94 protein-coding genes (2 of these 94 only partly in view) are annotated in these 115,343 nt (G+C 61.8%); 41 read left to right on the top strand and 53 right to left on the bottom strand.

Annotation, left to right across the window (positions count from 1 at the left end):
• Nucleotides 1-180, bottom strand: the 5' portion of a protein-coding gene (gene imuA, locus ACVW0Y_RS09040; protein ID WP_457437904.1) for a translesion DNA synthesis-associated protein ImuA. The gene continues 435 nt to the left of window position 1, outside the view; the window shows 180 of its 615 coding nt (coding positions 1-180); its start codon is at nucleotides 178-180; the stop codon falls past the left edge of the window.
• 336 nt (nucleotides 181-516) lie between these two features.
• Nucleotides 517-1,137 carry a TetR/AcrR family transcriptional regulator gene (locus ACVW0Y_RS09045; protein ID WP_457437665.1) on the bottom strand — a complete coding sequence of 207 codons (621 nt, stop codon included), beginning with the start codon at nucleotides 1,135-1,137 and terminating at the stop codon, nucleotides 517-519.
• Nucleotides 1,138-1,332: 195 nt separating this feature from the next.
• On the opposite strand from ACVW0Y_RS09045, the gene ACVW0Y_RS09050 reads away from it, so the two are divergent.
• From ACVW0Y_RS09050 to ACVW0Y_RS09080, 7 genes are all read left to right on the top strand, one after another.
• Nucleotides 1,333-3,123: an acyclic terpene utilization AtuA family protein gene (locus tag ACVW0Y_RS09050; RefSeq protein WP_457437667.1), complete on the top strand. Its 1,791-nt coding sequence runs from the start codon at nucleotides 1,333-1,335 to the stop codon at nucleotides 3,121-3,123.
• Between the two features lie 121 nt (nucleotides 3,124-3,244).
• Entirely contained in the window at nucleotides 3,245-4,120 is an 876-nt protein-coding gene (locus ACVW0Y_RS09055) for an SDR family oxidoreductase (RefSeq protein ID WP_457437668.1), read from the top strand.
• A gap of 3 nt (nucleotides 4,121-4,123) precedes the next feature.
• Entirely contained in the window at nucleotides 4,124-5,740 is a 1,617-nt protein-coding gene (gene atuC, locus ACVW0Y_RS09060) for a geranyl-CoA carboxylase subunit beta (protein WP_457437670.1), read from the top strand.
• A 25-nt stretch (nucleotides 5,741-5,765) separates the two neighbouring features.
• Nucleotides 5,766-6,926, top strand: a complete 1,161-nt coding sequence (atuD, locus tag ACVW0Y_RS09065) for a citronellyl-CoA dehydrogenase (protein ID WP_457437671.1) — start codon at nucleotides 5,766-5,768, stop codon at nucleotides 6,924-6,926.
• Nucleotides 6,927-6,929: 3 nt separating this feature from the next.
• Nucleotides 6,930-7,742: an enoyl-CoA hydratase/isomerase family protein gene (locus tag ACVW0Y_RS09070; protein ID WP_457437672.1), complete on the top strand. Its 813-nt coding sequence runs from the start codon at nucleotides 6,930-6,932 to the stop codon at nucleotides 7,740-7,742.
• A gap of 3 nt (nucleotides 7,743-7,745) precedes the next feature.
• Nucleotides 7,746-9,734 carry an acetyl/propionyl/methylcrotonyl-CoA carboxylase subunit alpha gene (locus ACVW0Y_RS09075; RefSeq protein WP_457437674.1) on the top strand — a complete coding sequence of 663 codons (1,989 nt, stop codon included), beginning with the start codon at nucleotides 7,746-7,748 and terminating at the stop codon, nucleotides 9,732-9,734.
• Between the two features lie 101 nt (nucleotides 9,735-9,835).
• Nucleotides 9,836-10,657, top strand: coding sequence for an SDR family oxidoreductase (locus ACVW0Y_RS09080; protein WP_457437675.1), 822 nt, complete (start codon nucleotides 9,836-9,838; stop codon nucleotides 10,655-10,657).
• 3 nt (nucleotides 10,658-10,660) lie between these two features.
• On the opposite strand, the gene ACVW0Y_RS09085 is transcribed toward ACVW0Y_RS09080, so the two are convergent.
• Nucleotides 10,661-12,292, bottom strand: coding sequence for a mechanosensitive ion channel family protein (locus ACVW0Y_RS09085; RefSeq protein WP_457437905.1), 1,632 nt, complete (start codon nucleotides 12,290-12,292; stop codon nucleotides 10,661-10,663).
• Nucleotides 12,293-12,516: 224 nt separating this feature from the next.
• On the opposite strand from ACVW0Y_RS09085, the gene ACVW0Y_RS09090 reads away from it, so the two are divergent.
• Nucleotides 12,517-14,343 carry a long-chain-acyl-CoA synthetase gene (locus tag ACVW0Y_RS09090; RefSeq protein ID WP_457437676.1) on the top strand — a complete coding sequence of 609 codons (1,827 nt, stop codon included), beginning with the start codon at nucleotides 12,517-12,519 and terminating at the stop codon, nucleotides 14,341-14,343.
• Between the two features lie 93 nt (nucleotides 14,344-14,436).
• Here ACVW0Y_RS09090 and ACVW0Y_RS09095 read toward each other — a convergent pair whose 3' ends face one another.
• The 8 genes from ACVW0Y_RS09095 to ACVW0Y_RS09130 form a co-directional block, all read right to left on the bottom strand.
• Entirely contained in the window at nucleotides 14,437-15,117 is a 681-nt protein-coding gene (locus ACVW0Y_RS09095; protein WP_457437678.1) for a hypothetical protein, read from the bottom strand.
• Between the two features lie 97 nt (nucleotides 15,118-15,214).
• Complete coding sequence (locus ACVW0Y_RS09100; protein ID WP_457437679.1) at nucleotides 15,215-16,000, bottom strand: hypothetical protein; 786 nt, start codon at nucleotides 15,998-16,000, stop codon at nucleotides 15,215-15,217.
• Nucleotides 15,997-16,590, bottom strand: a complete 594-nt coding sequence (locus tag ACVW0Y_RS09105) for an RNA polymerase sigma factor (RefSeq protein WP_457437680.1) — start codon at nucleotides 16,588-16,590, stop codon at nucleotides 15,997-15,999. Before ACVW0Y_RS09105 ends, ACVW0Y_RS09100 begins: the two co-directional genes overlap by 4 nt.
• Before the next feature lies 1 nt (nucleotide 16,591).
• Nucleotides 16,592-18,325 (bottom strand): vWA domain-containing protein, encoded by a 1,734-nt coding sequence (locus ACVW0Y_RS09110; protein ID WP_457437682.1) that lies wholly within the window; start codon nucleotides 18,323-18,325, stop codon nucleotides 16,592-16,594.
• Nucleotides 18,326-18,526: 201 nt separating this feature from the next.
• Complete coding sequence (locus tag ACVW0Y_RS09115) at nucleotides 18,527-19,966, bottom strand: aminotransferase-like domain-containing protein (RefSeq protein WP_457437684.1); 1,440 nt, start codon at nucleotides 19,964-19,966, stop codon at nucleotides 18,527-18,529.
• Nucleotides 19,967-20,206: 240 nt separating this feature from the next.
• A complete protein-coding gene (locus ACVW0Y_RS09120; protein WP_457437686.1) occupies nucleotides 20,207-21,016 on the bottom strand; it encodes an OmpA family protein in 810 nt (269 codons plus the stop codon).
• The gene (locus ACVW0Y_RS09125; protein ID WP_457437907.1) at nucleotides 21,013-21,366 is read right to left on the bottom strand and encodes a DUF4398 domain-containing protein; all 354 of its coding nucleotides are present in this window, start codon (nucleotides 21,364-21,366) and stop codon (nucleotides 21,013-21,015) included. The genes ACVW0Y_RS09120 and ACVW0Y_RS09125 overlap by 4 nt, the downstream gene beginning before the upstream one ends.
• A 12-nt stretch (nucleotides 21,367-21,378) precedes the next feature.
• Complete coding sequence (locus ACVW0Y_RS09130) at nucleotides 21,379-22,200, bottom strand: substrate-binding periplasmic protein (protein WP_457437687.1); 822 nt, start codon at nucleotides 22,198-22,200, stop codon at nucleotides 21,379-21,381.
• A 114-nt stretch (nucleotides 22,201-22,314) separates the two neighbouring features.
• On the opposite strand from ACVW0Y_RS09130, the gene ACVW0Y_RS09135 reads away from it, so the two are divergent.
• On the top strand, nucleotides 22,315-23,244 hold the full coding sequence (locus ACVW0Y_RS09135) for an alpha/beta fold hydrolase (RefSeq protein WP_457437688.1): 930 nt from the start codon (nucleotides 22,315-22,317) through the stop codon (nucleotides 23,242-23,244).
• Nucleotides 23,245-23,318: 74 nt separating this feature from the next.
• Here ACVW0Y_RS09135 and ACVW0Y_RS09140 read toward each other — a convergent pair whose 3' ends face one another.
• Both ACVW0Y_RS09140 and ACVW0Y_RS09145 read right to left on the bottom strand, forming a co-directional pair.
• Complete coding sequence (locus ACVW0Y_RS09140) at nucleotides 23,319-24,248, bottom strand: electron transfer flavoprotein subunit alpha/FixB family protein (protein ID WP_457437690.1); 930 nt, start codon at nucleotides 24,246-24,248, stop codon at nucleotides 23,319-23,321.
• Nucleotides 24,249-24,998, bottom strand: a complete 750-nt coding sequence (locus ACVW0Y_RS09145) for an electron transfer flavoprotein subunit beta/FixA family protein (protein WP_271197894.1) — start codon at nucleotides 24,996-24,998, stop codon at nucleotides 24,249-24,251. It lies immediately after the preceding gene.
• A gap of 322 nt (nucleotides 24,999-25,320) precedes the next feature.
• Here ACVW0Y_RS09145 and ACVW0Y_RS09150 point away from each other — a divergent pair, with 322 nt between their 5' ends.
• Nucleotides 25,321-26,985 (top strand): electron transfer flavoprotein-ubiquinone oxidoreductase, encoded by a 1,665-nt coding sequence (locus ACVW0Y_RS09150; RefSeq protein ID WP_457437691.1) that lies wholly within the window; start codon nucleotides 25,321-25,323, stop codon nucleotides 26,983-26,985.
• 128 nt (nucleotides 26,986-27,113) lie between these two features.
• Here ACVW0Y_RS09150 and ACVW0Y_RS09155 read toward each other — a convergent pair whose 3' ends face one another.
• Nucleotides 27,114-27,461: a YggL family protein gene (locus tag ACVW0Y_RS09155; protein ID WP_108099851.1), complete on the bottom strand. Its 348-nt coding sequence runs from the start codon at nucleotides 27,459-27,461 to the stop codon at nucleotides 27,114-27,116.
• Between the two features lie 239 nt (nucleotides 27,462-27,700).
• Between ACVW0Y_RS09155 and dacB the strand changes: the two genes are divergently transcribed.
• On the top strand, nucleotides 27,701-29,134 hold the full coding sequence (gene dacB / locus ACVW0Y_RS09160) for a D-alanyl-D-alanine carboxypeptidase/D-alanyl-D-alanine endopeptidase (RefSeq protein WP_457437693.1): 1,434 nt from the start codon (nucleotides 27,701-27,703) through the stop codon (nucleotides 29,132-29,134).
• Nucleotides 29,135-29,254: 120 nt separating this feature from the next.
• On the opposite strand, the gene rlmKL is transcribed toward dacB, so the two are convergent.
• A complete protein-coding gene (gene rlmKL, locus ACVW0Y_RS09165) occupies nucleotides 29,255-31,474 on the bottom strand; it encodes a bifunctional 23S rRNA (guanine(2069)-N(7))-methyltransferase RlmK/23S rRNA (guanine(2445)-N(2))-methyltransferase RlmL (RefSeq protein WP_457437694.1) in 2,220 nt (739 codons plus the stop codon).
• Between the two features lie 582 nt (nucleotides 31,475-32,056).
• On the opposite strand from rlmKL, the gene rmf reads away from it, so the two are divergent.
• Nucleotides 32,057-32,272 carry a ribosome modulation factor gene (gene rmf / locus ACVW0Y_RS09170; protein ID WP_108099858.1) on the top strand — a complete coding sequence of 72 codons (216 nt, stop codon included), beginning with the start codon at nucleotides 32,057-32,059 and terminating at the stop codon, nucleotides 32,270-32,272.
• Between the two features lie 111 nt (nucleotides 32,273-32,383).
• On the opposite strand, the gene ACVW0Y_RS09175 is transcribed toward rmf, so the two are convergent.
• Together ACVW0Y_RS09175 and ACVW0Y_RS09180 are read right to left on the bottom strand one after the other, a co-directional pair.
• On the bottom strand, nucleotides 32,384-33,409 hold the full coding sequence (locus tag ACVW0Y_RS09175) for a quinone-dependent dihydroorotate dehydrogenase (RefSeq protein ID WP_457437696.1): 1,026 nt from the start codon (nucleotides 33,407-33,409) through the stop codon (nucleotides 32,384-32,386).
• Nucleotides 33,410-33,477: 68 nt separating this feature from the next.
• The gene (locus tag ACVW0Y_RS09180; protein ID WP_457437697.1) at nucleotides 33,478-33,705 is read right to left on the bottom strand and encodes a DUF2835 domain-containing protein; all 228 of its coding nucleotides are present in this window, start codon (nucleotides 33,703-33,705) and stop codon (nucleotides 33,478-33,480) included.
• 165 nt (nucleotides 33,706-33,870) lie between these two features.
• On the opposite strand from ACVW0Y_RS09180, the gene ACVW0Y_RS09185 reads away from it, so the two are divergent.
• Nucleotides 33,871-34,761: a DUF6685 family protein gene (locus ACVW0Y_RS09185; protein WP_457437698.1), complete on the top strand. Its 891-nt coding sequence runs from the start codon at nucleotides 33,871-33,873 to the stop codon at nucleotides 34,759-34,761.
• A gap of 3 nt (nucleotides 34,762-34,764) precedes the next feature.
• Here the strand turns inward: ACVW0Y_RS09185 and ACVW0Y_RS09190 are convergent, their stop codons facing one another.
• Nucleotides 34,765-35,241, bottom strand: a complete 477-nt coding sequence (locus ACVW0Y_RS09190; RefSeq protein ID WP_457437700.1) for a helix-turn-helix domain-containing protein — start codon at nucleotides 35,239-35,241, stop codon at nucleotides 34,765-34,767.
• Between the two features lie 575 nt (nucleotides 35,242-35,816).
• Between ACVW0Y_RS09190 and ACVW0Y_RS09195 the strand changes: the two genes are divergently transcribed.
• Nucleotides 35,817-36,719 (top strand): DMT family transporter, encoded by a 903-nt coding sequence (locus ACVW0Y_RS09195; protein ID WP_457437702.1) that lies wholly within the window; start codon nucleotides 35,817-35,819, stop codon nucleotides 36,717-36,719.
• On the opposite strand, the gene ACVW0Y_RS09200 is transcribed toward ACVW0Y_RS09195, so the two are convergent.
• The 3 genes from ACVW0Y_RS09200 to cysK form a co-directional block, all read right to left on the bottom strand.
• On the bottom strand, nucleotides 36,714-38,393 hold the full coding sequence (locus ACVW0Y_RS09200; RefSeq protein WP_457437703.1) for an MFS transporter: 1,680 nt from the start codon (nucleotides 38,391-38,393) through the stop codon (nucleotides 36,714-36,716). The two genes, ACVW0Y_RS09195 and ACVW0Y_RS09200, sit on opposite strands and share 6 nt — an antisense overlap.
• Before the next feature lie 132 nt (nucleotides 38,394-38,525).
• Nucleotides 38,526-39,098, bottom strand: a complete 573-nt coding sequence (locus ACVW0Y_RS09205; RefSeq protein ID WP_457437704.1) for an ATP-binding protein — start codon at nucleotides 39,096-39,098, stop codon at nucleotides 38,526-38,528.
• Between the two features lie 76 nt (nucleotides 39,099-39,174).
• Nucleotides 39,175-40,149 (bottom strand): cysteine synthase A, encoded by a 975-nt coding sequence (gene cysK / locus ACVW0Y_RS09210; protein WP_457437706.1) that lies wholly within the window; start codon nucleotides 40,147-40,149, stop codon nucleotides 39,175-39,177.
• A 143-nt stretch (nucleotides 40,150-40,292) separates the two neighbouring features.
• Between cysK and ACVW0Y_RS09215 the strand changes: the two genes are divergently transcribed.
• The 3 genes from ACVW0Y_RS09215 (at nucleotide 40,293) to ACVW0Y_RS09225 (ending at nucleotide 43,727) form a co-directional block, all read left to right on the top strand.
• Nucleotides 40,293-41,369, top strand: coding sequence for a DUF748 domain-containing protein (locus tag ACVW0Y_RS09215; protein ID WP_457437707.1), 1,077 nt, complete (start codon nucleotides 40,293-40,295; stop codon nucleotides 41,367-41,369).
• A 158-nt stretch (nucleotides 41,370-41,527) separates the two neighbouring features.
• Nucleotides 41,528-42,373: an AAA family ATPase gene (locus tag ACVW0Y_RS09220; protein ID WP_457437709.1), complete on the top strand. Its 846-nt coding sequence runs from the start codon at nucleotides 41,528-41,530 to the stop codon at nucleotides 42,371-42,373.
• 175 nt (nucleotides 42,374-42,548) lie between these two features.
• Complete coding sequence (locus ACVW0Y_RS09225) at nucleotides 42,549-43,727, top strand: vWA domain-containing protein (RefSeq protein ID WP_108099880.1); 1,179 nt, start codon at nucleotides 42,549-42,551, stop codon at nucleotides 43,725-43,727.
• 150 nt (nucleotides 43,728-43,877) lie between these two features.
• Here the strand turns inward: ACVW0Y_RS09225 and ACVW0Y_RS09230 are convergent, their stop codons facing one another.
• The 3 genes from ACVW0Y_RS09230 to ACVW0Y_RS09240 are packed head-to-tail and all read right to left on the bottom strand — an operon-like array spanning nucleotide 43,878 to nucleotide 45,779.
• A complete protein-coding gene (locus ACVW0Y_RS09230) occupies nucleotides 43,878-44,411 on the bottom strand; it encodes a DUF2937 family protein (protein ID WP_457437710.1) in 534 nt (177 codons plus the stop codon).
• Nucleotides 44,412-44,446: 35 nt separating this feature from the next.
• Entirely contained in the window at nucleotides 44,447-45,220 is a 774-nt protein-coding gene (locus ACVW0Y_RS09235; RefSeq protein WP_457437711.1) for a class II glutamine amidotransferase, read from the bottom strand.
• Nucleotides 45,221-45,260: 40 nt separating this feature from the next.
• The gene (locus ACVW0Y_RS09240) at nucleotides 45,261-45,779 is read right to left on the bottom strand and encodes an MFS transporter (protein WP_457437713.1); all 519 of its coding nucleotides are present in this window, start codon (nucleotides 45,777-45,779) and stop codon (nucleotides 45,261-45,263) included.
• Between the two features lie 98 nt (nucleotides 45,780-45,877).
• Here ACVW0Y_RS09240 and ACVW0Y_RS09245 point away from each other — a divergent pair, with 98 nt between their 5' ends.
• Nucleotides 45,878-47,950 (top strand): S9 family peptidase, encoded by a 2,073-nt coding sequence (locus tag ACVW0Y_RS09245; RefSeq protein WP_457437714.1) that lies wholly within the window; start codon nucleotides 45,878-45,880, stop codon nucleotides 47,948-47,950.
• Between the two features lie 87 nt (nucleotides 47,951-48,037).
• On the opposite strand, the gene ACVW0Y_RS09250 is transcribed toward ACVW0Y_RS09245, so the two are convergent.
• Nucleotides 48,038-48,331: a hypothetical protein gene (locus ACVW0Y_RS09250; protein WP_457437716.1), complete on the bottom strand. Its 294-nt coding sequence runs from the start codon at nucleotides 48,329-48,331 to the stop codon at nucleotides 48,038-48,040.
• A gap of 63 nt (nucleotides 48,332-48,394) precedes the next feature.
• On the opposite strand from ACVW0Y_RS09250, the gene ACVW0Y_RS09255 reads away from it, so the two are divergent.
• The 3 genes from ACVW0Y_RS09255 to ACVW0Y_RS09265 all read left to right on the top strand — a co-directional run bounded on the left by ACVW0Y_RS09255 (nucleotide 48,395) and on the right by ACVW0Y_RS09265 (nucleotide 50,030).
• Complete coding sequence (locus ACVW0Y_RS09255) at nucleotides 48,395-49,078, top strand: spermidine synthase (protein ID WP_457437718.1); 684 nt, start codon at nucleotides 48,395-48,397, stop codon at nucleotides 49,076-49,078.
• Between the two features lie 83 nt (nucleotides 49,079-49,161).
• Nucleotides 49,162-49,533, top strand: a complete 372-nt coding sequence (locus tag ACVW0Y_RS09260) for a YajD family HNH nuclease (protein ID WP_457437720.1) — start codon at nucleotides 49,162-49,164, stop codon at nucleotides 49,531-49,533.
• A gap of 11 nt (nucleotides 49,534-49,544) precedes the next feature.
• Nucleotides 49,545-50,030, top strand: coding sequence for an RNA methyltransferase (locus tag ACVW0Y_RS09265; RefSeq protein WP_457437721.1), 486 nt, complete (start codon nucleotides 49,545-49,547; stop codon nucleotides 50,028-50,030).
• A 75-nt stretch (nucleotides 50,031-50,105) separates the two neighbouring features.
• On the opposite strand, the gene ACVW0Y_RS09270 is transcribed toward ACVW0Y_RS09265, so the two are convergent.
• The 5 genes from ACVW0Y_RS09270 to rnd form a co-directional block, all read right to left on the bottom strand.
• Nucleotides 50,106-51,368 (bottom strand): hypothetical protein, encoded by a 1,263-nt coding sequence (locus ACVW0Y_RS09270; RefSeq protein WP_457437723.1) that lies wholly within the window; start codon nucleotides 51,366-51,368, stop codon nucleotides 50,106-50,108.
• A 153-nt stretch (nucleotides 51,369-51,521) separates the two neighbouring features.
• Entirely contained in the window at nucleotides 51,522-51,971 is a 450-nt protein-coding gene (locus tag ACVW0Y_RS09275; RefSeq protein ID WP_457437724.1) for a YcgN family cysteine cluster protein, read from the bottom strand.
• Between the two features lie 123 nt (nucleotides 51,972-52,094).
• Nucleotides 52,095-53,027, bottom strand: a complete 933-nt coding sequence (locus ACVW0Y_RS09280) for a D-2-hydroxyacid dehydrogenase (protein WP_457437725.1) — start codon at nucleotides 53,025-53,027, stop codon at nucleotides 52,095-52,097.
• A gap of 247 nt (nucleotides 53,028-53,274) precedes the next feature.
• Nucleotides 53,275-53,568: a YcgL domain-containing protein gene (locus ACVW0Y_RS09285; RefSeq protein ID WP_457437727.1), complete on the bottom strand. Its 294-nt coding sequence runs from the start codon at nucleotides 53,566-53,568 to the stop codon at nucleotides 53,275-53,277.
• On the bottom strand, nucleotides 53,565-54,704 hold the full coding sequence (rnd, locus tag ACVW0Y_RS09290) for a ribonuclease D (protein ID WP_457437728.1): 1,140 nt from the start codon (nucleotides 54,702-54,704) through the stop codon (nucleotides 53,565-53,567). Before rnd ends, ACVW0Y_RS09285 begins: the two co-directional genes overlap by 4 nt.
• Nucleotides 54,705-54,855: 151 nt before the next feature.
• On the opposite strand from rnd, the gene ACVW0Y_RS09295 reads away from it, so the two are divergent.
• The 7 genes from ACVW0Y_RS09295 to ACVW0Y_RS09325 all read left to right on the top strand — a co-directional run bounded on the left by ACVW0Y_RS09295 (nucleotide 54,856) and on the right by ACVW0Y_RS09325 (nucleotide 61,557).
• A complete protein-coding gene (locus ACVW0Y_RS09295) occupies nucleotides 54,856-55,917 on the top strand; it encodes an SMP-30/gluconolactonase/LRE family protein (RefSeq protein ID WP_457437729.1) in 1,062 nt (353 codons plus the stop codon).
• Nucleotides 55,918-56,059: 142 nt separating this feature from the next.
• The gene (locus tag ACVW0Y_RS09300; protein WP_457437730.1) at nucleotides 56,060-56,914 is read left to right on the top strand and encodes a sulfurtransferase; all 855 of its coding nucleotides are present in this window, start codon (nucleotides 56,060-56,062) and stop codon (nucleotides 56,912-56,914) included.
• A 242-nt stretch (nucleotides 56,915-57,156) separates the two neighbouring features.
• On the top strand, nucleotides 57,157-57,636 hold the full coding sequence (locus tag ACVW0Y_RS09305; protein ID WP_457437731.1) for a hypothetical protein: 480 nt from the start codon (nucleotides 57,157-57,159) through the stop codon (nucleotides 57,634-57,636).
• A gap of 177 nt (nucleotides 57,637-57,813) precedes the next feature.
• Nucleotides 57,814-59,085, top strand: coding sequence for an OmpP1/FadL family transporter (locus tag ACVW0Y_RS09310; RefSeq protein WP_457437732.1), 1,272 nt, complete (start codon nucleotides 57,814-57,816; stop codon nucleotides 59,083-59,085).
• Between the two features lie 219 nt (nucleotides 59,086-59,304).
• A complete protein-coding gene (locus ACVW0Y_RS09315; protein WP_457437733.1) occupies nucleotides 59,305-60,384 on the top strand; it encodes a patatin-like phospholipase family protein in 1,080 nt (359 codons plus the stop codon).
• Nucleotides 60,385-60,416: 32 nt separating this feature from the next.
• Complete coding sequence (locus ACVW0Y_RS09320; RefSeq protein WP_457437734.1) at nucleotides 60,417-61,244, top strand: hypothetical protein; 828 nt, start codon at nucleotides 60,417-60,419, stop codon at nucleotides 61,242-61,244.
• The gene (locus ACVW0Y_RS09325) at nucleotides 61,192-61,557 is read left to right on the top strand and encodes a DUF5329 domain-containing protein (protein ID WP_457437735.1); all 366 of its coding nucleotides are present in this window, start codon (nucleotides 61,192-61,194) and stop codon (nucleotides 61,555-61,557) included. Before ACVW0Y_RS09320 ends, ACVW0Y_RS09325 begins: the two co-directional genes overlap by 53 nt.
• Before the next feature lie 37 nt (nucleotides 61,558-61,594).
• Here the strand turns inward: ACVW0Y_RS09325 and hmpA are convergent, their stop codons facing one another.
• The gene (gene hmpA / locus ACVW0Y_RS09330) at nucleotides 61,595-62,773 is read right to left on the bottom strand and encodes an NO-inducible flavohemoprotein (RefSeq protein WP_457437737.1); all 1,179 of its coding nucleotides are present in this window, start codon (nucleotides 62,771-62,773) and stop codon (nucleotides 61,595-61,597) included.
• Nucleotides 62,774-62,914: 141 nt separating this feature from the next.
• Between hmpA and norR the strand changes: the two genes are divergently transcribed.
• Together norR and queD are read left to right on the top strand one after the other, a co-directional pair.
• Entirely contained in the window at nucleotides 62,915-64,471 is a 1,557-nt protein-coding gene (norR, locus tag ACVW0Y_RS09335; RefSeq protein WP_457437738.1) for a nitric oxide reductase transcriptional regulator NorR, read from the top strand.
• Nucleotides 64,472-64,581: 110 nt separating this feature from the next.
• Nucleotides 64,582-64,938, top strand: a complete 357-nt coding sequence (queD, locus tag ACVW0Y_RS09340; RefSeq protein WP_110617600.1) for a 6-carboxytetrahydropterin synthase QueD — start codon at nucleotides 64,582-64,584, stop codon at nucleotides 64,936-64,938.
• Nucleotides 64,939-65,038: 100 nt separating this feature from the next.
• On the opposite strand, the gene ACVW0Y_RS09345 is transcribed toward queD, so the two are convergent.
• Complete coding sequence (locus ACVW0Y_RS09345) at nucleotides 65,039-66,199, bottom strand: diguanylate cyclase domain-containing protein (protein WP_457437739.1); 1,161 nt, start codon at nucleotides 66,197-66,199, stop codon at nucleotides 65,039-65,041.
• 173 nt (nucleotides 66,200-66,372) lie between these two features.
• On the bottom strand, nucleotides 66,373-68,508 hold the full coding sequence (recQ, locus tag ACVW0Y_RS09350) for a DNA helicase RecQ (RefSeq protein WP_457437741.1): 2,136 nt from the start codon (nucleotides 68,506-68,508) through the stop codon (nucleotides 66,373-66,375).
• A 210-nt stretch (nucleotides 68,509-68,718) separates the two neighbouring features.
• On the opposite strand from recQ, the gene ACVW0Y_RS09355 reads away from it, so the two are divergent.
• On the top strand, nucleotides 68,719-69,306 hold the full coding sequence (locus tag ACVW0Y_RS09355; protein ID WP_457437743.1) for a UPF0149 family protein: 588 nt from the start codon (nucleotides 68,719-68,721) through the stop codon (nucleotides 69,304-69,306).
• Between the two features lie 9 nt (nucleotides 69,307-69,315).
• A complete protein-coding gene (locus tag ACVW0Y_RS09360) occupies nucleotides 69,316-69,711 on the top strand; it encodes a YbaN family protein (protein ID WP_457437745.1) in 396 nt (131 codons plus the stop codon).
• 17 nt (nucleotides 69,712-69,728) lie between these two features.
• Here the strand turns inward: ACVW0Y_RS09360 and ACVW0Y_RS09365 are convergent, their stop codons facing one another.
• Nucleotides 69,729-70,034 carry a HigA family addiction module antitoxin gene (locus ACVW0Y_RS09365; RefSeq protein WP_457437746.1) on the bottom strand — a complete coding sequence of 102 codons (306 nt, stop codon included), beginning with the start codon at nucleotides 70,032-70,034 and terminating at the stop codon, nucleotides 69,729-69,731.
• A gap of 11 nt (nucleotides 70,035-70,045) precedes the next feature.
• On the bottom strand, nucleotides 70,046-70,324 hold the full coding sequence (locus ACVW0Y_RS09370) for a type II toxin-antitoxin system RelE/ParE family toxin (protein ID WP_457437747.1): 279 nt from the start codon (nucleotides 70,322-70,324) through the stop codon (nucleotides 70,046-70,048).
• Nucleotides 70,325-70,659: 335 nt separating this feature from the next.
• On the opposite strand from ACVW0Y_RS09370, the gene lapG reads away from it, so the two are divergent.
• Both lapG and lapD read left to right on the top strand, forming a co-directional pair.
• On the top strand, nucleotides 70,660-71,361 hold the full coding sequence (gene lapG, locus ACVW0Y_RS09375) for a cysteine protease LapG (protein ID WP_457437748.1): 702 nt from the start codon (nucleotides 70,660-70,662) through the stop codon (nucleotides 71,359-71,361).
• A 9-nt stretch (nucleotides 71,362-71,370) separates the two neighbouring features.
• Nucleotides 71,371-73,314, top strand: coding sequence for a cyclic di-GMP receptor LapD (gene lapD, locus ACVW0Y_RS09380; protein WP_457437750.1), 1,944 nt, complete (start codon nucleotides 71,371-71,373; stop codon nucleotides 73,312-73,314).
• Between the two features lie 557 nt (nucleotides 73,315-73,871).
• Here lapD and ACVW0Y_RS09385 read toward each other — a convergent pair.
• Nucleotides 73,872-87,803: a retention module-containing protein gene (locus tag ACVW0Y_RS09385; protein ID WP_457437752.1), complete on the bottom strand. Its 13,932-nt coding sequence runs from the start codon at nucleotides 87,801-87,803 to the stop codon at nucleotides 73,872-73,874.
• Nucleotides 87,804-88,258: 455 nt separating this feature from the next.
• Between ACVW0Y_RS09385 and ACVW0Y_RS09390 the strand changes: the two genes are divergently transcribed.
• The 3 genes from ACVW0Y_RS09390 to ACVW0Y_RS09400 all read left to right on the top strand — a co-directional run bounded on the left by ACVW0Y_RS09390 (nucleotide 88,259) and on the right by ACVW0Y_RS09400 (nucleotide 93,440).
• Nucleotides 88,259-89,614, top strand: a complete 1,356-nt coding sequence (locus ACVW0Y_RS09390) for a TolC family outer membrane protein (protein WP_457437753.1) — start codon at nucleotides 88,259-88,261, stop codon at nucleotides 89,612-89,614.
• 258 nt (nucleotides 89,615-89,872) lie between these two features.
• Complete coding sequence (locus ACVW0Y_RS09395; RefSeq protein WP_457437755.1) at nucleotides 89,873-92,023, top strand: type I secretion system permease/ATPase; 2,151 nt, start codon at nucleotides 89,873-89,875, stop codon at nucleotides 92,021-92,023.
• A 58-nt stretch (nucleotides 92,024-92,081) separates the two neighbouring features.
• Nucleotides 92,082-93,440: an HlyD family type I secretion periplasmic adaptor subunit gene (locus ACVW0Y_RS09400; RefSeq protein WP_457437757.1), complete on the top strand. Its 1,359-nt coding sequence runs from the start codon at nucleotides 92,082-92,084 to the stop codon at nucleotides 93,438-93,440.
• Between the two features lie 119 nt (nucleotides 93,441-93,559).
• Here ACVW0Y_RS09400 and ACVW0Y_RS09405 read toward each other — a convergent pair whose 3' ends face one another.
• The 9 genes from ACVW0Y_RS09405 to ACVW0Y_RS09445 all read right to left on the bottom strand — a co-directional run bounded on the left by ACVW0Y_RS09405 (nucleotide 93,560) and on the right by ACVW0Y_RS09445 (nucleotide 101,169).
• Nucleotides 93,560-94,180, bottom strand: coding sequence for a glutathione S-transferase N-terminal domain-containing protein (locus ACVW0Y_RS09405; RefSeq protein WP_457437759.1), 621 nt, complete (start codon nucleotides 94,178-94,180; stop codon nucleotides 93,560-93,562).
• A 159-nt stretch (nucleotides 94,181-94,339) separates the two neighbouring features.
• Nucleotides 94,340-94,741, bottom strand: coding sequence for an ExbD/TolR family protein (locus ACVW0Y_RS09410; protein WP_457437761.1), 402 nt, complete (start codon nucleotides 94,739-94,741; stop codon nucleotides 94,340-94,342).
• Nucleotides 94,741-95,448 (bottom strand): MotA/TolQ/ExbB proton channel family protein, encoded by a 708-nt coding sequence (locus ACVW0Y_RS09415; RefSeq protein WP_457437762.1) that lies wholly within the window; start codon nucleotides 95,446-95,448, stop codon nucleotides 94,741-94,743. Before ACVW0Y_RS09415 ends, ACVW0Y_RS09410 begins: the two co-directional genes overlap by 1 nt.
• 67 nt (nucleotides 95,449-95,515) lie before the next feature.
• Nucleotides 95,516-96,325, bottom strand: coding sequence for an energy transducer TonB (locus ACVW0Y_RS09420; RefSeq protein ID WP_457437764.1), 810 nt, complete (start codon nucleotides 96,323-96,325; stop codon nucleotides 95,516-95,518).
• A 665-nt stretch (nucleotides 96,326-96,990) separates the two neighbouring features.
• Nucleotides 96,991-97,608, bottom strand: coding sequence for an isochorismate family cysteine hydrolase YcaC (ycaC, locus tag ACVW0Y_RS09425; protein WP_457437765.1), 618 nt, complete (start codon nucleotides 97,606-97,608; stop codon nucleotides 96,991-96,993).
• Between the two features lie 55 nt (nucleotides 97,609-97,663).
• A complete protein-coding gene (locus ACVW0Y_RS09430; protein WP_457437909.1) occupies nucleotides 97,664-99,502 on the bottom strand; it encodes an amidohydrolase in 1,839 nt (612 codons plus the stop codon).
• Nucleotides 99,503-99,647: 145 nt separating this feature from the next.
• A complete protein-coding gene (locus tag ACVW0Y_RS09435) occupies nucleotides 99,648-100,220 on the bottom strand; it encodes an antibiotic biosynthesis monooxygenase (protein WP_457437767.1) in 573 nt (190 codons plus the stop codon).
• A gap of 36 nt (nucleotides 100,221-100,256) precedes the next feature.
• Entirely contained in the window at nucleotides 100,257-100,679 is a 423-nt protein-coding gene (locus ACVW0Y_RS09440) for a DoxX family protein (RefSeq protein WP_457437768.1), read from the bottom strand.
• Nucleotides 100,680-100,890: 211 nt separating this feature from the next.
• Complete coding sequence (locus tag ACVW0Y_RS09445) at nucleotides 100,891-101,169, bottom strand: hypothetical protein (RefSeq protein WP_108097280.1); 279 nt, start codon at nucleotides 101,167-101,169, stop codon at nucleotides 100,891-100,893.
• Nucleotides 101,170-101,351: 182 nt separating this feature from the next.
• Here ACVW0Y_RS09445 and ACVW0Y_RS09450 point away from each other — a divergent pair, with 182 nt between their 5' ends.
• Entirely contained in the window at nucleotides 101,352-102,377 is a 1,026-nt protein-coding gene (locus ACVW0Y_RS09450; protein ID WP_457437770.1) for a patatin-like phospholipase family protein, read from the top strand.
• A 133-nt stretch (nucleotides 102,378-102,510) separates the two neighbouring features.
• On the opposite strand, the gene ACVW0Y_RS09455 is transcribed toward ACVW0Y_RS09450, so the two are convergent.
• From ACVW0Y_RS09455 to ACVW0Y_RS09480, 6 genes are all read right to left on the bottom strand, one after another.
• Nucleotides 102,511-103,200 (bottom strand): response regulator, encoded by a 690-nt coding sequence (locus ACVW0Y_RS09455; RefSeq protein WP_457437772.1) that lies wholly within the window; start codon nucleotides 103,198-103,200, stop codon nucleotides 102,511-102,513.
• Nucleotides 103,197-105,842: a DUF4118 domain-containing protein gene (locus ACVW0Y_RS09460; protein WP_457437773.1), complete on the bottom strand. Its 2,646-nt coding sequence runs from the start codon at nucleotides 105,840-105,842 to the stop codon at nucleotides 103,197-103,199. The genes ACVW0Y_RS09455 and ACVW0Y_RS09460 overlap by 4 nt, the downstream gene beginning before the upstream one ends.
• Before the next feature lie 168 nt (nucleotides 105,843-106,010).
• Nucleotides 106,011-106,562 (bottom strand): potassium-transporting ATPase subunit KdpC, encoded by a 552-nt coding sequence (kdpC, locus tag ACVW0Y_RS09465; protein WP_457437775.1) that lies wholly within the window; start codon nucleotides 106,560-106,562, stop codon nucleotides 106,011-106,013.
• Between the two features lie 10 nt (nucleotides 106,563-106,572).
• Nucleotides 106,573-108,609: a potassium-transporting ATPase subunit KdpB gene (gene kdpB / locus ACVW0Y_RS09470; RefSeq protein ID WP_457437777.1), complete on the bottom strand. Its 2,037-nt coding sequence runs from the start codon at nucleotides 108,607-108,609 to the stop codon at nucleotides 106,573-106,575.
• Nucleotides 108,610-108,621: 12 nt separating this feature from the next.
• A complete protein-coding gene (gene kdpA / locus ACVW0Y_RS09475) occupies nucleotides 108,622-110,319 on the bottom strand; it encodes a potassium-transporting ATPase subunit KdpA (protein ID WP_457437779.1) in 1,698 nt (565 codons plus the stop codon).
• A gap of 10 nt (nucleotides 110,320-110,329) precedes the next feature.
• Nucleotides 110,330-110,419 carry a K(+)-transporting ATPase subunit F gene (locus ACVW0Y_RS09480; protein WP_457437781.1) on the bottom strand — a complete coding sequence of 30 codons (90 nt, stop codon included), beginning with the start codon at nucleotides 110,417-110,419 and terminating at the stop codon, nucleotides 110,330-110,332.
• A 339-nt stretch (nucleotides 110,420-110,758) separates the two neighbouring features.
• Between ACVW0Y_RS09480 and ACVW0Y_RS09485 the strand changes: the two genes are divergently transcribed.
• The 3 genes from ACVW0Y_RS09485 to xopAW all read left to right on the top strand — a co-directional run bounded on the left by ACVW0Y_RS09485 (nucleotide 110,759) and on the right by xopAW (nucleotide 113,424).
• Nucleotides 110,759-111,502, top strand: a complete 744-nt coding sequence (locus ACVW0Y_RS09485) for a response regulator (protein WP_457437782.1) — start codon at nucleotides 110,759-110,761, stop codon at nucleotides 111,500-111,502.
• Nucleotides 111,502-112,581, top strand: coding sequence for a sensor histidine kinase (locus ACVW0Y_RS09490; protein WP_457437784.1), 1,080 nt, complete (start codon nucleotides 111,502-111,504; stop codon nucleotides 112,579-112,581). The genes ACVW0Y_RS09485 and ACVW0Y_RS09490 overlap by 1 nt, the downstream gene beginning before the upstream one ends.
• Nucleotides 112,582-112,848: 267 nt before the next feature.
• Nucleotides 112,849-113,424, top strand: coding sequence for a XopAW family type III secretion system calcium-binding effector (gene xopAW / locus ACVW0Y_RS09495; protein WP_457437785.1), 576 nt, complete (start codon nucleotides 112,849-112,851; stop codon nucleotides 113,422-113,424).
• A gap of 87 nt (nucleotides 113,425-113,511) precedes the next feature.
• Here xopAW and ACVW0Y_RS09500 read toward each other — a convergent pair whose 3' ends face one another.
• Nucleotides 113,512-114,882, bottom strand: coding sequence for a DUF1329 domain-containing protein (locus tag ACVW0Y_RS09500; protein WP_457437786.1), 1,371 nt, complete (start codon nucleotides 114,880-114,882; stop codon nucleotides 113,512-113,514).
• Nucleotides 114,883-114,910: 28 nt separating this feature from the next.
• Nucleotides 114,911-115,343 carry the 3' end of a DUF1302 domain-containing protein gene (locus ACVW0Y_RS09505; protein WP_457437788.1) on the bottom strand. 1,520 nt of this gene lie beyond the right edge of the window, so only the last 433 of its 1,953 coding nucleotides appear in the window; its start codon lies beyond the right edge, outside the window; its stop codon occupies nucleotides 114,911-114,913.

The following is a 115,343-nucleotide window of genomic DNA, read 5'->3' on the forward strand; positions in this document are numbered from 1 at the left end:
CCCTGGAGCACTCAGCAAAATCTCACTCAACGCCGCCTCCGGCCAACCGCCCGTAGGCAACAACGCATCCAACGTCGCATGCCCTGTCGCGATATGCCCCGCCTGTTGCGGCATGGCCCGCCCCTTCCAGACACGGCGACGGTCCAGCAGCGAATCCAGAGAGACGACATTGCCTGCCATGGCGGAGTCGGCAAGGGATGTAGGGGTAGGAAGCATGGTGCAGCTCAGTAGGAAATTACTGTATGGGCATACAGTAAACCTAATTGAGTGAGGGGTGGTCAATGGCTGCCGACAAGAGGTGGGCAAGATCAAAAGCATCGTGGCTGAAGCCGCTCCTACGGGGATAGGGTTGCTTGTGGGGCTTTAGCCGCGAGCGCTCAAGATCAAAAGCTCGCGGCTAAAGCCCCTCCCACAAAAACAGATCGAGCAGGCACCACGGCTTGTGATCTGGTTGTTGATCTGCGCGTAAGGCGCCCCCCCAGCACACGCGGTAAAGAAGAAATACACCGTGAGCTCTTAAGCCTTGATAACGAGGCTCAACGCCTCCTCAGCCAACTCATCGAGACTCATCGGCCCATCAGCCCGAAACCACGTGGTACTCCACGACAAAGCCCCAGTAAGAAAGCGCCGCTGCACAAACGGATCCCCCTTGAAATACCCCGCCGTCTTGGCCTCCCCCAGCACCTGCAGCCAAATCTGCTCATACGTATCGCGCAAATCGAGAATGTACGCTTGCCCCTCAGAAGACAGGGATCGCCACTCATACACCAACACCGCCATTGCCTCGCCGGTGCCCCCCATGATCGATTGCAGCTCGCAGCGAATCAGCGCCAACACCCGCTCCCGCACGTTGCCGGCATCCGCCAGAGCGGCCTTCATCAAAGCGGTGTTGTAGCGGATGGTTTCCTCCATCACCGAGCGAAGAATCTCGTCCTTGCTTTTGAAGTGGTGAAAGATGCTGCCGGACTGAATACCCACCGCGCTGGCCAGATCACGCACCGTCGTGCGGTCATAGCCCTTGCTGCGGAACAGGTGCGCCGCCGTTTGCAGCAGCTTGCCGCGCGCGCTTTCCGGGTCAGTGACCTGGCCGTCGACCACCAGGTCGTGCATCACCTTCTGGGCTTGTTGCTCATCCACGCGTATTCCCCCTAAGCCAACGCCCGGCCTGAAAAGTGGCAAGTGCTTGTCGGCATTGGTGAAATTTAAGCGTGAAGGGTCAACCAAGCAAGCGCTTGGCCATGCTTTAGTCGAGAAAGGTGAATTCAGGGCTTCCATAACCAAGCGCTTGCTTGGTATGGTCGCCACATCGACAAGCTGACGGACTTAATTCCAATGACAAAACCCGTACGCATCGGCTGCGCCTCTGCCTTCTGGGGCGATACCTCCACGGCCGCCGCCCAATTGGTAAACGGCAGCGAGCTGGATTACCTGGTGTTCGACTACCTGGCCGAAATCACTATGTCGATCATGGCCGGCGCGCGGATGAAAAATCCCGAGCAAGGCTATGCCGGCGACTTTATTGAAGTGCTCGCCCCGCTGCTGCCCAGCATTGCCAGCAAGAAAATCCGCGTGATCAGCAACGCCGGCGGGGTCAATCCGCATGCCTGCGCCAGCGCCCTGGCCGCAGCCTGCGAGAAAGCCGGGGTGAGCCTGAAAATCGCCGTACTGCACGGCGACAACCTGCAAAGCAAACTCCCCGAGTTGAATAAAGCCGGCACCCGGGAAATGTTCAGCGGCCAGCCGCTGCCGCCGATGTGCGTTTCGGTAAACGCTTACCTCGGCGCGCCAGGCATTGTCGAAGCCCTGGCCCTGGGGGCGGATATCGTCATCACCGGCCGGGTGGTCGATAGCGCAGTGGTCAGCGCCGCCCTGGTGCACGAGTTCGGCTGGAGCTGGCAGGACTACGACAAGCTCGCCCAGGCCGCCCTGGCCGGCCATATCATCGAATGCGGCGCGCAGTGCACCGGCGGCAACTTCACCGACTGGGAAAGCGTGCCGGACTACGAACATATCGGCTTCCCGGTCATTGAGGTCGAGGCCGATGGCGGCTTTATCGTCAGCAAACCGGCTGGCACCGGCGGCCTGGTGACGCCCTTCACCGTTGGCGAACAGATGCTCTATGAAATCGGCGATCCACGGGCCTATCTGCTGCCCGATGTGGTCTGCGATTTCACCCAGGTGCAGCTCAGTGAAGTGGGCAACGACCGCGTGGAGGTGCGAGGTGCCAAAGGCTTGCCGCCGACCGACCACTACAAGGTGTCTGCCACCTACCCCGACGGTTTCCGCTGCACCGCCAGTTGCCTGATTGCCGGCATTGATGCGGTGAAAAAAGCCCAACGGGTCAGCACGGCCATCATCCGCAAAACGGCTGAAATGTTTGCCGACCGTGGCTGGCCCGGTTATGTCGAAACCAATATCGAACTGCTCGGCAGCGAGGCCACCTACGGCCCCCATGGCCAGCGCCAGGACAGCCGCGAAGTGGTGGTGAAACTGGCCGTGCGGCATGCCAAGAAAGAAGCGCTGATTCTGTTCTCCCGCGAGATCGCCCAGGCGGCCACCGGTATGGCACCAGGCCTCACCGGCATTGTTGGCGGCCGTCCGACTGTGTACCCGGTGATCCGCCTGTTCTCCTTTCTGGTGGATAAAAGCGCCTGCGAACTCTCCGTGGAACTCAACGGTGAACGTCATCCGGTCGCCCTGCCCGCCGTCGATGCCTTTGACTTCGCCAGCCTGCGTGAAGCCCAGGAGGCACCACTGCCCACAGGCGACGCCGATGCCAGCGTACCGCTGGTGAAACTGGCGGTGGCGCGCTCCGGCGACAAAGGCAACCACAGCAATATCGGCGTTATGGCCCGAGAGGCCGAGTACCTGCCATGGATTGCCGCCGCGCTTAGCGTGGAAGCGGTGGCCGAGTGGATGGGCCATGTGCTCGACCCTGTTCATGGGCAAATCAGCCGCTGGTATGTGCCGGGCTGCCAGGGCCTGAACTTCCTCCTGGAAAACGCCCTGGGTGGCGGTGGTGTTGCCAGCTTGCGCATCGACCCGCAGGGCAAAGCGTTTGCCCAACAACTATTGGAATTCCCAGTGCCGGTGCCGAGGGCATTGGCGGAAAAGTTGGGATGACGGATACCCCCTGTAGGAGCGGCTTCAGCCGCGATGCTTTTAAACGTTCAAGAGCATCGCGGCTGAAGCCGCTCCTACGGGTGAGTGCAAGCCATAGAAGAACAACAAGCGAGAGCCGCACATGAGCTACGACTCCATCTACAAACCCGGCCTGTTCAGTGGCCAAACCATTATGGTCACCGGCGGTGGCAGCGGCATCGGCCGTTGCACCGCGCATGAGCTGGCCGCCCTGGGTGCCCATGTGGTGCTGGTCGGGCGCAAGTGGGAGAAGCTGGAAAGCACCACGGCGGAAATCCTTGCCGATGGCGGCAGTGCCAGCTGGAAAGCCGCCGATATCCGCGAGGAAGACGTGGTCAAAGCCATGGTCGCCGAGGTGCTGGCCGAGCACGGGCGCATCCATCATCTGGTCAACAATGCCGGTGGCCAATACCCGGCACCGTTGGTATCGATCAACCAGAAAGGCTTTGAAACCGTGGTGCGTACCAACCTGGTGGGCGGCTTTCTGGTGGCCCGTGAGGTGTTTACCCAGTGCATGAGCAAACAGGGCGGCAGCATCGTCAATATGCTCGCCGACATGTGGGGTGGCATGCCCGGCATGGGCCACTCCGGCACCGCCCGCGCCGGCATGGAAAACTTCACCAAGACCGCCGCCGTGGAATGGGGTCATGCCGGCGTGCGGGTGAACGCCGTGGCACCGGGCTGGATCGCTTCCAGCGGCATGGACACCTACCCCGACTCGATGAAAAACATGATCCGCTCCCTCAAGGACCATGTGCCGCTGCAACGCATCGGCACCGAATCGGAAGTGGCCTCGGCCATCGTGTTTCTGCTTACCCCCGGGGCCAATTTCATCAGCGGCAACACCATCCGTATCGACGGTGCCGCCAGCCAGGGCAGCCGCGCCTGGACCCTGGGAAAGGCCAAGAACAGCGAGTCGTACAACGGCTTTCATCGCGCCTATGTGCCTGACGTATTGAAACCGGCAGACAAGGAGTAAGCCATGCCCGTCATTCAATCCGAGCTGGACGCCCACAGCGCCGACTACGCCCGCAACCGCGAGGCCATGCTGGCCACCATCGCCGGATTTCGCGAGGTGGAACAGAAGGTGTTGGACAAGGCAGCCGAAGCCAAAGCCAAGTTCGACAAGCGCGGCCAACTGCTGCCCCGCGAACGCCTGAACCTGCTGCTCGACCCCGGCGCGCCGTTCCTCGAACTGGCCTCGCTGGCCGGCTACAAGCTGCACGACGACAAGGACGGCACCCAGGCCGGCGGCGGGATCATCTCCGGCATCGGCTATATCGCCGGCGTGCGTTGCCTGGTGAATGCCAGCAACAGCGCGATCAAGGGCGGCACCATTTCCCCCAGCGGCCTGAAAAAGACCCTGCGCCTGCAGCAGATTGCCTTCGAGAACAAACTGCCGGTGGTCACCCTGGCCGAAAGCGGCGGTGCCAACCTCAATTACGCGGCGGATATCTTTGTCGAAGGTGCCCGCGGCTTTGCCAACCAGGCGCGCATGTCGGCCATGGGGCTGCCGCAGATCACCGTGGTGCATGGCTCCAGCACCGCTGGCGGGGCCTATCAGCCGGGGCTGTCCGACTACACCGTGGTGGTGCGCGGCAAAGCCAAGATGTTCCTCGCCGGCCCGCCCCTGCTCAAAGCCGCCACCGGTGAAGTGGCCACCGACGAAGAACTGGGCGGTGCCGAGATGCATGCGCAAACCGCCGGTACCGCCGAGTACCTGGCGGAGAACGACGCCGATGGCGTGCGCATTGCCCGCGAAATCGTCGGCATGTTGCCGTGGAATGCACAGCTGCCACATCGCCCACGCAAAGCCGTGCGCGAACCGCTGTACCCGGCCGAAGAGCTGCTGGGGCTGATTCCCAGCGATGCGAAAAAACCCTACGACGTACGCGAGATCATCGCCCGCATTGCCGATGGCTCGGAGTACCTGGATTTCAAACCCGAGTTCGATAACCAGACCATCTGCGGTCATCTGCAGATCGAGGGCCTGGCCTGCGGCTTTATCGGCAACAACGGCCCGATCACCCCAAAAGGAGCCGCCAAGGCCGCGCAATTTATTCAGCTGTGCGACCAGAGCAATACGCCGATTCTGTTCTTCCACAACACCACCGGTTTTATGGTCGGCACCGAGTCGGAACAGCAAGGCGTGATCAAGCACGGTTCCAAGCTGATTCAGGCGGTGGCCAATGCCCGGGTGGCGAAGCTCACCATAGTGGTCGGCGGCTCTTACGGTGCCGGCAACTACGCGATGTGCGGCCGTGGTCTGGACCCGCGCTTTATCTTCGCCTGGCCCAACAGCCGCACCGCAGTCATGGGCGGTGCCCAGGCCGGCAAGGTGCTGCGCATCGTCACCGAAGACAAACACGCCAAGGAAGGCAAGGAAGCCGACCCGAAGATGCTCGATATGCTGGAAACCGTTACCGCGCAGAAACTCGACAGCCAGTCCACCGCGCTCTATGGCACCGCCAGCCTGTGGGACGACGGCCTGATCGACCCGCGTGACACGCGCAAGCTGCTGGGCTTTCTGCTGGATATCTGCGCCGAAGCCGAGGTGCGGCCGCTCAAGGCCAATACCTTTGGCGTCGCCCGATTCTGATTGCTACGACTGGAGAACAACAAAAATGATCATCACCCAGGAACACGAAGAACTGCGCCGCACGGTACGCAACTTTGTCGACAAGGAAATCAACCCGCACGTCGATGAGTGGGAAAAGGCCGGGCGCTTCCCGATCCACGATATTTTCAAAAAGGCCGGCGAGCTCGGCCTGCTGGGCATTTCCAAGCCGGAAAAATTCGGCGGTATGGGCCTGGATTACAGCTACTCCATCGTCGCTGCCGAAGAGTTCGGCACCATCCGTTGCGGCGGCATTCCGATGTCCATCGGCGTGCAAACCGACATGTGTACTCCGGCGCTGGCGCGCTTTGGCTCCGATGAACTACGCGATGAATTCCTCCGGCCCGCCATCACTGGTGAAGCGGTCGGCTGCATCGGCGTATCGGAAGTGGGTGCCGGCTCCGACGTTGCCGGGCTGAAAACCACCGCGCGCAAAGACGGCGACGACTACGTAATCAATGGCAGCAAGATGTGGATCACCAACTCGCCGTCCGCCGACTTTATGTGCCTGCTGGCCAACACGTCGGACGACAAACCCCACGTCAATAAATCGTTGATCGTGGTGCCGATGACCACCAAGGGCATCAGCGTCTCGCCGCACCTGGACAAACTCGGCATGCGCAGTTCGGAAACCGCCCAGGTGTTCTTCGACGACGTGCGCGTGCCGCAGCGCAACCGCATCGGCCACGAAGGTGCCGGCTTCATGATGCAGATGCTGCAGTTCCAGGAAGAACGCCTGTTTGGCGCGGCCAATATGATCAAGGGCCTGGAGTACTGCGTGGACGCCACCATCGAGTACTGCAAGGAACGTAAAACCTTTGGCCAGCCGCTGATCGACAACCAGGTCATTCACTTCCGCATGGGTGAACTGGCCACCGAAATCGAATGCCTGCGCGCCCTCGTCTACCAGGCCACCGAGCAATACATCAAAGGCCGCGACGTGACCAAGCTGGCCTCCATGGCCAAGCTCAAGGCCGGACGCCTGGGCCGCGAAGTCACCGACAGCTGCCTGCAGTACTGGGGCGGCATGGGCTATATGTGGGACAACCCGGTAGCCCGTGCTTACCGCGACGTGCGCCTGGTGTCGATTGGCGGCGGTGCCGACGAAATCATGCTGGGCATCATCGCCAAGCTGATGGGCACCCTGCCGGGCAAGAAGAAGGGCTGAGCCATGACCTTACCCACCGTCACCACCCTGCTGTTGGAACACGCCGAGGGCGTGCTCTACATCACCCTCAACCGCCCCGACGTGCGCAACGCCATGAGCCTGACCATGGTCGAGGAACTGCGCGCCGTACTGCGCGCCAGCGCCGCCGATGCCAGCATCCGCGCCCTGGTGCTGCGCGGTGCCGGCGGACACTTCTGTGCCGGTGGCGATATCAAGGACATGGCCGGTGCCCGCGCCCGGTCGCAAACCGACGGCGAGAACGCCTACCGCCAACTCAACCGCGCCTTCGGCACCCTGCTGGAGGAAGCGCAGAACGCCCCACAAGTGCTGATCGCGGTGCTGGAAGGCGCGGTGCTCGGCGGGGGTTTTGGCCTGGCCTGTGTGTCGGATATCGCCATTGCCCAGCAGAACGCCAAATTCGGTTTACCGGAAACCAGCCTGGGGGTGATCCCGGCACAGATCGCGCCCTTTGTGGTCAAGCGCATCGGTCTGACCCACACCCGCCGTCTGGCCCTCACCGCCGCACGTTTCGATGGTGCAGAAGCGCTGCGCCTGGGCCTGGTGCATTTTTCCGAAGCGGATGAAAGCGCCGTAGAACAGCGCTTGCATCAGGTGCTGGAACAGGTGCGCCAGTGCGCTCCAGGCGCCAATGCCGCCACCAAGGCGCTGCTGCTGGCCACCGAAAACGAACCACTGAACACCCTGCTCGACCAGGCTGCCGGGCTGTTCGCCGCCGCCGTGGTGGGTGCAGAAGGCGTGGAAGGCACCATGGCCTTTATGCAAAAACGCAAACCGAGTTGGGCAGGAGCCAATTAACCCATGCCAGCCTTCCACAAGATTCTGATCGCCAACCGTGGCGAAATCGCCTGCCGGGTGATGCGCACCGCCCATGCCCTGGGTTACCGCACCGTCGCCGTATATAGCGAAGCCGATGCCGACGCCCGCCATGTGCAACTGGCCGACCAGGCCGTGTGCATTGGCCCGGCGCAGGTCAACCAGTCGTACCTGTCGATTGACGCCATCATCGCTGCCGCGCAGAAAACCGGTGCCGACGCGGTGCATCCGGGCTACGGCTTTCTCTCGGAAAACGCCGCCTTTGCCCAGGCCTGTGAGGCCGCCGGTATCGTCTTTATCGGCCCCACCGTAGAAGCCATTCACCTGATGGGCAGCAAGCGCCTGTCCAAAATCGCCATGCTCGACGCCGGCGTGCCGTGCATTCCCGGCTACGAAGGTGCCGAGCAGGACGACAACCTACTGAGCCGCGAAGCCGAACGCATTGGCTATCCGCTGATGATCAAGGCCAGCGCCGGCGGCGGCGGCCGCGGTATGCGCCTGGTGACTGAAGCCAGCGAGCTGCTGGCGCAGATCCGCACCGCGCGCTCGGAAGCGCAAAACGCCTTTGGCTGCGGCGAGCTGATTCTTGAGCGCGCCGTGCTGCAACCGCGGCATGTAGAAATCCAGGTATTCGGCGACCAGCACGGCAATATCGTTTACCTCGGCGAGCGCGACTGCTCGGTGCAGCGTCGCCACCAGAAAGTGGTGGAAGAAGCACCCTGCCCGGTAATGACCCCCGAACTGCGCAAGGCCATGGGCCAAGCCGCCGTGAAAGCCGCGGCCTCGGTGAACTATGTAGGTGCCGGCACCGTGGAATTTCTCCTTGACCAGAGCGGCGAATTCTTCTTTCTGGAAATGAATACGCGCCTGCAAGTGGAGCACCCGGTGACCGAGCTGATCACCGGCCAGGACCTGGTGGCCTGGCAACTCCAGGTAGCGGCCGGGCAACCGCTGCCGCTACGTCAGGAGGAAATCCGCCTTACCGGCCACGCCATGGAAGTGCGTTTGTATGCCGAAGATGCGGCCAACAACTTTCTGCCGCAAACCGGCGCGGTGCTGCGCTGGGAGCCGGCGTTGCTCGAAGGCATCCGCATCGACCATGGTCTGCTGGAAGGCCAGCGCATCACCCCGTTTTACGACCCCATGCTGGCCAAAGTCATCGCCTACGGTGCCACCCGCGACGAAGCCCGGCGCAAGCTGGTGCGCGCGGTGGAAGACTGCGTGCTGCTGGGGGTGAACGGCAACCAGCGTTTCCTCGCCAACCTGCTGGCCCACGACGAATTCGCCGCCGGCAATGCCACCACGGCCTTTATCGGCGAACACTTCCACGCCGACCCAAGCCTCAGCCCGCAAGCGCCCAGCGCCTTGGAGCTGGCCAGCGCTGCCGCCCTGCTCTACCAGAGCGGTGCCGAAGCCCGCGCCCATCAGCCGGAATTGGCTGGTTGGCGTAACGCTGGCAATGCGCCGTGGCGGTTTGTGCTCAAACACGCTGAAAACAAATACCCGGTGGAGCTCAGCGTGCAGCAATCCGGCCCGCAACCGCGCTTGCTGGCCAGCGTGGGCGAGCAGCAACTCGACCTGCAACTGCTCAACCACGACGGCCGTTGGGCCACTGTGAATATCGACGGCGTGCGTCAGCGCCTGGCTTACCACCACGCCGGCCAGCAGCTGTGGCTGTATGGCCATAACGGCAATCTGGAGCTACTGGACGTCACCCATGAACCGGTCAGCGCTGCCGGTGCCGCCGCCTCGGGGGTGATCAAAGCGCCGATGGATGGGGCGATTGTTGACGTACTGGTGGCAGAAGGCGACCGCGTCAGCAAAGGCCAGCTGCTGGTGGTGCTGGAAGCGATGAAAATGGAACACCCGCTTAAAGCAGCCAGCGACGGCGTGGTGCGGCGGGTGCAGGCCAACAAGGGCGATCAGGTGAAGGGTCGGCAGGTGTTGGTGGAAATCGAAGCACAAACCGACTGACACCGTCATCCCAGCGCAGGCTGGGATGACCGGGTGGTTGTACGAATATCTGTGACATCCCGGAAGTATCACAACAATAAAAACCCTTGGAGATTCACCTTATGTCCCTGTCCGGCAAAACCCTGTTTATCTCCGGTGCCAGCCGCGGCATTGGCCGTGAAATTGCGCTGAAGGCCGCTGCCGATGGCGCCAATATCGTTATCGCGGCGAAAAGCGCCGAGGCCCATGCCAAGCTCGAAGGCACCATCCACTCGGTCGCCGCCGAAGTGGAGGCCGCCGGCGGCAAAGCCCTGGCCCTGCAACTGGATGTGCGCGACGAGGAAGCGGTAAAAGTAGCCATGGCCAAAGCGGCCGAACACTTCGGCGGCATTGATGCGCTGATCAACAACGCCGGCGCGATCAAGCTGGTGGGCGTCGAGCATCTGCAACCCAAGCGCTTCGACCTGATGTTTCAGATCAACACCCGGGCGGTGATGGTTTGCAGCCAGGCGGCGCTGCCCTACCTGAAACAAAGCAAGGGCCATATCCTCAACCTGTCGCCGCCGTTGAATATGGACAGCAAATGGTTCGCCCAGCACGGCCCTTACACCGTGACCAAATACGGTATGAGCATGCTGACGGTGGGCATGAGCGAGGAGTTTTCCAAGTACGGCATCAGCGTCAATTCGCTGTGGCCGAAAACCATGATCGCCACCGCCGCCATCGAGTTCGAGCTGGGTAGCCGCGAGGCGTTCAAGCGCGCCCGGGTGCCGGCGATCATGGCCGATGCCGCCCATGCGATTCTCAGCAGCAGCGGCCGCGCCATTACCGGCCGCCTGCTGATCGACGAAGAGATTCTCCGCGAGCAGGGCCAGAACGAGTTCGAGCATTACCGGTTCGACCCGGCCGGCGGCACCCTGATCCAGGATCTGTTTGTCGACTAAACCCTAGCCTTCCTGCCCCTCGCCCGGTTCCGCCGGGCGTTTGGCTGGAGCCGCGTACCAGTTTTCCTCGGCTACAACCTTGGTTTCCTGTGGATCGCCGAGGTAATGCGGCGACATGATCTGCACCCCGTATTCGTTGAACACATCCTGAATATGCGCATGCAGCGCCGACATCAGCAGCGCCCGTGGCCGTGGCAGGGTGAAAATCGCCTGGGCCACCAGGCGGTATTCCGGGTAGAAATCCGATAGCGAGGTCTGGAACACCAACGGCTCCGGCTGATCGACGATACCGTCGGTGCGCCGCGCGGCTTCGATCAGCATGGCCTCGACCTGGCGCCACGGCGTGTCGTAGCCGATGGTCACCACGGTATCGACGATATAGCCGGTGCCCTGCACGGCGCGGGAGTAGTTCTTGGTCACGGCACCGGTGATCATCGAATTGGGCAGTGTCAGTACTTCGCCCAGGCCGGTGCGGATGCGGGTGGTGAACATGCCCATTTCGGTGACCGTGCCCTCATGCTCGCCAATGCGCACGTATTCGCCGTTACGCAGGGTACGGGTGTAGGTGAGGATCAGCCCGGACGCCGCCTGCCCGACCAGGCTCGACGCCCCCAGCGAGACCATCAGACCGATCAATACCGACAGCCCCTTGAACGCCTCGGTGCCCGCGCCCGGCAAGTACGGATAGGCCATGGCCAGGGCAAACAGCCAGATGCCCAGGGAGGTCAGGCGTGTGGTCGGTTGCAGGGTTTCGTCGTTCAGCCAGTCGACGCTGTGGCTGTTATGGGCCAGACGTTTGAGCAGGCGCTGGGAAAAGCCGCTGATGCCACGGGCGATAAAGAAGATCAGCACGGCGATCAGCAGGCCCGGCACCGCATGGACGATGCCTTGCAGCACATAGGCGAGCACATCCAGCAGGTAGCTATTGAGACGTTCGCCCCAGGGCCGGGTATAGGGAAAGCGCGATAGCACAAAACTCAGCCACTCGTAGGACAGCAGCAGCCCCAAAGCCCAGCGCAGCACGTCGAGCAGACGATTGGCCAAGGTATAGAGAAAGCGCAGGTCGAGAATCTGCGCGCCGCCGACTTTCAGATCGCGGGCCTTATGCTGCATCAGCATCGGCAATGCCTGGTAGAGCTTGCGCCGCAGCCAGTGGACGAACCACAGCAAGAGCACAAACAACAGGGTTGCCGCCACGCTGTAGCCAATCGCACTGAGCATGGCGCTCAGGGTGCGCCCTTCGTGGGTTTCGGCCACCACCTGACGCAGACGCTCGGCGGCGAGCTTGGCGGTCTGCTCGGTGCTTTGCTGCTCCAGTGGGTCGACGTCCTTGGGCGTGACGATAAAGCTGCGCCGACCGTTGAGCAGCACGATAAAGCTCTTCTGGATCGGCTGAATGCTGACTTGCAACTCGCCGCCACCGCCAAGGATTTCGCCGATTGCCGCCTCGGCCCGCTCGACCCGTACGGCCGGTGCCTCGCCCATCAAGATGGCGCGAAAGACCATGATGCTGCGGTTGGCAATCTGCAGTTCCGCGGGCGAGTCACTCAGACTCAGGGTTTGCGGATTGTCCTCGACACTCGGTTCGGCCAGCGCCGAAAACGCTATTGCCAAGGCCAGACCCCCGCCCAGCATCCGCCGCAACAACCTACCCATACCTGCTCCTTGAATGGCCGCTCTGGCTGCGCATCGGTTCCGGCAACCTGCACTGATATATAGCCCGGCTGCGGGTTTTTGCCGCCTGCTGCGGCATATATTTGCCCATCTGCCCGCCGCTGGCCGCAGCAGGGTCATAGTCCGCACGCGACCGGCGAACTAGAGTGAGGGCTCGTTCCCGATAAAAGCATAACGACGCGAACATGAGCCAAGCCGATCTGATCACCCCTGCCCGCTTTCTCGCCCACCTGCCCGCCACCTTTGGCCGCGTGCCGCGCATGCTGCGGGGGCTGTACTACGCCGGCATTCGTAACCGCGAGAAGAACCTGTCGCTGGCCTGGGCCCTGGAGCGTGCCGCCGACCTCTACCCCGAGCGCCCCGCCGTGCTGGAGGAGAACCGCCAGCTCAGCTACGCGCAGTTCAACGCCTGGGCCAACCGCCTGGCCCGCGCCCTGCAGCAACAAGGGGTGGTGCATGGCAGCGTGGTGGCGGTGATGCTGGAAAACCGCATCGAGGTGCTGCTGCTGCTTGCCGCCCTGGCCAAGCTGGGCGCGGTGGGTGCGCTGGTCAACACTACCCAGCGCGGCCAGGTGCTGGTCCACAGCCTGAACCTGGTGAAGCCCAGCCACTTCGTGATCGGTGAAGAATTGCGCGAGCCGTTCGAGGCGGTTCGCGGGCAGGTTCAGGGCAGCGACCGCCAGTGCTACTGGCTCGGCGATGGCGACAGCCTGAACGTACCCAGCGCCGCCCCCGCAGGCTGGGAAAACCTTATGGACCTGGCCTGGGGCGAGGCCCATGACAACCTGCCCGACAGCGCCAAGGTGCGCCTCAAAGACCCCTGCTTTCTGATCTACACCTCCGGCACCACCGGCCTGCCCAAAGCCTCGATCATGAGCCATGGCAAATGGATCAAGGCCTATGGCGGCTTCGGCCACTCAGGCCTGGGTTTGAATGATCAGGACGTGCTCTACCTGACCCTGCCCTGCTACCACAACAATGCCGTGACCGTGTGCTGGAGCGCGGTGCTCGCCGGCGGTGCGGCGATTGCCCTGCGTCGGCGTTTTTCCGCCAGCGCCTTCTGGAAGGATGTGCAGCATTACCAGGCCACCTGCTTTGGCTATATCGGCGAGCTGTGCCGCTACCTGCTCAACCAGCCGCCCTGCCCGCAAGAGCTGAACAACAGCCTGACCTGCATGATCGGCAACGGCCTGCGGCCATCGATCTGGGGCGAGTTCAAACAGCGCTTCGGCATTCAGCGGATCACCGAGTTCTATGCCTCCAGCGAGGGCAATATCGGCTTTACCAATGTGTTCAATTTCGACAATACCGTCGGCTACTCGCCGGCCACCTACGCCATCGTGCGCTACGACCTGGAAAACGACCGGCCACTGCGCACCAAGAAAAATTTTCTGCAAAAGGCCGACAAGGGTGAGGCGGGCTTGCTGATCACTGAAATCAGCGCCAAATGGCCGTTCGACGGCTACACCGACCCGGCGAAAAGTGAAGCGGTGATCCTCCGTGATGTGTTCAAAAAGGGCGATGCCTGGTTCAACACCGGCGACCTGATGCGCGATATCGGTTTCAAGCACACCCAGTTCGTCGACCGCCTGGGCGATACCTTCCGCTGGAAAGGGGAAAACGTCTCCACCACCGAAGTGGAAAACGCCCTGGGTGCCTTCACCGGTATCGAAGATGCAGTGGTGTACGGGGTGGAGATTCCCGGCACCAATGGCCGTTGCGGCATGGCGGCGCTGCGCCTGGCAGCGGAGCTGCAGCTGGCCGAGATCGAGCTGGCCGCCCACCTGGACCGCGAACTGCCCGCCTACGCCGCGCCGTTGTTTTTGCGCCTGCTGCGGGAAGTGGAAACCACCGGCACCTTCAAATACAAAAAGAACGACTTGAAGACCACCGCCTACAACCCGCTGCTGGTGAGCGACCCGCTGTATGTGCGGTTACCGGGTAGCAGTCGGTTCGAGGTGTTGGATTGGGCGGTGTATGAGGCGATTCAGAACGGGCGGCATCGGTTTTAAGCGGAGGTTTTCTTTTCCGGGGATCGCGGCTGAAGCCGCTTCTACGGTCTGCACAATCTGTAGGAGCGGCTTCAGCCGCGATCCCTGGAAACGCTAATGGCGAAACTTGAACTGCAGCTCTGCGCCATCCACGGTATCGAAGTAGCTGGCGTCTTTATCCTGATCGCGGCTGCGTTCGTTGGTGATTACCCGCCCACCCAGCTCGAATGAGCTCTGCTCGCCGGGTTTGTCGCCAAACAGCTGCGGCAGCAGGGCCGGTGGCGGCTCGCTGGTGCCGGGGCTCGGTTCGCTGGCACCAAAGACGGCCACTTCCGGCTCAAACTTTTTCACCGCGTCTTTGGGCAGGTGCAGGTCCAACTTGGGTTTCGCCACTTTGGCCTGCTTGACTGCGTCACTGGCTTTTTTCTGCGCTGGGGTCTGTGGCTTGGCCACTTGCAGGCGCTGGATCTTGTCCGGCGGTTGCGGCGCGCGGACTTCTGGCGCAGGGGCTTGCTCAGGCGCTTCAGCGGGCTGGCTGGCGGGTTTGTCTACCGGTAATGGCATGAGCTCACGCTTCACCAACGGCTCGAACGGCTTTACGGTTTTCTCGGCGGCGGGCTTGGTACTGGTTTGCGCTGCGGGGTTGCTGCCGGAGGGGTTTTCCGCGGCGGGCGCAGGGGGTTGAGTCACCGTCGGCGCCTGGGGCGCTGGCGGTGTTTTCGCTGGGGTCGGGTCTTTGTCGCAGGCACCCAGTGCCAACAGGGCGAACAACAAAGCAATGGATCGAATGGACATCATCGGGCAGTCGTCAAACTCGGCTGAGGCCAACATGCTGGCGCGCTCAGCCATCCCTGGCAAGCGTGCATTCCAGGCAGCAGACAGCGCTGCCCTTCTACTGCAGACCCTGTTCCTGCCGCAAACGTTGCAACTGCGCGGGTAAATCCAGTTGCGGGTGAAGTTGTTGCAAGGTGTGCAATTGCTCCTTGGCCAGCTCGGCCTGACCGCTGCGCTGCAGCTGCAGAATCTGCTTGAGGCTGCGTTGCAGTTGCGCCTGTTCGGTAACGCTGGCGGCCTTGGCTTTGCTCGCCAGGGCGGACGGCGCGGCCGGCACGGCGGCATCGGCAAATGGCGCAGCGCCAGGCTCTGCCGCGGCTTCGGCCTTATCCAGTTGCTCGTTCAGTTGCCCACTGATAATCACCGGCGCGGCTTGTTTACGCATTTCCGGCCGCGCCCGTGCGCTCTCCTCGGCGAATACCTTCTTTTCCACCTGTTTTTGCGAAGCGTCGGGGTCCAGCACTTCGGCTTTCGGCGCCAATGCCATGGCGGGAGCGGGAGCCGGCGCAGAAAACGACAGCGGCGCGCCGTCGTACTGCTGCGCTGGCGCTTGCTCCAGGGTGCGCATGGCCAAACCGACACCGATACCCAAGGTGGCAATGCTGGCAAAGGCCATGGACCAACGGGCGCGCTGGCTACCACCGAACAGCCAGCCCTGCAGGCGGCTCAGCAGCGGTTGCCGTAGCGGGCGCTGCTGAGCCTGGACATGTGCCTGGGCATGTGCCTGGGCGGCCGCCAGAATGCGCGCATCCAGCTCGGCTGACGGCGCCTGTTGCGTGTGACGACGGTAGTGTTCGAGCAGCGTGTGTTCCAGCTCGTCGCTGTCGCGGGGATGGTGTGTCATAGGGATACCTCGTCGGCGGTGGCCGGGTCCGTCAGCAACCGTCGTAACTTGCTCAATGCGTACCGCAGGCGGCTTTTCACCGTTTCCGCCGGGGTTTGCGTGAGGGCGGCGATCTCGTTCAACTCCAGATCGCCATGGGCGCGCAGTAGAAACACTTCACGCTGCTCAGCCGGCAGATCAGCCAGTGCCGCCTGCAGACGCTGCTGATCACGGGTCAGGCTGAGCTGCTGCTCCGGGTTGGGCTGGCGGTCGACCTCGCCGTGCTGCTGCTCGTCATATTCGTCCTGCAGGCTTTGACGCTTGCCGTGCTTGCGCCAATGATCGATCAAGCGGTTGCGGGCGATCTGGTACAACCAAGTGGTGAACTGCACCGCCTCGCGTTGCTGCGATTCGCTGCGGATCAGGCTCATCCAGGTTTCCTGGAATATTTCTTCGGCCAACGCAGCGTCGTTGCACAAACCGCAGAGAAAACGGAACAGGCCCAGGCGATGGCGTTCGTAAAGCACGGCGAACGCCTGACTGTCGCCCTGCCGATAGCGACGCAGCAGTTCGGCGTCGCCTGGGGCGGATGGTATTGGAGCAGCTGTCACGCTAGTCGACCTTGGCCATGGAGGTGGAAGCAGAAGATGGATGGGCCGCAGTGTGCAGGCTCTGCGCCAGTTCCACCAGTTGTACAAACTCGGCCCGCAGGCCGAAGCGGTCTTCACCCTTGGCCCCACGGGCCAGTTCGGCGCTGGCGGCCAGGTCGAAGCCCTGGGTGTACTGCCCCCCTTTAAGCTGCTGGGCGAATGCCGCTACCGCTGCGGCAAAGCGCAGATCGACGCTGGCCTCGCTGATTGCTGGCACCTTGGCGTCGGTCGCAATCGGCACTTCCAGCAGACGGCTGTGTTCCTGCTGCGGCGCTTTGTAGCGAATACGCAGCAAGGCCATTTCACTGGCGGCGGTGGGTTTACTTTGCGCGTCTTGATAACGCAGCGGCTCCAGCCAGCCTTTGTTGCCCGTCGGCACGATTTCGTACAGCGCCGTGACGGTATGTCCCGCGCCGATTTCACCGGCATCAACCTTATCGTTGCTGAAGTCTTCGCGCTTCAGGGCCCGGTTTTCATAGCCCAGCAGGCGGTATTCGCTGACCTGGGCCGGGTTGAACTCCAGCTGGATTTTCACATCCTTGGCCACCGTCACCAGGGTCGAGCTGAGCTGCTGCACCAGTACCTTGCGCGCCTCGCGCAGGTTGTCGATATAGGCGTAATTGCCATTGCCGGCATCGGCCAGTTGCTCCATCAACTGCTCGTTATAGTTGTCGGTGCCAAAGCCCAGGGTGGTCAGCGAGACGCCGGTCTGGCGTTTGTCTTCGGCGAGTTTTTTCAGGCTGTCGAAATCACTGATGCCGACATTGAAGTCGCCATCGGTGGCCAGCAGGATGCGGTTGATGCCATTGGCCACATAGCCTTGCTGGGCCTGTTGATAGGCCAGCTGAATGCCCGACTCGCCTGCCGTGGAACCACCGGCTTGCAGCTGTTCGATGGCGGCGCGGATCTTGGCTTTGTCACTGCCCGCAGTGGGTGCCAGCACTACCCGTGACTCACCGGCGTACACCACCAGCGACACCTTGTCCTCGGCGCGCAGTTGCTCCACCAGCAGCTTCAGGGTGCTCTGCACCAGCGGCAAACCATCGGGGCGATCCATGGAGCCCGACACATCCACCAGGAACACTAGGTTGGCCGGCGGCATGGCCTGGCGCTGCAGTTGGTCGGCTTTGATCGCCACCTTGAGCAAGCGGCTATTGGCATTCCACGGGGTAACCGCCAGTTCGGTACTGACGCCAAACGGCGTGTCCCCTGTTGCCGACGGGTAGCTATAGGGGAAGTAGTTCACCAGCTCTTCCAGGCGCACCGCCTCCTCTGGCGGCAACTGGCCGCGATTGAGGAAACGCCGCACATTGGCGTAGCTGCCGGTATCGACGTCGATGCTGAAGGTGGACACCGGGTCTTGAGCCACGGCGTGGATCGGGTTGTCGGCGAGCTTCTGGTACTGCTCACGGTATACGTCTTGGTAGCCCGGTGCCTGGATGTCGGCCATGGGGGCGACGGCCATACGCGGGGCGGGCATTACGGCGCCCATAACGGCAACGCTTTTTTTCAACTCGGCGGGCGCAGCCTGCTCGGCCAGCATGTCGCGGGAATAGGTGAGCGGCTCAGGGGCAGCCGGGGTTTTCGCGGCAACGGCGTCCGACTCCTTGACCGAGCAGGCGCTGAGCGCCAGGGCCAGACCAGCGGCGAAACCGTAGAACAGGGGCAAGCGGGATAGAGCGACATAGTGAGCCATGGGGGCGTCTCCTGGGGGGCCATTCGCTCAGGTAGACGGAGGGGGTATGGGGTTCGGGTTAAGGGGGGGGTGAGAAAATTTTGAAGCGGTGAACGGTGCCGAGATTCTGGGCCCCAGCCTGCGCTGGGGCGACGGTGGATGCGGCCAAAACCTCCGTCATCCCAGCGCAGGCTGGGATCCAGAATTTTGAGTCGAACGCGGTTACAGCAGGTTTGGCGTCTCTTGGCAGAGCTGATTGGCGAGCATCCCAAGCGTCATGATCGCCCGCTCCGACTCGCGGTTCCACGGTATCCCGCAGTTCAGCCGCACGCAGTGGTTGAACTGCTCGGTATTACTGAAGATCAGCCCCGGCGCGATGCTGATGCCCTGCTGCAACGCCCGCACATGCAGGTCTTTGGTATTCACCCGGCGCGGCAGGCTGACCCACAGAATAAAGCCGCCCTTGGGCCGGGTGATTTGCGTGCCTTCGGGGAAGTACTGCTGCACAGCCAGCTGGAACGCGCTGAGGTTCTTGCGGTACTCGTGGCGGATATAGCGCAGGTGGCGGTCATAGCCGCCGTTCTCCAGATAGGCCGCCACGCCCATTTGCGTGACGCTGCAGGCTGAGTGGGTGGTAAAGGTTTGCAGGCGCTGGATATCGTCCTGGTATTTGCTGGCGATGATCCAGCCCACACGCACCCCCGGCGACAGGGTTTTCGAGAAGCTCGAGCAGTACAGTACGCGCCCTTCCCTGTCGTGGGATTTCAGCGCCTTGGTCGGGCCCTGTTCGAACAGCAGTTCACCGTAGATATCGTCTTCGACGATATGGAAATCGAACTCCCGCGCCTGGCGCAGCAGCTGCTTTTGCCGCTCTTCGGGAATGGTGCCGCCCAGCGGGTTGCTCAAGCGCGCGGTAAGAACCAGGGCCTTGATCGGCCATTGGTTGGCGGCCAGTTGCAGGGCTTCGAGGCTGATGCCGGTGCCGGGGTCGCTGGGGATTTCGATCACTTTCAGACCGAGCAGATCGGCCAGTTGCAGCAGGCCGTAATAGGTTGGCGATTCGGTGGCAATCAGGTCACCCGGTTTGGTCAGCACCCGCAACGACATCTGCAGAGCGTCGACGCAGCCATGGGTGATCACCACTTCAGCAGGGTCGACCACCACACCGGCATCGCGCATGCGGATCGCCACCTGGCGGCGCAGCGGTTCGAAACCGGGGCTGAACATATAGCTGAACGCGCGCGGGCTCTGGAAGCGGGTGACCTTGGCCAATTGCTGATGCAGGGCGCGCACCGGCAGGTAATCGACATGGGGCACGGCGGCACCGAAGGGAAACACCCCTTCGCGGCGGGCTTCGGTGAGTACTTGATGGATGATGGTGCTGCGGGTGACCAGGCCCGGGCGTTCTACCCTGGCGATATCCGGAGTAGCGGCGGTCAGCGCCGGGGTTTGGTGCACATAGAAACCGGATTGCGGACGGGCACGGATCAGGCCCTGATCTTCCAGATTGGCGTAGGCCTGCAACACCGTGGCGTGGCTGACATTCAGCTGAGAGCTCATCTTGCGCACCGACGGCACACGCTCACCGGGCTGGTATACGCCGCGGCGAATGTCTTCGGCCAATTGTTGGGCGATGCGTTGATAGAGCAACAGACTGGTCATGGCAGCTTCCTGGTTACCTGAGCGCGAACACCGATACAGTAGCGAAACAGTCTAGAACTGAACCGGCACAGTTGCTGTTTTTGTTTTCCATACAGAACAAATTAGAGCAACACACCGGTCTTTGTGGGCTTTAGCCGCGATGCTTTTGCTCTTGAAAAGCATCGCGGCTAAAGCCGCTTCTACGCGAAAAAAAACCCCGGTGCTGGCAGGCAACCGGGGTTTCTTTATGGCCGGTGGCGCTTACCGATCGGCCCCCAACTTGCCCTGGTCATCGGAGAAGACAATTTCCACCCGACGGTTCTGCGCCCGGCCGCGGGACGAGGCGTTTTCGGTTACCGGGAAGTCGGCACCATAGCCGGTCACCTGAATACGGTTTTCTTCAATACCGAGGTCGATCAAGGTGTCTGCCACCGCCTGGGCGCGGGCTTTCGACAGGGTGAGGTTTTCCTCAGCGCTGCCGCGGTTGTCGGTATACCCCTCAACTCGCACTACACGCCGCGGGTTGAGCTGGAGGAACTGCACCAGCTTGAGCAAGGTGCGGTTGGCGGCGGGTTTCAGCTCGCTGTCGGCGGGGTCGAACAACACGTCGCCCAGGGTCAGCACCAGACCGCGATTGGTCTCGGTGGCGGCCAGGTTGATCTGCTCTTCCAGCCACTTGCCCTGCTGCTGCACGCTCACCAGCTTGGCTTCGCGCAGGTTCAGCTGCAGGCGCTCGATTTCCAGCTGCAGCTTGGCCTGACGTTCCTGATTGATGCTGAGTTTGCTGTGCTCGGCGGCAATCGCGCTGTAGCGCTGGCTCAGGTAGGCGTAGTGCTTCACATCGGCGTCGCTGCCCCAGTAGGTGGAGAGGCGATCGGCGCGGGACAGCGAGTCACCGGCGCGAATCACATCACGGGGGGCGTAGCGCAACGCATCGGTGTCTTCTTTGACTTTCTGGAAGCTGTCGCGCGCCGCTTCAAGGCTCTGCTCGGCATCCGGTTCAGTGGCGCAACCGGCGAGCAGGGCAACGGCCAGCAAGACCAGGGTCAGACGGTAGGAAGGTTTGCTCACTGCATGGCCCCCAATTGCTTGTGGAGGCGCTTGATGCGGGCGTTGAGGTCGGCCAGCTGCTTCTCGCTCTTGATGGTCAGCACCCGACTTTCAGCCAGCCGGGCATCCAGTTCGGCCTGCTCGGCAAACATGCGCGCGCGTTTATAGTCTTGTTCATTCATGTTCTTTTGCGCCCGGGCCAGCTTCTGCTCGGCCAAAACCATCTCCGGGATCTGCTCGTCGGCACCAACCGCCTTGGCTTGCGCCACGGCCTGCTCGGTGAGGCGCATTTGCTCGTTCGGCGCGGGATCTTTGGTACAACCGACCAGCGCCACAAGGATCAGACTGGTTGCCAGTATGCGTGTTTGAATCACGAATGTTTCCTACGGTTTCGGGAGAGTCGCCGGTTGCAGTTGCTGCTCTTTCCACAGCTTGAGATTGCGCTGCAGCAAGGCTTCCGGTACGCCAGAGGCGGCCAATTCTGTCATCTTTTTCGCCAGTTGTCCGCGCAGCCAAGGCTCGTTGCAAGCCGAGTTGAACGACAGGGTGAGGTACAAGCCTTCACTGGAGATCGGCGGCTCAAGGGCTTCGAGATCCGCCGTCATGCCCAGGGTTTCGGCCAGGGCCAGCCCGGGGTAGCGTTCGTACAGCACGTAGTCGGTGCGCTCCAGCAGCAGCTTCTGGTAGGCCTGGGTGAGCGTCGGCACGGTTTCCAGATTGAGGTTGTCTTTGGCGTAGTGGTCGAAGGCCTGGCCGAAGCTGTTGTTCACCAGGGTGCCGCCAGTGTGCAGGCGCAGGTCATCCCAGTGTGTATAGGGGAAGCCTTTACCGCGTTTGACCCAGACCACGCTGGCGGTTTCCAGAAAGGCGGGATGGATGTAGTCCATGCTTTCCAGGCGCGGCAACGTCAGGAAGGCACCGGCAATCATATCGACCCGACCGGTGCGCACTTCTTCCTGAGCGCGGGACCAGGGCCCGGTGTAGATGATCTCGATCGTCAGACCCAGTTCGCTAGCCAGCTGCTTGAGCAAATCGGCATTGGCACCGATCAGGTGCTTGGGGTTGGCCGGGTCACGCCACAGATAAGGAGGGTATTCGGGGTTGCCAGTAGCCACCAGACGTTCGCACTTTCCAGCCGCGCTACCCAGACCCGGCAAGCCGGCGAGCAGCAGCAACAGCGCAAACACAGGGAGGCGTAACTGCATCAGCGAATTCCCGAACTGAACATTGGTTGGGATTGAAGGCGGGTGATGCCGACAACACACAGCGTCATGCTAGCTTAGACGAATTGAAATAATTATTGGCGATAAGGACAGCCCATGAAAAAACTAGTCGTTGGCTTTGCGATCTGCGTAGCAGCTATTGCTGCTCTCTTGTACTTCTCCCCGGCCGCGCTGATGGCCACCGCACAATTTGCCGAACGCCAGGTGGCGGGGCTGAGTAGTGAACAGGTGATGGTCGGCGACCTGAGCATCCACTACTACCAAGGCGGCCCCGCCGACGGCGAAACCCTGCTGATGATTCATGGCTTTGGCGCCAACAAAGACAACTGGGTGCGCTTCGCCAAGTACTTCACCAAGCGCTATCAGGTCATCGCCCTCGACCTTCCCGGTTTTGGCGACAGCAGCCAACCCGACGCCAGTTACGACGTCGGCACCCAGACCGAACGCTTAGCGGCATTTGTGAAAACCCTGGGGCTGGGCAAGGTGCATGTGATCGGCAACTCCATGGGCGGCCATATTGCCGCGCTGTACGCCGCCCGCCACCCCGAGCAGGTGCGCTCCGTCGCGCTATTGGACAACGCCGGCGTCACCTCGCCGAACAAGAGTGAGTTCTATCAGATACTCGAACGTGGCGAACCCAACCCGCTGGTCGCCCGTGACGCCGAGGGCTTCGCCAGGCTGGTGAGCTTTGTGTTTGTCCAGCCGCCAAGCGTGCCGGCCAACGTGCGGCGCTATATGGCGGAACAGTCCAGCGCCAGAAGCGCGCAGAACGACAAGGTGTTCAGCCACCTGCGCGAGCGCTATATCCCCCTGGAACCGGAGCTGCCGAAAATTCAGGTGCCTACCCTGCTGCTGTGGGGCGACAAGGACCGGGTGCTGGATGTATCGAGCATCGAGGTGATGAAGCCGCTGCTGAAAAAGCCGACTGTGGTGATCATGAAGGATTGCGGCCATGTACCTATGATCGAGCGGCCGCAGGAGACGGCTGGGCATTACCAGGCGTTTCTGGATAGCGTTAAAGGTTGACGATTGCAGGCACGAAACCAGGCATAAAAAAACCCGCTCAGTGAGCGGGTTTTTCTTGGGCTGAAGCTTCTGGTTTAAACCAGCTTTTCCAGCTCAGGTACAGCTTCGAACAAGTCCGCAACCAGACCGTAATCGGCTACCTGGAAGATTGGCGCTTCTTCGTCTTTGTTGATGGCGACGATGACTTTGGAGTCCTTCATACCCGCCAGGTGCTGGATGGCACCGGAGATACCGACCGCGATGTACAGCTGCGGTGCGACGATCTTGCCGGTCTGGCCAACCTGCATGTCGTTCGGTACGAAACCGGCGTCGACAGCGGCGCGCGATGCACCCACAGCAGCGCCGAGTTTGTCGGCCAGTGCGTACAGGTGTTTGAAGTTGTCACCGTTCTGCATGCCACGACCGCCGGAAACGACGATTTTGGCAGCGGTCAGCTCAGGACGGTCGGACTTGGCCAGCTCTTCGCCAACGAAGGACGACTTGCCAGCGTCAGCCGGGCCGCTCACTGCTTCAACAGCAGCGGAACCGCCTTCAGCAGCAACCGGATCGAAACCGGTGGAACGCACGGTGATCACTTTCACGGCAGCCGAGGACTGCACGGTAGCGATGGCGTTACCGGCATAGATCGGACGCTTGAAGGTATCGGCGCTTTCTACCGAGATGATCTCGGAGATCTGATCAACGTCCAGGGCAGCGGCAACGCGCGGCAGGATGTTTTTGCCGTTGGAAGTAGCGCTAGCCAGGATGTGGCTGTAGCTCTTTCCAAGGTCAGCGATCAGCGGAGCGACGTTTTCCGGCAGTTGGTTAGCGTAGGCAGCGTTGTCGGCTACCAGCACTTTCGAAACGCCAGCGATTTTCGCAGCAGCTTCAGCAGCAGCGCCGGCATTGGTGCCAGCAACCAGCACGTGAATGTCACCACCGATTTTTGCAGCAGCAGCCACAGTGTTCAGGGTGGCAGGTGCCAGGGCGGAATTGGTGTGTTCAGCGATAACCAGGATAGTCATTTAGATTACCTTCGCCTCGTTCTTCAGTTTCTCGACCAGTTCAGCAACCGACTTGACCTTGATACCAGCGCTGCGAGCAGCCGGCGCTTCGACTTTCAAGGTTTTCACGGTGGACGAGGTGGAGACGCCCAAAGCATCAGGAGTAACAACTTCCAGCGGCTTTTTCTTGGCTTTCATGATGTTCGGCAGCGACGCGTAGCGCGGTTCGTTCAGGCGCAGGTCGGTGGTCACAATAGCCGGCAGGTTCAGCGCAACGGTCTGCAGACCGCCGTCGATTTCGCGGGTTACGTTGACCTTGTCACCAGCCACTTCAACCTTGGAGGCGAAGGTGCCTTGTGCGTAACCGCTGAGGGCGGCGAGCATCTGACCAGTCTGGTTGTTGTCGCTGTCGATAGCTTGTTTGCCGAGAATGACCAGCGAAGGCTGCTCTTTGTCGACTACAGCTTTCAGCAGCTTGGCCACGGCGAGCGAGTTCAGCTCTTCCGCGGTGTCGACCAGAATGGCGCGGTCAGCACCCAGAGCCAGCGCGGTGCGCAGTTGCTCTTGAGCAGTGTTCGGGCCGATGGAAACCACGACGATCTCGGTAGCCACGCCTTTTTCTTTCAGGCGGACGGCTTCTTCTACGGCGATTTCGCAGAAGGGATTCATCGACATTTTGACGTTGGCGAGATCAACGCCGGAGTTGTCCGCTTTGACGCGAACCTTGACGTTGTAGTCAACCACTCGTTTGACAGCTACAAGAACCTTCATGGATTCCTCGTTACTCTCCGGTGAATAAGAAGTCGCCAATAAACAATGGCGGGTGATGCTCGTCGGCCGGAACCGACGGTCAGCCTACAGCACGGCTAGCGCAAAACCGCCCGTATCTTGACCGTATCGCCCAAACGGGTCAATACGACAAAATGGCCACTTTAAGCCGCGTAACCCCGATTCTAGCAGGCTATTTGAAAATTCAAACAAACGTTTGTATTGGACCCGCCAGGGTCCGTGGATATAATGCGCCCACGCCGCTCACGGAACGAGCCCGATCCTCCAAATAAAACATAGATAGAGCCTGAGTAGGAGATTGCCTGTGGAACGCGAATTTATGGAGTTCGACGTCGTCATCGTTGGCGCCGGCCCAGCTGGCCTGTCCGCGGCCTGCCGACTGAAGCAAAAAGCCGCTGAAGCGGGCAAAGAGATCAGCGTCTGCGTAGTCGAGAAAGGCTCCGAAGTCGGTGCCCACATCCTCTCCGGTGCCGTTTTCGAACCCCGTGCCCTGAACGAACTGTTCCCCGACTGGAAAGAGCTCGGCGCGCCGCTGAACACCCCGGTCAAGCGTGACGACATTTATGTCCTCAAGAACGAAACCAGCGCCTCGAAAGTGCCTGACCTGTTTGTGCCGAAAACCATGCACAACGAAGGCAACTATATTATCTCCCTCGGCAACCTGTGCCGCTGGCTGGCCCAACAGGCCGAGAACCTGGGCGTGGAAGTCTATCCAGGCTTCGCCGCTCAGGAAGCGCTGATCGACGAAAATGGCGTAGTAAAAGGCATTCTGACTGGCGACCTCGGCGTAGACCGTGAAGGCCATCCGAAAGAAGGCGTGTACACCCCGGGCATGGAACTGCGCGGCAAGTACACCCTGTTCGCCGAAGGCTGCCGTGGCCACATCGGTAAACAACTGATCAAGAAGTTCAACCTGGACAGCGACGCCGACGCCCAGCACTACGGCATCGGCATCAAGGAAATCTGGGACATCGACCCGTCCAAGCACGAGCAAGGCCTGGTGGTGCACACCGCCGGCTGGCCGCTGGATATCGTCGGCACCGAGAACACCGGTGGTTCGTTCCTCTATCACTTGGAAAACAACCAAGTCGTGGTCGGCCTGATCGTTGACCTGTCGTACGCCAACCCGCACCTGTCGCCGTTCGATGAGTTCCAGCGCTACAAACATCACCCGGTGATCAAGCAGTACCTGGAAGGCGGCAAGCGCGTTTCCTACGGCGCTCGCGCCATCTGCAAAGGCGGCCTGAACTCGCTGCCGAAGATGGTTTTCAACGGCGGCGCACTGATCGGTTGCGACCTCGGCACCCTGAACTTCGCCAAGATCAAAGGCAGCCACACCGCCATGAAGTCCGGCATGCTCGCCGCTGACGCCGTGGCCGATGCCCTGTTCGCCGGCAGCGAAGGCGGCGACCTGCTGAACGGCTACGTCGACTCCTTCAAAGCCAGCTGGCTGCACGACGAGCTGTTCCGCAGCCGTAACTTCGGCCCGGCGCTGCACAAGTTCGGCCCGCTGCTGGGCGGCGCGTTCAACTTCGTCGACCAGAACATCTTCGGCGGCAAGATCCCCTTCACCCTGCACGACACCAAGCCGGATTACGCCTGCTTGAAGCCCGCTGCAGAAGCGAAAAAGATCGTCTACCCGAAACCCGACGGCAAACTCAGCTTCGACAAACTGAGCTCGGTATTCCTCTCCAACACCAACCATGAAGAGGAACAACCCTGCCACCTGAAGCTGATCGACCCGAGCATTCCGTTGCTGAAAAACCTGCCGCTCTACGACGAGCCTGCGCAGCGTTACTGCCCAGCCGGCGTGTACGAGATCGTCACCCAGGAAAGCGGTGAGAAGAAGTTCCAGATCAACGCGCAGAACTGCGTGCACTGCAAAACCTGCGACATCAAGGACCCGGCCCAGAACATCAACTGGGTGGCCCCAGAAGGCGCTGGCGGTCCGAACTACCCCAACATGTAAATGCTGGGCTAATAAGTAGAGAGGCTCCTTCGGGAGCCTTTTTATTGCCTGGCAGTTGCACAGAAACGCGCCAGGCAGACACAACAAAGGGGCCCGAAGGCCCCTTTGTTTTGCACAAACCCTAGGGCTTATGCGTGCTCAGCGTTGATCTCGTTTTCCGGGTACCAAACGTCGATCAGCGGGCTGGCGGTGTAGTCGGTAACTTCACTGCGCGCTTTCAGCCAGGCTTCAACGGCTGCGCGTTGTTCTTCGCTGACCGAACCACGCTTGGCCAGGCAAACCAGACCGTAGTCTTCGCCGCCAACATAGCCCAGGCCATTGTCTTTCATGGCTTCACGCAGGAACGCGTCGAGGAAAGCGTCGATGTCCGCTTCGCTCAGGTCCGCCTTGAGGTTCAGGTTCAGCTCGAAGCCGAGCTCCTGGAATTCATCAACGCAGAGTTTTTTGCGCAGACGGCGGGAACGATTAGTAGCCATGGAACAATCCTCAAAAGTGATATCGCGCGGCACTTTACCAGCAATGGCGGCACCTTGCCCGACTCTCTGCCCGACGAGCACAAGAACACGGACAAAAAACCCGTACTACCCCGCCAACTCTAGAACGCTTCGGGCATAATGCCGGCACTTTCTCCGCGCAATTGGGAACCTGTGGCCCTGAGCGCTTTCTTCTTTACGCCATCTTTCTTTTTTGGCCCTTGCCTGAAGGGTTTCTGCCAATGATCAAATCGCTTCGCCACCTCGTCATCGTCAGCCTTTTGTTGCCCGCCGCGCTGCCGGCGTTTTCCGCCCCACTGAACACCACCCTGCCCGCCTCCGTCCAAAAAGCCCTGAAAGCCGGCAAGATCGGCAATGACTCGCTATCGCTGGTCACCCTGCCGATGACCGGCCCCGGCACCCCCACCATCATCAATGCCGACGTCTCGGTGAACCCGGCTTCGACCATGAAGCTGATCACCACTTACGCCGCCTTGGAATTGCTCGGTCCTACCCACCAGTGGAAAACCGAGTTCTACAGCGACGGCCCGCTAAAAGACGGCGTGCTGCACGGCAACCTCTACCTCAAAGGTGGCGGCGACCCGAAACTGAATATGGAAAAACTCTGGTTGCTGATGCGCGATCTGCGCGCCAATGGCGTGCAGCAGGTGACCGGCGACCTGGTGCTGGACCGCACGCACTTTATCCAGCCGCAACTGCCGGTGTTTGATGACGACGGCAAAGACGACAACAAACCCTTCTTGGTAACCCCCGATTCGCTGCTGATCAACCTCAAAGCTGTGCGCATGATCACCCGCGCTGACAGCGGCAAGGTCAGCGTGATGATGGAGCCGCCGCTGACCAACGTGCGCATCGACAACCGGGTGAAATACCTGGGTAAAGGCAAATGCGTGGGTGATGTGCGCTTCAATCCGGTGACCGAATTCGACGGCACCACCCTGGTGGTCACCGGCCAGCTGAATGAAGGCTGCAATACCCAGTCCTACCTGTCCCTACTCGACCATGCCGGCTATGCCGCCGGTGCCGTGCGGGCGATCTGGCAGGAACTGGGTGGCAGCATTCTCGGCAAGGACCGTATCGATGTGGTGCCCAAAGACGGCACCCTGCTGGCCCGCGCCTTCTCGCCAGACTTGGCCGAGATCATCCGCGACATCAACAAATTCAGTAATAACACCATGGCCCGCCAGCTGTTTCTCAGTCTCGGAGCCGAGTTTCGCAATAGCGCCGATGGCGACGACGCCAAGGCCGCGCAACGGGTGATCCGCCAGTGGCTGGCGAAAAAAGGCATTACCGCCACCCATCTGGTGATGGAAAACGGTTCGGGTTTGTCGCGGGCTGAACGGGTCAGTGCGCGGGAGATGGCGGCGATTCTGCAAACCGCCTGGAAAGGCCCCTACGCTGCCGAGTTCATCAGCTCGCTGCCCATCGTCGGCCAGGACGGCACCATGCGCAAACGCCTGAAAAACACCGCGCTGAACGGCGACGCGCATATCAAGACCGGCACCCTCAACACCGTGCGCGCTATCGCCGGTTTCAGCCGCGATGCCAATGGCGACACCTGGGCGGTAGTCGCCATCCTCAACGACCCACGGCCGTGGGGCGCTTCGGCGATTCTCGACCAGGTGTTGCTGGATCTTTACCGCAAGGCTAACTGACACCAGCGTCGTCCCAGCGCAGGCTGGGACCGAGAATTTTCGAAGCGCCCAAGCTCTAAGTCCGACTGCAGATTCTGGATTCCTGCCTGCGCAGGAATGAGCATATCTAGCCCAGCATCCTTATTTCGCCATCAATTTCCACGCGCGGTGAATCTTGGTATTGCGGGCGAAGTCCGGGTCCAGCGTGCTGGCGGTGATTTCTTCCACCTGATAGCGCGCTGCCAGCCCTTCATCGAGCTGGAATTTGCGGAAGTTGTTGGAGAAATACAGCACCCCGCCTGATGCCAGACGCGCCATGGCCAGGTCCAGCAACTGCACATGGTCGCGCTGCACGTCGAACACCCCTTCCATGCGCTTGGAGTTGGAGAAGGTCGGCGGGTCGATAAAGATCAGGTCGTATTCTTCCCGGTCTGCCGCCAGCCAATTCATCACATCGCCCTGCTCCAAACGGTTCTTGTCCGAGAAGCCGTTCAGCGACAGGTTGCGGCGCGCCCAATCCAGATAGGTTTTCGACAGGTCGACGCTGGTGGTGGTGCGTGCCCCACCCTTCGCCGCATGCACGGTCGCCGTGGCGGTGTAGCAATACAGATTGAGGAAACGCTTGCCGGCCGCCTCGCGCTGAATGCGCAGACGCAGCGGGCGGTGGTCGAGGAACAGGCCGGTGTCGAGGTAGTCGGTGAGGTTGACCAGCAGCTTCACCCCGCCTTCGCTGACCTCGGTAAAGGTACCCTGGGTGGCCTGCCGCTCGTACTGCTTGGTGCCGCTCTGGCGCTCACGGCGCTTGATCACGACTTTGGATTTGTCCACGCCCAACGCTTGGGGAATCGCAGCCAGGGCGTCGAACAGACGGGCCTGGGCCTTGTCGGCGTCGATGGTGCGCGGCGGCGCGTATTCCTGCACATGCACCCAGTCGTGGTACAGATCGATGGCCAGGGCGTATTCCGGCATATCGGCGTCATACACGCGGTAGCAATCCACGCCTTCACGGCGCGCCCACTTACCCAGCGCCTTGAGGTTTTTCTGCAGGCGGTTGGCGAACATCTGTCCGCCTTCGCTCAGGCGCGCTTGCTCCACCGGGGCGTTGGCCGGGGCGTCCGGGGCAGTGCCCAGCGCTTCCTGCTCGCGCGCACGTTCGCGCTGCTCCGGGGTGCGGCGCTCGCCGGTGACGAACTGCTCGGGCTGCACCTTGATCAGCAAAAGCTTGCACGGCAACGCGCCGTTCCAGAAGGCATATTGCTTGTGGCTGCGAATGCCCATGCGCTTGCCCAGATCCGGCGCGCCGGTGAACACCGCCGCCTCCCAGTTCATACAGGCCTGGCGCAGGCGTTCGCCCAGGTTCTGGTAGAGGTACAACAGGCTGGCTTCATCGCCCAAGCGTTCGCCATAGGGCGGGTTGCACACCACCAGACCGGTCTGATTGTGATCCGGACGTGGTTCGAAGGTCGCCACTTCCCCTTGGTAAACCTTGATCCAGTTGGAGAGCCCGGCGCGTTCGATGTTATTGCGCGCCGGCTGGATCAGCCGCGGGTCGGCTTCATAGCCGCGAATCCACGACGGCTGTTTGGCCAGGCCGGCGTCAGCGCGTTCCTGCGCTTCGGCATGCAGTTTCTTCCACAGTGCCGGCACATGGCCGAGCCAGGCGGAAAAGCCCCAGCGCTCGCGACGCAGGTTCGGTGCGATATCGGCGGCAATCAGCGCCGCCTCCACCAGAAAGGTACCGACACCGCACATCGGGTCGGCCAGCGCGCCGCCTGCAGCAGCGATGCGGGGCCAGCCAGCGCGGATCAGCACCGCAGCGGCGAGGTTTTCCTTCAGCGGCGCAGCACCTTGCTGCAGGCGGTAACCGCGCTGGTGCAGGCTGTGGCCGGAAAGATCGAGGGACAGAATGGCCTCGCCACGGTCCAGGCGCAGGTGAATGCGCAGGTCCGGGTTGAGCTTGTCGATGGAAGGACGCTCGCCGGTGCTGGTACGCAACTTGTCCACAATGGCGTCCTTGACCTTCAGGGCACCGAAGTGGGTGTTGTCGATACCCGAACCGTTACCGCTGAACTCAACCGCCAGGCTGCCGGCGGCATCCAGATGCTCGGCCCAATCCACCGACAGCACACCGTCATACAGGTCGTCGGCATTGGCCATGGGAAAGCGTTTGAGCACCAGCAGCACGCGGTTGGCCAGGCGTGACCAGAGGCACAGGCGGTAAGCCGTTTCCATCTGGGCAAAGCCACGGATCGCTGAGGTGTGTTCGCGGGTTTCTTCCAACCCCAATGCGGTGGCTTCCTCAGCGAGCAAACCTTCCAGGCCTTTGGGGCAGGTAAGAAACAGTTCAAAACGATCCGACATGTGTAATCCAGTGCCTAAGCGATATGGCGCGCAGTTCTGCACGTCCGGTTAAAAACCTCGGTTCTACCCGACGGTCCCGCACTCCGGAATGGAGCGCTGTGCGAGCCAATAGCGACTCGACGCTGCCAGACCGGACAGCCGCACTGCACAGGAGCCTAGTCGCAAGCCCTGCGCCGTGCCTGTCGCCAGGCCTAGCGAGTGACCACAAATGGATGCGACCACCGAAAAATGTCATCGACAGCGGGTTTCTCACCCTTCGTCGGATTACTCGAACCTCGCAAGTGCGAAAAGCTCGCACTGGCCAGTCGCCGTTACCAGAGGCCACACGCCCGGCCCTGCTGGCGTAGGTGGCAAAGCAGCTTTTCCCTTATGGCCTCACCACTACAATCGTTACGTGCTTATGACAAAACGATCATTCCCAGCACCGGTCGCATTCGATAGAAATCAACTCAGCCCAACGTCGCAACGACGTCGGGAGGAGACCCGTAACGCCGGCAGCGGGCTCCACTGGTAGAGGATTTCTGCCAGGCCTCGACCCGAGGCAAATAGGACATAACAGTCAACAAGTGAGGGCAACACCCTATGAGAAGACTTAAGCGTGATCCTTTAGAAAGAGCTTTTTTGCGCGGCTATCAATTTGGCGTCCATGGCAAATCTCGTGAATTGTGTCCATTTACCCTTCCGTCCGTACGCCAAGCCTGGATCAACGGCTGGCGAGAGGGTCGCGGTGACAACTGGGACGGAATGATCGGCACCGCCGGTATCCATAGGCTTAACGAACTGAACGCAGTCGGCTAAACAGGGACACCTCCGACTACACCGCTTCACCATGCACGTCCCATCCGGACGGCGGGCGAGAGCCCAGGGCCTCCTTTAAGGAGGCCTTTTTATTGCCTGTGTTTTTTCTGCTCAGGCCTTGGGCATCGCAGCAATGGCATCCACCGCCTCGCGGATCAGCGCCGGGCCCTTGTAGATAAAGCCGGAATAGATCTGCACCAGACTGGCACCAGCGGCGATTTTCTCAGCCGCGTGCTTGCCTTCGGTGATGCCGCCAGCGGCAATGATCGGCAGGCGCCCGCCCAGCTCCGCCGCCAGCAGGCGTACGGTGTGAGTGCTCTTGTCGCGCACCGGTGCGCCAGACAGCCCGCCCGCCTCGTCGCCATGCACCAGCCCTTGCACGCCGTCACGGCCAAGGGTGGTATTGGTGGCGATCACCCCATCTATACCCGCCTCCACCAGCGCCTTGGCCACTTCAGCGATTTCTTCATCGCTCATGTCCGGGGCGATCTTGATCGCCAGGGGAACACGCTTGCCATGCTGCTGGGCCAGATCTTCCTGGCGCTGGCGCAGGGCTTCGAGCAACTGTTTGAGCGAATCACCGAACTGCAGACTGCGCAGGCCCGGGGTATTGGGCGAGCTGACGTTTACCGTGACATAGCTGGCGTGGCTATAGACCTTGTCCAGGCACAGCAGGTAGTCATCGACGGCGCGCTCTACCGGGGTGTCGAAGTTCTTGCCGATATTGATGCCCAGCACGCCCTTGTATTTAGCGGCCTGCACCCGCGCCAGCAGATGATCGACACCGTGGTTGTTGAAACCCATGCGGTTGATGATCGCCTCGGCCTGCGGCAAGCGGAACAGCCGCGGCTTGGGGTTGCCTGGCTGCGGGCGCGGGGTGACGGTGCCGATTTCGACAAAGCCGAATCCCAACTGGGCAAAGCCGTCGATGGCATCACCATTCTTGTCCAGGCCGGCAGCCAGCCCCACCGGGTTGGCGAAATCCAGGCCCATCACCCGTACCGGCAATGCCGCCGGCTGCTTGCACAGCAAGCCATTCACACCCAGACGGCCGCCAGCGCCGATCAGGTCGATCGACAGCTCGTGGGAGGTTTCTGCGGAGAGTTTGAAAAGCAGCTCGCGGGCCAGGGTATACATGGGCAGGCTTTGCTCAAGAAAAAGAGGTCGGCGATTATAGCCGCGCCTGCCCCCTGACGGCGAGGCGCTTAGCGTGATCCGAGGCGGCGCAGGGCCAGAAGTTCGCCAGCGCTGTTAAACTCCAGCTCGAAGGAACCGTAGACGCCCTCGTGGGTCAGAAAAGGCCGCAGGTGGTGGGCCGGCAAACTGACCCGCCGACCATCGCGACTGCGTAACAGGATTCGGTTGGCCTGCCCTTGATAGACCGCGCGCAAACGTTCGGCAGATAGGGCAATATCCAACTCCAGGCTAGGCATGGAGGCTACCTCGCAAATGATTCCGGCAATACTGCCACAGACGGCCGCAGGGCTGCAGGCACCCGGCTCCCGATGGACCAGGGTCCGCTGTTTGACAATTGCGACGGCAACATTGCAGATCGTCTGCCACACTGGCTGGGATGACCCGGGATGTAGCATTTGGCCATGAGTTCGAGCGACCACTCTCACACCCTTACCGAACGTATCTCAGCCCTGGCCCAGCGTCTGGGCTTGAGCAGCCGTGGGCCCCGGTTGATCCTGCAACGCGCCAGCAGCCTGCGCCTGCCGTTCCAGGTATTGCCGCAGCCCAGCGAGCAGATCTGGTGGCAGAACGGCGCGCCGTTGCAACGCTTGGTGGACCTGCCGCGCAATGCCCTCTCCGGCCCGGTGCAGGAAGACAAGGCCGAAGCCCATTCGGTGCTGATCAAAGTGGTGGAGCATGACACCCAGCAGCTGAGCTCCTTCGACCTGCGCATGATCGACGGCCTCTGCGGCAGCGATCTGCGCGCCAGGCCCTTTGCCAGTTTCGAGGAATACGCCAGCAGCGAAGCCTGCCGCAGCATCCGCATCATCAGTTACAAGGATTTCGTCAAAGTCATCAGCACCGCGCTGCCGCGCTTTCTCGCCGGCGAGCCCATCGTGCTGCGCCAGGCCGACTGGGTCGGAAATCGGGTGTACTGGGCCGGTGAACATCACCATGAAGCCTTTGCCAGTGCCATCGCGTATGCGCGTCTGCGCGGCCTGGATGTCAGCCTACCTGCCGAACTGACCCGCTACCGTTTGAATATTGCCGGCTTGCATGCGCTGCAAGACAGCTACCACATGCTGGCCATGCCTGTGCAGGCCTGGAGCGATCCACAGTTTATGGGCCTGCTGCTGGACAAGGGTCTGCCCTATGCGCGCCTGGCCATGTTGCGCACTCCGGGCGCTCCGGAGTTTCTCTTGCTGCCCAAACACTCGCCAGAGGCCACCGCCCTCGGTGAAGGGCTGCGTCTGGCGGGTGCGCCAGACGTGGTGGCCTATTTATGTCAGCTGGCGACCACTATTCAGCCCTGAGCCTCAGGCCTGCTCGTCGCCATCGTTCTCGATCTGGTGCGCCTCTCCTTCGATAAAATCCTGCTCGCTATCAAATGCCAGCTGCCGTTGATGCAGGGACTGGGTTTCCGCCAGTAGTTCCAGCTGGCGCTGATGACGCTGCGTCCAGTCCGGTAGCGACAAACCGATGTGCTCCAGCAGCAGCGGGTTGCAATGCACCAGATAGACCGCGTTCATTTGCGCCGAATCGGCGACTTTCAGGTTCATCAGATCGCCATCCACCGGACCACCGTAAGTAATCCAGCGAGCAAATCCCGGGTACAGGCTGCAGACCTTTTCGAAATCGATGTCATGCATGCGCTGCTGACCGCTTTCGATATTTTCCAGGCGCTTGGCATCGATTCCGGTGAGTTGTGCGAACGCCGGGCGCTTGAGGCCCATTAGCTCGCGCAAACCACGCAAACGCTGGCCGGCAGTAAAGAGAAAACGTTGATTGTTCATCTGCACATCCTTTTGGGTGCGGTAACCGTATTTCCGATTTTTACTACCAGTTAGGAGATTTTAGTTGATCTACTAACCATTAGTAAGCAACCTACGGTTAAAGAAATTAGGGAGATCCACCTGTCACTAGCCCTGACAGGCACGCGATGGTGCAGGAAGCCCAATGAAACGAATAGAACTCACCCCAGCCTGGTTTGGCCAATGCCCCCGCTACTTAACAGCCGCTGGTTTTTGCCATGCAGCGGGCTTGCTGAATCGGCAAAAACACATTGAAAGCCTGATGGATCAAGGCGTGCTGCCGTCTCGACGGATTGGTCGCTACCTGATGGTGGACATGCATCAACTGATGTTGATGCTGCCGTCCGATAGCCCGGAAGACGCCTTCTCCGACTGAAATGGGGCATCCCCTACGCCGTTGAAAAATGCCTCCCACCCTCGTTCTGCTGAGTTCCACTGCTGCGCGTCGGCATGCTCCTGCGCCCGAGCAGCGGCGAATTTTCACAGCAATATGCAGATTGCCAATCCACGCCTCAGCAGCAACACTTTCGCCTCTTTATTAACGGCTGGAGATTGCTGTGAGACTTGCCGATTACGTTCGCCTGCTGAGCCTGGCTGCCATCTGGGGTGCCAGCTTTCTGTTTATGCGCGTGATCGTGCCGGTGTTGGGCCCACTGCCCAGTGCATTTTTCCGTGTGGCCTTGGCGGCTGTCGGCCTGATCGTGATTCTCTGGGTGATGCGCGTGCAGTGGAATTTCCACGGCAAGCTGCGCCACTGCCTGGCCCTTGGCGTAATCAACTCCGGTTTGCCGGCCACCATGTATTGCCTGGCGGCGATGGTGCTGCCCGCCGGCTACTCGTCGATCTTCAACGCCACTACGCCACTGATGGGCGTGTTGATCGGCATGCTGTTCTTCGCCGAAGCACCCACCCGGAGCAAAACCCTGGGCGTGCTGTTGGGGCTGTTTGGGGTCGGGCTACTGACCCGCACCGGGCCGGTGGCCTTCGATGCGCAATTGCTCTGGGGGGCCCTTGCCTGTCTGGTCGCCACTACCTGCTACGGCTTTGCCGGTTTTCTTACCCGTAAATGGTTGGGCGGCGTGCCGCTGGATAACCGAGTGACCGCCTGCGGCAGCATGTTCGGTGCCACCCTGTTTCTGCTGCCGCTGTTCGGCTACGCGCTGGTGGAGCAGCCGCCCGCCAGTTGGGGTGGGACAACCGTGTGGCTGTCGCTGGCCGGGCTGGGCCTGGTGTGCACGGCGTTTGCCTATGTGCTGTATTTTCGCCTGATCACCGATGTCGGCCCGATCAAAGCGTCCACTGTGACCTTCGCCGTTCCGCCCTTTGGCGTGCTCTGGGGGGTATTGCTACTCGGCGAGCCGCTGTCCTGGGCCTATCTGTATGGCGGCGTGCTGATCGGCCTGGCGCTGTGGCTGGTGGTCAAGCCGACTGCGCCGGCGAAGGTCGCCGCCGCGTCATAGGCCGACGCTCTGGCTGTCGGTGTCATAACTGCCGGACTCGAAGCTCACGCCATGGCGCACCCGCGGCGGTTCATCGCCGCTGTGCAGCAGCACTACGTTGTCGATCAGGGTTTTATCGAACAGGGTCAGGCGGTCGAGCATGCGCAGGTGCTGCAGCCAGTTGTCCACCACCAGCACCTCCTGCCACAGCTCCTGGTCGCTGACATCGCGGTACATCGCCCAGCGCTCGGCACCATTGCGCAAGCGCAGGCGGCGCAAACCCTGCACCGCTTTGACGAACTCGCGGGTGCGCTCGCTGGCGATGCGGTATTCGATGGTCACCAGCACCGAGCCGCGCTCCGGGTTGAAGACAAAGGTCGGCTGCCCCGGCAACGTCGCCGGCGCATGGGCGATATTGGTTGCATCCAGTTCCGGCAGGCGCGACTGGTACAGCAAAAGCGCACAGACAAACATCAGCGCCCCCGCCGCCAACAAGGCACCTTGCACGCCCATGGTCTGCGCCAAATGCCCCCACAGAAACGACCCCAGCGCCAGCCCGCCATACAGCGCGGTCTGATACAGCGCCAAGGCCCGCGCCTTGACCCAGTCCGGCACCAGAATCTGCACCGCCGAGTTATAGGTCGCCACCGCCGCAATCCAGCAGGCCCCGCCCACCAGCAACGCGGGGTAGAGCACCCACAGCGTGTCGACACTGCCCAGCAACAGCACGATCACCGCCAGCAGCAGGCCGGCAAAACTGATCAACCGGCTGCTGCCGACAAACTGCCGCGCGCGGTTTACCAGGGTGCTGCCGACTATCGCGCCGATGCCCAGGGCGCCGAGCATATAGCCGTACACCGAGGCATCGCCCTCGGGATTGCGGTGCGCGAGGATCGGCAGCAAAGCCCAGATCGAGCTGGCCGAGACCCCGAAGCTGAACGAGCGCAGCATCACCAGGCGGGTCACGCTGGAGTGCTGGGTAAAGCGCAGCGCCGCTTTCACCCCCTCAACGATATGTTCCGGCGGAAACTGCCGCACGGGCACCTCACGCCGCCACTGCCAAATTGCCGCGATCAACCCCAGGTAGCACAAGCAATTGAACAGAAACACCCAGGCCGAGCCGGTAAAGCTCAGCAACAAGCCACCCAGCGCGGGTCCCACCGCGCGGGCGACGTTGTAGTTAACGCTGTTAAGCAACACCGCATTGCCGACCATGGCCGGCGGCACCTGCTCATTCACCGCCGCCTGCCAGGCCGGAATGGTGATGGCGCCACCCAGGCTGATCCACAGGATCGAGACAATCAGCAGCCGCGGGTCGAGCACCCCGGCAAAGGCAATCACGGTCAGAAAGGTGGCGCCGCTCAGCTCGAAGGTCAGGCCGATCAGCATGATCTTGCGCCGGTCATGGTTGTCCGCCAGCACCCCGGAAACAATCGACAGCACCACCAATGGCAAGGCCGAGGCCACCTGAATCATCGCCACCATCGGCGCACTGGCCTGGGCTTCGGTGACCACCCAGGCAGCGGCGACCGACTGAGCCCAGGTACCGAGGTTGGCGAACAGGTTGGCGATCCAGATGATCCGAAAGGCACGCACGCTGAACGGCGAGAAGATGCCGCCGACCTTGGGTTTCTCTGCTTCGGGCGCGGTGGGTTCAGCGGGTAGATCGTTTTTAGGCGAGACGGACTGCAGCATGGGCAACACCTTGAGCGGCCATTTGGTAAGCCGTAGTCAGTGTAGGCAGCGTCGGCCCATCCGTGAGTGCAGCGATGCCCGCCCCGCCCTGCTTAGCCGATCATGCCCCGAATAGCGAGAGCGGCACAGCGGTCAGTTGGTGGTCGAAACGAACCACTTGCTCCCCGGTGTAGAACACAATTCCTCGCTTGAACTGCTCAGGCGTCGTGTCGCGCACAGCCGATCAATAAAGTCATCCCGTTGGTAGGCACATCGATCAGGGAAATCTCCATCGAACAAGCGATCAATGATGCTGAGGGGCCGATCGGCAATTTCACTCTGAGCAAGTGGCCAAAGCGTTAGAGCGTCCATGCGCCCAGCCAGAGAATCGGCGATCTGCGGCAGGAGCAGCGCGTTGGCCGAGCCCGTCAGCAGAAAGCGTCCAGGCGTACGATCCTTGTCCACCTCGGCCTTGATGGCCAGAAAAATGCCCGGCGCTCGTTGCACTTCGTCCAGGCACACCGGCGCTTCAAGCGCACCGATAAAACCAGCGGGGTCGGTTTGCGCCGCCGCCAACACGGCCGGATCGTCAAACGTGAAATAGCGAAAATCCTGCTTCAGCGTTCGCACTAGCGTGCTCTTGCCTGTCTGGCGTGCGCCATTGATCAGGACGGCGGGAGATTCATCCAGAGCCTCAAGCATATTTTGCCGAATATTGCGTGACATCAGGATGTAATTTCACCCACTGAGTGGCTGAAATTCCATCACTACCATGGATGAATTTCCATCATTCAACCCAGTGCTACTGCACCAACTCCTGCTCACTGAACATATCGCTGAACAGCATGCTGGTGAGGTAACGCTCGCCAGAGTCGGGGAGGATCACCACAATGGTCTTGCTCTGCATTTCCGGACGCTCGGCCAGGCGCACGGCGGCCGCCATGGCGGCGCCGCAGGAGATGCCGCACAAAATGCCTTCCTCGCGCATCAGACGCAGGGCCATGGCTTTGGCCTCTTCGTCGTCCACCAGTTCGACGCGGTCGACAATGCTCAAGTCGAGGTTTTTCGGCACAAAACCGGCACCAATACCCTGGATCTTGTGCGGGCTCGGCTTGATCTCGTCGCCGGCCAGGGCCTGGGTGATCACCGGCGAGCCGCTGGGCTCAACGGCCACCGAGATAATCGGTTTGCCGCAGGTGTTCTTGATATAGCGCGAGATCCCGGTGATGGTGCCGCCGGTGCCGACGCCGGCCACCAGCACATCGATGGCGCCTTCGGTGTCGTTCCAGATTTCCGGGCCGGTGGTCTTTTCGTGGATCGCCGGGTTGGCCGGGTTTTCGAATTGCTGCGGCAGAAAGTATTTGCTGCTGTCCGAGGCGGCGATTTGCGCGGCCTTTTCAATCGCGCCTTTCATGCCTTTGGCCGGTTCAGTGAGCACCAGTTCGGCACCCAGCGCCTTGAGCACTTTGCGCCGTTCCAGGCTCATGGAGGCCGGCATGGTCAGCAGCAGTTTGTAGCCACGGGCGGCGGCGACAAACGCCAGACCGATACCGGTGTTGCCAGAGGTGGGCTCGACTATGGTCATGCCCGGTTTGAGCACTCCGCGCTCCTCGGCATCCCAGACCATATTGGCACCGATCCGGCACTTCACCGAATAGGCCGGGTTACGCCCTTCGATCTTGGCCAGGATGGTCACGCCCTTGGGGCCCAGGCGGTTGATAAATACCAGCGGCGTATTGCCGATGGACTGGGCGTTGTCTGCGTAGATGCGGCTCATATCCTCTGTTCCTTGGTGATTCGCAAAGGCGAACAGCCTATGCCCGCCGAGGGGCAGCGTCCAGCCTGAAAAAATCCGAACCGTAACGGCGCGCAAGCGGTCTAGCTTCTACTTAATAGGCGATTTGCCCAGGTAACGCTGCGATGAAACGACGCTACAGCTGGCCGCTCTGGACCCTGATCGGGTTCCTTGTTTTGCTCCTGGTACTACACATCACCCTGCCCTATCTGGTGCGCGACTACCTCAACGACAAACTCGCCGATATGGGCGAGTACCAAGGCCAGATTACCGACGTAGACCTGGCCTGGTGGCGCGGCGCTTACCAGATCAATGGCCTGTTTATCCGCAAGGAAGACGGCAAGGTGCCGGTGCCGCTGCTGGACGCGCCGCATATCGATATCGCCGTCAGCTGGCATGCGCTGTGGTACGACCATGCCGTGGTGGCGCAGGTGCTGTTTATCGCGCCGACCCTGAATTTCGTCGATGGCGGCAAAGACAAGTCCGCCTCACAAAGCGGTAAGGGCGTGGACTGGCGTGAACAGCTGAACAAGCTGCTGCCCATTACCCTCAACGAAGTGCGGGTGGTCGACGGCAAGCTGGGCTTCCATAACTTCACCTCCACCCCGCAGGTGAATATGCAGGCCAGCGAGGTGAATGCCAGCCTCTATAACCTCACCAATGTCGCCGACGGCAACGGCGAACGGGTCGCCCATTTCGAGGGCAAGGCACTGCTGCTCGGCCATGCGCCGCTGGAATGCACCATCGTCTTCGACCCCTATGAAAACTTTGAAGACTTCAATTTCCGCCTGCGCGCTAAAGACATCGAACTGCGCAAGGTCAATGACTTCGCCAGCGCCTACGGCAAGTTCGATTTCAACGCCGGGCATGGCGATCTGGTGATCGAAGCCGACGCGAAAAAAGCCCAGATCAGCGGCTATATCAAGCCGCTGCTGCGTGATGTCGATGTGTTCAATTGGCAGCAGGATGTTGAAGAAAAGGACAAAGGTCTGTTTCGTTCGATCTGGGAAGCACTGGTGGGTGGCGGCGAAACCGTGTTGAAAAACCAGCAGAAGGACCAATTCGCCACCCGCGTCGAACTCAGCGGCAATGTGCATCAACAGAACATCAGCGCCTTTCAGGCCTTTCTGGCGATTCTGCGCAATGGCTTTATCGAGGCTTTCAGCGCCCGCTATGAACGCGGCAAACCCACAGAAGACTAAGCCCAGCCCCAACCAATGGGCGGTTTCCGGCAACTTGTGCGCGTGTGACCGCCCATTCAGTGACTGAATAGTGCGTCCGCGTTCACAGCCACGTCAGGTGCGCGTTATAGTCGCGCCCTACATTTATTGAACCGCGCCACCCGTTTGAGGATTTTCCGATGAAGTTCGAAGGCACCCAGGCATACGTCGCCACCGACGATCTCAAACTGGCAGTCAACGCTGCCATCACCCTGGAACGCCCGCTGCTGGTCAAGGGTGAGCCGGGCACCGGCAAGACCATGCTGGCCGAGCAACTGGCCGCGTCCTTCGGCGCCAAGCTAATCACCTGGCACGTGAAATCCACCACCAAGGCCCACCAGGGTCTGTACGAGTACGACGCGGTAAGCCGCCTACGCGACTCGCAGCTGGACAGCGACAAAGTCCACGACGTGCGCAACTACATCAAGAAGGGCAAGCTCTGGGAAGCCTTCGAAAGCGAAGAGCGGGTGATTCTGCTGATCGACGAAATCGACAAGGCCGACATCGAGTTCCCCAACGACCTGCTGCAAGAACTCGACAAGATGGAGTTCTACGTTTACGAGACCAACGAGACGATCAAAGCGAAAAAACGCCCGATCATCATCATTACCTCGAACAACGAAAAAGAGCTGCCGGACGCCTTCCTGCGCCGCTGCTTCTTCCACTACATCGCCTTCCCGGATCGCGCCACGCTGCAGCAGATCGTCGATGTGCACTACCCCAATATCAAGAAAGACCTGGTGGCCGAAGCCCTCGATGTGTTCTTCGACGTGCGCAAGGTGCCGGGCCTGAAGAAAAAACCCTCCACTTCCGAGCTGGTCGACTGGCTGAAGCTGCTGATGGCCGACAACATCGGCGAAGCGGTGCTGCGTGAGCGTGATCCGACCAAGGCCATTCCGCCGCTGGCTGGTGCCTTGGTTAAAAACGAACAGGATGTGCAGCTCCTTGAGCGTCTCGCTTTCATGAGCCGCCGCGCCTCTCGCTAGGCATTCGGGCTGCTGCGCGTCGACCGGACGGCGTTGAAACCTCGCTTCACATGCTCACGTACGGCAGTACGCTGCGCTGTTCAGCTCGGTTTCGCCTTGTCCGGCGCTAGCTCGCGAGCCCTTACATCGAGTCACGACTGCAACTTAGGGGCAAACCGCCCACGAGGGCATAACTATGCTGCTCAATCTATTCAACGAAATGCGCGCGGCGAAGGTGCCGGTCTCGGTGCGCGAGCTGCTGGACCTGATCAACGCGTTGAAGCACAACGTGACCTTCGCCGACATGGACGAGTTCTACTACTTGTCGCGGGCGATTCTGGTCAAGGACGAGCGCCATTTCGACAAGTTCGACCGGGCCTTTGGCGCTTATTTCAAAGGTCTGGAAAACCTCAACCAGCATATCGAGGCATTGATCCCCGATGAGTGGCTGCGCAAGGAATTCGAGCGTTCGCTGACCGATGAAGAGCGCGCCAAGATCGAGTCGCTGGGTGGTCTGGACAAGCTGATCGAGGAGTTCAAAAAGCGCCTCGAAGAGCAGAAGGAACGCCACGAAGGCGGCAACAAATGGATTGGCACCGGCGGCACCAGCCCCTTTGGTTCCGGCGGTTTCAATCCAGAAGGCATCCGCGTCGGCGATGCCGGCAAGCGCCAGGGCAAGGCCGTGAAGGTCTGGGATCAGCGCGAGTACAAGAATCTCGACGACCAGGTGGAACTCGGCACGCGCAATATCAAGGTGGCCCTGCGCCGCCTGCGCAAGTTCGCCCGCCAGGGTGCCCAGGACGAGCTGGATCTGGATGGCACCATCGACTTCACCGCCCGCGACGGCGGCCTGTTGAATATCCAGATGCGCCCCGAGCGCCGCAATGCGGTGAAGCTGCTGATTCTGTTCGATATCGGCGGTTCGATGGACGCCCATGTAAAGGTCTGCGAAGAGCTGTTCTCGGCCTGTAAAACCGAGTTCAAGCACCTGGAGTATTTCTACTTCCACAACTTCGTCTACGAGTCGGTGTGGAAGAACAACCTGCGCCGCACTTCCGAGCGCTTCTCCACCCAGGACCTGCTGCACAAATACGGCGCCGACTACAAAGTGGTGTTCGTTGGCGACGCCGCCATGGCCCCCTATGAAATCACCCAGGCCGGCGGCAGCGTCGAGCACTGGAACGAAGAACCGGGCTATGTGTGGATGCAGCGCTTCCGTGAGAAATACAAGAAGCTTATCTGGATCAACCCCTACCCCAAGGACACCTGGAACTACACGGCCTCGACCAATATCGTTCGCGACCTGCTGGAAGACCAGATGTACCCACTGAGCCTGCGTGGCTTGGAAGATGGGATGAAGTTTTTGTCCAAATAAGCCGATTTCTCGCGTAAAAAAAACGGGCCTCGAAAAAGGCCCGTTTTTTATTGGCGGTAATTCGTTGGGCTTCGCTGCCCTCAACCCAATCTACGGCTCGCAATGCAGGTTGGGGCGATCCGCGTGCGGTGAGCGCAGCGAAGCCCAACGTTACCGCCAAGGGCGTTGTTCGTGCTGAGTAACCCGGTGCGTGCGGTTGAACCCCAAGGTCCAGCCTGCCCCCAACACCAGCAACTCGATCAGGAACGCCAGCAGCAGTGCGCAGCAAATCCCCCAGGCAACCGCCTCCGGTGCCAACAGCACCTGATAGCTGTAGCCCTCGTAGGTTTCCTTGAACAGTTCCGGGTTGGCGGCAAAGGCCACATGCCAGGCGCGCTGGTACCAGGGGCCGGTCATGGCCTGCCATTCGCTTTCGAGCAAGCGCGAGCGCACCAGCAAGGTAGTCAGGCTGTTCGCATCACTGGCAAATACCGGGTCGGTACTGGCGCGGTAATGGGCCACCAGTTTGTCGAGGTCACCGTTGAAGAACTGGTTGGCGGTCTGGCGAAAGCCGCTGAGGCTCTGCTCGGACTCTTTCCAGTGCGCATCGACGCGCTGGCTGTAGTCGGTGATAAAACCGGGAATCTGCACCCCGGCCAGCAGGCCCAGGGTAAACATCACCAAACGTAGATAACTTCTGAACATGCCCGCTCCTGCTCCTTATCGGTCTACGGCCCGGCTTAGCTACGGCCCTTGGCGATGCACTCGCCGCGGCGCCACAGGCTCCATTCACCGGGTTGGTACAAGGTCCAGCTTTCGTTTTCGGTCAAGGGTTCGGTGGCCAGTACAGTGACCACATCGTTGGGGGTGGTCTCGGCCTGAAAATCGACGATCACATCGACATCCTTCAAGCGCGCCGGGCCAAAAGGCGAGCGGCGGGTGATCTGCGCCAGCTTGGTCGAGCAGTAGGCAAACAGCCAGTCGCCGTCGCTCAGCAGGCAGTTGAAAACGCCCTTGCTGCGGTAGTCCGTGCAAGCGCGCACCAGGGTCGGCAGAAGCATTTCCACCGACACCGGCTGCGGAAACGCCGTGCGTATCTGGTTGAGCAGGTCGCAGAACGCCGCCTCGCTGTCGGTATCGCCCACCGGCCAGTAGAAACTCGGTGCCGGGGCGAAATCCGCCAGTTGGCCGTTATGGGCGAAACACCAGTTACGGCCCCAGAGTTCGCGGACAAAGGGGTGGGTATTGGCCAGGCAGACCTTACCGACATTGGCCTGACGGATATGACCAATCACGGTTTCGCTTTTGATCGGGTAGCGCTGCACCAGCTTGGCCACTTCCGAGTCGATGCTTGGCTGCGGGTCCTGGAACAGACGCAGACCACGCCCCTCATAGAAGGCAATGCCCCAGCCATCGCGGTGCGGACCGGTGCCGCCACCGCGCTGCATCAGCCCGGTAAAGCTGAACACGATATCGGTCGGCACATTGGCACTCATGCCCAGTAATTCACACATGGCTCAACACTCTTCCAGGTATCTGGATTGCGGCAGTAGCTTAAAGACGCGGTTCGATACGCTGACGGCGACCGTTGCCAGTGGCGGGCTGGGTGCGGCTCTCGATAGGGCTGTCAGCGCGAGGGTGGATATAGGGCTGGCTGTGCGGATCGCGTTCCATCAGCTCGCGCAGGGTCGGCTCATCGTCTTCCACTGGCGGCGCGGCCTTGGCGGCTTGGCGTTTTTTCCAGGCGCGCTCGATTGGCCAGCGAATCAGGACAAACAACAGGTAGAGGGCGAAAGCGATCATGCCGTACATGGCCAGGTCGGACACCGCGCGCCAGATATTGCTACCGACCTTGAACAGCAGGTCGAGCGCGGTGATGGCCACGGCCGGGGCGTACAGATCTTTGCCCGGGTCGACGATGGTCGGGGTAAACAGCAACACCGCCACCACCAACCGCAACGGCTCGCGCAGATAGCGCCACATCCAGCCGGTCAGACGGAAGCTCACCAGCAGACAGCCCAGGGCGGCGATGGCATACAGGCCCCAGACGAGGACGTAATCGTGTTCGTTCATGCGGTTCGTGGCGATGCTGGCGAAGGGGCGCTTATGATAGCGGCTTTTCTCCTGCCCGGCGCGTTCGACGTCGGCCGCCTTCGCTCTGGAGTTTCTGCATGCCGCAAGCGCCCATCGCCCCCGTTGCCCCCATCGCCCGTATCGAGCCCGGCGATGATCCTTACCGCTGGCTGGAAAACCGCGACAGCGAGGAAGTGCTGGAGCACCTCAAGGCAGAAAACGCCTATCTGGAGCTGCAGCTGGCTGCGCAAGCGACGCTGCGCGAGCAACTGTTCGAGGAAATCAAAGGCCGGATCCGCGAGACCGACCTGTCGCTGCCCTCGCCCTGGGGGCCCTACCTGTACTACACCCGCACCACCGCCGGTGACGAATACCCGCGCCACTACCGCTGCGCGCGCCCGGCCGATGGCAGCAATACGGTGGACGCCGCCAGCGAGCACCTGCTGCTCGACCCGAATGAATTGGCCAATGGCGGTTTTCTTTCCCTGGGCGCCTTCAGCATCAGCCCCGACCACGCGCGCCTGGCCTACAGCCTGGATACCAGCGGCGAGGAGATCTATCAGCTATTCGTCAAAGAGCTGAGCAACGAGGCCATCAGTGCCCTGCCCTTCGACGACTGCGACGGCAGCATGACCTGGGCCAACGACAGCCAGACCCTGTTTTTCGCTGAGCTGGACGACACCCATCGGCCACACAAACTCTACCGCCACACCCTGGGCGGCGACGGTGCCGAACTGGTGTTCGAAGAGCCGGACGGGCGCTTCTTCCTCAACTGCTACCGCTCAAGCTCAGAGCGTCAGTTGTTTGTCCTGCTCAACAGCAAAACCACCTGCGAAACCTGGGCGCTGGACGCCGATAACCCACAAGGCACCTTCACCTGCCTGGCCCCGCGCGAGGAAGGCCACGAGTACTTCGCCGACCACGGCCGCCTGGTCCACGGCAGCCAGGCCGGCAACTGGGGCTGGCTGATCCGCAGCAACCAGACCGGCATCAACTTCGCCCTCTACCATGCCACCACTAGTAGCGGCGTGCCGAGCCGCAGCGACTGGCAGGAGCTGATCGCCCATAACCCGGCGGTGATGCTGGAAGACATCACCCTGAACGCCGGTGCCTTGATCCTCAGCCTGCGCGAAGGCGGCCTGCCGATTCTCGAAGTGCATGCCCTGGGTCTGGCACCGGCGCGGGTGCAACTGCCGGATGCCGCCTACAGCCTGCATGTGCAGGACAGCCTGGAGTTCGACAGCGCGGTGATTCGCCTGCGCTACGAGGCGCTCAATCGCCCGGCCCAGGTGCGCCAGCTGCACTTGGTCAGCGGCGAGCAGACGGTGCTGAAAGAAACCCCGGTGGAAGGCCCGTTCGATGCCGATGCCTATATCAGCCAGCGCGTGTGGGCGACAGCGGCCGATGGCACGCAGATCCCCATCAGCCTGGTGGCCCGCCGCGATGTGCTGGGCAAACCGGCACCGTTTTATCTGTACGGCTACGGTGCCTATGGGGCGAGCCTCGACCCGTGGTTCTCCCATGGCCGCCTGAGCCTGCTGGAGCGCGGTTTTGTCTTTGCCATCGCGCATGTGCGCGGCGGCGGCGAGCTGGGCGAAGCCTGGTATCGCGGCGGCAAGCTGGAACACAAGACCAACACCTTCAGCGACTTTATCGCCTGCGCCGAACATGTGATCGCGGCGGGCTACACCAGCAGTCAGCAGCTGGCCATCAGTGGCGGCAGCGCCGGTGGCTTGTTGATTGGCGCGGTGCTCAACCAGCGTCCGGAACTGTTCGCCGCAGCCATCGCCGAGGTGCCCTTTGTCGATGTACTCAACACCATGCAGAACCCCGACCTGCCGCTGACCGTCACCGAATATGACGAATGGGGTGATCCCCATGAGCCGGAGGTGTTCGAGCGCATCAAAGGCTACGCGCCCTATGAAAACGTCAGCGCCCAGGCCTACCCCGCGTTGCTGGCGGTGGCCGGCTACAACGACAGCCGCGTGCAGTACTGGGAGGCGGCGAAATGGGTGGCCAAGCTGCGAGCACACAAAACCGACAGCAACCTGCTGCTACTGAAAACCGACCTTAGCGCCGGCCATGGCGGCATGAGTGGGCGGTATCAGGGGATCAAGGATGTGGCGTTGGAGTATGCGTTTGTGTTGAAGGTGTTGGGGTTGGCCGGCTGACACCATTCCTTGCGGGAGGGGCTTTAGCCGCGATGCTCTTGATCTTAAAAGCATCGCGGCTGAAGCCGCTCCTACGAAAAGCCCATATCACTCCACTCTCGGTCTCACTGGCTGCGCTGGCTGCACCTTGGGCGTACTCGGCACCTGCTGCATCTGTGGCAAGCCATTGTCTCGCGGGTTGACCGTGTTGGCGGGTGGCAAGCGTCGTGAATCGTAGGTGCCCGGCACACTCGCGCGGGGTGCCAGCATTGGGACATTGCGCGGCTGGATGGTCTGGTACGGTTGCGGCGTCGCGGTGCCGGGCGAACCGGGCGTTGCCGCCACAGCCCAGGTCGCTCCCAGCAGGCCTGCCACCAGCACCATCGATCTGGACATTTGCATAACGCACCTCCTCTACCCTGGCGTGAACGTTAGACTACGCGCCCCGCATTAGGCTCACCCTCAATGAAACGTTTCGTACTGCTCGACACCGCCCCTATTCCCGAAAATGGTGGCGCCCTGTGCCTGTTCGAGTATGGCGAGGATTTCGTGATCAAGATTCAGGGCGGCGACGGCGGCCAACTGATGAACACGCGCATGCATGGCTCGGAAGATGCCCTGGCGGAAATCCCGTGCAAACGGGTGACCCATCGCCCGCAACCGCGGGTGCTGATTGGCGGTCTGGGCATGGGCTTTACCCTGGCTTCGGCGCTCAAGCACCTGGGGGCGAATGCTCAGGTGCTGGTCGCCGAGCTGGTGCCCGGGGTCATCGAGTGGAACCGCGGCCCGCTGGGCACCAAGGCCGGCATGCCGATCGACGATCCACGCAGCGAAATACGCTGCGCCGATGTCGCCCAGGTGCTGCAAAGCGAGCCCGCGGGGTTCGACGCCATCATGCTGGATGTCGACAACGGCCCCGAAGGTCTGACCCAGAAAGGTAATAGCTGGCTGTACTCCGCGGCCGGCTTGCACAGCTGCCACCGCGCCTTGCGGCCCAAGGGCATTCTCGCGGTGTGGTCGGCCAGTGCCGACCGCAAATTCTCCGAACGGGTGGCCAAGGCCGGTTTCAAGGTGGAAGAGGTGCAGGTCTATGCCCACGGCAACAAAGGCACCCGGCATACCATCTGGATTGCGGAAAAACGCCCTTAACCCTGACCGACGCTTGAGAAGCCCGCCTGCCGGGCTCACCATAGCGGCAACACACCGACACCCTGGACTGAACAGGTATTCCCATGAGCACTGAAAAATCGGCGGCCACCCTCAAGACCGACCGCCTGATCGCCGAAGCCCAACGCAGCCGCGAAGAGGGTTACCGGGCCAAGGCCCTGAAGATGTACCCGCATATCTGTGGCCGCTGCCAGCGCGAGTTCGAAGGCAAACGCCTGAGCGAACTGACCGTGCACCACCGCGACCACAACCACGACAACAACCCGCAGGACGGCTCCAACTGGGAGCTGCTGTGCCTGTTCTGTCACGACAACGAGCACTCGCGCTACACCGACCAGCAGTACTTCAGCGAAGGCTCCACCGCCAGCCCGACCGGGCCGAAGGTGACCCACAAGGCCTTTGCCGACCTGGCCGCCCTGCTGAAAAGCAAGCAATAAGAGAGCGCTACGTGGCTAATCGTCGTTACAGCTGTATTGGTCTATTCAATCCGAAGTCCCCCGACAACGTCGGCGCGGTGATGCGCGCCGCCGGCTGCTACGGGGTGAACTCGGTGTTCTACACCGGCAAGCGTTATGCCCGCGCCCAGGAGTTCAGCACCGACACCAAGAAAGTCCATCAGGACATCCCGCTGATCGGCGTCGAAGATCTGCAGAGCATCATTCCCCTGGGCTGCACGCCGGTGGCGGTGGAACTGGTGGAAGGCGCCAAGCCGCTGACCGAATACACCCACCCGGATCGAGCGATCTATATCTTCGGTCCCGAAGATGGCTCGCTGGGCAAAGAGGTGTTGGCATGGTGCGAAGAGGTGATCTACATCCCCACCAATGGCTGCATGAACCTGGCGGCGACGGTCAATGTGGTGCTCTATGACCGAATGGCCAAGGGCTTGAATACCAAGTCCGGGCCGTTGTTTGGCAAGTCGTTTCAGTCCTGAACCAGCAAAATCAAAAGCTCGCGGCTAAAGCCCCTCCCACAAGGGATCGCATTTCCATGTGGGTGGAGTTTTTGATTACTCAGGGGCCTTAAGCAACGGCGTATCCAGCACCTTCGAGCTGCCGCCCAGCACCTCTTCACTCAAGCTGATGAAGTCTTTGGTACTGACCCCATCCATACGCATCAACCCACGGCTGACATCGTCGAGGGAGCGTTTGTTGTCGGTGCCTTTGCGGATCTCCCGGTCGAGGTCCTGCAGTAGCAGTACCGCCCGCGCCGTGGTGCGGCCGCTGACGCTGTTGCCGCGCAAAGTGTCGACCTTGCGGCTCCATTGCTTGAGGTTGGCGTTCACCGCCTGGTAGCGCTCTTCGCTCATGCCGCCGGCGCGGTGCACCAGTTCGATGGCGTAGTACTCGGCCAGGCCTTCGCTGATCCAGTCACTCTTGTCGGTGTCGCGGATGCGGCTGAACACATGCACCAGCTCATGCACCAGGGAGCTGGTGCCGTTTTCGCTGACCAGCGGCCGGTCAGCGTGCATAAACAACGAATTGGAGGCCGAGAGGCCACCCCGCCACATGGGGTTGCCAGCGCCGACCACCAGCAGCTTGGCCGGGTCGCGGGGGAACACTGCCTGCACTTGCGGCCAGACGAAAGTGAGCAGGGTCAGCACGTCCATACGGCGCATGCCGGCACCGACCGGGGCGGCGACCGTGACCTCGGTTTCCCCCAGCTTGGCGCGGCGGGTGCCGATCTTGCCGGCGAGAATCCAGCCGGTTGGGCGATCCAGCAGACGCGAAGGGTTGTCGATGCGGAAGCGGTTCTTGCCGATGCGCGGCCAACCGGTTTCCACGCTTTTCCAACCCTTGGGCAATTCAAATTGCAGACGCGAAACCAGCTCGGTGCCTTCGTGCTGGTCCAGACGGGCGCTGGGCACCAGATCATCGCCGCGCAGCAGCGCCCAGTCGGCGGTCATGCGCGCGTCGTAGCTGGTGGTTTTGCCATCGGCCGACGGTCGCGGGTGGCTGATGCGCACGCGGTACGTGAGGCTGGTCTTGCCTTTGCCAGGCTGCCACACGCCCTGCTGCGCCTCGCCGGTTTGCGCAGTGCCAAGCTGCCAGGTGCCGTCGGTTTTGAAGTCGCTGTAGTAGCCTTTTTTGCCCAGGTTGAAGCTCAGGCTGCGCACCGCGGTGCCCTCTTCCAAGGCCAGGCGCACTTCGGCCTGGTCGCTGTCGGGGAGGAAACGCACGGTGTAATCGAGGTCGACTTTTTCCGCGGCCCACAGCGGGTTGCTGAAGGCGAAAAAGGCGGCAGAGGCAAGCAGGTGGCGGTGAATGGGCATCTAAAACTGTTCCTTGTAACGCGGCGCGGTAATTCCCTCTGACCGTGATTCAGCGCCCGGATCTCGTAGGAGCGGCTTCAGCCGCGATGCTGTAGATCGTTAAAAGCATCGCGGCTGAAGCCGCTCCTACAGGAACCGGGGGACTGAGAGGTCTTAGCCGGAGCGGAAGATCATATAGTCTTCCCAGTCATCTTCAGCGACGGCGGTCTCACTGAGCATCGTGCCGACCTGCGAAATGCCGGCGTTGTGGACCATTTCCGGGTCGCCGCACACCAGCGGGTGCCAGCTTTCCAGATCCTTGCCTTCGGCTACCAGGCGGTAACCGCAGGTGGGCGGTAGCCATTGGAATTCACTGGCTTGCCCAGGGGTGAGCTGGATGCAGTCGGGGACGAACTGGCGGCGGTTGGCGTAGTTGCTGCAGCGGCAGGTTTTCAGGTCCAGTAGCTTGCAGGCAATACGCGTGTAGTAAACGCTGCCATCGTCTTCGTCTTCGAGCTTTTGCAGGCAGCACAGGCCGCAGCCGTCGCACAGCGACTCCCACTCGTCCTGGTCGAGCTGGTCGAGGGTTTTGCGTTTCCAGAAGGGTTGGACTATGGCGGCCATGGCAAGCTACGGGCTGGTGAAAGGGGCGCAGTCTAGCGCCTGCCCGAGCACCGGCCAAGGCCGCATTGCCAAACGGTTGCAGGCCTTTTTACCGGCCTGCGAACCACTCTTGGCTCGCTACTCTCAATAGCCCTTGGAAAAGTCCACTTCGCCGCGCAACGGTTGGCCGTTCTGGTAGCGCTGCAAATTGTCCAGAAACAGCTGGGCCATCAGCGGCGGCTGAGTCGGTGCCGAGCTGTGGCCGGTGAGTAGCAAGCCAAACGCGGTCCAGAACGGATGACGCGCCGGCAACGGCTCCTGACGGCAGACATCGATGATCGCGCCGGCCAGATGACCCTCGCGCAAGGCCGCCACCAAGTCGGCGTCCACCACCGCCACGCCGCGCCCGGCATTGATAAACAGCGCGGTCGGCAGGAAACGGGCAAACAGCGCAGCGTCGTAGATATCGTGGGTGTTGGCGGTGTCCGGGAGCAGGTTGATCACATAGTCGGCCTGCCCGACCAGACGCGGCAACTCGGCCATATCCGCCACTTCCTTGAATGGTGCCAACTCGCGGGCCGCACTGGCCACGCCGTACAGCTCCACGCCGAAGGCGGCGAGAAACTGCGCCACGCTCAGGCCGATATCGCCGCTACCAACGATCAGCACCCGCCGTCCGGCCAGGCTGTGCGGTGCATGGTTGTCCCAGCGCCGCTCGACCTGCGCGGCCAGACGCGCCAGCACTTCGCGTTCATGGGCGAGCATATAGGTGAGCACGTACTCGGCCATCACCTGGCCAAAAATCCCCACCGCGCGGGTCAGGCGGTAGTCGGTGGGCAGATCCTTGAGCAGCAGCGGCGTAATGCCCGCCCAGGTCGACTGCAGCCACTGCGGCTTATGGCCCTTGCGCAGCACAGTGGCGAGCAGATCGGGTTCACCCAGCCACACCTCACAGCCCGGTGCCAACTGCGCTAGCTCGGTGGGATCAGCGCTGATTGCCAGGTCCAGATCGGGTTGAATGGCACGCAGCAAGTCGGCATACAGGGCGTGGTCATGTTCAGCAAGTAAAACGCGCATGGGGCAGGAAAACCTTCAAACACGGCGAGGCCACGCTAGGTGGCAGCACCTCAAGACAGAGAAATACGGTGGGATTGCCAGGACTCCGCCCGGCTTTGCTTTTGCTTTTTTGCCTTTACAGCTTCTTCCGACTTACTCGGCTAAAGCCGGGCAAGGCACCGCGGAGCTTTTAAGCGCAGCGTACTGCAGTACGTGAGCATTAAAAGCGAGGATGCAACGCCGCCTGGCCGAGGCTCAGGAAGTCGCTTTACACAGGGTCGTTTCTACGCAGCAGCTCTTCCGGCAGATGTTGAATGTACTCGTCTTCAGCGGGCGGCATCTGCAGGTGGTAACCCTGCTTTTCCAAGTTCTCCAGCACCTTGTGAATATCCTCACGGGCCAGCGCCCGCTCCGGACTCAACACCAAATCAAAGGTGTGCCTGGGCGGCCCAAAGGCCACCAGCAAGGTTTCCGGCACCTTCTTCAAGGCATCGGCCTTGAGCACATAAAGGTACATCTCGTTTTTTTTCGGACTGCGGTAAATCGAGCAGATCTGCTTCATGCCTGTTGTTCCTGGGTGGAGGCTGCCAGGCTGTCGAGCAGTTCCTGGCCCATCAATTCACGACGCCAACCGCGCAGGGAGTCCGGCAGTTGGTAAGGACCGTTGGGGTAGCCGCTTTTCAGCAGCGCTTCGAGCACTTTCTTGCGCAGCATGATTTCCGGGGCGATATCCAGGCGCTCGGCCTCCGCCTGGCCAATGGCGCGCAACACCTTGAGCAGGGCTGCGGCTTCTACCGGTAGCGGCTCGGGGATTGGTTCGGGCCACTCCTCGGCCGGTTTGGCGGCAGCCTGCTTGATCAGACCGAGGAGGAACTCGCCGTCCTGACGCACGGTTTTCGGGTGCATGTCTTCAATGCGCGCCAGGGCCACCAGGTTATCCGGCTGACTGCGCGCCATCGGCCACAGCGAGTTTTCCCGGATCACCCGGTTGCGCGGCTGGTTGCGCAGGCGCGCCTGCTGCTCGCGCCAGGCATACAGCTCGCGCAGCACGGCGAGTTTGGCCGGCGGCAGTTTCCAGCCGAGCTTGGCATCGCGGTACACATCAAAGGGGTCGATCTCGCGGCGCAGGTTGGCGACCATCTCGTCGCCATCTTCCAGCACCCAAGCGTTTTTATCCGGCGGCAACTTGGCGCGCAGTGCCTGATAAACCTCGGCCAGGTGCAGTACATCTTCGGCGGCGTAGCTGATCTGGGTCTCCGACAGCGGGCGCTGCAGCCAGTCGGAACGGGTTTCACCTTTGGGCAGTTCGATATCCAGCACGCTCTGCACCAGGCGCGAATAGCCCATGGAAAAACCGATATTGAGGTAAGCGGCGGCGATCTGGGTGTCGAACAGCGGCAGCGGCAAGGTGCCGGTGAGGCGGGAAAACACTTCGAGGTCTTCGCTGCAAGCGTGCAGGACCTTGAGCACCGCCGGGTCGGCCAACAGCTCGGCAAAGGCGTCCCAGCTCTGAATCAACAGCGGATCGATCAGATAAACCTGGCTGCCATCACACACCTGCAGCAGGCCAGCAATGGGATAGAAGGTGTCGACCCGCATGAATTCGGTGTCGAGGGCCACGTACGGCAGACGCCGCCATTCGGCGCAAAGCTGCGCCAAGCTGGCGTCATCGCGGATCCAATTGATTTCGATGGCCACATGCATCTCCTTAAATAATGCCGCGCAGTATATATCGAGCCCGCCTATGGTCGGTGATTCGCGGGTGATTCACGACTTGCCCTGCGTAATCGGCGCTCCTATGCTGCCGTCGTTTTGTTTTGTCCGACAATAATCAGAACAAGGATATGTCATGAAAAAGTTTCTGGGCCTGGTTGCCCTGCTGTTGGTCGTTGCCGTGGTCTATCTGCTGGCCAAGCCCAGCCCGATCGACCCGCTGGCCTGGACCCCGCCCCACGAACCGGCAATGACCGGGGTACTGGAACCCAATGATTCGCTGATGAAGGCCGAGCTGCTGGCCAAAGGGCAGGTGCACGGGCCTGAAGACACCGCCGTGGACAGCCAGGGCCGCGTGTATGGCGGCACCCATGACGGCAAGGTGATCCGCATCAAAACCGACGGCAGCGTCGAAACCTTCGCCGAAACCAAGGGCCGCCCACTGGGCATGGACTTCGACGCCAAGGGCAACCTGATTGTTGCCGACGCCTACAAAGGCCTGCTGAGCATCGATCCCCAGGGCCAGATCAGCGTACTGAGCAGCGAAGCCGGCGGCGTGCCGTTCCGCTTCACCGACGATCTGGATATCGCCAGCGACGGGCGCATCTACTTCTCCGATGCCTCGAGCAAGTTCGAACAACCGGACTACCTGCTCGACCTCCTCGAAGGCCGCCCTTATGGCCGTCTGCTGCGCTACGACCCGGCGAGCAAAACCACCGAGGTGCTGCTCAAAGACCTGTACTTCGCCAATGGTGTGGCACTGTCGGCCAACGAAGATTTCGTCCTGGTCAACGAAACGTACCGCTATCGCATCAGCCGCCTCTGGCTCAAAGGTCCGAAAGCCGGCACCCATGACATCTTTATCGACAACCTGCCGGGCATGCCCGACAACGTTCAAGGCGACCGCGCTGGCACCTTCTGGGTCGCCCTGCCTACCCCGCGCAAAGCCGATGCCGACTTCCTCCAAGGCCAGCCCTGGCTGAAAGCACAATTGGCCAAGCTGCCGCGCAGCCTGTGGCCCAAGCCGGCCAAATACGGCCTGGCGATTGCCGTCGACGAACAAGGCAAGATCATCCGCAGCCTGCACGACACCAGCGGCAGCAACCTGCGCATGGTCACTTCGGTGAAACCGGTGGGTGGCTACCTGTACTTTGGCAGCCTGGAAAATGACCGCATTGGCAAGCTGAAACTCGACTGAGCGATGCACAGCTTTGTGGGAGGGGCTTTCGCCGCGATACCTTTGATTTTTTTAAAAGCATCGCGGCTAAAGCCCTCCCACAGTGATCCCGGTTGATAACTATGTTTAAGATGGGCGCCCCGATTTGTCTCAGGTGCCCATCATGTCCTTCGCGCAACTGATCACCCCTGCTGAACTGGCCAGCCGCCCGGCCGGCCCAGATCGCCTGATTCTCGACTGCCGCTTTGCCCTCGACGACCTGGCCTACGGCCAACGCAGTTATGCCGAGGGGCATATTCCCGGTGCCGTATTCGCTGACCTTGAACAGCACCTGTCCGGCACCATCGTCAAAGGCCGCACCGGTCGCCATCCGCTGCCCAAGCCAGAAACGCTTAGCCAACAGCTACGCGCCTGGGGCCTGAACAACGCCAGCGAAGTGATCCTCTATGACGACGACCCTGGTGCCTTCGCGGCCCACGCCTGGTGGCTGCTGGCCTGGTTGGGCAAACGTGACAACGTCTACCTGCTCAATGGCGGTTTGAAGGCCTGGAAAGAAGCCGGCCTGGCGCTGGATCAAGCGCTGCCTGAGCGCACTGCTGGCGACTTTGCCGGCCAAGCCGATGACCGCCTGGTGATCCGCGCCGAGCAGCTGGAAATTCTCCTCGGCGACCCGGAACTCACCCTGATCGACGCTCGCGCCCTGCCGCGGTTTAAAGGCGAAGTGGAGCCCATCGACCCGGTGGCCGGCCACATCCCTGGCGCTCAATGCGCGGTATTTACCGACAACCTAGGCAGCGACGGGCGCTTCCTGCCCGCCGAGCAACTGCGCGCGCGCTTCGCCAGCTTTCTCGGCGAACGCTCGGTCGATGGGCTGGTGGCCTACTGCGGCTCAGGGGTGACCGCCTGCCATAACCTGTTCGCCCTGTGCCTGGCCGGCTACCCCCTGGCACCGCTATACGCCGGCTCGTGGAGCGAGTGGATTATCGATCCAAGCCGCCCGGTCGCTACTGGCGTCTGACCACGGCCGCGCCCCCACAGAGCCGCAAATCGCTCTAAAACGTCGTTTTAAGTACAGCGAGGCATATACAGCCATCGGTAAAGCCGTAAATGATTTAAAAACAGCCCTTTACAGCACAATGGTCTGACTATGCTTCAACAGGAGCGGCTAACCCCGCTCCCGGTGGGGCCTTTTCGAAATCCGTACCTAAATCCGCTGCCAGGCGCCAAGGTCCCACCGGCCACCTTTTTTCAGAGGTTCCTATGGGCATCGCCGCCAGTGAGTTATGCCAACACGTTATCCGCCCTACCCTCCTCTACCTGGATCGCCATAGCCCCTGCGCCGAGTCTTTTCTGCTCTGCGCTGCCGCTTGTCAGTCCGCCCTCGGTTCGGCGCTGGATGACCAAAGCGGTCATGGTTTGTACCGAATCGCCGATTTGCGTCACCAAATGCTCTGGGACCAACACTTGGCTCTCGATCCGGAACTGGCCAGCCGCGTGCGCGGCCTGGCCAGTCAGCATGCTTTTCTGGCCGCGCCGCACCTCGAATTGACCGTCAACCTGCGCTACGCCACCGCAATTGCCTGGCTGATGGTCGAGGCGCAAAGCCCCAGCCTGCCTGATGTTGACGACATAATGGGCATGGCTCAGGTGTGGCGTCAGGTGTTCCAGCCCGAGGGACGGCTGCGCGATTTCAGCCGCGCTTGGCACCACCATGTAGGAAAGACTCGCCAGGCTGCGTGAAATTTTCGCGGAACCGCCGGGGCAAAGTACGCTCGTACAAGATTGCCGACGATGCCATCAATTCGCCTCAAATTGTCCGACAATTGCCCGAAAAGTCGCGTTCCTGAGCGGCTGTTCAGGAAATTAAATTCCTGATAATTTCCGCCCCCCGTATAAAAATACAACAGGACCTTTCCGATGAAACACGCCTGGTTCAAGACCACCCTAGCCCTGACCATTTCCGCCGCTTCCAGCTATTCCATCGCTGGCGGTTTTGCCCTCAACGAACAAAGCATCAGCGGCATGGGTTCTTCCTTCGCCGGCCGTTCGTCCTCGGCCGACGACGCCACCACGCTGTTCGGCAACCCGGCCGGCATGTCGCGCCTGAAACGCCAGGAAGTCAGCGTCGGCGCTGCCGCCATCATGGCCAAAACCGATATCAGCCACGCCAGCGGCTCCAGCCGCGGCAGCAACGACGGCGATATGGTGCCGTTCACTGCAGTGCCGATGGGCTACTACGTCAACCCGGTGAATGATCAGTGGACCTTCGGCGTCGGCGTGTACGCTCCGTTCGGCCTGATCACCGATTACGAAGGTGGCTTCCAGGGCCGCAAGTTCGGCGACTACAGCGAAGTGAAAGTGGTCACCGTGCAGCCGACCGTGAGCTTCCGGGTCAACGATCAGCTGTCGATTGGTGGTGGCCCGACCATCAACCGTATCGACGGCAAGCTGGAAAGCGCACTGGGCAGCCTGAACCCTTCGCTCGGCGATAGCCGCGTGAAAATCAAAGGCGACGACACGGCTGTCGGCTACAACATCGGTGCCCTGTACGAATTCACCCCCCAAACCCGCGCGGGCGTGACGTACCACTCCAAGGTCAAATACAAACTGGAAGGCGACACCACCATTTCCGGTAGCGACCCGATCTACAAGTCTCTTGGTGCCTATGGCAAATACGATGCCTCGCTGGACCTGACGACCCCGGAATCGGTGGATGCCTCGATCACCCACGACATCGATGACGCCTGGACTGTCTACGCCGGTAGCACCTGGACCCGCTGGAGCCGACTGAAAGAAATCACCGTTGAAAACGACGGCGTCAAAGGCCCAACGGCTGGCACCTTCTCCACCATCACCGAAGAACAGAACTGGCACGACACCTGGGGTTACGCCCTGGGTTCCGCCTACAAGCTGAGCCAACAGTGGACCCTGCGTGCCGGCCTGGCCTTCGACCAAAGCCCGACCAACAACGCCAACCGCTCGCCGCGCATTCCAACCGGCGACCGCACTGCCGTGAGTTTTGGTGTGGGCTGGAACCCGACCGAAGACTTGACCGTTGACTTGGCCTACTCCTACCTGTGGGAAGAAGACACCAAGATCGACAACGCTCAGTCGGGCAAAGGCAGCTACAGCTCCACCTACGAAAACAGCGCGCATGGCTTCGGTACTCAGGTTTCGTACCGTTTCTAATCGCTGCTCGTAATACCTGACACCGTCATTCCCGCGAAGGCGGGAATCCAGTATTGGGCAGGAATGCACATTCCCCTGCTGAATTCTGGGTCCCCGCCTTCGCGAGGACGACGGTGTTTTTTTATGCCCTGGGTTTTACCGCCATATTCACGCAACAAAACTCGCTTGGTCTTACAGCGCACCGCTCTATAATCGCCCCCTTGCGTGATGGAGGCCTACATGAGCGCGATTCAAATCAAGTCCCCCTCTCTGACTCTCAAAGCCGGCAGCACAGCCCTGGCGCGTATTCGTGAGCGCGGTCTTTCGCCTGCCGATGTCGGCATTCTGCCGGGCGCTGCCGGCGGCCCGAAAGCCCTTGGCATTCAGGGTCTGGACCTGGCGCTGTTTGGCGACTGGCTGCCACGCGCGCCGCGTCAACGTGCCTTGATCGGTGCCTCCATTGGTTCCTGGCGCTTCGCCAGTGCCTGTCTGCCCGATGCCGCCGCCGGCATCCAGCGCCTGGGCGAGTTGTATACCCAGCAGCGCTTCAACAAGGGCGTGACCATGGCCGAGGTGTCGCAGAGCTGCGTGCGCATGCTCAATGAGCTGCTCGACGGCCAGGACGCTCAGGTCCTGAACAACCCGCACTACAGCCTGAACATCATGGTGGTGAAAAGCCTCGGCCTGCTCGCCCATGACCGGCGTGGTGCGCTGGGTCTGGGCTTGTCCTCGGTGATTGGCAACAACCTGCTGGGCCGCCCGCGCCTGTCGCGCCATTTCGAGCGGGTGATCCTCCACGATGCCCGGAGCCAGCCGCCGCTCCAGGCATTGAGCGACTTTCCCTCACGCCTGCTGCATCTGGATGTAGGCAACCTGCGCCATGCCTTGCTGGCCTCCGGCTCGATTCCGATGGTGATGGAAGGCGTGCGCGATATTCCCGGCGCAGGCGCAGGCACTTACCGCGACGGCGGCCTGCTCGATTACCACCTCGACCTGCCCTACAGCGGCGACGACGTGGTGCTCTATCCGCACTTCACCGACAAGGTGATCCCCGGCTGGTTCGACAAGGGGCTGCCCTGGCGCAAGGGCGACAGCACGCGCCTGCAGAACGTCCTGTTGCTGGCACCGTCGCGGGACTACCTGGCCAAACTGCCCCACGGCAAATTGCCCGACCGCAAGGACTTCACCCGCTATCTGGGTGATGACAGCGGCCGCGAACGTTACTGGCGCACCGCCATGGACGCCAGTCGACGCCTGGGCGACGAATTCCTCGAACTGGTGGACGGCAACAAGCTCGGCGAGCGTCTGCAAGCCCTGTAATACCCCTAAATAAGCAGTACCAAGGACCGGTCATGAAGCTTGCAGTTGCCATCATCCATGGCATTGGCACCCAACCCGAGCAACGCGATGCCGAAGGGCATCACCTGTTTGCCCAACCCCTGATCGCCCAGCTGCGCCAGCACCTTGGTGAGCAGGCCGAACAGGTCGCCTTCGAAAGCCTGTACTGGGCCAATGTGCTGGACGACCGCGAGTTCGCCTACCTGGAAAAACTCAAGGCAGAACCGGTGACCTGGCGCTGGTTGCGGCGCGCCGTCACGCTGTTTCTTGGCGATGCCAGCGGTTACCGCAAGGTCAGCGAGGCCTACGACACCACCTACCAGGAAGTCCACCAGACCGTGCGCCAGGGCTTGCAGGCGCTGCGCGCCAAAGTCGGCGCACAGACGCCGCTGGTGGTTTTGGCGCATTCGCTGGGCGGGCATATTTTTTCCAACTACGCCTGGGATCAGCAGCAGCTCAACGCCACACCAACCTGCGCGCTGGACCCCTTTCTCGGCCTGGAAACCCTGGCCGGCCTGGTGACCTTTGGCTGCAATATTCCGCTATTCACCTTCGCCTATAACCCGGTGCTGCCGATCCGTTTTCCCGGCCATTGCCTGAGTACAAAAGTGCGCGAACAGGCGCGCTGGCTTAACCTCTATGCACCCGCCGACGCCCTCGGCTATCCGTTGCGACCACTGCCCAACTACGCCGCCGTGGTCAGCGAAGACCGCGCCATGGCCGTGGGCCCCTGGTACAAGCGGCACACCCCTTTGAGCCATATGGAGTACTGGAACGATGCTGGTTTTCATGCCTACGTGGCGAGCTATCTGCATCAGCTGCTGCCTGCTTGCAGCGACTGAAAGCAGCCAGGCCGCACTGAATACCCAGAGCCAGGAAGAGGTCGGCAAGCTGCTGGCCTTCGTCGAAAACAGCGGCTGCCAATTTATCCGCAACGGCAGCGCCTACGACGGCAAGGAAGCGCGTATGCACCTGCAACAGAAGCTCGACTATCTGGAGAACAAAGGCCTGGTGGAGAGCAGCGAAGACTTTATCCAACGCGCCGCCACCGGTAGCAGTATCAGCGGCAAAGCCTACAGCGTGGACTGCAACGGCCAGCAGCAGCCATCGGCAGATTGGTTGAATGGCGAGCTGCGGCGGATTCGCCAACCATAAAATCAACGAGGCTGAATTAAGCGCCCACCTACATCGCTTACTCCAGCTTGCCCGCCGGGCCAAAGAACTCGTAATAGCACTGCTCCGCCGGCACACCCAGGCCACGTAAGCTGCGGTTCACATGGGCCATAAAGGGTTGCGGACCGAGAAAGTAGGCGTCCAGGTCAAGCCCTTGCGGCAACCACCGGGCCAGGCGTTCTTCGGTGAGAAAGCCGCTGGCCACATCTCGGTCTTCTTCACGCGGCTCGCTGTAGCAATAGAAGCGCTTGAGCTGTGGATGGGCCTCGGCCTTGCTCGCCAGCCAATCCTGGAAGGCATGCACACCACCGTGCCGGGCGCAGTGAATAAAGTGGATATCGCGCCCGCTGTCCAGCGCCTGCTCCAGCATCGCCAGTGCCGGGGTGATACCCACGCCTGCGGTGATCAGCGCCAAGGGTTTGGCCGAAGGCCGCAGGGTAAAGGCACCCGCGGGCGGAAACAGCTCCAGGCTAGCGCCAATCTGTAACTGCTCATGCAGATAACCCGACACCCGCCCGCCCGGCTCGCGTTTGACGCTGATGCGGTATTCGCGCTGGTTCGGTGCCGCCGACAGTGAGTAGTTGCGGCGCAGGTCATCGCCGTCGATCACCACCCGCAAGCCAATATATTGGCCCGGCTCGAAGTCCATCAGCGCGCCACCATCGGCCGGCACAAAGTACAACGAGGTGATTTCCTCGCTTTCCACCACCTTGCGCGCCAGACGGAATTGCCGACCGCCGCGCCAGCCACCGGTGGCCTGCTCGCGGTCGCTGTACATCTTCTCTTCGATGCCCATCAACAGGTTCGCCAGCTGCTGGTAAGCCGTGGCCCAGGCGTCTATCACTTCATCAGTGGCCACTTCCTTGCCCAGCACCTCACGAATCGCCTGCAGCAGGCAGCTGCCGACGATGGGGTAATGCTCCGGCAGAATCTGCAGCGCCACATGCTTGTTGACGATCTGCCCCACCAGCGGACCGAGGCTTTCCAGACGGTCGATAAACTTGGCGTACATCAGCACCGCATGGGCCAGGGCCCGGGCCTGAGCGCCGCTGGCCTGGTGAGTCTGATTGAACAGCGGGCGTACCTCGGGGTAGTCGCGCAGCATGGTGCTGTAGAAGTGCGTGGTCAGCGCTTCGCCGCCGGACTCCAGCAAGGGCACGGTGGCTTTGATCAAAGCGGTCTGCGGGGCACTGAGCATGTGTTCTCTCCTGGATCGTGATAGGGTTTCTGCCACGGGTTATTCCATTTTTCATGCCATGTTTTTATTTGTTATATTTCAATAACTTACACTTATAGACGTCATATAGACACGAGTCACGATGACTCGATGAGGGTCGAAATGACAGCAACTTCTCTACTAAACGCCTTTCTGCCACTGGTGGCCGACCTGTCTCGCGAGCTACCGGAAAGCGAGCGTTATCGCCGCCTGCTGGATGCCCTGCGCGACCTGCTGCCCTGCGATGCCACCGCCTTGCTGCGTCTGGACGGCGACCAGTTGGTACCCCTGGCCGTGCATGGCCTGAGCGCCGACACCCTCGGCCGGCGCTTTAAAGTGGCCGAACACCCGCGCCTCAAGGCCCTGCTGGAGAACCGCGAACCCACCCATTTTGCCGCCGACAGTGACCTGCCCGACCCTTACGACGGCCTGGTGGATGGCGTGCACGGCCACCTGGAAGTGCACGACTGCATGGGCTGCTCGCTGTACCTCGACGAGCGTCCCTGGGGTGTGCTGACCCTCGACGCTCTGGATGCCGAATGCTTTAGCCCGGCCGATCTCAGCACCCTGGCGGCCTTCTCCAGCCTGGCGGCGGCCACGGTGAAAGCCGGCGAGCGGATCAGCAGTCTGGCCCGCGACGCCCAGGACCAACACCAGCTCGCCGAGGTGTACAAACAGGCAGCCGGTCAGGTGCAGGCCAAGGAAATGATCGGCCAGAGCGCCGCGCATAAACGCTTGGTGGAAGAGATCGCGGTGGTCGGCAACAGTGAACTGAGCGTACTGATCAGCGGTGAAACCGGCGTCGGCAAAGAGCTGGTGGCCCAGGCCATCCACGCCCAGTCACCGCGCGCCAAGGCACCGATGATCAGCCTCAACTGCGCGGCCTTGCCGGAAACCCTGGTGGAAAGCGAGCTGTTTGGCCATGTACGCGGTGCCTTCTCCGGCGCGGTGAACGAGCGCCGCGGCAAATTCGAACTGGCTGACGGCGGCACCCTGTTTCTCGATGAGCTGGGCGAATTGCCGCTGCCGGTGCAGGCCAAGTTGCTGCGCGTACTGCAAAGCGGCCAGCTGCAGCGGGTGGGTTCGGACAAGGAGCACCACGTCAATGTGCGGGTGCTGGCCGCCACCAACCGCGACCTCGCCGAGGAAGTGCGCGCCGGGCGTTTTCGCGCCGACCTCTATCACCGCCTGAGCGTCTACCCGTTGCGGGTGCCGCCGCTGCGTGAACGGGGTCGCGACGTATTGCTGCTGGCCGGCTACTTTCTCGAAGACAACCGCCCGCGCCTGGGCTTGCGCAGCCTGCGCCTGGCAGCCGATGCCCAGGCCGCGCTGCTGGCCTACGACTGGCCGGGCAATGTACGCGAGCTGGAACACCTGATCGGCCGCGCGTCACTCAAGGCCCTGGCCGCCTGCCGCGAGCGGCCACGCATCCTCAGCTTGCAGGCCGCTGACCTGGCCCTGCCGGATAGCCAGGCGGTAACCAGCAGCAGCGCGTCTGCCCTGCCCCCGGTCGAAGGTGCCATCGGCGATCTGCGCCTGCATCTGGACGACTACCAGCGGCAACTGATCAGCGCCTGCCTGGAACGCCACCAAGGCAGCTGGGCCAGCGCTGCGCGGGAACTGGGCCTGGACCGCGCCAACCTGAGCCGTCTGGCCAAGCGTTTGAACCTCAAGGCCTAGCCGCCTGGCGCTTCCTGACCGCAAAGACAAACGGCGGCGGGTAAAGGCCAGGCTGAGCTGGTAGACTCGCCGGCTGATTTTTTGCCGCCACTTTTTCAGAGCGTTACGTCGTGGAACTGTTTAAAGAATTCATCTTCGAAGCCGCACACCGCCTACCCCACGTACCCGCCGGGCACAAATGCGGGCGTCTGCATGGCCACTCTTTCCGCGTTGCCATCTATATCGAGGGCGAGGTCGACCCTTACACCGGCTGGATTCGCGATTTCTCCGAGATCAAAGCGATCTTCAAGCCGCTGTATGAACAGCTCGATCACAACTATTTGAATGACATTCCTGGCCTGGAGAACCCCACCAGCGAAGTGTTGAGCAAATGGATCTGGCAACAGCTCAAGCCGTTGCTGCCAGAGCTGTCGCGGGTACGGATTCATGAAACCTGCACCAGCGGTTGTGAATACCGCGGGGATTGATGGCGGCGTCCCGCAGCCCCGTAGGAGCAGCTTCAGCCGCGAGACTCTTGAGAGCGCGATTGCAGGAATCGCGGTTGAAGCCGCTCCTACCAGAGCCCGCCTACGCCACCACCTGATTGCGCCCAAACGCCTTGGCTTCATACAGCGCCCGATCCGCGCGCTCGTACAGCACACTGAAATCGCCATCCTCGGCCGGCAGTAAACACGCCACCCCCACCGACATGGTCACGCTGGCAGCCGTGGTCGAGCGCTCGTGGCGAATGCCGAGTTTCTCCAGCGCCCCACGCAAAGCCTCTGCACGCTCCCGCGCCTGTTCATCGGTGATGTCGTAGAGCAGCACGGCGAACTCCTCGCCACCCAGACGCACCGACATATCCAGCGGCCGCCGCGCCGCATCGGCGAGCACCGTGCCGACACGCTGCAGCACGTTATCGCCGGCCTGGTGGCCGTAGCAGTCGTTGTAGGCCTTGAAGTGGTCGATATCACAAAGCAGTAAGGCCAGCGACTGGCTTTCCCGCTGCGCCTGGCGCCATAGGCGCTCAAGCTGACGATTGAAGCTGCGACGGTTGTGCAGGCCGGTGAGGCTGTCGTGATCGGCCAGCACCCGCATCAGGCGGCTGACCAGAAAATGCTCGCGGGATTTGAACTCCAACAGGTAGCAACCCACCGCTCCCATCAGGTTGCCAAACAGCAGAAACAGCACGTTGTTGATCAGCCGCGGAATCGGCAAGCCGGCCAGCAACTCGAAAAACACGTAAGCCAGCAGCACCAGCATCGAGCTGGCCACCGCCTCGGACAGCCGCAGCCCCACCAAAAAGTAGGCGGCCATGCACACCAGCAGCAGGCCTTCGTAGGGGTAAGTGGTATCGACGGTATGGGCGATGGCCACCACGGCCGCCGCCCCCAGCCCCAGCCCACCGATGCAGGTGAGGCTGAGCGGCACCAGCAGGTGCACATGCTTGCGTTGCAACACCAGGAACGCGCAGATCATCAGCATCGCCAGCACACCGAAGCGCACGCCTTGCATCCACCACAGTTGCGGACCGCTGATCAGGGCAGAATCGAGCACGGCGAACGCCAGCCACAGCACCATGCCCACACTCAAAGCGATGCGCTTGAGGTCGAAGCTGTCTTCGCTCATGTATTGGCGGTATTCGAGTTCCAGCGGGCGCACGAAGCGCAACAGGCGAAAACCCAGGGAGAGCTGGTCGGCATAGGGATTGGGGCGGACATCGTCCAGCCAGGCGTGATGGAGCGGCACCCGTTACCTCTTCTCTTCGTGGGGAGGCTTTTTGACACCATAGCCGCTGGCAGTTCAGGGAACAAGCCTGGCGATTTGTTGACGCCGGAACTTTGTCGAGCTGAAAGCCATCGCGGCTGTAGCCGCTCCTACGGGTTGTGCAGAGCCTAGGAGCGGCTACAGCCGCGAGGCGGTTAAACCTCGAACTCAGCCTGCAAAGCAGCCCGCACGCAGTACAACACGCCTTCCGGCACCCGCCCGGCGAACTGCTCGGCAATCGCCGTTACTGCGGGCAATTCGCCGTCGGCATCCAGAAACGCATCCTGGATTTCGCCGAGCAGCTCCATCGGCAGATCCAAAGCCTGTTCCAGCGACAACTGCTGGCGGCCAATGGCTTCGGCCAACAGGCTATAGACGTTTTTCTCGGTGCATTTGAGCTGACTGGCGATCTGCTGCGGGGTCATCCCGGCGCGAGCCAGGCTGACCAGTTCGTGGCGGATATCGACCACCACCGGCGCGATTTCCGCCGCGCCGCTGAGCACTTCGAGGAAGGCCGCGCCATAACGCTCCAGTTTGCGCGCGCCGACGCCGCTGACCTCGCCCATTTCCGCCATCGAGCTCGGCTGGCTGCGGAGCATTTCCAGCAGCGTCGAGTCGGGGAAGATGACATAGGGCGGCACCGCATGTTCTTCCGCCAGCTTGCGCCGCAGGGCGCGCAGGGCTTCCCACTGGTCGCGCTCGTCCGGGCGAACCAGTTGACTGGCCGGGCTGCCACCGGACGACGAACCTTTGGCCGCCAGTTGCGGTTTCAGGTCGCGGCGCAGCTCCAGACTCACTTCGCCACGCAGCAGAGGCCGGCAGCTTTCGCTCAGGCGCAGACCGCCATAGCCTTCCAGATCGACATCAGCCAGGCCGCGCGCCACCAACTGGCGGAACAGCGAGCGCCATTCGGCTTCGCTGAGGGCCTTGCCCATACCGAATACCGACAGGTGCTGATGGCCGCTGCTGCGTACCTTGTCGTTGTCTTTGCCGAGCAACACGTCCACCAGGTGGCCAACGCCATAACGCTGACCGCTGCGGAAGATCGCCGACAAGGCCTGCCGTGCGGGCTCGGTGGCGTCCCAGGTTTGCACCTGGTCGACACAGTTGTCGCAATGCCCGCAGGGCTGCGGTAACTCTTCGTCGAAGTACTGCAGCAGCGCCTGACGGCGGCAGCGGATCTGCTCACACAAGGCCAGCATGGCATCCAGCTTGTGCTGTTCCAGACGCTTGTGGCGCTCGTCGCCTTCGGAGCTTTGCAGCATCTGCTTGAGGGTGATCACGTCCTGCAGGCCGTACGCCATCCAGGCATCCGCTGGCAGGCCGTCACGGCCGGCACGACCGGTTTCCTGGTAATAGGCCTCCAGGGATTTCGGCAAATCCAAGTGAGCGACAAAGCGCACGTTGGGTTTGTCGATGCCCATACCGAAGGCGATGGTCGCCACCATGATCAGGCCTTCCTCGTTAAGGAAGCGCTTCTGGTTCGACGCCCGCAGCTCATAAGGCAGCCCGGCGTGGTACGGCAGCGCAGGAAAACCTTCCGCACTGAGGTACGCGGCAACCTCTTCGACCTTCTTGCGCGACAGGCAATAGACGATGCCGGCATCGCCCTTGCGTTCTTTAAGGAACGCCAACAGCTGCTTGCGCGGCTGCTCTTTGGGCACGATGCGGTAAAAAATATTCGGCCGGTCGAAGCTGGACAGAAAGCGCTCGGCGTTCTGCAGGTGCAGACGGGTGACGATCTCTTCGCGGGTGCGCATATCCGCCGTGGCGGTCAGGGCAATGCGCGGCACATGGGGGAACAGCTCGGCGAGCTGGCCCAGTTGCAGATATTCCGGACGGAAGTCATGACCCCATTGCGACACGCAGTGCGCTTCGTCGATGGCGAACAGGGCGATATCCAGATCCTGCAGAAACTCCAGCATGCGCGGCTGCACCAGACGCTCCGGCGCGACGTAGAGCAGCTTGATTTCATTGCGGCGGATACGGTCGGCAATCTGCCGCTGTTCGGCGGCGCTCAGGGTGGAGTTCAGCGCCACGGCGGCCACGCCCAGTTCATCGAGGGTGGCAACCTGGTCTTCCATCAGTGCGATCAGTGGCGAAACCACCACCGCCAGGCCCGGACGCAGCAGCGCCGGCACCTGAAAACACAGAGACTTGCCGCCGCCGGTGGGCATCAGTACCAGGGCATCGCCACCACTGGCCACGCGCTCGATGATCGCACCCTGACGCCCACGAAAGCTGTCGTAGCCAAAGACGTCTTTAAGGATGCGCAGAGCCGGTTCGAGCATATAAACCCCAAGCTGTTGCAGAAGTGCAGGCGGAAAAGCGCCGCAGTATACGTCAGCACCCCAGCGCAATGGACGACGCCCATCGGTGATTGCCTGGCGAAAAATCTTGCAGGGCTCGGACGCTGGCGAAAAAAATCTGCCAAGAGCGCCGCGCCAGCGGGCTATACAGGCTAAAATCCTGCGCATTCAGTCCCATTAGGTAGTGCCGTAATGTCCTTCGCCGCGCAATTGACCCGCCTGCAAGCCTTCCTCGACGCCGATGAGCTGCATGAAGAAGCCTTGGACTATGTGGCCGCTCATGGCTTTCTGACCGCCCTCTCGATTTGCACCGTGGACGTTCCCGAGCGCGAATGGATCGATGCGCTGTTCTCCGAAGCCCCGCACTATCGCGATGACGCCGAACGCGACGAAATCGAAGCCACCCTGATTCAACTCAAAGCCCATATCGGCCGCATGCTCGCCGCCGATGACGACCTCGAACTGCCCTGCGATCTGGATCTGGGCGAAGAGCCGGATGATTCCGACATTCGCGGCTGGTGCATCGGCTTTATGGAAGGCGTGTTCATGCGCGAAGCGGCCTGGTTCGAAACTGCCGAAGAGGAAGTCAGCGAGCTGCTGCTGCCGATCATGGTCGGTTCCGGTCTGTTTGACGAAGAAGCCGAGTTCGCCGATATCGCCAAGGACGCCGACCTGATGGACGACATGGTCGAGCAGATCCCCGAAGCACTCACCGCCCTCTTCCTGCTCTGCCAAGCCCCCGACGAAAAGCCCGCACTGCTCAAACCCCGTCACCACTAAGGGTCGTGGATGAGTCGTAAGGTCCACGAAAACCGTAACCCCGCCATTCGCTACGCGCTGCTGACCCTGGGTTGGCTGAGCGTGGTGTTGGGCGTGGTCGGCATCTTTCTGCCGGTACTGCCCACCACCCCCTTCCTGCTGCTGGCGGCCGCCTGTTTTGCCAGAAGCTCCGAACGGTTCTACCGCTGGCTGGTCGACCATCCCAAGCTCGGCCCGTGGATTCGCGACTACCTCGACGGCAACGGTATTCCGCTCAAGGGCAAGGTCTACGCCATTGGCCTGATGTGGCTGAGCATCGGTTTTTCCTGCTACCTGGTGCCGATGTTCTGGGCCCGTACCTTCATGCTGACCAGCGCGGTGTGCGTGACGATCTACATCCTGCGGCAGAAGACGCTGCAGCGCTGATAGCCGCCACCCCGGCCCTAGGCTTGCGCCAACAGCGGCTCGACGTTTTGCTCGATTTCCTCGCCGTTGGCCGCCAAGGCCACGCTCAGTGCGTATTCACTCTGCAGATTCATCCAGAACTGCGCCGTCGTATCGAAATAGCGAGCCAGTCGAATCGCCACATCTGCCGTTACGCCACGGCGCTCACGGACGATGTCGTTGATGGTCGGTGTCGAGACATGCAAGGCACGCGCAAGTGCAGTGGGGGTAATGCCCAGCGGCTCGAGAAACTCTTCGCGCAGCACCTCACCTGGGTGAATGGCGCGCATCCCGTTAACAGGCATGGTCAGCCTCCTCAGTGGTAATCGACGATTTCAACCTGTTCAGGCCCCGTATCCGTCCAGACAAAACAGATACGGAACTGGCCATTGATCCTGATGCTGTGTTGACCCGCTCTGTTTCCCTGCAACGCCTCCAGCATATTGCCCGGCGGCGCCTTCAAGTCGCGGAGCTCAACCGCTGCATGCAACATGACGAGCTTGCGGGTGGCAGCGTTGAGGAAGTTGCCCCAACGCCTGGAACGGCCTGTCACAAACAGCTGCTCAGTATCCTTACAAGCAAAGTTCAGGATCACGCTTTAATCCTTAACGTTAAGCGTTAATTTAGTATTAGGCATTCCAGAGTCGCGGTCAACCACCAAAAAGCCCAGCCGAAGTCAGGCCGGCAGATTGCCGAGGTTCGCACCGCGGTTGATAGGCAAATGGGATGCACGGTCATCGCGGCGAATCAGGCGTTATGACGCGCGGTAGGAGCGGCTTGCGCCGCGATGCTTTTATCGCTCTGCGTGCAGAAGTCGAAGCTGAAGCCCTCCTACAAAAACCCCGAAAACTGCTGAAATTTTCCCACCTCAGCTACAGCAAATTCCGCCTCAACTGCCTAGAATCACTCCATCTTCGGCGGAGACGCGACATGCAGCTTCGGCAGCGCAATCAAGGACGACAAGGGCGCCTGCCTCTGGCACGCGCGGGCCTGTCTTTGCTGTTCGCGTTGCTGGTGGGAGTGGCCAGTGTCTACGCCAACTGGGACTTCGCCGTCATCCTCAAAACCGCCGAGAGTCGCTACGGCAATCTGGGCGAAGCCAAGGAACGCATCCTCTCCTGGAGCGACCTGATCAACTCCAGCGACGCTCTACCCGAGAACGAAAAACTCAGCGTGGTGAACAAGTTCTTCAACCGTGAACTGCGCTTTGTCGACGATGCGCGCAACTGGCGCCAGGAAGACTACTGGGCCACGCCGCTGGAGGCGCTGGTCAAAGGTGCCGGCGATTGTGAGGACTACTCCATCGCCAAATATTTCACCTTGCGCCGCCTGGGAATTCCCAGCGAAAAGCTGCGCATCACGTACGTTAAGGCGCTGAACTACAACCAGGCGCACATGGTGCTGACCTACTACTCCAGCCCCACGGCGCAGCCGCTGGTACTGGACAATCTGATCGGCGATATTCGCCCCGCCTCGCAACGCAAAGATTTATTACCGGTGTATTCCTTCAATGCCGAAGGTCTGTACCTGCCAGGTTCCACTGGCAAACGTAGTGACACCAAAAAGCTTTCGCGCTGGCAGGATTTGTTGAAAAAAATGAAGGCCGAAGGCTTTGCCGTTGGTGAGGGTTAGGAGAACCTTATGTCGTTACTCAAGCAGCTGTTTCTCGCCATCTGCCTGTTTCTGGTGGTGGCCTTTACCGGCAGTTTTATCGCCAGCGTGGAAAGCTCGCGCGAGCAGTTGCTCAGCCAGTTACGCTCCCATGCCCAGGACGCCGCCACTGCACTCGCGCTGTCGATGACCCCGCATATCGACGACCCGGCAATGATCGAGCTGATGGTCAGTTCGGTGTTCGACAGCGGCTACTACGCCACCATCCGTGTGGTGCGCGTGGATAACGGCGAAACCATGGTGGAGCGGCGCACCACAACCACCACCGACAATGTGCCGGCCTGGTTCGTCAAACTGATCGACCTGCAACCCGAAGGCGGCGACGCCATGATCATGCGCGGCTGGGACCAGGCCGCCCGCGTGGAAGTGCTCAGCCATCCGCAATTCGCCCTGGCCAAACTCTGGGACAGCGCCATCGGCAGCGCGGCCTGGCTGCTGCTGTGCGGGCTGGTCAGCTCGATCCTCGGCGGCTGGCTACTGCGCACCCAACTCAAGCCGCTCGACAATATGGTGCAACAAGCCCACGCCATCAGCCGCCGCGAGTTCTTCACCCTGCCCCGCGTACCCCGCACCCCGGAACTCAAACGGGTGGTGCTGGCGATGAACCAGATGGTGGAGAAACTCAAAGCCCTGTTTGCCGAGGAAGCCGCACGCAGCGAAAAACTTCGCGAAGAGGCGTACCAGGACACCCTCACAGGCCTGGCCAACCGCCGCCTGTTCGATATCAACCTGGCCAACCAGCTGAGCACCCAGGAACAGAACACCGAGGGTTACCTGATCATGCTGCGGGTCAACGACCTGGGCGGCCTCAACAAACGTCTCGGCGGACAACGTACCGACGCCCTGATCAGCGCTATCGGCGACTTACTCAAACGCCTGCTCGAAAACCCCGAGCGCAGTGACTGGCTAGCCTCGCGTAGCCGCGGCGGCGAGTTCACCCTGCTCGCCCCCGGACTCTCCGGCGAAGACGCCGACCGCCTCGCCCTGCAACTGAGCGATAGCCTGGAAAGCTTGCGCCAGACCGGTGCCAGCGATTGCACGCCAGTCGCGCACCTGGGCATTGCCGCGTTCCGTCCAGGCGAGGAAGTGGTCAGCGTGATCAACCGTGGCGACCAGGCCCTGGCCCAGGCGCAAAGCAACAGCGCCAGATTCTGGGAACGCCTCGACGACTTCAACGCCGCACCGAGCCAAAGCCTCAACGACTGGCGCGGCTGGATCGACGAAGCGCTGAACAGAGGCAAACTCGAACTGTATTTCCAACCGGTAGTGGACTGCGCCGACAGCCGTGCCGTGCTGCACCATAAGGTGCTGGCGCGCTTGATCGACCCGCAAGGCGAAGCCATCGCCGCCGGACGCTTCCTGCCCTGGATCGAACGCCTGGGCTGGACCGCGCGCTTCGACCTGGCGATGCTCAAACATGCCCTCGCCCACTTGGCCGCACACCAGCAACCGATTGCCCTGAGCCTGTCGGCCGCCACCCTGCGTGAGGCCGATGCCCAGGCGCAATTGATCGCGCTGCTCAAGGAAAATCCCCAGCATGCGGCGCTGATGACCCTGGAAGTGGACGAACGCCACCTGCCGCCACCGGCCGAACTGGAGCGCCTGAGCCAGGCCGTGCATACGGCCGGCTACAACCTGGGCCTGCAGCACTTCGGTGGACGGTTCAGCCTGATCGGCAACCTGACGCACCTGGGCTTGGCGTATCTGAAGGTGGATGGCACCTATATCCGGGCCATTGATCAGGAAAGCGATAAGCGCATGTTTATCGAGGCAATGTTCCGCGCGACTAACAGCATAGATTTGCCGTTGATTGCGGAGATGGTGGAGACCGAGGGCGAGTTGCTGGCGCTTAAGGAATTGGGGATCAAGGGGGCCATGGGGCGGTTGATCGGGGCGCCGGCACCCTGGGCCTGAGTTAGGGCCCGCATTTTGGGCGGGCCAACTCTTTGGAATTCAGCGCTTGGCGAACGGTGGAGTTCTTCTTTACCGCGTGCGCTGGGCGTTTGGTTTCGCGCCTTAGGCGCGAGTCACTTGGCCAGTCTCCGGAATGCCGGCCACGGCAAAGTAACCAAAGCGCTTGCCCCAACCTTGGGTCTCCGCTGCGCAACGACTCCACTCGGCCTGCGCTAATGGGGCGGGTAGATCAACAGCTACAGCAAGATCAAAAGATCGAGGCTAAAGCCTCTCCCGCGGGGACCGGGTTGTTTGTGGGAGCGCCGGCCGGCGCTCCGGTTTAGCCTCGACTCCTGCAAATGGTGATTTCACGGCCGAACAGAACTCTTGCGGGAGGGGCTTTAGCCGCGAGCTTTTGATCTTTTAAAAGCTCACGGCTAAAACGGAACGCCGGCCGGCCGTTCCCACACAGATCGAGAGCAAGCCAGACCAGTGCAATGCCGACGCGCAGCCGCTCGATGCCGTACACCCAGAAAAAAAAGCCCGCCATAAGGCGGGCCAAGTCAGGAACAATCGATTTAAACGGTATCAGTCTTCAACGTATGGTCACTGAGCATGCCATTGATCACCGTCGCCGCATCCGGCCCACCATAGGCCCCCGCCAGATCCACCCCGGTCAACACCACACTCTGCGCAACCCCGCCGCCGGGCGTGGTTGCGATATTGACGGTGGTGGTGCTACCAAAGTTGAAGCTCAGGTAGTCATCCAGTGCCGCGCCGGTCTGCGCCACTCCGGAGAGCAGTTGCGACAGATCCAGCACATCCGAGTTGGCTCCGGTAAGGGTGAAGTCGCTAATGGTGTCGGTACCGCCCAGCCCGCCTTTTTCCCAGATGAAGGTGTCATGGCCATTGCCACCACTCAGGGTGTCATTGCCCAAGCCTCCCACCAGGAAGTCATCGCCACCGGCACCGCTGATGGTGTCATTGCCAGCACCGCCATACAGGTAGTTGCTGACGCTGCTCCCGGTCAGGGTGTCGTTGTAGTCCGAGCCGATCAGGTTCTCGATGTTGTTGAAGGTGTCAGAGCCACCGCCGCCGCTGGAGGTACCCGCAGTAAGGTTGACGATCACCGCCGAGTTGGCGTCGATGTAGCTGGCGGTGTCGACGCCATTGCCGCCGTTAAGCGCGTCATTGCCCAAACCACCGGCAAGGATGTCGTTGCCATCCCCGCCATTGAGGGTGTCGTTGCCGCCCAGGCCAATCAGGATGTCATTGCCATCCCCGCCGTTGAGGGTATCTGCCGAGCCATCGCGACCGAGCAGAATCTCATCGCGGAAGGTGCCGGTCAGGGTGCTGTCGCCCGCATCGCGCACCACGCTGACCGCCGCGGTATCCAGTGCGGTGGCGTGGTCCAGCGAGGCGGTGTAGGTGAAGCCGCCGCCGTCGGTAGCGCTGCTGCTCTCCTCAGTGAAGGTGATGTTCGTGCTGCCGTGGGTAACCAGACCGTCCACTGCGCCATTGGCGGCGATGGTGGATAGCAGGTTGTGGCTTGGCCCGGTGTCGTTGGCCAACAGCGCCCAGGTGGGGATCAGGATCTGATCGGCACCGCTCTGTGCGGCAACGTTGCTCAGCACCAGATCATCGCGCACCACCATCGGCGCCTGGCTGGCGCTGATGCCGATATTCAGGGCGGCTTGGGCACTGCTGTCGCCGTCCAGGTCCATCAGGGTGAACAGAATGGTCGCGGCAATCGCCGTGCTCACCGCGCTGGGCGGGGTGAACGAGTAACCGCCGGTGGCCACGTTGACCGCCAGGCTGCCGCCCGAGGACAGACCCAGGGTGAGGATGCCGGCGGAATAACTGCTGGTGGTAGTCCCCGAGCCGCTGGTGGTCACGCTGTTGGTGGTTTTGTCGTAGGTGAAGGTTTTGCCATCCACCGTCAGCGTGCGCACAAAGCCGCCATCGGCACCGAAGCTGCCGCCGGTGGTGAGCGTGCCCAGCAGCGGCGAAGCCTGCGCCGTGCTGACCAGTACCGAGCTGAGGTTATTCAGGTCGGTGACCACCGATCCAGTGGTATTGGTGCCAGTGGTGCCGTCGTAGGCAATCGGGTGCAGCGCCGACTCGGTGCTGCCGCTGCCCATGCCCAGGGCGTAGGCGCGCACGTTGTTGGCGGTGAGGAAGTTGATCCACGCCTGCTCTTCCGACAGGGTGCCGCCGCCTGGCCAACCTGCCCCGGCGGAACCCGCGACGTTGGAAATCCCGGCATCACCATTCGGCTCGTTAGGCTCACCGTCGGAGAGGAAGTACGCCACGTTTTGCACATTGCCTGTGGCAATTTTCCCGGCCTGGCCGTAGGTGTTGATCGCCTGGATCAGCGCCGCATCGTAGTTGGTGGTGTCGGCAGTGTTCAGGCTCAGAATCGCCGCCTTGGCATCGGCAATCGATACCCAGACTTCCTGCGCCGCGGCCGTGGTGGAGAAGGTCACCACACTGACCTTCACATCGCCCAGCGCGTCGTACTGTTCGAACAGCTCCAGCAGGGCATTTTTCGCCACGTCCAGGCGGCTCATGCTGCCCACCCCGGCACCGCTGTCCATGCTGCCGGAGATATCCAGGACGATCATCAGGTTGGTGTTCAGGCTGGTGGAAGCCTGGCCGGATTGGGTGATGTTGGCCGCTGTCGGGGCATCGTCGCGGAAGCTGATGGCATTGCCCAGGTTCAGCGAGGTGCTGGCCGAGTCGCCGTCTTTATCGACCACGGTGGCTACCAGTTGCAGCAGATTGGCGGCACCCAGCGTGGCGACCTGATCCGGCCCGGAATTGGGCAGGTGCAGGATGGCACGGGCCTGGTCGAGGCTGACCTGGCCGGTGATGGTGTCGACGCCTACGGTAAACACCGTGGTGGCACCCACGCGACCAACCACGTCGTTACCGACCTTGTACAGCAGGATATCGCTGCCGGTAGCACTGTCTTTCAGGCCGCTGGCCACGCCTGCGGAGCTGACATTCAGGCTGTAGGTGGTGGAACCCAGGCCATCGGCACCGCCCGACACGGTAAAGGCACCGGAGAAGTTGCCCTGGGCATCAACGGCCAGGTTGGTTTCATCGACCTGCAGGGTCACCGGCGTGGCGTTGCTCAGGGTGATGCTCGGGCCGTCATCTTTAAAGCTGATGGCGCTGCCGAGGTTGAGGTTGGCAGTGGCGGTGTCGCCGTCCTTGTCGACGACGGTGGCCACCAGCTGCACCAGGTTGGCAGCACTCAGGCTGACTTCCTGATCCACCCCGGTGTTGGGGGTGTGCAGGATCGAGCGCACCTGGTCCAGGGTAACGGCACCGGTCGTGCTGTCCACCGACACACTGAACACCAGCTCATTGCTGCTGGCGGTGCGGCCGACAATCACCCCACTCTCGACGCTGAGCAGTACGTTCTGGCCGGTGGCCGAATCATCCAGACCACTGTCCACACCCGCCGCGCTGACCTTCAGGCTGTAGCTGGTGGAAGCCACGCCATCAGCACCACCGACTGTGGTGAAGGAGCTGGCGAAGTTCACCGTGGCGTTACCCAGCAGGTTGCTTTCATCCACTTGCAGGGAGTCTGCCGCCGCCGAACCGGCACTGATACTCGGGGCATCGTCACGGAAGCTGATCGCACCGCCCAGGTTCAGGGTGGAAGTGGCGGTGTCGCCGTCCTTGTCGGTAACCGTGGCGCTCAGTTGAATCAGGTTGGCGGCACCCAGGCCGGTGAACTGATCCGGCCCGGTATCCGGGCTATGGATAATCGAGCGCAGCTGATCGAGGGTCACTACCCCGCTGCTGTTCACCGAGACGCTAAACACCACTTCATTGCTGATCGCGGTGCGGCCGACAATCACCCCACTCTCGTTGTTAAGCAGCACACTCTGCCCAGTGGCCGAATCATCCACGCCGCTGTCCACACCCGCGGCACTGACGTTCAGGCTGTAGCTGGTGCTGGCGATGCCGTCGGCACCACCTGCTGGCGTGAAGGCACTGGCAAAACTGCCGGCGGCATTGCTGGCCAGGTTGGTTTCGTCCACCTGCAAGGTGGCCAGGGAAGCACCACTGAGACTGATGCTCGGCGCGTCATCGCGGAAGCTGATGGCGTTGCCCAGGTTCAGAATGGCGCTGCTGCTGTCACCGTCGTAGTCGGTTCTGCTGGCGGTCAGTTGAATCAGGTTGGCGGAGCCCAGGCCTGCTACCTGATCAGGACCGCTATCCGGGTTGTGCACAATCGCCCGTTGCTGGTCGAGGGTCACATCGCCTGCGGCATTCACCGACACCACAAAGGAAGTGGGGCCGGAGCTGCCCACCCGGCCAACAATGTCGTTGCCGACTTTGTACAGCAGGATGTCGCTGCCAGTGGCGGTGTCTTTCAGGCCGCTGCTCACCCCGGCGGCGCTGACGTTCAGGCTGTAGCTGGTGCTGCCTGCACCGTCGGCGCCGTAGCTGCCGGTAAAGGCGCTGGCGAAGTTGCTGGTGAAGTTAGTGGCCAGGCTGCTTTCGTCCACTTGCAGGGTTGGCGCGGGCGCAGTGGCCAGACCGACCACCGGCACATCGTCTTCGATCTGCACCAGGAAGCCACCGGCCAGGCTCATCGGATTGCTGCTGCCGTCCACGGCCTTGAGGATGCTGGCAAAGTTCAGGCTGAGGATTTCGTTGTCATCGCCATTGCCGACCGGGTGATCCAGCGGACCTTTGAGGGTGAAGGTGTAATCGCCGTTACTGGCGACCTGCAGGGTGAATACCTGCGGGCCACTGGCACCGGCTTTGGCGGTCAGGGTGTCGCCCGACACGCTGTACACCAGGGCAATACCGTGGGAGGTTGCTGCCGGCAGGCCGCTGGTGTTGCTCAGCAGGCTGAACTGGGCAGTGCCAGGGCCTGCCACCAGATCGCCAACGCTGCCGGTGGCAATGGTGTTGACGCCGTCGCCATCGGTGATACCGGTTGCCAGCTCGTCTTCGTCGACACGGGCGATTACCGGGCCGGCGTCTTCGACGTAAACCGTCAGAGTCGCCGAGGATGGGTCGCCGTCATGGTCGATGATGCTGTACTGGAAGGTTTCCACCTTGTCGCCCGTGACCGAGGCTGGTGCGGTGTAGCTCCAGGCACCGGTGCTGAAGTTGAACGACAGTTTGCCGCCTTCGGCCGTGGCGATATTGCTCAGGCTGTTGCCGGCAATGTTGGCCCCGGGGCCCGATGGATCGATGGTGTTGATCCCATCCCAGACATAGGTCACGCCATTGATCTGGATCGACTGGATATGGCCCGGACCGTCGGCACCATAGCCGTCGTCATCGCCACCGCCCACAGCGTTGTTATTGCCGAGCAGTACGTTGCCATTGACGAAGCCACCGGTGACTTGCGCCACCAGGGTGTCGATCAGGGTATCGAAGCCGCTGACCAGAATCGGAGAGCCGCTGCCGTCCAGGTCCACCTGCTGCAGATGGCTGTTATCGATGCCGTCGCCGATACCGATGGTGGTGACGTTGATATGGTTGTTATCAACGAAGTTGTTCCACTCGATGGCACCCGCATCGCTCAGCGAATTGCCGCCGCTGCCGGTGTTCTGGTTGGGGTTGCCATCACTGATAAAGAACACCTGGTTGCTCGCGCCGGGAATCGGCGTGAAGTCGGTAACCACCTTGTGCACCGCATCGGTGAAGTCGGTGCTGCCATCGAACGGCCGAGTGCCGCCGGTGGCTGGGTTGATGGCATCGATCTTGGCCGCGAAGGCGGCGTAATTGTCGAAGGTCGGGTAGGACGCCGCACCGTCAGAGAACACCACGATCTGCGCATGCACATCACCGCTGGTGCCGGCAAACAGCGCTTGAGCAGCAGCCTTCACCGCCACCAGCATCTGGTTCAGCTCGGTGTTGTCGATGCTGCCGCTGAAGTCCAGCACAAACACGGTGTTGAAGTTCTGCCCTTGCGCCACCTGCACATAGGCCTGGTCGCCCTTGGCCAGTGGGGTGTCGTCATCGACATTGATGTTCAGGGTGCCGGTGGCTTTGTCGCCATCCTTGTCGCTCACCTGATAGTTCAGGGTGAACGGCTGGTTGTTTTCGGCGTTGGCAGTGGCATGGTCGATTGGCGCGTTCTGCACCACGCTATAGGCACCACTGGTGCTATTCACCGTCACAGTGACCACGGTAATGCCGCCCTGTTTGATCAGCAGCGCGCCACTCGGGGCGGTCTCGTAGGTGAAACCGGCTGGTGCACCGGTGGTCAGCCACTGGATCGAGCCGGCACCATCGGCACCATAGCCGTGGGCCAGGGTGCCAGTGGCATTCACCGAGTCATCGTCATCGCCAATACCGCTGGCATTGCCATTGGGCAGTGCATCGTCGTCGAGCAGCACGGTGTCGTTGCTGCCCACGCTGGGGCCGTCATCTTTGAAGCTGATGGCGTTGCCCAGGTTGAGGGTGGCGCTGCTGTGGTCACCGTCATAGTCGGTGATGGTCGCCGTCAGTTGCACCAGGTTGGCTGCACTGAGGGTAGCGGCCTGATCGACACCGGTATCCGGGGTGTGGGCAATCGAGCGGAGCTGATCCAGGGTCACCTGGCCACTGGCATCCACCGCCACGGTGAACACCGTGGTACCGCCTACCCCGCCGTATTTGCCGACCACGTCGTTGCCGATTTTGTACAGCAGGATGTCGTTGCCGGTGGCGCTGTCTTTCAGGCCACTGTTAACCCCTGCGCTGCTGACATTCAGGCTGTAGGTGGTGGAACCCGCAGCGTCGCCACCATACAGGCCGGTAAACGCGCCGGCGAAGTTGTGGCTGGCGTTGACCAGCAGGTTGCTTTCATCCACTTGCAGCGAGGCGGCGGTGGCGTTGCCGGCGCTGATGGTGGGCACGTCGTCTTCGATATTGACCAGGAAGCTGCCGGCCAGGGTCAGCGGGTTAACGCCGTTGGTGGCCTGCAGAATGCTGGCGAAATTGAGGGTCAGCAGTTCGTTGTCATCGCCATTGCCAACGGGGTGGTCCAGCGGGCCTTTGAGAGTAAAGGTGTAGTCCCCGTTGCTCTGCACCTGCAGGGTGAACACCTGCGGACCAGTCGGGCCGGCAGTGGCGATCAGGGTATTGGCGGACACGCTGTAGACCAGCGCCACCCCATGGGAGGTGGCCGAAGCCAGGCCGCTGGTGTTGCTGCTCAGGCTGAACTGCGCGCCGCTGCCGGCGGCACTGAGGTCGCTGACGCTGCCAGTGGCAATGGTGGTGAAGGCATCGCCATCGGTGATGCCGTTTGCCAGTTCGTCCTCATCGACGGTGGCCACCACTGGCGAGGTGTCTTCCACGTACACCGTGAGGGTGGCCGAGGATGGGTCGCCGTCGTGATCGACAATGGTGTAGGCAAAGGTTTCCACCTTGTCGCCGCTCACCGAATCAGGTGCGCTGTAGCTCCAGGCACCCGTGGCGAAGTTGAACGAGAAGGTGCCGCCAGCCGGGGTGCTGACATTGGTCAGTTGGCTGCCGGCGATATTCGCCCCGCTGCTTGGGTCGATGGTGTTTACGCCGTCCCAGACATAGGTGACGCCGCCCACCTGAATCGACTGGATATGGCCTGGGCCATCAGCACCATAACCATCGTCGTCCGTGGTGCCGGCCACACCGTCGCTGCCATGCAACACGTTACCGTTAACGAAGCCGCCGATGATCTGGTCGACCAGGGTATCGATCAGGGTGTCGAAGCCGCTGACCAGTATCGGAGAGCCGCTGCCGTCCAGGTCCACTTGCTGCAGATGGCTGTTATCGATGCCGTCGCCGATACCGATGGTGGTGACGTTGATATGGTTGTTATCAACGAAGTTATTCCACTCGATGACACCCGCATCGCTCAGCGAATTGCCGCCACTGCCGGTGTTCTGGTTGGGGTTGCCGTCACTGATAAAGAACACCTGGTTGCTCGCGCCGGGAATCGGCGTGAAGTCGGTAACCACCTTGTGCACCGCATCGGTGAAGTCGGTGCTGCCATCGAACGGCCGAGTGCCGCCGGTGGCCGGGTTGATGGCATCGATCTTGGCCGCGAAGGCGGCGTAATTGTCGAAGGTCGGGTAGGACGCCGCACCGTCAGAGAACACCACGATCTGCGCATGCACATCACCGCTGGTGCCGGCAAACAGCGCTTGAGCAGCAGCCTTCACCGCCACCAGCATCTGGTTCAGCTCGGTGTTGTCGATGCTGCCGCTGAAGTCCAGCACAAACACGGTGTTGAAGTTCTGCTGCTGCGACACCTGCACCGAGGCCACATCGTTCTGCGCATGCGGGGTGTCGTCATCGACGTTCAGTTGCAGGGTGCCATTGGCCTTGTCACCGTCCTTGTCGATGACCTGGTAGTTGAAGGTAAAAGCCTGGTTGTTTTCGTTGTCGGCATTGGCGTGATCGATCGGTGCGTTCTGCACCACGTTGTAAGCGCCGGTGCTGCTATTCAGCGACACAGTCAGCACGGTGCTGCCGCCCTGTTTCACCAACAGGCTGGTGCCGGATGTTTCATAGCTGAAGCCGCTGGGCGCGCCAGTGGTCAGCCACTGGATCGAGCCGGAGCCATCAGCGCCGTAGTTATGCGCCAGCGTGCCGCTGGCATTCGAGGCGTCGACATCGTCGTTCACACCGCCAGCAATGCCGTTGGCCAGAGCGTCGTCGTCGAGCAGAACCAGGCCATTGCTACCCACGCTGGGACCGTCGTCTCTGAAGCTGATGACCTTGCCGATATCGACCGACGCCGTGGCGCTGTCGCCGTCGCCATCAACCACCGTCGAGCCCAGGCTGATGTGCCCGGAGCCCAGGTACGCCGCTTCGTCGGGGTCCAGGGTCGGATGCACAATGCTGCGCAGTTGATCGAGGGTGACCGTACCGCTGGCATCGACCGTAACGGTGAAGGACACATCACCAGCGGCGCCAGCGACGCGGCCGACAATCGCGTTGCCCTCTTTGAACAACAGAATGTTCGAGCCGGTGGCGGTATCCACCAGCCCGGAGTCGGAGCCGGTGACGTTCAGCGCATAACTCTGGCTGGCCAGGCCATCGGCACCGGCCTGCACATTGAAGGTACCGCTGAAGTTGGCGCTGGCATTGGTGCTGAAATCACTTTCATCCACCTGCAATTGCACCGACGAACCCCAGGTGACGTTGGTGGCCACATCGTTGTAGTCATAGTCAGACCCCAGGGTGAGGTCTTCCCAGTTCTGGTTGCCGGCACTGCCGTTGTCTTGCAGGTGTGAGCCGCCAGGGTTGAGGGTGGCATCGTTGAACAGCACGCTGGCACCATCCGAACCGGTCAGCGGCGTGCCGCCAACCGACGCAACCCAGGCCCCGCCCACCAGGCTGAAGGTGACGCTGGCACCGTCGACCAGGCCAGGGTTGTTGCTGGCGCCATTGGGGATGATAAAGAAGCCAGTGTGGGCCGGGTCCAGACTGCCGAGGTCGGAGGTGTCGCCGGCACTTTGATTGTGCACGTTGGCCCAGATGATCTTGCCGTCCACCGGCGTGCCATCGGCGGCCTTGGTGTAGTAGCCATAGCTGTTGTTGTAACCGGCACTGCTGCCCTCGAAGGTGACAAAGGAATTGCCACCCAGGTCGGCCGCCTGAATGGTCGGACTGTCGTCGTCGATATTCACCGTCAGCGAGCCGGTGGCGGTGTCGTCATCCTTGTCGGTGACGGTGTAGTCCAGGTTCAGCAGGATATTGTCTTCGCTGCTGGTATCCGGGTGCATCAGCGGTTGCAGCAAGTTCACCGTATACGCGCCAGTGGCCGTATCGGTAAGAGTCACGGTCAGCAGTGCGCCACGGGCGGAGCTAATGGTCAGGGTGTTGCTGCCGGCATCCCAGGCCGAGGTCACGGTTTCGCTGCCCAAAGTGGTCGGACCACTCAAGACAATGCTTTTCAGGCCATCGGCACCCGCTGCGAAGTTCAGGCTGCCGGAGGTGCTGGTGGCAGCCCCCGGAATGTCACCCGGGCCGCCATTGATACCGCCCAGCAGGCCCTCATCGTCGAGCACCACCGGCGCAGTGGTTTGCCCGGCAGTCGGCGCATCGTCGTGGAAGCTGATGGCATTGCCCAGGTCGAGGTTGGCGCTGCTGCTGTCACCGTCTTTATCGGTGATGGTAGCGGTCAGTTGCACCAGGCCACTGGCCAGGCCGGTGGCCTGATCCGGGCCGGTGTCCGGGCTGTGGACGATGGCCAGGCGCTGATCGAGGGCGACCTCGCCAGTGGCCGTATCCACCGAAACGACAAAGGAAATGGCACCTGCCGGGCCGCCCACGCGGCCGACGATGTCGTCGCCGACTTTGTACAGCAGGATGTCGCTGCCGCTGGCAGTGTCTTTCAGGCCGCTGAGGGTGCCATCGGGTGCCGCGCTCAGGCTGTAACTGGTAGTGCCAGCACCGTCGGCACCGTAGTTGCCGCTGAAGTTGCCGCTGTAATTGCCATGGGCATCGCTGCCCAGATCGCTTTCATCCACCACCAGGCTGGCGACTTTGCCCTCGCCCACGCTGATGCTTGGGGCATCGTCGAGGAAGCTGATGTGGTCACCGATGTTCACGGTGGCGCTGTCGCTGTCACCATCCTTGTCGGTGATGGTCGCACTCAGTTGAATCAGGTTGGCCACCAGGCTGCCGGTGGATTGGTTCGGCCCGGTATCCGGGCTGTGTTCGATGGCGCGCTGCTGGTCGAGGGTGACCGTGCCGCCGGCATCGACGGTGACTTTGAAAGAGATCGCGCCGGAGGCATCAGCGACCCGGCCGACGATATCGTTGCCCTCTTTGAACAGCACAATGGCAGCGCCGCTGGCGGTGTCCACCAGGCCACTGTCGGCACCGTCGGCGCTGACGTTGAGGTTGTAGGCAATGGTCCCGGCACCGTCGGCACCGAAACTGCTGCTGAACACGCCGCTGAAATCGGCACTGTGGTCAGTGGCCAGGACGGTTTCATCCACTTGCAGGAATGGCAGCCGACCTTCGCCCGGTTCGATCACCGGTGCATCGTCATTGAAGCTGATGGTGTTACCGATATTGAGGGTGGCGGTGCTGCTGTCACCGTCCTTGTCGGTAATGGTGGCGCTGAGCTGCACCAGGTTGGCCACCAGGCTGCCGCTCGATTGGTTCGGCCCGGTGTCGGGGCTGTGTTCGAGGGCGCGTTGCTGATCCAGGGTGACCACGCCAGCGGCGTCCACGCTGACTTTGAACGATACGTCGCCGCCTGAGCCACCCACGCGGCCGACGATTTCGCTGCCCTCTTTGTACAGCAGAATCGCGTCGCCACTGGCGGTGTCCACCAGGCCGCTGTCGGCACCTGCGGCGCTGACATTGAGGTTGTAGACCAGGGTGCCGGCACCATCGGCACCGAAGCTGCTGGTGAAGGCGCCGCTGAAATCGCCTGTGGCATCCAGGCCCAGGGTGGTTTCATCGACCACCAGGGCAATGCCTGCGAAGGTGCCGGGAACAATGCTCGGGCCGTCGTCGCGGAAGCTGATCACGCCACCGAGGTCGAGGCTGCCGGTGGCGGTATCGCCGTCGTTATCGGTGGCGGTGGCGACCAGATTGACGTGACCGAGGCCGAGGTAATCGACGTCGTCCGGGTTGCTGCCATCGGCGTGCACCACGGCGCGAATCTGGTCGAGGGTGACTTTGCCGGTGGCGTCCACGCTAAGGGTAAACACCAGGTCGCCCGTACCCACAGTGCGGCCTTCAATCCCCCCCGCACCCAGGCTTAGTTCAATGCCTTCACCGGTGGCGGTGTCCACCAGGCTGGTACTGGTGGTGCCGAGGGTCAGGTCATAGGTCAGGCTTTGCAGGCCGTCGGCACCGGGCTGCACATTGAAGGCACCGCTGAAGTTGGCCGAGGCGTCGACGTTCAGATGGGTTTCATCAACCTGCAACTGCAGGGTCGAACCGTAGGTAACGTTGGTGCTGACGTCGTCATAGTCGAAGTCGGAGCCGTTGGTGAGGTCTTCCCAATCCTGATTGCCAGGCCCGGAACCGTCGGCCAGGTGCGAACCACCGGGGTTGAGGGTGGCATCACTGAACAGCACATTGGCACCGTCGGAACCCACCAGCGGCACGCCCCCCACCGAGGCAACCCACAGGCCGCCCACTTGGCTGAAGGTGACTTCCGCGCCATTGGCCAGGCCGGCGTTGTTGCTGGCGCCATTGGGGATGATAAAGAAACCGCTGTGCGCCGGGTCGAGGTTGCTGATATCGACGGTGTCGCCCACGCTCTGGTTATGCACGTTGGCCCAGATGATCTTGCCATCCACCGGGGTGCCGTCGTCGGCTTTGATGTAGTAGCCGTAGCTGTTGTTGTAGCCGGCGTTGCTGCCTTCGTAGGTAACGAACGAGCTGCCGCCGAGGTCGGCGGTCTGAATGGTCGGGCTGTCGTCGTTGATGGTCACCGTCAGGGTGCCGCTGGCTTGGTCTTTGTCGCCATCGGTGACGGTGAAGCCAACGTTGAGGGTAATGTCGTCTTCGGTATCCACCGCTTCGTGCATCAGCGGTTGCAGCAGGGTGACGGTATAGGCCCCGCTGGCGGTATCGGTGAGCACCACAGTGACCAAGGCACCCCGGGCCGAGCTGATGGTCAGGGTGTTGGTGCTGGCATCCCAGGCTGAGGTCACAGTCTCGCTGCCCAAGGTGCTCGGGCCGCTCAAGGCCACGCTTTGCAGACCGTCGCCACCAGCGGCGTAAGTGAGGTTGCCACTCACGGTGGTGGCAGCGCCGGGCACATCGTCCGGGCCGCCGTTGATGCCGCCGCTCAGGCCGTCTTCATCCAGCACCGTGCTGGCGGTGACATTGCCGGCAGTCGGCACATCGTCTTCGATATCGATGGTGAACAGGCCATTGGCCTGATCGAAGCCTTGCACCGGATCGCCGTCGAAGTCGGTGGCGGTCAGCAGATGGGTGAAGTCGATGCCCAGCACTTCGCCATCACCCAACAGTTCGCCGTCGTCGCCGTTGGCCAATGGGTGGTCGAGCGGACCTTGCAGGGTAAAGCTGAAGCTGCCGTCGGCACCCACTTGCAGGGTAAATACGTCATAGCCGGGCACGCTGGCGGTCAGGGTGGTGTAGCTGCCATCACCGGCAACCGTGACGGTGAACTCCAAAGCCACGCCGCCCGAGGTCAGGCCTTGAGCCTGCATCAAGGTGTTGGCGGTGACGGTGTTGACCAAGCCGAAGCTGCCGATGCCATCGGCACCGAAATTCACCAGGCTGAGCAGCGAACCGGGGCCGGCTTCGAAGCTGGCGTAAACGGTTTGGGTTGGATCGGTATCCGAACCTTGCGGATCGCTGTCTTCGTTGTTGCCCTCGTAGGGCGCATTCAGCGCTGGCTGGGCCGGCAGTGCGAACAGGCTTGGGCCTTCGCTGGGTGGCGTATGGGTCAGGGCATCTTCATGCACGGTGCCGCCCACATGGGGGAACGCCGACGGCCGTGGGCCCTGGTCACCATTGCCCTCGCCCTCACCGTCGAAGGTCACCAGCTCAGGGCTGTCGTCGTTGACGCTAACCGCCAGAGTGCCGCCGGCCGGGGTGCCGTTGCCATCGGTGATGGTGTAGTTGAGGTTCAGATTCAGAGTGTCTTCGGCACCGGCGACTGGATGATCCAGCGGCAGTTGCAGTTCGAAGCTGTAGGCACCCGTAAGCGGATCGGTGTTGGTGGCGGTAAACACCACCGGCCCATCGGTGCTGCCCTGGTGGGCAGTGAGGGTCAGACCATCGGTGCTGATCACCGCGACCAGTGCCAAGCCATGGGAGCTGAGGCCGGAGAGATCGACCGCATTCCAGGAAAAAGCGCCGGGGCCGTCCGGGCCGAAATTGTAACCGAGGCTGCCGCTGATGGAGGCTGGTACGGCTGGCGAGTCATCACCGTAGGCACTGCCTTCGATGCTGCCGGGCAGGTCGGCGTCTTCGTCCAGATTGATCGCTACAGTGCCCGCCGCAGGCGTACCGTCAATGGCCGCCTGCTGATTGTTGGCAGGCGGTTCCGGATCGGGAAACTCGGGACCGCGGACCAGGCCTTCGGTGGGGAAGCCAATGGTCGGATTGACCGAACCGCCGACTTCAGTCAACAGCACAAAGGAGCGACCACCACCGGCCCCCCCTGCTCCACCGGCACCACCCGCGCCCGGACCGGCCGCCGTGGCTTCACCTTGTTGGGTCGGGTCGGCACCCGCCTCGATGGCGGCCTGCAGTTTTTCTACATCGGTCAGTTCTTTTTCGCTGGGCGTGGCCGGCGCGGTCGGGTCGACCGGAGTGGCGTCGTTGCCACTGCTGTGGCCCGCCAGAAGGGAGGTATCCAGATTGAGGCTGCTTTCGCGGCCGAGGGTCAGTTCACCGCCGTTGGCCAGGGCCAAGGCAACTGCGCCTGTGGCGCCCGTATCCAGTTGTTCACCGGCGTAAACCCGATCACCTTCAGTCAGCGCGCGTCGCGATCCATCGCTCGCTACCGCATAGACCTCGCCGATTACCTTGCTGACGACACCAATTAACGTAGCCATGATTCCTTCCTCAATACCGCTGCCAACGACCGTCGACATGTAATTTCAAAGGGCCAAAGCCTTTCAAAACCTGAGGAATACGAGAAACCGACTGAAAGTTATGCATTGATGCCTTGCATCAAAAAGCCATGACGTCAAAAAAATATCGCCCTAGCCTGCCTCGAACTACCAGCAGATGTTCTCCCCGTTCCAGACGCTCTAAAACTGCATTTGACCGTTCTTTTAAGCTCCGCCGATGCCACAGGCACCGCAAAACGGGGCTTTCAGGAAAAAACAATGTGCTCGTTTTCACACTCTGCATAAGACTTTTTCGTCATAACCCTTGTGCCAAAAATTTCTTAGCTTCTTCTAAAGATGTTCTTAGCTGTGATGTTACAAGCCTGAAACGGTTCACTGGGCATATAAGCCAATTTATTGGCGAAACCAACACAACACACACATCTGGAGATGTACCCATGCCTGCACTAACCCCCTTGTGGAGCAGCGTGCTGCTGGCTTTGGTCTGCGCTCAGGCGCAGGCCATGACCCTGTCCCAAGCCATCCAAAGCACCATCGACACCCACCCTGAGCTCCAAGCCAGCATCAACGACCGCCGCTCCAGCCTCGAGCAAGTCAAGGTTGCCAAGGGGGGTTACTTCCCGGTTGTCGATGCGATCGCCGGTTACGGCCGTGAGGAAACCGATAACCCCACTACCCGTGGTCTGACCGGTCATAACAAAGAGCAACTGACGTACGGCACGTCGCAGCTGCGTTTGCGGCAAATGATTTTTGACGGTTTCAACACCCCCAATGAAGTGGCCCGCACCGAAGCGGTAGTCGACTCGCGTGCCTATTACATCCAAGGCACCGCCGAGGACCTGGCCCTGCGCACCATCGAGGTGTATCTGGAAGTGCTCAAGCGTCGCGAAATGGTGACGCTGGCAAAAAACAACCTGCAGGCCCACCAACGCATGGGCGACCAGATCGGCCTGCGCAGCGAACGTGGCGTCGGCAGCGCTGCCGATACGGATCAGTCCGCCGCCCGTCTGGCCCTGGCCGCCAACAACCTGTACACCGAAGAAGTGAACCTGGCCGACGCCGAGGCCAACTTCTTCAGTGCCGTCGGCCGTATGCCCGATGAGCTGGAAACCCCGGCCTCGATCAAGGGCCAGGTGCCCGAAGACCTCAACAGCGCCCGGCAAACGGTGATCGACAACAACCCGCTGCTGAAATCGGCGCAGTCGGATGTGAACGCCGCCGAGAAACAATACGAAGTGGCCAAATCGCCCTTCTACCCACGCCTTGACGGCGAGCTGGCGGCCAATGCCAACAACGACACCGGCGGCGAAGAGGGCCACGACAACTCCTGGCGTGCCGGTGTGGTGATGACCTACAACCTGTTCAACGGCGGCCGCGACAAAGCCAACCTGCAATCCACTGCCTACAAGATCAACCAGGCCATGGATATCCGTAACAACGCCCTGCGGGTGATCAACGAAAACCTCTCGCTGGCCTGGAACGCCCTGCAGAACGCCCGGCTGCAAACGCCGAAGGCCCGCGACTACGCCGATTACACCAAACGTGTACGCATGGCCTACCAGGACCAGTTCGGCCTTGGCCAACGCACCCTGCTCGATCTGCTGGACAGTGAAAACGAGCTGTTCACCGCCAACCGCCGCTATGTCGAAGTGCGCTACACCGAGGAGTTCTCGATGTACCGCCTGCAATCGGCAATGGGCGATCTGCTGCGCAAACAAGGCACCGTGCTGCCAGCCGAAGCCACTGCACTGAACGAGGTGAAGAGCACTGCGCAACTACCTGCGATGAAATAACCGCGTGCGTGCCACGCACGCGGTTATGTAGGAGCGGCTTCAGCCGCGATGCTCTTGATCCCCTTTTGCCGGGATCGCGGCTTGAGCCGCTCCTACGAAATCGTGTTTCTCCCGGCCACCCGCGTGGCTGGGGGCGTATCAGCCCCGACGTTTGAAGTCCGGCGACGATTGTCTGAACCCCTCTACAGCGGTGTGTTCACAAAAACAGTCAGCCGAGTTCTCAAGGTCTGAATCAGGAGTTGTGAGACTGTGACCACCATGGAAAGGACCGGACCCTCCGGAGATCCACGGCTAGACCATGACGACCCGTTGCTCGACGGCTTGTTGATCCTCTGCAACCTGCACAATTGCTCGGCCAGTCGCGGCAGTTTGAGCGCCGGCTTGCCGATGCCCGAACAACGCCTCAGCCCCGACCTGCTCACCCGCGCCGCCGCCCGTGCCGGCCTGCAAGGGCGGTTGCTGCGCCGCGAGCTGAAAGCCATCTCGGCCCTCAACCTGCCAGTGTTGCTGCTGTTCAAAGGCGGCCGCTGTGCGGTGCTGCGTGAATGGGGGCCGAACAACCAGGCGCTGATCCTGCCCAGCGAAGCCGAAGGCGGCGAGCAATGGGTCAGCCGTGAGGAGCTGGAGAACGAATACGCCGGCCAGGCTCTGTTCGCCCGCCCCCGTCACGAACTGGAAGAACTGCGCACACCGCTGGTGCCCAGGGTCGAGGCGTGGTTTCGCGACACCCTGAAACTGTCGCGCTGGCTGTACGCCGACGCCGTTCTGGCCAGCCTGCTGATCAACCTGCTGGGCATGATGGTGCCGCTGTTCGTGATGCAAACCTACGACCGCGTGGTGCCCAACCAGGCCACCGCCACCCTGTGGGTGCTGTCCATCGGCTTGCTGCTGGGCACCATCTTCGAGCTGCTGCTGCGGGTGCTGCGTTCGCACCTGCTGGATGTGGCCGGGAAGAAAACCGATGTGGTGCTGTCGGCCACCCTGTTCGAGCGCATCACCGGCATGTCCATGGTCGCCCGCCCGGCCAGCATTGGCGGTTTTGCCCAGAGCATTCATGACTTCCAGGGCCTGCGCGAATTTCTCACCGCGGTGACCCTGACCAGCATCATCGACCTGCCCTTCGCCCTGCTGATGATCGTGGTGATCGGCCTGCTCGGGGGCTGGATCGTGGTGATCCCGCTGCTGGCCTTTCCGATCACCATCGGCTTTGCCCTGATCATCCAGTCGCGCCTGCGCGATACCGTGCAGAAAAGCCTGGCCCTGGGTGCCGAACGCCAGGCCCTGCTGATCGAAACCCTCAGCGGCCTGGAAACCCTCAAGGCCTGCAGCGCCGAAAGCGAGCGCCAGCACAAATGGGAAACCACTCATGGTGCCATGACCCGCCTGGACGCCCATGCCCGCAACCTCTCCGCCCTGGCCACCAACGGCACGCTGTTTCTGCAGCAGTTCTCCGGCATGGCGACGATCATCGCCGGGGTGTACTGCATCATCGATGGCAACCTCAGCGTCGGCGCGCTGGTGGCCTCGTACATGCTCGGCAGCCGGGTAATGGCACCGCTTGGGCAGATCGCTGGGCTGATCACCCGCTACCAGCAAGCGCAGATCACCATGCGCAGCACCGACGCGATGATGGCCATGCCCCAGGAGCGCCAAGCCAAACAACGGCCGCTGGAGCGCACCCACCTCAAGGGCGCGCTGGATATGCACAAAGTCAGCTTCACCTACCCCGGTGCCAACGCCCCGGCCCTGGTCGGTGCCAGTCTGCATATGCAGCCGGGCGAACGCATCGGCATCATCGGCCGCAGTGGCTCGGGTAAAAGCACTCTGGCGCGGCTGATCATGGGCTTCTACACCCCCGAGGAGGGCCAGCTGTTGCTCGATGGCCTGGACCTGCGCCAACTCGACGTCGCCGACCTGCGCCACCAGATCGGCTACGTCGCCCACGACCTGCCGCTGCTGTCCGGCAGCCTGCGTGACAACCTCACCCTCGGCGCTCGCTACGTCAGTGATGAGCGGATGCTCGAAGTGGCGGAAATGACCGGTGCCAGTGAGCTGGCCCGCCAGCACCCGCAGGGCTTCGAACGACCGGTGGGCGAACGCGGCCAACTGCTTTCCGGCGGCCAACGCCAGGCCGTGTTGCTGGCCCGCGCGTTACTGTTGGACCCGCCGATTCTGGTCCTCGACGAACCCACCAGCGCCATGGACAACGCCAGCGAGGAAGCCCTCAAGGCCAAGCTGCAACCCTGGGTCCAGGGCAAGACCGTGCTGCTGATCACCCACCGCACCTCGATGCTCAGCCTGGTCAACCGCCTGATCGTGCTCGACAACGGCCAGGTAATGGCCGACGGGCCGAAAGAAGCGGTTATCGACGCGCTGCGCAAAGGCCATATCGGTCAGGCATCGGTGTGAGTGCGCAACAAATTGCCAACCGAATTGCCAACTGAATTTATTGTTTAACGGGAATGTCATGGACCTGAGCCAACCCCCGAAAGGCTACTTTTCCAGCCTGCGGCAGAAAAAGCAGGACACCGAGTTTATGCCCGAGGTCGAGGGCACCGTGCGCGAAGACTCGCCCTGGCTGTCGCGCATCACCTTGTGGGTCACTTGCGGCCTGCTGCTCACCGCCCTCGGCTGGGCGCACTTTGCCGTGCTCGATGAAGTGACTACCGGTGAAGGCAAAGCCATCCCCTCGAGCAAGGTGCAGGTGATCCAGAACCTCGAAGGCGGCATCGTCACCGAAATCTTCGTGCGCGAAGGGCAGATGGTGAACAAAGGCGACAAGCTGATGCGTCTGGACGACACCCGTTTTCTCTCCAACCGCGGCGAAACCGAAGCCGACCGCCTGGCCCTGGTAACGCGGGTCGAACGCCTGTCCGCCGAGGCCGAAGGGCGGCCGATGCTGCTCTCCCCCGACATTCTGGAAAAGGCCCCACAGTTGGCTGCCGATGAACTGGCGCTATACAGCTCGCGGAAAAAACACCTGGAAAGCGAACAGCGCACCCTCAACGAACAGCTGCGGCAGAAAACCCAGGAGCTGGCTGAATTCCGCTCCAAGGCCGAGCAATACCGCTCCAGCCTCGGCCTGCTGCAACAGGAACTGAACATGTCCGAACCGTTGGTGGGCACCGGCGCGATTTCCCCCGTGGAAATCCTCCGCCTGCGGCGCAGCGCCGTGGAAATCCGTGGTTCGCTGAACTCCACCTCACTGGCCATTCCCCGTGCCGAAGCGGCCATCGATGAAATCAAAAGCAAAATGCAGGAATCCGACCTGGCCTTCCGCTCGGACGCCTCCAAAGAGCTCAACGAGAAACGCACCGAACTGCAGAAAATCACCGCCACCAGCGTCGCCATCGACGACCGCGTAACCCGCACCACCGTGATCTCGCCGGTACACGGAATTATCAAGACGCTGAAGATCAACACCATCGGCGGTGTGGTGCAGCCGGGCAGCGACATGCTGGAAGTGGTGCCGCTGGAAGACAACCTGCTGATCGAAGCCAAGGTCCGCCCGCAAGACGTAGCTTTCCTGCACCCTGGGCAAAGCGCGATGGTGAAATTCACCGCGTATGACTACACCATCTATGGCGGCTTGAAAGCCAAGCTGGAGCTGATCAGCGCCGATACCGTGACCGATGACAAGGGCAACAGTTTTTATCTGATTCAGGTGAGGACGGATAAAAATCATCTAGGCACGGATGAGCATCCGTTGCTGATTATTCCGGGGATGGTGGCTAACGTCGGGATTATTACTGGGCAGAAGAGTGTGTTGGATTACTTGCTGAAACCGGTGCTTAAGGCGCGGTCGGAGGCAATGCGGGAGCGCTAGGTCTGGCGTGTGCGCCACTACAGTTTTCTGGCGAGCTGGGCTGATTTTCTTTACCGCGTGAGCTCAGGGCACGCGGTAAAGAACAACGCAAACCAAACGAGGCCCCAACGGCCGGAGTTCTAAAACCCCTCTGCCACCAACGCCTGCTTCACCGCCGCGCGCGCTTTAAACGCCTCGCGAAACCTCGCCAAATCCTTCAATTCATCCAGCCGACCGCCCACCCGCCCTGCCCACCCGGCAAACACCCCCAGGTACGCATCGGCAATGGTGTACCGCTGCGCCACCAGAAATTCGCGGCCCTGCAGATGCCGATCAATATGCGCAAACGCGGTGTAAAGCTGCTCCAGCGCCTGCGCCCGAATCCCCGGATGGGCGTTCTCATCGGCGCTGTAACGCTCCGGCCGGTTCAGCGGTCGAAACCCGCCGACATGCACCTCGGAGGCCAGGTACCCAATCCAGCTCTGAATCTGCGCCCGCTCCACACTGCCCACCGGAGCGAACAAGCTGGTGGCCGGTTTCAAGTCCGCCAGGAACGGCAGAATCGCGCTGTTCTCGGTAATGATCCGGCCGTCATCCAGTTGCAGCACCGGCACCCGCCCCAGCGGGTTGATCTGGTGAATCGGCGAGTCCGCCGTGCGCAACGCCACGCGCTCCACCTGAATCGGCAAGTCCAATTCATGCACAACTACGTGGGAGGCAAAGGAGCACGCGCCGGGGGAGATATACAGGGTAGTGGTCATGGGGATCCTTAAGGCTCGGGAGCGAGGTTTGCCCTATCGCGGCTGAAGCCGCTCCTACAGACGGCGAGGTCTCGTAGGAGCGGCTTCAGCCGCGATGCTTTTGACCTCAGAAGAAAATAGGCCGCCCTGCCCCTGCCTGAAGAAGGGCAGCCAAAACTGTTAACGCGCAGTGATCACCGACAACTTGGTAATCCCTGCCCGTTCGATGGAGGCCATGGCCTTGGCTACCTGGCCGTAGTCCACCTTCTCGTCAGCCTGCAACTGCACGCGCAGCTCGGCATCTTTGGCCTTGGCGGTTTCCAGGTTGCTTTGCAGCAGCTCCAGCTGAACTTCGTCTTTGTTGATAAAGAATTTGCCTTCGCCGTCGATGCTCACCACCAGCGGATCCTTCTGCTCGACCGGGGCCACGGCCTCGGTCTTGGGCAGGTTGATCGGGATGGCGTTGGTCAGCAGCGGCGCGGTGACGATAAACACCACCAGCAGCACCAACATCACATCCACCAGCGGCGTTACGTTGATCTCGCTAAGCACTTCATCGCTGTCTTGAGTGGAGAAGGCCATTACGACGCCTCCTTCACTTTCTGGGCGGCGGCTTTGCCGCCTGGCAGTTGGATCAGTTTGAACGAGGATTTCTGCGCCAGGCTGTAGAAGTCATGGGCGAAATCGTCGAGGTCGGCGGAGTTCAGTTTCAGGCGACGCAGGAAGTAGTTGTAAACCAGCACCGCAGGTACTGCGACGGCGATACCCACGCCGGTGGCGACCAGGGCTGCACCGATAGGACCGGCCACGGTTTCCAGACTGGCGGAGCCGGCGGCGCTGATGCCTTTGAGGGCTTCCATGATGCCCCACACGGTGCCGAACAGGCCGATAAAGGGCGAGGTACTGCCAATCGAGGCCACTACTGCCAGGCCCGATTCGAGGGAGCGGCGCTCACGCTGAATCTGCTGACGCAGGGCGCGTTCCAGGCGATCCTGGTGGTTGATGGCCTGGCTCAGGTCCTGAGCTTGCTCATGCACCTGAATCGCGCCGAAACCGGCTTGGGCAACGCGGGACACTGCGCCTGGCTGGGCATTCACCAACTCGGCGGCACCGTCGAGGCTGGAGGCGCCCCAGAACAGTTTCTGGAACTTGCGATCCTGGCTTTTCAGGCGACCGAACTGCAGGGCCTTCAACAGGGCCAGACCCCAGGTGACTACGGAGAAGCCAACCAGCAGCCAGATAACTGCGCTTTCAATCGATTCGAGGGGGGATGTCGCCAGTAAGCTCATGATTCAACTCTCTCTCTGTAAATTTTTAGCTCTGTAAATTTCTAGTGACGCTTGTTCGTAAGTGCCGTTAATGCGGCAACTTGAATTCCAGCGGGACGCTGACCCAACCATCGACGGCGTTACCGCCCTGTTTCGAAGGCACGAAGGTCCAACGCTTCACCGCTTGTACTGCTGCCTTGTCCAGTAGCTCGCGGCCGCTGGAGGTTTGAATCTGAATCTCTGCCGGGCTGCCGTTGGCCAGCACATGCACCCGTAGCAACGTGACCCCTTCCCAACCCCGGCGTTGTGCCAGCGATGGATACTCCGGCAGCGGGTTCTTCAAATACGCCGCGTTGGAGGGCGGTGTTGGTGGAGCCGGTGGCGCTGGTGGAGCGGGTGCAGGTGCCGGTGCAGCAACTGGCGGTGGTGCAGGCGCTGGTGGCGGCGGCTCTACCGGCTTGGGTACTGGCTTGGGCGGCGGTGTCGGTTTCGGCTTGGGAATTGGTTTCGGTGCCGGTTTGGCGGCCAGTTCATCCACTACCGGTGGTGGCGGCTCGACCACAGGCGGTGGTGGCGGTGGAGGTGGCGGCGGTTCGACCACCGGCGGTGCCGGCCGGGTGAACTCGATTTCCATCGGCGGAATCTCCGGCGGTATCACCGGTAGCGGCGGCGTGGTCTGCTGATTCAACCAATAGATCAGACCGCCATGGGCGACCACGGCGAGAATTGCCAACAGCACTTTTTCACGACGGCTGAGGGCGCCGACCGGAGCGACGTGATGACGACGGCTGTGCGCCAGTGGCTCGCGATGGCGATGGCCGAGATCGACCAGATCAGCACTGGCCGGTGCCTTCTGCCACAGCCGCTGCGTTGTCGCGGCGGTTTGAACATTGCCCATGTAGAACTCCTTGGGATTGCTTGTTCCCGCTGGCCAACAGCACAGTGGCCAACGAGCACTCGACAGGGCAAAAAGGCCATTGCAGAGCGGTCTTAAGGTGTTGGGGGCAATGATTGGGGATAGGGCTTATCTCAAAAAGTAACTTTTTCCTATTTTGTAATAACACTATGGAATTAAGATTTTTAAGTTACTGATATTTATAGCTATTTTATTTATAGGCAGCGAAAGGCATAAAAAACATGCTTTTTAGGCATCGAAATCAGGCGACCGGCAACCACTGCTGGGCTTGATACGGTATTCGTCGAGAAATTCTGGGTCCCAGCCTGGATGACGGTGCTCGGGAGCAAAACCTCCGTCGTCCCAGCGCAGGCTGGGACCCAGAGTCGCGCAGAAGTACGCCGTTCGCTGCCGCAAACGAATATCTCGTTTTTGATCTACCGCGGGTGATCTTGATCCCCCCGCCCCGTTGGCGAAGGCCTAATGGAGGGGATGCGCAGGTGAACGCGAGGCAGGAGCCGAGCGAGGCGCGTAGGGCCAAGGTTAGGCCAAGCCCTTTTTTGGTTAATTTTCAGCTGGTCCGGCACTCCGGCGACTGCTGAAAAGCAACTCGCGCGTAAGGCGCAAAACCAACAGCGCGCCTCCCGAAAGAGGCGCGCCCACCACCATCAGCTCTTCTGCGAATAGCTCTGCATCAAATTGGCGTACGCCGGCAGATGCCCGCCGAGAATCGCCCCAAAGCCTTCAATGTCATTACGCCAATCGCGCTGCAACTCACAGCCCACAGCAAACCAGTTCATCAACTGCGCACCCGCCTCCACCATGCGGCTCAAGGCAGACTCACGCACCAGCGGGTTGAAGGTGCCCGACGCATCGGTCACCACAAACACATCAAAGCCCTCCTCCAGCGCCGCCAGCGTCGGGAACGCCACGCAGACATCGGTGACCACCCCGGCAATGATGATCTGCTTGCGGCCCGTCGCCTTCACCGCCGCCACGAAGTCCGCGTTGTCCCAGGCATTGATCTGCCCCGGCCGCGGGATATACGGCGCATCCGGAAACTTGGCTTTCAGCTCCGGCACCATCGGGCCGTTGGGGCCGTTTTCGAAGCTGGTGGTGAGGATGGTCGGCAGTTTGAAGAACGCGGCGATGTCGGCCAGGGCCAGCACGTTGTTCTTGAACTCGTCGGGGGTGAAGTCGCGGACCAGCGAGATCAGGCCGGCCTGGTGGTCGACCAGCAGGACCACGGCGTTGTCTTTGTCCAAGCGGTTGTATTTCTTGCTCATGATGACTCCTTGAAATGCCGGGCCCGCGATCGGGCCCGAAGGTTAAAACCCGGATTCAGAAGGCGAAGCAGGAACAGCCGAACGCACCCCAGAAACCCTGGTGATCACTGACCGGCGCCGACGACAGACGCGCCTTTTCGTGGCTATGGGAATGCACACCGCACGGCCCGGAACATTGATGCACGGCAGCCGCCAATGCCGTTTGCTGGCGCCAGTGGCCAGGCACTTTCACCACTGGTGACCAGTCCGGGGTGACCGGCAAGGCGGGTGGCGCCAGTTTGTCGAAGTCGCCTGTGCCGTAGACGATCTTGCCGTCCACCACCGTGAGTACCGACTCGATCCACTTGATCGCTTCTTCCTCGACGCTGAAGAAATCCGCCGACAGCGCCACCAGATCCGCCAGCTGGCCGACTTTGATCTGGCCCTTTTTGCCCTGTTCGGTGGAGAACCAGGCGCTGCCGTGGGTGAACAGTTGCAGCGCGGTTTCCCGTGGCAGGCCTTCGGGGTACAGCTCCAGACCACCGACGGTTTTACCGCTGACCATCCAGTACAACGAGGTCCAGGGGTTGTAGCTGGACACCCGGGTGGCATCGGTGCCGCCGCCTACCGGCACGCCTTCGCTGAGCATGCGTTTGATCGGTGGCGTGGCTTCGGCGGCTTGCTTGCCGTAGCGGTCAACGAAGTATTCGCCCTGGAACGCCATGCGGTCCTGCACCGCGATACCGCCGCCAAGGGCACGTACGCGCTCGATGTTTTTCGGTGTGATGGTTTCGCAGTGGTCGAAGAACCAGTGCAGGCCATTGAAGGGAATATCGCGGTTGACCTTCTCGAACACGTCGAGCATGCGCGAGATCGATTCGTCATAGGTGGCGTGCAGGCGGAACGGCCAGCGCTGTTCCACCAGATGGCGGACCACCGGCTCCAGTTCCTGCTCCATGGTTTGCGGCAGGTCCGGGCGCGGTTCAAGGAAGTCCTCGAAGTCGGCCGCCGAAAACACCAGCATTTCCCCGGCGCCGTTGTGACGGAAGAAGTCGTTGCCATCACCCGGTTTGACGATCTGCGTCCAGTTCTTGAAGTCCACCAACTCTTCTTTGGGTTTCTGGGTGAACAGGTTGTAGGCGATGCGCACGGTGAGCTGGTTGTTGGCGGCCAGCTCGCGGATCACCTGGTAGTCATCCGGGTAGTTCTGGTAACCGCCGCCGGCGTCGATGGCACTGGTCACGCCCAGGCGGTTGAGCTCGCGCATAAATTGCCGGGTGGAGTTGACCTGGTATTCCAGCGGCAACTTCGGCCCCTTGGCCAGGGTGGAATACAGAATCATCGCGTTGGGGCGCGCCACCAGCATGCCGGTGGGTTCGCCATTGGCGTCTTTGACGATTTCGCCGCCCGGTGGATTGGGCGTGTCACGGGTGTAGCCGACCACCTTGAGCGCAGCGCGGTTAAGCAGCGCACGGTCGTACAGGTGCAGGACGAATACCGGGGTATCCGGTGCGGCTTTGTTCAGTTCTTCAATGGTCGGCAGGCGCTTTTCGGCGAACTGGAATTCGTTCCAGCCGCCGACCACCCTCACCCACTGCGGCGCCGGGGTACGGTCGGCTTGATCCTTGAGCATACGCAGGGCATCGACCAACGACGGCACGCCTTCCCAGCGCAGTTCCAGGTTGTAGTTGAGGCCACCGCGGATCAAGTGCAGGTGCGAGTCGTTGAGGCCGGGAATCACCGTGCGCTTTTGCAGGTCGACCACTTGCGTGGCACTGCCGCGCAGGGCCATGGCCTCGGCATCGCTGCCCACAGCAATAAATTTGCCGTCTTTGATGGCCACGGCGGTGGCGGTGGGTTTTTCCCGGTCGACGGTATGCAGACGGCCATTGAAAAGAATCAGATCGGCGTTCATCGGTGCTCCTGATGAGGTGGCGTAAGCGGAAAAAGGCAAAGCGGACCACAGCGCGCCAGCGGCGCCGAGCACCGAGCTGGCGGCGAGGAACTGGCGGCGGCCGGGCTCTTTGGGGGGCAGGTCATCAGCCATGGGTGGGACTCCTTCAGGCCTTGTTGAGCCAGGGGGCGAACAGGCGCGTCACCCGCGGCATAAAGACGTACACCACAAGCAAGACAATGCTCAGGGTGATCAGCACGCTGCTAGCCAGATAGCCAGACAAAAATGGCAGTTGTGCGAACAGGGGCCTCCACAACAGCGGCACGCCCATGCTCAGCGGCAGAATCACCAGAAAGGTCACGCAGGCTTGCTTCCAGCGCGGTGGCGGTTTGGCACCACCGATATCGTTGGGGGTAAACCAGAATTCGCGGTCGGCGTTGATTTCGGTCTGGTCGCCGTCGGCCAGCAGCGGCTCGACTTCGGCCACCAGGCGTCGACGGTCGGTGGAGTCCAGCCAGGCTTGCAGCAGGTCGGTGGAGGTAAAACGCAGCACGCAGGTGAACAGGGTCAGGCCCTGGCTATGGCCGCGCATCACATCGATGCCCAGGTGCCCGGCGTAACTTTTCGCCGTGGCGATAATGCGCCGCAGCCAGGCCTCATAGGCCTCGTCCTGGCCGGCTTTTACGCGATGGCGGACCAGCAAGGTGACCACCTCATCAAACAATTCCACGCTACTCATCGCGCGACGTTCTCCTTTGCAGTAAATGACAGGCCGTCACTGACGATAGACCAGCCCCGGCAAACGCCAAGACAGCGCGATGCGTCCAGGCCCGGCAATGAGCACGGAGCTGAACACCAGCGCCAGCAGCCAGGCGAACTGAGCCTCGGCCAGGCTCCATTCGGGGTGCACAAACAGCAGCGCCACCAACAGCACGGCAAGAATCGGCAGGCAGGCCAGGCGGGTGAACACGCCAAGGATGATCGGCAACGGGCACAGCACCTCGGCGAAGATCGCCAGGCTCAATGTCAGCTTGGCACCCAGGTGCCAGGGGTCTTCGATCAGGCTCAATTGCTCGTTGAAATGCAGCAGCTTGGGCAGGCCGTGTACCTGCAACAGCAACAACGAACCGGCCACCCGCAGCCATAGCAGGCCCCAGTCACTGGGCGTGAGAGCGGTGCGGGAAATGGGAGTGGCCATCGAGCGCTCACAGTCAGGTGGTTAGACCCTGATAGTGGGAGATGGCGATAGGAATGACTTGTATCGCTGTGCTGGATTTGTTGCGGCGGAATTGAGGCGTGTATTGCTCATCAAAAGCTCGCGGCTAAAGCCCCTCCCACAAAGGAACGCGATCTCTTGTGGGAGGGGCTTTAGCCGCGATGGTTTTTGATCTTAAAGGCGCTGGCGAAAATCAACGCCCGGCGCGGGATTCGCTGATATAGAAACGCGCTTTCTTGGCGTTCTTGGTGCAGCTTTCGTAGCCTTCGAATTGTTGCGAGGTCTTGGCGCCAGTCAGCAGCGTCAGGGCTTTGGAGTAGCTCACGGTGCCGGAAAAACCTTCGGCCTTGGCGATATCCAGCTCGCGCCAGGCGGCGTCCGACTGCGCCGCGCAGCTGTCGCGGTAGGCGGTTTTCGCGGCACAACCGGACAACGCCAGCACCATCAGGGGTAAGCAGATCCAGGCTTTCATTGCTTTTGCTCCAAGAGAAAAGAAACAGCGAAAAAAGGGTAGTTGAACGCGCGTAAAGCTCTGACGCCAACCACAGAAAAAAGTGCGACTAAGCGCAGCGGCCATGGCGACTTGCCTTGGCAGGTGGAGGCCTGCACGCGTATGGTCGGGAAACCGCCGGCGATAGTAATCAGGAGCAGGTAATGAGTAAACGTGTAGCGCTGGTGCTGGGTGCGGGGGGCGCACGGGGGTATGCCCATATTGGTGCCATCGAGGAGCTGGAGCGGCGCGGCTACGAGATCGCCTGCATTGCCGGTTGTTCCATGGGCGCGGTGGTCGGCGGCATCTACGCCACCGGCAAGCTGCCGGAATACCGCGCCTGGATTGAAAGCCTGGATTATCTCGATGTTCTGCGCCTGCTCGACGTGAGCTTTCGCCTGGGGGCGATTCGCGGCGAAAAGGTCTTCGGCCGAATTCGCGAGATGGTCGGCGAGATCAATATCGAAGACTTGCGCATCCCCTACACGGCGGTGGCCACCGACCTCACCTTTCAACAGGAAATCTGGTTCCAGCAGGGCAACCTGCACCAGGCCATGCGCGCCTCGGCGGCCATTCCCAGCCTGTTCACCCCGGTGATCCAGGGCAAACGCATGCTGGTCGATGGCAGCCTGCTCAACCCCCTGCCCATCGTGCCGGTGGTGGCCAGCCACTGTGACCTGATCGTCGCCGTCAACCTGAACGCCAATGGCCAGCGCCACTATCAACTCCCCGTGATCGAACGCCCGGCCGCGTTCAAGAACAAGCTCGATGGTTTGATGGGCTCGCTCGGTTCGCGCATGCCCTTCCGACGCAAGCTGCCCGAGCCTGGGGAAGAAATCGCCCTACTGGAAGCGGCCGCGCGCGCCGAGCCCAATCCGTGGCTCGACCCACCAGCGGCAGCGCCCTCCCCGCGCCCCGACGAGAGCCCGACGCCGAACTCGGCCAGTGGTTCGCGGGTGGCCGAGACGGGCAGCCCGGCGTCGTTGCTGGAGTTGGTAAACCAGAGTTTCGAGGTGATGCAGACGTCGTTGGCGCAATACAAGATTGCCGGGTATCCGCCGGATATTCTGGTCAACGTGCCACGGCGGGCGTGTCGGTTTTTCGAGTTCTACAAAGCGCCGGAGTTGATCGAGTTGGGGCGGATCATTACCAGCGATACCCTGGATCGGTACGAAGAAGAAAACGGCTAGAGCTGGGGATGGTCGTTTGCTTCGTCGCGGCTAAAGCCCCTCCCACAAGGACCTCCGTTTGCCGACGAAACATATTGCCCTGTGGGAGGGGCTGTAGCCGCGAGCGTTTGATCTTGCAGGGCGCATATTGGCCCTACGCTTTAAGGCGGTAACCCACCCCCGCCTCCGTACAGATAAACCGCGGACCCGCCGGATCATCCGCCAACTTCTGCCGCAAATGCCCCACCACCACCCGCAAATAATGGGTGTCCTCCACATGGGTTGGCCCCCAGATATCCTTGAGCAACTGCTGCTGCGTCACCACCCGCCCCACATGCTGCGCGAGCTGCGCCAGCACCGCGTATTCCTTGCGCGTCAGGCTCACCTCCACACCATCCAGGGTCACCAATCGATAGGCAAAATCCACCGTCAGCGGCCCAACCGTAACGGAGGCCTGCGGGCTATCGCCAGTCTGCGCCTGGCGCAACAACGCCCGCACCCGGGCAAGAAATTCCTGGATGCCAAACGGCTTGGTCACGTAGTCGTTGGCACCGTTATCCAGCGCCTTGACCTTCTCCCCTTCACTGGCGCGCACCGACAGCACCAGCACCGGTACCTGCGACCATTCGCGCACTTCGCTGAGTACCTGCTGGCCGTCCATATCCGGCAAGCCGAGGTCAAGTACCAGCAGGTCCGGTTTGGCCAGGGCGGCCTGGGCCAGGCCCTCGCTGCCGGTGGCGGCTTCGAGCACGTTGTAGCCTTGGGCGGCGAGGCTGATGCGCAGGAATTTGCGAATCTGCGGCTCGTCGTCGATCAACAGAATGGTGCTGGCGTTGCTGGTCATAGGAGGTCGTTATCGGCGCTGGGTTGCGGGTGCAGGGGCAAGTGTAGGGTCAAGCTGGCGCCGCGCCCATCCAGACCTTCGCCGACTGTCACTCGACCACCATGGGCACCCAGCATGCCCTGACAGATGGCCAGGCCCAGACCGGTGCCCTGCCCGCCTCGGTCACCACGGGCGGCGGTGTAGAACATGTCGAAAATTTTCGCCCGTTCAGCCTCGGGAATGCCCGGCCCCTGGTCGCTGACGACGATGCGCAGTTCGCTGGCGTCGCTGTCCACGGCCACCCGCAGACGGCCCTGGGTCGGCGAGAAACGCGCGGCGTTTTCCACTACGTTGATCAGCGCCTGTTCGATCAGCGCCGCATGCACGTAAAGCAACGGCAGCTCCGTCGGTACCTGGGTTTCCACGTTCAGCGGTGCCAGCAACGGGCGCAGGCGCTGCAGGGCGCTGGCGACGATATCCACCGGTGCCACCCAGTCGCGGGCCAGTTTCAGCCCGCCGTGGCCGAGGCGGGTCATGTCCAGCAGGTTCTGGATATAGCGGTCCAGGCGCTCGGCTTCATCGCGGGTGCTTTCCAGCAGTTCGATGCGGTCGCTGTGGGGCAGTTGGCCGTCGAGGGTCAGCAGGCTGTCGATGGCACCGCGCATGGCGGTGAGTGGCGTGCGCAGGTCGTGGGATACCGAGGCCAGCAAGGCGCTGCGCAGTTGTTCGGTTTCGCCATGCAGGCGTGCGGCTTCCAGGTCCTGGGCCAGTTGCGCACGGGCCAGGGCCTGGGCCAGGGGTTGGCCCAGGGCGCTGAGCAAACGGCGGCGCTCGATGGAAAGCGGCTGCTGGTTCTTCGGGCTGACGCCAAGCAACAGCAGCGGGCCGTCTTCGCCCGACAACGGCCACCACCACCAGCGTCCGCTGGGTAAGGTGTCAGTACCCAGGCCGGCAGCCTGGTCGTGTTGCCAGGCCCATTCGGCGGCCATCTGCTCGGCCTCGCTGAGGGCACCTGTCACCCCGCCTTCGACTTGCCACTGACCATCGCCCGCACGGCCCAACAAGCAGATGTCGATATCGCTCCAACCGGCCAGCTGCTGGCTGGCTGCCAACACCACCGCCTGGCGGTCGGTGGCGGCGGTGAGTTTGCGCGATAGATCGAGCAGCGCCGCGGTTTCACTCTGGGTTTCACGCAACACCCGCAGCTGCCTGCGCTGGCGTGCCGCCAGGTTGCCGGTGAGGGCCGCCATCAGCAGAAAAAACAGCAGGGTCAGGACATCTTCGTGGCGGTGAATGGCCAGGGAGAAATGCGGTGGAATAAACAGAAAGTCATAGGCCAGAAACGACAGCACGGCACTCAGCAACGCCGGCCCGGAACTGGTGCGCACCGCCACCAGCAATACCGCCGCGAGCAGCACCAGAGAGATATTCGGCAACGGCAAAACCTGCGCCACGGCCCAGGCCACCAGAGTGGCTACGGCGGTGGCGGCGACGGCCAGCAGATAATCGCCGCGCTGCAGAGGATGCCGGGCCCGTGGCGTGCGTGGACGGCGTTCGAGCACGCCATCGAGCACGCTGATTTCCAGGCCATTGCCATGGCGTAACAAGCGCTGCGCCACCCCGGCACCGAGCCAGCGCTGGCGGCTGCGGCCGACCAGAATCAGGCTGGCGCGACGCTCGCCGGCGTGCTGGATAAGGGTTTTCGCCACTTCGCCGGCGCGCAGCGTGACCACTTCACCACCGAGGCGCTCGGCCAATTGCTGCGCCGTCTGCAAACGTGCGCGGGCCTGCTCGTCGCGCGCCGCACCGGTGTCGACATGCACCAGGCTCCAGGGCAGATGACGACGCTCGGCCACCCGACAAGCGTGGCGCACCAGGCGCTCGGCCTGGGTATCGGCGTCGATCCCCACTAACAACCGTCCGCGCACGGTCGGCGCGTCCTGGCCGAGTTGGCGGTAGCCCTGATTGAGGTCGGCATCCACCCGTGCGGCGGCGGTTTGCATCGCCAGTTCGCGCAGGGCGGTGAGGTTGGTCTGGCTGAAAAAGGCGTCGATGGCGGCGCGCGCCTGTTCGGGTACATACACCTTGCCGTCGCGCAGACGTTCCAGCAGTTCCCGCGGCGGCAGGTCGACCAGCAGCAGCTCGTAGGCTTCCTGCAGTACCCAGTCGGGCACGGTTTCACGCACCTGCACACCAGTGATGGCCTGCACCTGGTCGTTGAGGCTTTCGATATGTTGCACGTTGACGGTGGTGTACACGTCGATACCGGCGGCGAGCAGATCCTGCACGTCTTGCCAGCGCTTGGCGTGACGGCTGCCGGGGACGTTGGTGTGGGCCAGTTCGTCGATCAACGCCAGTTTCGGTGGCTTGGCCAGCAGGCCATCGAGATCCAGTTCGCTAAGCTGCATGCCACGGTAATCGAGGCGCTTCAGCGGTTGCTGCGGCAAGCCCACCAGCAAGGCTTCGGTTTCGGCGCGGGAATGGGTTTCCACCACCCCGGCGCGCAGGTCGACGCCCTGGCGCAGCTGGGCCTGGGCGGCCTGCAGCATGGCGTAGGTTTTGCCCACGCCGGGGGCGGCACCGAGGAACACCTTGAGGCGGCCTCGACCATTGCGGGTATCTACCTCGGCCAGCAAAGCATCGGCCCGTTCGCTATCGCTCATGGTGCTCCATAGATTTCAGCCCTTCCCCCGTCATCCCAGTACAGGCTGGGATCCAGCGGTCCGCCGATGCGGGTTTTTCAGGGGAATGCGTTCACCACACAATTCTGGATCCCAGCCTGCGCTGGGATGACGGGGGTTGGTGTTGCGGCATAGAGCAGCACCCTACGTTTATTGCGGTTGTTCTGCCAGCGCGAGGTTGAGGGCCAACACGTTCACCACTTCCGGCCCAATCAACGGCCGCTGGGTGTTCTGTTCGACCAGGCGTTTTAGCGCATCAGCGCTGATATGGCGCGCCTCGGCAATCCGGCTGATCTGGTACTGCGCCGCCGCTACCGGCAGGTCCGGGTCCAGGCCGCTGCCGGAGGTGGTGACCAGTGCCATGGGCACCGCGCCCTGCCCGGCCACGGCGAGTTTTTCGCTGTCGCCGGCAATCCGCTCACGCAGCGCCGGGTTACTTGGAGCCAGGTTGCTGGCACCGCTGGAAACGGTGGCAAAGCTGCCAGCCGAGGGCCGCGATTGAAACCACTGCGCGCCGTCAAAGGGTTGCGCAATCAGGCTGGAGCCACGCAGGTGGCCCTGGTTGTCGTGTATCAGGCTGCCATTGGCTTGTTCGTTGAAGGCCAACTGGGCGACCCCGGTGATGGCCAGCGGATAAGCCACCCCGGTGAGCAGGGTCATCAAGGCAATCAGGCTGACGGCAGGACGTAGATAGCTGTTCATGATGGTTTCCTCAGGCCAGACCAATGCTGGTCAGTAGCAGGTCGATCAATTTGATCCCGATAAAGGGTGCCAGCAGACCACCGACGCCATAGATCAGCAGATTACGGCGCAGCAGGCTGGCAGCATCCACCGCCTCCACTCGCACCCCGCGCAAGGCCAGGGGCACCAGGGCGATGATGATCAGGGCGTTGAACACGATGGCCGAGAGAATCGCGCTCTGCGGGCTTTGCAGCTGCATGACGTTAAGCACGCCCAACTGCGGATAGATGGTGGTGAACAGCGCCGGCAGAATGGCGAAGTACTTGGCTACGTCGTTGGCGATGGAAAAGGTGGTTAGCGCACCTCGGGTCACCAGCAGTTCCTTGCCCACTTGCACCACATCCAGCAACTTGGTGGGGTCGGAATCCAGGTCCACCAGGTTGGCCGCTTCCCGGGCTGCCTGGGTGCCGTCGTTCATGGCCATACCGACGTCCGCCTGGGCCAGCGCCGGAGCATCGTTGGCACCGTCGCCACACATGGCGACCATCTTGCCGTCAGCCTGTTCGGCACGGATGCGCGCCAGCTTTTTCTCCGGAGTGGCTTCGGCGATCACATCGTCCACGCCGGCTTCAGCGGCAATGGCAGCGGCAGTCAGGGGGTTGTCGCCGGTCACCATCACCGTGCGAATACCCAGCTGGCGCAGCTCGGCAAACCGTTCACGAATGCCTGGTTTGACCACGTCTTTAAGGTGGATGGCACCGAGCAGTTTGCCGTCGGCACAGACCAGCAACGGCGTGCCGCCGCTCTGGGCGATCTTGTCGATTTCCCGCGACAGCACCGCCGGCATTTCCCGGCGCTGCATGCCGATAAAATTCAGCAGCGCATCCACCGCGCCTTTGCGGTACACACGGCCATTGAAGTCCACGCCGGACAGACGGGTTTCCGCACTGAAGGGAATGGCCTGCACCGCGTCGCGGGCCGGCTCGGTCATCGGGTGCAGGCCGCGCAGGTATTCGACGATGGACTTGCCTTCCGGGGTGTCGTCGGCCAGCGAGGCCAGCAAGGCACCTTCGGCCAGTTCCTTGCCGCTGATGCCGGGGGCGGCATACAGGGCGCTGCAACGGCGATTACCGAAGGTGATGGTGCCGGTCTTATCCAGCAGCAGCACATGCACGTCACCGGCTGCCTCCACGGCACGCCCGGATTTGGCAATCACATTCAGGCGCACCAGGCGGTCCATGCCGGCGATACCGATAGCCGACAGCAGGCCGCCGATGGTGGTGGGAATCAGGGTTACCAGCAGAGCCACGAGAAACACCAGGGGCAGCGCGCCGCCGGAATAGATGGCAAACGGCTGCAGGGTGACCACCACCAGCAGGAAGATCAGGGTCAGGCCGATCAGCAGAATATCCAGCGCCACTTCGTTGGGGGTCTTCTGCCGTTTGGCGCCTTCCACCAGGGCGATCATGCGATCCAGGGTCGACTCGCCGGGGTTGACGCTGATGCGCACCAACAACCAGTCCGACACCACCTGGGTGTTGCCGGTCACGGCCGAGCGATCACCGCCGGACTCACGAATCACCGGGGCCGATTCACCGGTGATCGCCGCCTCGTTGACCGCGGCAATGCCCTCGATCACTTCGCCATCGCCAGGAATCATTTCGCCGGCTTCAACCCGCACTACTTCACCTTTACGCAAGGACGCAGCGGGTACGGTTTCAAAGCTGCCGTTGTGCAAACGACGCCGCGCGAACAACCCTACCGAGCCAGCCCGCAGGCTGTCGGCGCGGGCCTTGCCACGGCCTTCGGCGAGGGCTTCGGCAAAGTTGGCAAATAGCACGGTGAACCACAGCCACAGGGCGATCTGCACAGCGATAAAGGTCGGCACCGGTTGCCCCGGCAAGCCGCACAGCACGGTGGTGAATATGGCGGTGAGCTCCACCACCAGCATCACCGGCGAGCGCACCAGTTGGCGCGGGTCGAGTTTGACGAAAGCCTGGATCATCGCCGCCTGCCACTGGTTACGTGGTTTGCTCGGCACACTCGGTATCTGGGTTTTAGCGTTCATGGCAAATCCTTGTTAATGACCCAACAGGCTGAGGTGTTCGGCCACCGGCCCGAGGGCCAGTACCGGCAGGAAGGTCAAACCACCCACCAGCAAAATGGTGATGGTCAGCAGGCTGACAAAAAGCGGGCCGTGGGTCGGGAAACTGTTCTGCCCCACCGGCACCCGGCGCTTGGCCGCCAGACTGCCGGCAATCGCCAGCACCGGCAGGATGTAGCCGAAGCGGCCGAGCAGCATGGCCAGGGCGATCATCAGGTTGTGATACGGCGTGTTGGCGCTGAAGCCACCGAAGGCCGAGCCGTTGTTGGCGGTGCCGGAGGTGTAGTTGTAGAGAATCTGGCTGAGCCCATGGGCACCGGGGTTGCTCACCGAGGCGTTGGCAAGCGGCAGCACCGCGGTCAGGGCACCGAGCACCAGTACGCCCAATGGCATCACCAGCAGGGTCAGCACCAGCAGGCGCACTTCGCGGGCTTCAAGTTTCTTGCCGAGGTATTCCGGGGTGCGCCCCACCATCAGGCCGCAGAGGAACACGGCGATCAGCACGAACAGCAACATGCCGTACAGGCCAGCGCCAACACCGCCGAAAATCACCTCCCCGACCATCATGTTGAACATCGGCACCAGGCCACCCAGGGCGCTGAAGCTGTCGTGCATGGAGTTCACCGAGCCGCTGGAGGCAGCGGTGGTGGCCACGGCCCAGAGTGCCGATGCACCGATACCGAAACGGCTTTCCTTACCTTCCAGCGAGCCGCTCTGCTCGATATTCAGGCCGGCCAGCGCCGGGTTCGGTTGCAGCTCGCTGTACAGCGTCACGCCAACCCCGAGCAGCAACAGAATCAGCATGCAGGCGAGAATCGCGCGGCTCTGGCGCAGATCTTTGACGTAGTGGCCAAAGGTGAACACCAGCGCTGCGGGAATCAGCAGAATCGAGGCCATCTCGAACAGGTTGCTCCACACCGTCGGGTTCTCGAACGGGTGCGCCGAATTGACGCCGAAGAAGCCACCGCCATTGGTGCCCAGTTGCTTGATCGCGATCTGGCTGGCGGCCGGGCCCAGTGGCAGGCTTTGTTCGCCGCCTTGCAGGGTCATGGCGTCAACGTAGTGGCTGAAGGTTTGCGGCACGCCCTGCCACACCAGGAATAACGCCAGAGCGATACACAGCGGCAGCAAGCCATAGAGGGTGCCGCGGGTGAGGTCGACCCAGAAGTTGCCGAGGGTCTGGCTGGAACGCCGGGAGATGCCACGGCACAGAGCGACCAGTACGGCCAGGCCGGTAGCGGCACTGACAAAGTTCTGTACGCCCAGGCCAACCATCTGGCTGAAATAGCTGAGGCTGGCTTCGCCGCTATAGGCCTGCCAGTTGGTGTTGGTGACAAAGCTCACCGCGGTGTTGAACGCCAGGGTCCATTCCAGACCCGGCATGTGTTGTGGGTTGAGCGGCAGCACGCCCTGCGCCAGCAGAATGGCGAACAACAGCAGCAGGCCGGCCAGGTTGAAGGCCAGCAGCGCCAGGGTGTAGCTTTTCCAATCCTGTTCCTGGCTGGCATCGACGCCTGCCACCCGGTAGCTGAAACGCTCCACCGGCTGCAACAGCGGCGACAGCCAGGTACGCTCGCCCTCCATCACCCGGTAGTAAAAACGCCCGAGCCAGGGTGCCGGCAACAGCACCAGAGCAAAGAAAGCCAGCAGCAGTAAAACGATATGACTGTCCATGGTCGACTCCTCAGTTACGGCCGGCGCGCAACAGCGCGATCAGCAGGTAAATGAACAGTCCGCTGGCCAGCAGCAGGGACAACCCGTCCAGAAGGTGCATGAATAGTTCTCCGTCATACGGCAAATGCCGCCTGGGGAGAATTGTCCGGACAAGGGGTGTAAAGGCACGAGATACAAAGGGCGGCGTGGGCGTAAAGAACCCGTAAAAAACACCCGGATTGCCTTCTGTAGGAGCGGCTTCAGCCGCGATTGGCCGGGCCTGCACACAGGGTTGTTGAAGATCAACAGCATCGCGGCTGAAGCCGCTCCTACGAGGGATGCGAGCGCGCCTGTGGTTTTGTACCAAACTGGATACAGTAACGACATGTTGTCGATACGCCCCACCCTCAGCATGGCGCCCGCACGCCACCTGCCCCATGTATTACGGAGTCCTCGCCCGATGGAAGCCCTTAACGAACGGGACGTCCGCTCAAGAACTACCCGCGCACTGATCGTCGACGACAATATCGAGCTGCGCGAGCTGCTTAGTGGTTATCTGACCCGTTTCAATATCGCCAGCGAAGCCGTCGGCGACGGTAACGGCATGCGCAAGGCCATGGCCGCCAGCCGCTTCGATGTGATCATTCTCGACCTGATGCTGCCCGGTGAAGACGGCCTGGAGCTGTGCCGCGAACTGCGCAGCAGCTCGGACATCCCGATTCTGATGCTTACCGCGCGCTGCGAGCCGACCGACCGCATCATCGGCCTGGAACTGGGTGCCGATGACTACATGGCCAAGCCCTTCGAGCCCCGCGAGCTGGTGGCACGGATCCAGAGCATCCTGCGTCGCGTACGCGATGACCGCGACGTGCAGCGCCCCGATGAACGTTCCAGCATCCGTTTCGATGACTGGCAACTGAATGGCGTGCTGCGCCAGCTGCAGGCCCCCGATGGTCTGGTGGTGCCGCTGTCCAACGCCGAGTTCCGCCTGCTCTGGGTGTTCCTCGAACGCCCCCGCCGGGTGCTGAACCGCGAGCAATTGCTGGACGCCGCCCGCGGCCGCTCGATCGAAGCCTTCGACCGCAGCATCGACTTGCTGGTATCGCGACTGCGACAGAAACTGGGCGACGATCCCAAGTCGCCGCGCCTGATCAAAACCGTGCGCGGTGAGGGCTATCTGTTCGACGCACGAGAGATTGGTTGATGCGTTCTGCCGACACCCTGTTCGCCCGCCTGTTTGGCATGTTGCTGCTGTCCATCGTGCTGGCGCATTTGCTCGCCTTTGCCTGGTTCAGTCAGTACGGCAACCCGCAGTTTCGCGGCCCGCAACAGGGGCCGCCCGCGCCGACCTCTGCCGAGCAGCAGTCGCACCCTGGGCAACCGCCGATGGATGGCCGCCAGCCACCGCGTCCTGGCCAGGGCCCGGGCCCCGGACCACTCACCGGTCCGCTGGTACCGCTGTTGTTCCAGATGCTCACCCTGGTGATCGCCGGCTGGTTTGGTGCCAAGTTGCTGAGCCGGCCGATTCAGCGCTTATCCGAGGCCGCCGAGCGCCTGGCGGAAAATCTCGACGCCCCGCCACTGCCGGAAGAAGGCCCGTTCGAAGCGCGCCAGGCCGCGCGCACCTTCAACAGCATGCAGCAACGCATTCGTGAACAGGTGAAACAGCGCGGACGCATGCTCGCGGCGGTGTCCCACGACCTGCGCACGCCGCTGTCGCGGCTCAAGCTGCGTCTGGAACAGGTGCCCAACGCCCACCTGCGCGAACGCATGGGCCAGGACCTGTCGGAAATGATCGACATGCTCGACGCTACCCTGCGCTACCTGCACGAACAGCGCGCCACCGAGGCGCTGCAATGGTTCGACGTGCAGGCACTGGTGGAATCGCTGACCGAAAACGCCCAGGACCAGGGCGCGGATGTCACCCTGCAAGGCCATTGCGCGCCACTGCGGGTGCAACCCCTGGCGCTGCGCTCGGCCATCAGCAACCTGCTCAACAATGCCCTGCGCTACGCCGGCCACGCCCGTATTGAAATGCACGACCAGCACAACGTTATTGAAGTGCACGTGTGCGACCACGGCCCGGGCATTGCCCCGGAACAGCGTGAAAGCGTGTTCGAACCCTTCTTCCGCGTCGAAGGCTCGCGCAACCGTAACTCCGGCGGCGTCGGCCTGGGCCTGACCATTGCCCGCGAAGCGGCGCAGCGCCAGGGCGGGGATATTTCCCTGCGCGAGACCAAGGGCGGCGGGTTGACCTGCGTGTTGCGGTTGCCACGGCAATAAGGCTCGTCGGGGTGTGTTACCGATGCATCTGCGCACCTGGATCCCAGCCTGCGCTGGGATGACGGTGAAGGAGGCAAAAACCTCCGGCGTCCCAGCGCAGGCTGGGACCCAGAATCTTGACTGTTTACACCTTCTCACCCAAAACGAGCCCGCCGCATTTTGTAGAGGTAACGATACAAACTGCACACACCGCCGACATAGAGCGCCCGGAGTCTGCCATCACCGAAGAAACCGTCTTCGGGTTCCAACTTCACAGGAGCGACTCCCATGATAAGTGGTGTCAGCGGTTACTCGAGCTACGCCTATAGCTCGACAGCCAGCTCACGTAGCAGCAGTTCGAGTAGCAGCAGTGCTACCGGTAGCGTGGGTGGGGCAACGGATGCGCAGGAGAAACTGTTCAAGCTGCTCGATAGCAATAGCGACGGCAGCGTGGACAAAGATGAACTGACGACGGCGTTGAGCAAGGCCCAGGAAAGCGATTCCAGCCTGGGCAGCATCGATATCGACGATCTGTTCGCCCAACTGGACGCCAATAGCGACGGCAGTATCGATCAGGATGAAACCGCCGCCCTGGCCCCGCCTCCTCCACCGCCTTCGGCCGGTGCTAGCGACAGCGACGAGCTGTTCAGCCAGTTGGACGCCGATGGTGATGGCAGCATCAGCAAAGACGAACTGAGCACCCTGCTCAGCGCCACCGACAGCTCCAGCAGCACCTCCAGCAGCGCCGACAGCGACAAGAACGCGCTGTATGCCAGCCTGGTGCAAGCGTTGATGAAGCAGTATGAAACGGGCGCGGGTTACACCGCTTCCAGCGTGGGAAGCCAGATCAGCATCGCCGCTTGATTGCTTTGCTGGACAAACAACAAGGGCGCCGATTGGCGCCCTTGTTGTTTCAGTCCCCATTCCCCCGTAGGAGCGGTGGAGCTTGGTTTACCTGGAAGCCTTACGCCGCAACGCCGCCGGGCTGAAGTTGGCTTCATCCGGCGACGGCTTGCTGAAGTCGGCGGTGCCGGGTTCTTCGTTGTCCAGCCACTGCACGCTGTAGCGGCGTGCCTGCAGGTCGTGGAAGGTGTCCAGCGCGGTCCACACAGCCGGCAGCTCGTAGAAGCTTTTCAGGTAGGCCATCGACACCCGCCACAGCTCACCACGCCCGTCGTACTGGTCAACCACGGCAGCGCCCCAGCTGTCTTCGTCGAGGAACAGCGTGCGCTTGGAGTAGATATGCCGCGCGCCGGCTTTCAGCTTGCCTTCCACCACCCACACCCGGTGCAGTTCGTAACGGGTGTATTTGGGGTTGATATGGCCAGGCTTGAGCAGGTCGTCGTATTTCACCTCGGGGCTGGTGAGCAGGTAGTTGTTGTAAGGAATGTAGATTTCCTTTTTGCCCACCAGGGTCCAGTCATAGCGATCCGGGGCGCCGTTGTACATATCGGTGTCGTCGGCGGTTTTCAGGCCGTCGGAGGCTTCGATCGGCGTGTCGTAGGCCAGGGTCGGGGCACGGCGCACGCGGCGCTGACCGGGGTTGTAACCCCAGGCCTGACGCGGTTCCTTAACCTGGTCGAGCATCTCCTGCACCAGCGCACCATTGCCGGCCAGACGCGCTGGCGCGGTGGTAAAGGTCATGTAGTAGAACAGCGTGTTATTCAGCTCGCTGTAGTTGCTCTTGGGGTTGTAGAAACGGAACAGCGCTTCGTCCTGAGAGGTCACCAGCGAGTACTGACCATTGCGTTGCACACCGGCCTCGGCGGAACGGCGAATCACGTAGGTGCCGCGGTAGCGCACGACATGGTTCCACACCGCTTCCACGCCGCTTTGCGGAATCGGGAACGGGATGCCGCCATAGGCGTCGGCAAAACCGTTACCGCCGTCCAGCACCTTGGCGCTGGTGGCGTTGTTGAAGGTGTTGTCGTAGATCCACTGCGGTGCCGAGCCGGTGCGGTGGGTCGGGTATACCGGAATCTGGAAGGTTTCCGGGTAGGCGTTGAACAGCGCGATCTGCCCTGCGGTCAGGTTGGCTTTGTACTGATCCAGGTTGCCTTTGGTGATGGTAAACAGCGGCTTCTCGCCGGCAAACGGATCGACATGGTGGGCACCCGGGCCTTTGTAGCCGGCCGGGGCTTGAGTCATGCCGCCGGTCCAGGCGGGGATGGTGCCAGCGGCGTTGCCGGCCTTCTCCGCGCCAAACGGCGTGAGGGTGGTTTTCAGCGTGGCGGCTTGCTGCGCAGTGACGCCCGCCAGGCTGTCGGTGGTACCCACGGCCAACAGAATGGCCGCGAGCAGCAGTGAGTTTTTATTCAACATGCACGGTTCTCCAGGATTCTGTCAGGCATCAAAACGAGTACTTGGCGCTTAACGACACGTTGTCGCGGTCGCGCATCGAGTTGTTGCGGCCGGCGCCGTAATACTCGGTGTACTGCAGACCCACTTCGAAGGCGTTCAGGTAGCTGGCATCCATCCCGAGGGTGTACGCCTTGCGGCCCTCGATAAAGTTGCCGGTACGGTCCGAGTTGCCCTGGAAGTCATCCTGATACACCACGTAGGGCGACAATTTCACCCCGGCATACACGTCGTTCCAGCTGCCGGAAAGCAGCAAGGTGTAGCCGTAGCTGTCGCGGCTGATCTGGTCGGAATCTTTGGCTTCGCCCACGTAGGCCTTGTCGGTGGTACTGGCGAACTTGCGCTCGGTGCCGTCGTAGGCGGTGTATTTCAGGCTGCTGCCACGGATATGTTGCGAAGCAACTTCTGCCACGCCCATCACCGAG

It is taken from the genome of Pseudomonas sp. TE3786 (assembly GCF_054057335.1).

Bases quoted from the DNA above. Each gene is read 5' to 3' on its own strand.
- ACVW0Y_RS09050 (WP_457437667.1), top strand. From the start codon at position 1,333: ATGACAAAACCCGTACGCATCGGCTGCGCCTCTGCCTTCTGGGGCGAT.
- ACVW0Y_RS09145 (WP_271197894.1), bottom strand. From the start codon at position 24,998: ATGAAGGTTCTTGTAGCTGTCAAACGAGTGGTTGACTACAACGTCAAG.
- ACVW0Y_RS09180 (WP_457437697.1), bottom strand. From the start codon at position 33,705: ATGCCTAGCCTGGAGTTGGATATTGCCCTATCTGCCGAACGTTTGCGC.
- ACVW0Y_RS09480 (WP_457437781.1), bottom strand. From the start codon at position 110,419: ATGCACCTTCTGGACGGGTTGTCCCTGCTGCTGGCCAGCGGACTGTTC.
- ACVW0Y_RS09190 (WP_457437700.1), bottom strand. From the start codon at position 35,241: ATGAACAATCAACGTTTTCTCTTTACTGCCGGCCAGCGTTTGCGTGGT.
- lapG (WP_457437748.1), top strand. From the start codon at position 70,660: ATGCAGCTTCGGCAGCGCAATCAAGGACGACAAGGGCGCCTGCCTCTG.
- ACVW0Y_RS09250 (WP_457437716.1), bottom strand. From the start codon at position 48,331: ATGCAAATGTCCAGATCGATGGTGCTGGTGGCAGGCCTGCTGGGAGCG.
- ACVW0Y_RS09490 (WP_457437784.1), top strand. From the start codon at position 111,502: ATGCGTTCTGCCGACACCCTGTTCGCCCGCCTGTTTGGCATGTTGCTG.
- ACVW0Y_RS09385 (WP_457437752.1), bottom strand. From the start codon at position 87,803: ATGGCTACGTTAATTGGTGTCGTCAGCAAGGTAATCGGCGAGGTCTAT.
- ACVW0Y_RS09080 (WP_457437675.1), top strand. From the start codon at position 9,836: ATGTCCCTGTCCGGCAAAACCCTGTTTATCTCCGGTGCCAGCCGCGGC.
- ACVW0Y_RS09095 (WP_457437678.1), bottom strand. From the start codon at position 15,117: ATGTCCATTCGATCCATTGCTTTGTTGTTCGCCCTGTTGGCACTGGGT.
- ACVW0Y_RS09140 (WP_457437690.1), bottom strand. From the start codon at position 24,248: ATGACTATCCTGGTTATCGCTGAACACACCAATTCCGCCCTGGCACCT.
- ACVW0Y_RS09315 (WP_457437733.1), top strand. From the start codon at position 59,305: ATGAGCGCGATTCAAATCAAGTCCCCCTCTCTGACTCTCAAAGCCGGC.
- ACVW0Y_RS09285 (WP_457437727.1), bottom strand. From the start codon at position 53,568: ATGAAGCAGATCTGCTCGATTTACCGCAGTCCGAAAAAAAACGAGATG.
- ACVW0Y_RS09420 (WP_457437764.1), bottom strand. From the start codon at position 96,325: ATGGGCAATGTTCAAACCGCCGCGACAACGCAGCGGCTGTGGCAGAAG.
- ACVW0Y_RS09075 (WP_457437674.1), top strand. From the start codon at position 7,746: ATGCCAGCCTTCCACAAGATTCTGATCGCCAACCGTGGCGAAATCGCC.
- lapD (WP_457437750.1), top strand. From the start codon at position 71,371: ATGTCGTTACTCAAGCAGCTGTTTCTCGCCATCTGCCTGTTTCTGGTG.
- ACVW0Y_RS09220 (WP_457437709.1), top strand. From the start codon at position 41,528: ATGAAGTTCGAAGGCACCCAGGCATACGTCGCCACCGACGATCTCAAA.
- ACVW0Y_RS09445 (WP_108097280.1), bottom strand. From the start codon at position 101,169: ATGAAAGCCTGGATCTGCTTACCCCTGATGGTGCTGGCGTTGTCCGGT.
- ACVW0Y_RS09240 (WP_457437713.1), bottom strand. From the start codon at position 45,779: ATGAACGAACACGATTACGTCCTCGTCTGGGGCCTGTATGCCATCGCC.
- ACVW0Y_RS09260 (WP_457437720.1), top strand. From the start codon at position 49,162: ATGAGCACTGAAAAATCGGCGGCCACCCTCAAGACCGACCGCCTGATC.
- ACVW0Y_RS09280 (WP_457437725.1), bottom strand. From the start codon at position 53,027: ATGCGCGTTTTACTTGCTGAACATGACCACGCCCTGTATGCCGACTTG.
- ACVW0Y_RS09275 (WP_457437724.1), bottom strand. From the start codon at position 51,971: ATGGCCGCCATAGTCCAACCCTTCTGGAAACGCAAAACCCTCGACCAG.
- ACVW0Y_RS09115 (WP_457437684.1), bottom strand. From the start codon at position 19,966: ATGACCAGTCTGTTGCTCTATCAACGCATCGCCCAACAATTGGCCGAA.
- ACVW0Y_RS09310 (WP_457437732.1), top strand. From the start codon at position 57,814: ATGAAACACGCCTGGTTCAAGACCACCCTAGCCCTGACCATTTCCGCC.
- ACVW0Y_RS09200 (WP_457437703.1), bottom strand. From the start codon at position 38,393: ATGCTGCAGTCCGTCTCGCCTAAAAACGATCTACCCGCTGAACCCACC.
- ACVW0Y_RS09320 (WP_457437734.1), top strand. From the start codon at position 60,417: ATGAAGCTTGCAGTTGCCATCATCCATGGCATTGGCACCCAACCCGAG.
- ACVW0Y_RS09450 (WP_457437770.1), top strand. From the start codon at position 101,352: ATGAGTAAACGTGTAGCGCTGGTGCTGGGTGCGGGGGGCGCACGGGGG.
- ACVW0Y_RS09365 (WP_457437746.1), bottom strand. From the start codon at position 70,034: ATGCCTGTTAACGGGATGCGCGCCATTCACCCAGGTGAGGTGCTGCGC.
- ACVW0Y_RS09435 (WP_457437767.1), bottom strand. From the start codon at position 100,220: ATGAGTAGCGTGGAATTGTTTGATGAGGTGGTCACCTTGCTGGTCCGC.
- ACVW0Y_RS09130 (WP_457437687.1), bottom strand. From the start codon at position 22,200: ATGCAGTTACGCCTCCCTGTGTTTGCGCTGTTGCTGCTGCTCGCCGGC.
- kdpB (WP_457437777.1), bottom strand. From the start codon at position 108,609: ATGAACGCTAAAACCCAGATACCGAGTGTGCCGAGCAAACCACGTAAC.
- ACVW0Y_RS09300 (WP_457437730.1), top strand. From the start codon at position 56,060: ATGTCCTTCGCGCAACTGATCACCCCTGCTGAACTGGCCAGCCGCCCG.
- recQ (WP_457437741.1), bottom strand. From the start codon at position 68,508: ATGCTCGAACCGGCTCTGCGCATCCTTAAAGACGTCTTTGGCTACGAC.
- dacB (WP_457437693.1), top strand. From the start codon at position 27,701: ATGATCAAATCGCTTCGCCACCTCGTCATCGTCAGCCTTTTGTTGCCC.
- rlmKL (WP_457437694.1), bottom strand. From the start codon at position 31,474: ATGTCGGATCGTTTTGAACTGTTTCTTACCTGCCCCAAAGGCCTGGAA.
- ACVW0Y_RS09185 (WP_457437698.1), top strand. From the start codon at position 33,871: ATGAGTTCGAGCGACCACTCTCACACCCTTACCGAACGTATCTCAGCC.
- ACVW0Y_RS09355 (WP_457437743.1), top strand. From the start codon at position 68,719: ATGTCCTTCGCCGCGCAATTGACCCGCCTGCAAGCCTTCCTCGACGCC.
- atuD (WP_457437671.1), top strand. From the start codon at position 5,766: ATGATCATCACCCAGGAACACGAAGAACTGCGCCGCACGGTACGCAAC.
- ACVW0Y_RS09135 (WP_457437688.1), top strand. From the start codon at position 22,315: ATGAAAAAACTAGTCGTTGGCTTTGCGATCTGCGTAGCAGCTATTGCT.
- atuC (WP_457437670.1), top strand. From the start codon at position 4,124: ATGCCCGTCATTCAATCCGAGCTGGACGCCCACAGCGCCGACTACGCC.
- ACVW0Y_RS09155 (WP_108099851.1), bottom strand. From the start codon at position 27,461: ATGGCTACTAATCGTTCCCGCCGTCTGCGCAAAAAACTCTGCGTTGAT.
- ACVW0Y_RS09090 (WP_457437676.1), top strand. From the start codon at position 12,517: ATGAGCCAAGCCGATCTGATCACCCCTGCCCGCTTTCTCGCCCACCTG.
- ACVW0Y_RS09100 (WP_457437679.1), bottom strand. From the start codon at position 16,000: ATGACACACCATCCCCGCGACAGCGACGAGCTGGAACACACGCTGCTC.
- ACVW0Y_RS09415 (WP_457437762.1), bottom strand. From the start codon at position 95,448: ATGAGCTTACTGGCGACATCCCCCCTCGAATCGATTGAAAGCGCAGTT.
- ACVW0Y_RS09085 (WP_457437905.1), bottom strand. From the start codon at position 12,292: ATGCTGGGCGGGGGTCTGGCCTTGGCAATAGCGTTTTCGGCGCTGGCC.
- ACVW0Y_RS09410 (WP_457437761.1), bottom strand. From the start codon at position 94,741: ATGGCCTTCTCCACTCAAGACAGCGATGAAGTGCTTAGCGAGATCAAC.
- ACVW0Y_RS09110 (WP_457437682.1), bottom strand. From the start codon at position 18,325: ATGGCTCACTATGTCGCTCTATCCCGCTTGCCCCTGTTCTACGGTTTC.
- ACVW0Y_RS09400 (WP_457437757.1), top strand. From the start codon at position 92,082: ATGGACCTGAGCCAACCCCCGAAAGGCTACTTTTCCAGCCTGCGGCAG.
- ACVW0Y_RS09205 (WP_457437704.1), bottom strand. From the start codon at position 39,098: ATGTCACGCAATATTCGGCAAAATATGCTTGAGGCTCTGGATGAATCT.
- rmf (WP_108099858.1), top strand. From the start codon at position 32,057: ATGAGAAGACTTAAGCGTGATCCTTTAGAAAGAGCTTTTTTGCGCGGC.
- ACVW0Y_RS09225 (WP_108099880.1), top strand. From the start codon at position 42,549: ATGCTGCTCAATCTATTCAACGAAATGCGCGCGGCGAAGGTGCCGGTC.
- kdpC (WP_457437775.1), bottom strand. From the start codon at position 106,562: ATGAACAGCTATCTACGTCCTGCCGTCAGCCTGATTGCCTTGATGACC.
- ACVW0Y_RS09395 (WP_457437755.1), top strand. From the start codon at position 89,873: ATGGAAAGGACCGGACCCTCCGGAGATCCACGGCTAGACCATGACGAC.
- ACVW0Y_RS09230 (WP_457437710.1), bottom strand. From the start codon at position 44,411: ATGTTCAGAAGTTATCTACGTTTGGTGATGTTTACCCTGGGCCTGCTG.
- ACVW0Y_RS09390 (WP_457437753.1), top strand. From the start codon at position 88,259: ATGCCTGCACTAACCCCCTTGTGGAGCAGCGTGCTGCTGGCTTTGGTC.
- ACVW0Y_RS09070 (WP_457437672.1), top strand. From the start codon at position 6,930: ATGACCTTACCCACCGTCACCACCCTGCTGTTGGAACACGCCGAGGGC.
- ACVW0Y_RS09295 (WP_457437729.1), top strand. From the start codon at position 54,856: ATGAAAAAGTTTCTGGGCCTGGTTGCCCTGCTGTTGGTCGTTGCCGTG.
- ACVW0Y_RS09460 (WP_457437773.1), bottom strand. From the start codon at position 105,842: ATGAGCGATAGCGAACGGGCCGATGCTTTGCTGGCCGAGGTAGATACC.
- ACVW0Y_RS09440 (WP_457437768.1), bottom strand. From the start codon at position 100,679: ATGGCCACTCCCATTTCCCGCACCGCTCTCACGCCCAGTGACTGGGGC.
- kdpA (WP_457437779.1), bottom strand. From the start codon at position 110,319: ATGGACAGTCATATCGTTTTACTGCTGCTGGCTTTCTTTGCTCTGGTG.
- ACVW0Y_RS09245 (WP_457437714.1), top strand. From the start codon at position 45,878: ATGCCGCAAGCGCCCATCGCCCCCGTTGCCCCCATCGCCCGTATCGAG.
- ACVW0Y_RS09485 (WP_457437782.1), top strand. From the start codon at position 110,759: ATGGAAGCCCTTAACGAACGGGACGTCCGCTCAAGAACTACCCGCGCA.
- norR (WP_457437738.1), top strand. From the start codon at position 62,915: ATGACAGCAACTTCTCTACTAAACGCCTTTCTGCCACTGGTGGCCGAC.
- ACVW0Y_RS09405 (WP_457437759.1), bottom strand. From the start codon at position 94,180: ATGACCACTACCCTGTATATCTCCCCCGGCGCGTGCTCCTTTGCCTCC.
- ACVW0Y_RS09175 (WP_457437696.1), bottom strand. From the start codon at position 33,409: ATGTATACCCTGGCCCGCGAGCTGCTTTTCAAACTCTCCGCAGAAACC.
- ACVW0Y_RS09360 (WP_457437745.1), top strand. From the start codon at position 69,316: ATGAGTCGTAAGGTCCACGAAAACCGTAACCCCGCCATTCGCTACGCG.
- ACVW0Y_RS09430 (WP_457437909.1), bottom strand. From the start codon at position 99,502: ATGAACGCCGATCTGATTCTTTTCAATGGCCGTCTGCATACCGTCGAC.
- ACVW0Y_RS09055 (WP_457437668.1), top strand. From the start codon at position 3,245: ATGAGCTACGACTCCATCTACAAACCCGGCCTGTTCAGTGGCCAAACC.
- ACVW0Y_RS09255 (WP_457437718.1), top strand. From the start codon at position 48,395: ATGAAACGTTTCGTACTGCTCGACACCGCCCCTATTCCCGAAAATGGT.
- hmpA (WP_457437737.1), bottom strand. From the start codon at position 62,773: ATGCTCAGTGCCCCGCAGACCGCTTTGATCAAAGCCACCGTGCCCTTG.
- ACVW0Y_RS09500 (WP_457437786.1), bottom strand. From the start codon at position 114,882: ATGTTGAATAAAAACTCACTGCTGCTCGCGGCCATTCTGTTGGCCGTG.
- ACVW0Y_RS09325 (WP_457437735.1), top strand. From the start codon at position 61,192: ATGCCTACGTGGCGAGCTATCTGCATCAGCTGCTGCCTGCTTGCAGCG.
- cysK (WP_457437706.1), bottom strand. From the start codon at position 40,149: ATGAGCCGCATCTACGCAGACAACGCCCAGTCCATCGGCAATACGCCG.
- ACVW0Y_RS09455 (WP_457437772.1), bottom strand. From the start codon at position 103,200: ATGACCAGCAACGCCAGCACCATTCTGTTGATCGACGACGAGCCGCAG.
- xopAW (WP_457437785.1), top strand. From the start codon at position 112,849: ATGATAAGTGGTGTCAGCGGTTACTCGAGCTACGCCTATAGCTCGACA.
- ycaC (WP_457437765.1), bottom strand. From the start codon at position 97,608: ATGAGCAAGAAATACAACCGCTTGGACAAAGACAACGCCGTGGTCCTG.
- ACVW0Y_RS09305 (WP_457437731.1), top strand. From the start codon at position 57,157: ATGGGCATCGCCGCCAGTGAGTTATGCCAACACGTTATCCGCCCTACC.
- ACVW0Y_RS09270 (WP_457437723.1), bottom strand. From the start codon at position 51,368: ATGCCCATTCACCGCCACCTGCTTGCCTCTGCCGCCTTTTTCGCCTTC.
- ACVW0Y_RS09215 (WP_457437707.1), top strand. From the start codon at position 40,293: ATGAAACGACGCTACAGCTGGCCGCTCTGGACCCTGATCGGGTTCCTT.
- ACVW0Y_RS09235 (WP_457437711.1), bottom strand. From the start codon at position 45,220: ATGTGTGAATTACTGGGCATGAGTGCCAATGTGCCGACCGATATCGTG.